This is a genomic window from Bradyrhizobium sp. UFLA05-112 (genome assembly GCF_053572325.1).
Window position 1 is genome coordinate 1 of the sequence record NZ_JBANBK010000017.1, and the last position, 114,728, is coordinate 114,728.

Below are 114,728 nucleotides of genomic sequence, written 5' to 3' on the forward strand. Positions count from 1 at the left end.
CTTCGAACAAGGAGATGATCTGAAATGATCTAACAACCACTCATCCTTGACCAAGCCCATACAAGTATTCCAGAGACGTTGGGGGATACGGAGAAGCTGCGGCGTACTGGATTCCCCGCTTTCGGTTTCCGCGGGGAATGACAGCGGAGCGCTCCCGCCCCCTCACTGGCTCGCCCATACGATCCTTGCGATCCACGCGACATCGGCCACCGCGACCGTGCGCTCGTCCTGCCCGGCATCGAGTGACTGCAATTCGAGCAACTTCGCCGTCCGGCGCTTCAGCGCCTTCACCAGCATCTCGCCGGCCCGGGTCTTCACGACCACGCGGTCGCCCTTGCGGATTGGCGTGCCCGGCGACACCAGGATGACGTCGCCGTCGCGATAGGGCGCGAGCGCATCGCCGGCAATCTCCAGCGCAAAGCTGTGATCGTCCTCCGCCAAGGGCAGCGCGACTTCGCTCCAGCCCTTGCCGGAGGGAAGGCCTTGCTCGTCGAAATGATCGCTTGTCGCGGCCTGCGCGAAGCCGAGCAGTGGAACCGAGCGGCCGTCGCGTGCGCCGTCGCCGATCAGCTGCACGAAGGTCTCGATCGAGGACCCGGCCGCCGCGAGCGCTTTTGCGATCGATTCGGTCGAGGGCCAGCGTTCCCGGCCGTCGGAGGTCACGCGCTTGGACTTGTTGAAGGTGGTAGGATCGAGCCCCGCCCGCTTGGCAAGCCCCGATGGCGACAGCCCGGCGCGCGCCGCAAGCCGATCCAGGGCACCCCAGATCTGCTCGTGAGTCAGCATCCTCTGCGCTTTGGCCTGTCTGATCATCCTCGATCCGGCCCGCCTAGGAAAACTAGCCTCAAATCAACCGGTTTTCCGTTTTCGGTGCAAGAGGCGGCAGGCAAGTCTTGAGTTCGAAAGTTGTGGCCTTTACGGTCGCGCCCGGGTTTTGGACCCTTGGGAGCGAAAACCCCAAGAGACTCAACGAGCAAGCACGAGCAGGACACCGCAACAGGTGGTCAAGATCTATAAAATTTGTGCCGCTTCGGCCTGGCGGGAGGCCGAGCGGCGGGGTGTGTACCAAGGCAGCGCGGATGACGCGCGCGATGGCTTCATCCATTTCTCGACCGCCGCCCAGGTTCCCGAGACCGCGCGAAAGCATTTCTTCGGGCAACGTGCGCTGTTCCTCGTCGAGGTCGACGGCGATGCGCTCGGTGACGCCCTGCGCTGGGAGCGCTCGCGCAACGACGAGCTGTTTCCGCATCTGTATGGCGAGCTCGATCTCGGCGCGGTGATCTCGATCATCAATCTCGAGATCCGCTCCGACGGCAATCACGACATTCCGGAGCTTGCCCCGTGATCCGCGCGTTCGATGCTTTCTCGCTGCCGGTCCTGCGCTGGCTCGATCCGGAGGATGCGCATCGCCTGGCGATCCAGGGCCTGCGTTTTCTGCCGCCGACCAAGCCGCGCGCCGATGATCCGAAACTGGCGGTGCGGGCCTTCGGCCTGAATTTTCCCAATCCGATCGGCATGGCGGCGGGCTTCGACAAGAGCGCGGAAGTGCCGGATGCGCTACTGCGGCTCGGCTTCGGCTTCGTCGAGATCGGCTCGGTGACGCCGCGCCCGCAGAGCGGCAATCCGCGGCCGCGGCTGCTTCGCCTGGAGCGCGATGAAGCCGTCATCAACCGCATGGGCTTCAACAATGATGGCGCGGCTATCGTGCTGCGGCGGCTCGCCGCGCGCGCGGAGAACGGCGGCATCGTCGGCGTCAATGTCGGCGCCAACAAGGACTCGCCCGATCGCGTCGCCGATTACGTCAAGCTGATCGAGACCTTCGCGCCGGTCGCGAGCTATTTCACCGTCAACGTCTCCTCGCCCAACACGCCGGGCCTGCGCAATCTCCAGGAGGGCGCGCTGCTCGACGATCTCCTCGCGCATGTGATCGACGCGCGCGAGCGGGTGCGCGAGAAGGCCGGTGACACGCCGGTGCTGCTCAAGATCGCGCCGGATCTGAGCCTCGCCCAGCTCGACGACGTCGTGCAGGTCGCCCGCGCGCGCAAGGTCGACGGCATGATCGTGTCGAACACGACGATCGCGCGGCCGAGCACGCTGCGCGAGCAGATGCGCGCCAAGGAGCAGGGCGGTCTCTCCGGCCGGCCGCTGTTTCGCTTGTCGACGCGCATGGTCGCGGAGACCTATGTGCGCGTCGAAGGCGCGTTCCCGCTGATTGGCGTCGGGGGCGTGGATTCCGGCGGCGCGGCGCTGACAAAAATCCGCGCCGGCGCGAGCCTGATCCAGCTCTATTCGTCACTGGTCTACAAGGGCCTCGGCCTCGTCGACGAGATCAAGCGCGATCTGACCTCCACACTGCTGCGCACGGGGCGCGATTCGCTGTCCGAGATCGTCGGCGCCGACGCCGCCACGCTCACGGCCGAGGATTGGCCGGGGATGTAGCTGGAGGCCCCGAAGCCCGGATCGAGCGCAGCGCAATCCGGGATCTGTCCGCGTGGTAGCAATATCCGGATTTCGCTGCGCTCCATCCGGGGTTACGGCTTTGAAAACGTCGCCTTGAACAGCGCCGGATAACGCAGGCCCTGCAGCCCGCCGCGCGCGACGTAGAAGCCGAGCAGCGCGGTCCACAGGCCGGCATTTCCGAACGCCTGCAGCGCCCACCACGTGCCCAGAAAAATTCCGAGCGAGGCCAGCATCAGATTGCGCATCTCGCGTGCCCAGGTCGCGCCGACATAAATGCCGTCGAAGCCGAAGGCGAACACGCCGGGTATGGGTGCAAGCACGATGAACGGCAGGAAGTCGCGCGCGGCGCGGCGGACGTCCTCGCTCGCCGTCATGAAATCGATCAGCACCGGGCCAAGCCGCGCGAACAGCACCGCGACCACCAGCGCGAAGCCGAGTCCCCACAGCAGCACCAGCCGGGTCGAATCGGCAAAGCCCTTGGCGTCGCGGGCGCCAAAGGTGCGGCCGCAGAGCTGCTGTGCGGCGTTGGCGAGGCCGTCGAGGAAGAAGGCGCTGACCAGCAGGAAATTGTTGAGCACGGAGTTCGCGGCCAACGTGACGTCGCCGGCCCGCGCGCCCTTGGCTGTGAAGAACAGGAAGACGGCGATCAGCGCCGCGGTGCGGATCATGATGTCGGAGTTTACCGCCAGCATCCGCATCAGCTTGGTCCGGTCGAACAGGCGAGCGCGGGGAACGGCAAAGCCGCCGTCCGCACAGCGTCGGCAGACGACCACGCCCAGGATAAAGCCAATCGTCTCTGACAGCAGCGCGGCGATCGCCGCGCCGGCAATGCCGGTGTCATAGACCAGCACCAGCAGGATCGTCGCCACCATGTTGATGAGGTTGATGACGACCTGGAGCGCGAGTGCCGGATTGGCGCGGGCCTGCCCTACCAGCCAGCCGAGAATGACATAGTTGGCGAAAGCAAACGGCGACGACCAGATCCGGATCATGAAATAGGTCTTGGCGGCGCGCGTCACGCCTTCGCTGCCGCCCATGAGGTCGAACAGCACGGAGGTCAGCGGCAGCTGCAGCGCGATCAGGGCAACTCCGATCAGGCCCGCGACGATGAAGCCGCGCACCAGGATCGCGGTCAGCTCGCGAGTCTCGCCGGCGCCGAGCGCCTGCGCGGTGAAGGCGAGTGTGCTCATGCGCAAGAAGCCGAACAGCCAGAACAGGCAGTCGAAGATCACCGAGGCCATGGCGACGCCGCCGAGTAGGGCGGCATCATCGAGCCGTCCAATCGCCGTGGTCGAGACCACGCCGATCAGCGGCGTGGTGAGGTTAGCGACCATCGCGGGACCTGCGATGGCGAACACTTGCCGTGTGGTAACCTTGGGGTGGACCGGTGCGTGCATGTCAGAACACGAGCACCATGCCGTCCTCCGCCGCGAGATGCGGCACGTCGTCAAGGCGCGACAGCACGTCGTCGCTCATATGGGTGAGGACAAGCCGTTTGGCGCCGATCTCGGGCAGATGCTGTTCCAAGGTTTTCAGGCTGAGATGGTTCTTGACCACCTTCTCGTACATGTAGGCCTCGGTGATGAAAAGGTCCGCGCCATGCGCCAGCGGAATGAGCGTCTCCGTCCATTCGGTGTCGCTGCTGTAGGCGAGAACACGGTCTTCAGTCGCGATGCGATAGCCGAGAAATGGTCCGCCGGACTCGCCATGCACGACGGGATAGGGCGTCACCGTTACGCCACCGAAGCTGCGGCTCTCGCCGGGTGAGAGCGCAACGACGGACAGCTCGAAGCGAGGCTTCGTCTTCGATGAGTGCTCGAACAGCGCTTCCATCACCTGCGCGAGCCGCATCTCGATCCCCTGCGGGCCGGCAATCACCAGTGGCCGCGTCCTTTTCGAGAACTGCGCGTCGAGCAGAAAGAACGGCAGGCCGGCAAAATGATCGCCGTGGAAGTGCGTGATCAGGATCAGGTCGATCGCATCACGATCGATCTCGAGCCGCTTCAAGGCCGGCAGGGAGGAGGCACCGCAATCGATCAGGAAATTGACCTCGCGTCCGGTGACGTGGAAGCAGGTGTTGCACCTGCCGCCCGAGCCAAACGCGTCACCGCAGCCGACGAAGCGCAATTGCATCGGCTGCGCACTCCCTAAAGCATGATCCGGACCCAAAGGGCCGCGTCAGCGCAAAGTGTGAAGCGGTATTCCGACAAGATCATGCTCAAGAATGCCTTATCGGCCGCGCGGCGCGCCGAACAGACGCGACAGGAACCACACCGGGATCACGATGACGGCGCCAAGCAGGAAGTAGCGCCACAGCCAGTTGACCGCGTCGAAGCCGAGGTCCCACAGCCGCTGGAACAAGAGGCGAATGCTATGGATGATGTTCCAGGGGTCGAAGCCGATCGCGGCCAGCACGACGCCGACCAGGATCGAGAGCAGGATCAGGCGGAATGCGACCGCCAGCGGCGAGCCGCCGAGAAAGCGGTTCAGGCCATCGCTGTGGCCGGCCGGCAAATCTCTGACGTCGTTGGCCATCTAAAAACTCCTGCGGATTCGAACCCCATTATAGGGCACGGCGAGGCAGATGGGGAACCCGCGTTCCCCCGTCAATCGGCTTACCGGATTTTAATATCAGGCAAACTGCGGGCGCGCCGACCTTGGATGCCACCCGGCGCGTCGCGGGAAAGCAACAGCGGTAAGGTAAATGCGCATCTTCATGGGGGTGTGAACGCCCATCAATTCTCATCCCACTGCGTCCGCCCCATAAGAGCGCGGCGCGATGTCGATGCCGGCATCGTGCAAGTTCTGGGACCGCCGCCGGGGCCGATTGCGGGTTCTGTGCATATATGCTCGCCGGCTTTGCGCTGGCCGGCGGCGGGACCACTTTCCCCGGCTATGCCTCGGCTTCGGCCACCTCGGCCTTCAGCAGCTTTTCCAGCGCGTCCAGCCGATCGGCCTCGCGCGGCGGCTTGTCCCAGCGCAGGCGGCTGATGCGGGGAAAGCGCATGGCGACGCCGGACTTGTGCCGCGGCGAGCGCTGCAATCCTTCGAAGGCGACCTCCAGCACCAGCCCCTTGTCGGGCTCGTGCACGACATGGCGCACGGGACCGAACTTTTCCGTGGTGTTGCGGCGGACGAAGCGGTCGATCTGGAGCAGCTCCTCGTCGGTGAAGCCGAAATAGGCCTTGCCGACCGGCACCAGCTCGTCGCCGGCTTCGCCTTGGGTCCAGACGCCAAAGGTGTAGTCGGAATAATAGGACGAGCGCTTGCCGTGGCCGCGCTGCGCATACATCAAGACGGCGTCGATGATGTGGGGATCGCGCTTCCACTTCCACCACTGTCCCTTCGGCCGTCCCGGCAGATAAGGCGCATCGCGCCGCTTCAGCATCACGCCTTCGACGGCCTCGGCGTCCTCGCCGGCACCGGCGCTTGCGGGATCGGCGCGTGCGGCGGTGAGCGCGTCCCAGCTCTCGAACGCGACCGTTGGCGACAGGTCGATCCTGGTATCGCCGAGCTTCCTGATGAACGTTTCGAGATGCATGCGCCGCTCGGCAAAGGGCAGCTCGCGCAAATCGTTCTCGTCGTCGCCGAGCAGATCGTAGGCGCGCAGGTGAATTGGAAATTCCTTGATTAGCTTCGGCGACACGACCTTGCGGTTGAGCCGCTGCTGGAGGACGTTGAAGCTCTGCACGCGGCCGTCGCGCACGACCAGCAGCTCGCCGTCGATCGCGCCGGGCAGATGCAGTGACGGCACGAGGTCCGGAAAGCTCCCCGTGATGTCCTCGCCGGTGCGCGAATAGAGCCGCGCCGTGATGTGCCCACGATCGTCGCGGCCTGCGACCGCCTGCACTCGGATGCCATCCCATTTCCATTCGGCGATGTAGTCGGCAGGATCGAGGCTTTGGAAATCTGAGTCCTCGATCGCATGCGCCAGCATCACCGGGCGGAATGGCGCGGGATCGCGGTTGACGGGTTTTTCGGCGCGGCCCTCGAGCCAGGCGAACAGATCGAGATAGGGCGGGGCGAGGCCGGGCCAGATCAGCTCGATCTCATGCGGGTCCTTGTCACCGAGTGCGGCAGCCGCGGTTTTTGCCAGACGCGCGGAGATGCCGATGCGAAGCGCGCCGGTGACGAGTTTTAACAGCGCCCAACGGCCGGTCTCGTCGAGCTCGTCGAGCCAGCGCGCAAGCTGGCCCGGCAGCTCGGTCTTGCCGAGCGTGCGCAGCGTGGTGACCACGTCGGTGAGGGTTGGTGGCGGCGGGTTGTTGTGACCAGCCAGTTCGCTCTTGGGCCACATCAGCGCGACCGTCTCCGAGAGATCGCCGACGTAATCATACGACAGCCCGAACAGCACCTCGTCCGTGCGCGCCGCAATCAGGTCGCGGATCAATCCCGGCTTGGCGTGCTTGAAGCTCAGCGCGCCGGTCAGCGCGGCCAGCGCATAGCCGCGGTCGGGGTCGCCGACCTCGCGAAAATAGCCGGTGATCAGCCGCAGCTTGTTGTTGCGGCCGGGCTCGTAGGCGAGGCGGTCCAGCAATTCGGCGAAGCGGTTCATGCCTCGGCCTCGCTTGCAATCGGCGTCTCGGTCTCCTCCTCATCGCCATAGCCGACGAGATCGAGCGGCCGCGCCCGCAATCCTTTGCTCTTGCACCAATGCACCAGCGCGTCTTCCTGGCCGTGGGTGACCCAGATCTCGCCGGCGCCGGTGGCCGCGATCGTCGCGGTGAGGCCGTCCCAATCGGCGTGGTCGGAAATCACTAGCGGCAGTTCGACGCCGCGCTGCCGCGCCCGTGCACGGACCCGCATCCAGCCCGAGGCGAAGGCGGTGACCGGATCGGGAAAGCGCCGGGTCCAGAGATCCGAGGTGGCCGACGGCGGCGCCAGCGTGATGGTGCCGGCGAGAGCCGCCTTCTTCATGCCCTTCGCCGGCCGCAGCTCGCCGAGCTCGATGCCGCGGCTCTGATAATACTGCGTGATCGTCTCCATCGCGCCATGCAGGTAGATTGGCGCGTCGTATCCGGCCCCGCGCAGCAACGCGATGACGCGCTGCGCCTTGCCGAGTGAATAGGCGCCGACGAGATGCGCGCGCTCCGGAAACAGCGCGACCGAGGCGAGCAGCCTCGCAACCTCGTCCGCCGCGTCGCCATGGCGAAACACTGGCAGCCCGAACGTTGCCTCGGTGATGAAGATATCGCAGGGCACGAGCTCGAACGGCGCGCAGGTCGGATCCGGCGCGTCCTTGTAGTCGCCGGAGGCGACGATGCAGGTGTCCTTGCAGGTCACCGCGATCTGCGCCGAGCCCAGCACATGGCCCGCGGGGTGAAACTTCACCTTGACGTCGCCGAGCCGGATTTCCTCGCCATAGCGGATCGCCTGCGTCGTGCCGGCAAAATTCTCGCCGTAGCGCAGGCGCATCATGTCCAGCGTCTCCTGCGTCGCCAGCACGGCGCCGTGGCCGGCACGCGCATGGTCGGAATGACCGTGGGTGATCACGGCGCGCTCGACGGGGCGGACAGGATCGATATGGAAACCGCCCGGCTTGCAGCACAGGCCGGCAGCAGTTGGCAACAGGATGTCTTGCGGGCGCATGGGCGTCATATGGTAGCGCGAGCCCGGAAATTCACCCGTCATGCGCGGGCTTGACCCGCGCAGCCATCTTCTTAAACACTTCCTTTTTTGATGGATTGCCGGATCAGACCCGGCAATGACGAGCCGAGTTCCATGCCCCTCCGCCTCTTCCTGTCCTCCGGCGATCTGATGGCCGACCGCCGTTTCGAGTTCGCGCGCGACCTCCAGCTCAAGGGCGATTTACCGGCCGCGGCCGACCTGTTCGAGCAGGCGATCGAGCTCGCGCCGAATTTTACATCGGCCTGGTTCACGCTCGGCGAAATCCGTCAGCAGCTCGGCGAGCGTGACAAGGCGATCGCGGCATTCCGAGAAGCGCTGCGATCCGATCCCGAGGACCAGCATGGCGCCGGCCTGCATCTGATGCGGCTCGGCGACGCACAGATGGCGGAAATGCCGAAAGCCTATGTGCAGGCGCTGTTCGACCAGTACGCGCCGCGCTTCGAGCATGCGTTGATCAACGATCTCGGCTATCGCGCCCCAGCGCTGATCTTCAAGGCGGTGCTGGCCGCGCGCGTCGCAGCGAAGAAGCCGGCCTTCTTCAAGCGCGCGATCGATCTCGGCTGCGGCACGGGCCTTGCGGCCAGTGCCTTCGCCAAGCAGGTTGACCATTTCATCGGCATCGATCTGTCCCCGGGCATGATCAAGGAGGCGCGCGCCACCGGTCTCTACGCCGAGTTGGAAGTCGCCGACATGATCGACGGCCTGCGCAGCAAACCGGACGCGAGCGCGAATCTGGTCGTGGCTGCGGATGCGTTTGTATATCTGTCCGATCTCGCACCGGTGCTGATCGAAGCGCGACGCGTCCTCGCGGCCGGCGGCACGCTCGGCTTCACGCTCGAGACTCATGACGGCAGCGGCGTCGTCCTGGGCGAGGGCCTGCGCTATGCCCATGCCGCGGAATATGTGCGCGGCGCTCTCGCGAAGGCAGGCTTCAGGCTGCTGACGCTGGAGCCGGCCTCGCCGCGTAACGAGAACAACGAGCCGGTCCGCGGCCTCGTCGTCGTCGCAGAGAAAACTTGAGTCTAGGCGCTGGCGCTGCGGCAAATTGAGCGGCAAAGCGCCGCTTTCCTACTTGCGATGCGCATCCTGATGTCAGCACAATGCGCGGCATCAGGGAGACAACGCCAATGACAAAAAATCCATCGCGGCGTGATTTCGGCGCCGGCGCATTTGCCACCATCGCAGCCTCGACTTTGCCCGCGCCCTATGTCTGGGCCGCCGAGAAGAAATATGATGCGGGCGCCAGCGACACCGAGATCAAGATTGGTCAGACCGTGCCGCATTCCGGCCCCGGCTCGCTCTATGGCGTGCTGGGTCGCGTCGGCGAAGCCTATTTCCAGATGCTGAACGAGAAGGGCGGCATCAACGGGCGCAAGGTAAAATTCCTCACCATGGACGATGCCTACAGCGCGCCGAAATGCGTCGAGGCGACGCGCAGGCTCGTCGAGCAGGAGGAGGTGCTCGCGCTCTACGGCTCGCTCGGCACCGCGCCGCAGACCGCCGTGCACAAATATCTCAATTCCAAGGGCGTGCCGCAGCTCCTGCTCAACACCGGCGCGTCGAAATGGAACAACCCGAAGGAATTCAAATGGACGATGGCGGGCCTGCCGCTCTATCCGACCGAAGCGCGCATTCTCGCCAAGCACGTCATCAGCGTGAAGCCGAATGCCAGGATCGGCATCCTCTACCAGAACGATGATTTCGGTCGGGACTTCCTCGGGCCCTTCAAGAAGGTGCTGGCGGATGCCGGCGGCACCGCGCAGGTGCTCCTGGAGCAGACCTACGACCTGACCGATCCGACCATCGATTCCCAGCTCATTAACCTCTCGAAGTCGGGTGCCGACGTCTTCTACAACATCTCGACCGGCAAGGCGTCGTCGCAGTCGATCCGCAAAGCCGCCGAGCTCGGCTGGAAGCCGCTGCAATTGCTTTCGGCGGGCTCGACCGGCAAGTCGATCCTGAGTGCTGCCGGCTTCGAGAACGCCAACGGCATCGTCGCGATCCGCTATTCCAAGGACGCCGGCCCCGGCCCCTGGGAGAACGACAAGGACGTCATTGCATTCGATACGCTGCGCAAGAATTATCTGCCGAACGTCGATCCCGATAACACCATCGCCTATGCCGGTTACGGCCAGGCGGTAAGCATGGGCGAGATCCTGCGCCGCTGCGGCGACGAGCTGACGCGCGAAAACGTGCTCAAGCAGGCCGCGAACCTCAAGGGTTTCCATTCGCCGTTCTTCCTCGACGGCGTGGACTTCAGCTACACGCCCGATGACTACACGCCGATGAAGACGCTGTTCATCTCGATCTTCAACGGCAAGGATTGGCAGGTTTCCGACAAGCCGGTGACGGAATAGCGGAGGCGCCTACCTCTCGACGAGGAGCCGTGGGTGGGCAAAGGCGCCCTTGCGCCGTGCCCACCATCCCACCGTGATTGCAACAGAAGAGGTGGGCACGCTTCGCTTTGCCCACCCTACGAAGCTGCCGGCACCAGCCAAATCGCTCGGTTACCCTCGACGAACCCGCTCCCACGGCTTACCTCTACCGCCGTGCCGTCCCGTATCCTCACCGCATTGGCCGAGCCGGCCGCGCTGTTGCCCGACCGCTTCCAGACATGGTTCGCGGCCCGCGGCTGGTCGCCGCGCGCGCATCAATTGGCGCTCTTGGAAAAGGCCCGTGAGGGTCGCTCCGCGCTGCTGATCGCGCCGACCGGCGCCGGCAAGACGCTGGCTGGATTTTTGCCGACGCTGGTGGAGCTGTCCTCTCCGTCCCCCCTTGGAGCGCGGGGAGGGGGGTGGCCACGGACACCGCTGCGTGCCGACGACAAACACAAGCTGATCTCCACCGGCCGCGCCGTTCAGCGCGCCGGCGGCCTCCACACCCTCTACATCTCGCCGCTGAAAGCGCTCGCCGTCGACATCGCGCGCAATCTGGAGCGGCCGATTGCGGAGATGGGACTCCTGATCAAGGTCGAGACCCGCACCGGCGACACGCCGGTGTCGCGGCGGCAGCGCCAACGGCGCTATCCGCCGGACATCCTGCTCACCACGCCCGAGCAGCTTGCGCTGCTGCTGTCCTCCGACGACGCGCCGTTCCTGTTCTCATCGCTGAGGCGCGTGGTGCTCGACGAGCTGCATGCGCTCGTCACCTCCAAGCGCGGCGATCTGCTCTCGCTCGGGCTTGCACGGCTGTGGCGGCTCGCGCCCGACATGCGCATGATCGGCCTGTCGGCGACCGTGGCAGAGCCGGACTCGTTGGCGCGATTCCTCATGCCGCAGCCGGGCGGCAAGGCGGCCGCTGCCGATATCGTCATGGCCGGCGGAGCCGCGGCGCCGATCGTGGAGATGTTGGATACAAATGAGCGCCTGCCCTGGGCCGGCCACACCGCGCGTCACGCGCTGGCCGAGGTCTACGAGCTGATCAAGGCGAACAAGACGACGCTCGTCTTCGTCAACACCCGCAGCCAGGCCGAGATGCTGTTCCAGGATCTCTGGCGCATGAACGACGACGGCCTTGCGATCGCGCTGCATCACGGCTCGCTCGACGTCGCGCAGCGTCGCAAGGTCGAGGACGCGATGTCGGCGGGAAAACTGCGCGGCGTGGTCTGCACCTCGTCGCTCGATCTCGGCGTCGACTGGGGCGACGTCGACCTCGTCATCAACATCGGCGCACCCAAAGGCTGCTCGCGCCTGATGCAGCGCATCGGCCGCGCCAATCACCGCCTCGATGAAGCTTCGCGCGCGGTGCTGGTGCCGGCCAACCGGTTCGAGGTGCTGGAGTGCCGCGCCGCGATCGATGCGATCGCCGAGAATGCGCAGGATACCCCGCCCTTGCGCATCGGCGCGCTCGACGTGCTCGCCCAGCACGTGCTCGGCTGCGCCTGCGGCGAGCCGTTTCTCACTGACGAACTCTACGACGAGGTGCGCACCGCCGCGCCTTACGCAGACCTCTCGCGGCAGGATTTCGACGACGTCGTCGATTTCGTCGCTACCGGCGGCTATGCGCTGAAGACCTATGAGCGCTTCGCGCGCATCAAGCGGGACAAGCAGGGCCGCTGGCGCGTCGCCAATCCAAAAGTGCGGCAGAGCTATCGCCTCAACGTCGGCACTATCGTCGAGGAGCCGATGCTCAAGGTGCGGCTGGTGCGCTCGCGCTCCACTGGTAGCGGTTCGACCGGCGCGATCGCGCGCGGCGGCCGAGTGCTCGGCGAGATCGAGGAATATTTCATCGAGGGCCTCAGCCCCGGCGATACCTTCGTGTTCGGCGGCGAGGTGGTGCGCTACGAGGCGCTGGCCGAGGATCAGGCCTACGTCTCCCGCGCACATGACGCCGATCCAAAGGTGCCGTCCTATATGGGCGGCAAGTTTCCGCTCTCGACCTATCTGGCCGAGCGCGTGCGCCGGCTGCTGGATGACAAGCGCGCGTGGGGTGCCCTGCCGGAGCAGGTGCGCGACTGGCTGTCGCTGCAAAAGGATGTTTCCCGCATGCCGGCGGTGCGCGAGCTGCTGGTCGAAACTTTTCCGCGCGGCAACAAGCATTACCTGATCTGCTATCCCTTCGAGGGGCGGCTCGCGCATCAGACGCTCGGCATGCTGCTGACGCGCCGGTTGGAGCGCGCTCGCGCCCGGCCGCTCGGTTTCGTGGCCAATGAATATGCGGTTGCGATCTGGGGGCTGGGTGATGCTTCCTTCATGATCCGCAATGGCCGGCTTGATCTCAACGCGTTGTTTGATCCTGATATGCTGGGCGACGACCTCGAGGCCTGGCTCGCCGAGTCCGCGCTGATGAAGCGCATGTTCCGCAATTGCGCGCTGATCTCAGGCCTGATCGAGCGCCGTTTCACGGATGAGGACAAGAGCCGGCGGCAGGTGCTGTTCTCGACCGACCTCGTCTACGACGTCCTGCGCAAGCACCAGGCCGATCACGTGCTGCTGCGCGCCGCGCGCGCCGATGCCGCAACGGGCCTGCTCGACCTGCGACGGCTGGGGGACATGCTCGCGCGCATCCACGGCCGCGTCACGCACCGGGAACTCGACCACGTCTCCCCGCTCGCCGTTCCCGTGATGCTGGAAATCGGCCGCGAGTCAGTTTATGGCGAAGCTGCAGACGAGCTTTTGGCGGAGGCCGCCGACGAGCTCGTCAAAGAGGCGATGTCGTAGACTGTCAGCGCGAATGAATCTTTGGGGCACCGCTCTTCCCACATCGTCATGCCCGGGCTTGACCCGGGCATCCACGGCTTTCTCGCGTCCGCAAGGACGTGGATGGCCGGGACGAGCCCGGCCATGACGGAGCAGGTGGCCATTTCGATTACTTCAACGCGCACTATCGACGTTGCGGGTGTGTCCCTCGTCGCCGATCTCTCCGGCGCATTGTTTTGGGCTGTGCAGCGCCTGCTCGTCGTCTCCGACCTGCATCTGGAAAAAGGCTCGAGCTTCGCCACGCGGGGCGTGCTGCTGCCGCCTTATGACACGGTCGCGACGCTCGGTCGGCTGGCGGCCGTGATCGCGCGGCACGATCCGCAGGTCGTGATTGCGCTCGGCGACAGCTTTCATGATCGCTCCGCGCATGAGCGGCTGTCGAACGGGGATCGCGACGCCATGACCTCGCTCCAGACTGGCCGCGACTGGATCTGGATTTCAGGCAATCACGACCCGGCGCTGCCGCGCGATCTCGGCGGCACCGTTGCCGACGAAGTCGCGATCGGCCCGATCATTTTCCGCCACGAGCCGACCGGCGCGCAGGGCGAGATCGCCGGCCATCTCCATCCCAAGGCGCGCGTCACCGCGCGCGGCCGCTCGATGGAGCGACGGTGCTTTGCCTCGGACGGGATGCGGGCCGTGATGCCGGCCTTCGGCGCCTATGCCGGTGGCCTCAGCATCCGCGATGAAGCATTCGCGCGCGTGTTCGGCGCGCGGCACTTCACCGCGCATCTCCTCGGCGACAATCGCGTCCATGCGATTGCAGCGTCGCGGTGTTGTTGAGGAAACGACTATGCTGCCGTCTCTTCATGATGATTTCGTCGTTTCGTACGAGGTGAACTGCGAAACCCGCCAGATCAAACTCCACACGAGGCCAGATCCTAGAGACGCTGCAAAGCGCGAACAGCGCCCCCGCACCATCGTTTTTAATGGTGTCGAGGGATACCAGTTCGAGGACGATGCATTCGAAAACATCATCTTCTCACTGGCGGTGTTTTCATTGAGTAGGTGTTGGTAGAGTATGGCTCCGCGATCGCGGAGTCCTATCGTATGGCGGGCGCCCCAGGGCCGTGGGCGGCCGATTTGGCTGCTGCGGCGCAGGTGCTCGCGGCAAAGGACGTCAAAGGCTTCATTCTAAGTTCGTCGTATGGCCTCTCTGGCTGGGTGCTGGCCAAAGAAGCTTTGGTCGAACACACGTAGCCGTCGGCTCGCTAAGCCGCCTTCGCCTGCACCGTATCGCAGAACTCCGCGAGCCGATCCGCAAGCCGCAACGTCGCCGGGCTCGCGCCCGGTGCCGCCATCAGCGCCACTTCCGTCCTGTTGATCGGTGCAAAGCCGTCCTTGGCGGTCAGCACGCGATGATCGGACTGGATCGCCATCTCCGACAAGATGCTCAGCCCCATGCCCGCGGCGACCGCGGCCTGGATGCCGGCGAGGCTCGATGACGTATAGGCCATGTGCCAGGGCCGGCCGGCGCTTTCCAGCGCGTGGATGGCGCCGGCGCGGTAGAGGCAGCCGAGTGGAAAGCCGATCAGCGGCACCGATGACACATCGGCTTGAATCGGATGGCTCTTGCTGGTCACCCAATGCACCCGCTCCGGCCACACCGCGATCGCACCCTTCTCGCCCGCCTCGCGCTTGAACAGCGCCAGATCGAGCTCGCCGCGTTCGAGGTCGCGGGCCAGGTTCTTGCTCTGGTCCGCCCGTACATCCAGCCGCAGGCCGGGATGCGAGCGCGAGAACGTGCCGAGCAGTTTCGCCAGCCGATAGGCGGCAAAATCCTCGGGGATGCCGAGCCGGATCGCGCCTTCGCTGCCCGGCTGGCTGAGCACGTCGCGCGCCTCCTCGGCGAGCGATAACAGCCGCCGTGCGTAGGAGAGCAGCCGCTCGCCGGCTTCCGTCGGCCGCACGTCCTTGCCGTCACGGTGCAGCAGCATCTGGCCGACGTCCTCTTCCAACCGCTTGATCTGCTGGCTGACCGTCGACTGCGTGCGATGGACGCGCTCGCTCGCGCGGGTGAAGCCGCCGGCATCGACCACCGAGACGAAGCTGCGCAAGAGCTCCAGATCGAGCATCGCCGCCTCCATTCATAAATCCACTAGCCTGAAGTTAATCATTTAATTTCCAAATGACAAGGGGCGCCCCTAGATCGAGGGCTCAGGAGAATTCGCATGTCGCTCGCCCCCTCGATCGCCGTCCCCCGCACCCGTTTCAATCCGCTGCCGCTCTACATCGGCCTGTTCTGCCTGCTCTGGAGCTTTGCCTTCGTCGCCGGCAAGATCGGCGTCACCGACTGCCCGCCGCTGATCCTGCTCGCGGCGCGCTTTTCGCTCGCCGGCATTCTGATCCTCGGCATCTCGGCGCTGCGCCGCGACGCGTGGGAGATGACCTGGCGTGACGTTGCAATGTTCGCCGTGCTCGGCATCGCCAACAACGCGCTCTATCTCGGGCTCGGCTACACCGGCCTGCAATCGGTCTCCGCCGGCCTTGGCGGATTGATCGTGTCGGCCAATCCGGTGTTCACGGCAGCGTTTGCCGCGCTGCTGCTCGGCGAGGGCATGACCTGGCGCAAGGCGAGCGGTCTGCTGCTCGGCGTCGTCGGGGTGACCTTCATCGTCTGGCATCGCCTCGCGGACGGCACCGACAGCGCGCACGGCATCGTCTTCACGCTGGCCTCGCTCGCCTCCATCGTCGCTGGCACCATTTTGTTCAAGCTGTTTGCGCCGAAGGGGAGCTTGTGGATCGGCAACGGCATCCAGAACATGGCAGCCGGGATCGTGCTCACGCCGATCGCGCTAACGTTCGCGGATGTCCACGCGATCCAGTACACGCCCGGCCTCATCGGCGCCTTCGCCTTCCTGGTGCTCGGCAGCTCGATCCTCGCTTATCTGCTCTGGTTCCATCTCCTGAAAGTGTGTGGCGCGACCGCGGCGAGTGCATATCATTTCCTGATGCCGCCGCTCGGCATGCTGTTCGCGTTCCTCGTGCTCGGGGAGCATGTCGAGGCGCGCGATCTGCTCGGGATCCTTCCGGTGGCGATCGGCATTTATCTCGTGACGCGCCCCGCCCCAACCGTCGCGATCAAGTCCGCCGCGTAACAGGAGTCCGTCATGCCCATTTCAATCACCCTGATCGGCGGCCCGACCGCGCTGATCGAGATCGACGGCTTTCGGCTCCTCACCGATCCGACCTTCGATGGTCCCGGCGCCTATCAACTGCCGCATGTGAAGCTGGAGAAGACGATCGGGCCAGCCGTAAAAGCCGAAGCGATCGGCCCGGTCGATGCGGTCCTGCTCAGCCATGACCAGCATTCCGACAATCTCGACAATTCCGGCCGCGAGCTTCTCTTCAAGATGAAACGCGTGCTGACGACGGAAGCCGGCGCAAGACGGCTCGGCGGTCACATCGAAGGCCTTGCGCCCTGGGACACGACGCAAGTGAGGGATCGCGACGGCAACACGCTGACCATCACCGCGACGCCGGCGCGCCACGGTCCGGCCGGCATCGAGCCGCTGTCGGGTGACGTCATCGGCTTCGTCGTGTCCTCCAGCAACAAGGACAGCCGCTCGATCTATATCAGCGGCGACACCACCTGGTTCGATGGCGTTGCGGAAGTGGCGCGCCGTTTCGATTGCGGCGTGGTGCTGCCGTTTGCCGGCGCCGCGCAGACGCGCGGTCCGTTCCATCTCACCATGGACACCAACGACACCATCGAGACCGCGCGCGCGTTTCCCGATGCGGTGATCGTGCCCCTCCATACCGAAGGCTGGGCGCATTTCCGCCAGAACGGCGAGGATTTGCGCAAGACCTTCGACGTCCTCGGCTTCGGCCCGCGCCTGCGCCTGCTGGAGCCCGGCGTGCCGACGGTGATCGAGGCGCCTTAGCCCTTAGCTGTCATGCCCCGCGAAGGCGGGGCATCCAGTACTCCGCGGCCGTTGTTGCGAGAGCGAGGTCGCCAATGCTGGCCTCTGGAATACTGGGTCGCCCGGTCAAGCCGGGCGACGACGAGCGGAGAGAGCGTAGCCCGCCTCAATCCTTCCTGAACACGATCGACGCGGACCAGCCGCACATCAGCGCCAGGGCGGCGGTGACGAGGCCGTAGATGAATCCGTTCTGCCGGGCACTGGTGGCGACGAACTGCTCGAAGCCGACCTTGACGATCTCGAACGCCGTCTCGGTCTTGGTCACGAGCGCGCCGTTCGCGAACAGCTTGATCTCGACCTCATAGGTCCCGATCGGCACTTCGGCAGGCAGCGGAATGCCGGTGCGGAACAGCGTCGGCGTCAGGAACGTCACCGCGGACGGATCCTCGCGGTAGAGCCCGCGTTGCGTGCGCAAGCGGATGAAGGCGCTGCGGAACGCGTCGTCCGGCACCACGTCGGCATAGTCGGTGCCGACGCGCTGGGTCAGCAGCACGTTGTTGAGTCCGATCTGCTGGCGCCGCGCGATCTCGGGCGAGGTGATCTGGTCGAAGGGGCGATTGGCGAACAGCGCGAGATAGCTCGGCACCTGCAAGAATTGCCGGTAGTCGGTGTTGATCCAGATGCCAAACTTTCGTTCCTTGCGCCGCGTCACCATGTCGGCGCGCGGGCCCAGCACGGTGACGACGAGATCGTAGGCGTTGCGATTGGCAGGCGTCGCCGCATCCCTCTCCACCGAGCCGAACAGCACCAGCTCCTCGCCGGAATAGTTCGGCGTCACGGTGACGCGGTGGTTGGAGACCGATACGATCAGCCGCTCGGCGCGCGCGGCACTGCAGAGCAGCAGCATGAGGAGAGTTGCGATGATTGCGCGCGCGATCATCCCGTCACCCCGATCTCGCGGATGGTGAAGAGGTCTTCGGGACGGAGCACGAGCTCGACAGCAAAGCGCAAGCCCACGGCGAGGATGAGCAGGCCCAGCAGCAGCCGCAACTGCTCGCCGCGGATCTTCTGCCCGGCGCGCGCGCCGAACTGCGCGCCGGTGACGCCGCCGACCATCAGGATCAGCGCCAGCACGGCATCGACGAGATGATTGGTCACCGCATGCAGCATGGTCGCGAACAGCATGGTGACCAGCGTCAGGATCATCGACGTGCCGATCACCGTCGAGGTCGGCACCCGCAACAGATAGATCATGATCGGCACCAGGATGAAGCCGCCGCCGATGCCCATGATGGCGCCGATGAAGCCGATGATGATGCCGACCACGACGACGGGGATCACCGACAGATAGATCTTCGAGCGCTTGAAGCGCATCTTTAGCGGCAGGCCGTGGATCCAGTTGTGCGTGCGCCGCAGCGGCACGGCGCCGCGCCGCGTCCGCATCATCGCGCGCAGGCCTTCCGAGAACATCAGGCTGCCCACTGTCGTGAGCAGCACCACGTAGGACAGCGCGATCATCAGGTCGAGCTGGCCGAGCGCGCGCAGCTGGGTGAAGGTCCACACCCCCAGCGCGGTGCCCGTCACGCCGCCGCATAAGAGAACGGTCGCGAGCGCCGGGTCGATCGCACGTCGCCGCCAATAGGAGATCGCGCCGGAAAAGGACGAAGCCGCGATGTGGCTCGCGACAGAGGCGACCGCGACCGCGGGCGCAATGCCGATGAAGATCAGAAGCGGCGTCATCAAGAATCCACCGCCGATTCCGAACATGCCCGAGACGAAACCGACCGCAGCGCCCATCGCGAGCACCAGGAACACATTGACCGGAAGATCAGCGATAGGGAGGTAAAGCTGCATCGGGCGCGTTCCGGCGAGACGGATCGGACTGCGGAATGCTCGCGGGAAGGCGGAACGATTGCCGCGTCCCTCAATAACCGAATTTGGCGCGCGGCGGGACAAGGAATTTTGGGCGTGGTGAACGATCGTGCTTAGTTTGGTTGAATCGGTGCGAGCCAAGGACTCGGATCACCTCTCCCCGCTGGGGAGAGGTGGACGGCACCTGTGTTCGGATGTCCTAATGCGCGAGCAAGGCCTGGCGCTTGACCGCGACGGGCTTGGGCGCGGGCCTGGTGCTGGCCTGCGCCGGGGCGCTGTCCCAGCCGCCGGCAGGCGCCGCGACGTTGACGGCATCGTCGGGCTGCGGCTCGGCGCTGAAGGTCTGGATCGCGAGCTTGGCGGCGGCGAGCGACTGCGGGTCGAGGCGCTTGGCAACATCGTCGCGCTTGGTCACCGCATCGGCATCGCCCTGCGCAGCGGCGAGGCTGAACCATTTGTAGGATTCGGCAAGGTTCTGTTCGACGCCGATGCCACGGGCATAGAGGATGCCGAGATTGTACTGGCTGTCGGCGACACCGCGATCGGCGGCCTTGCGGAACCACAGCGACGCGCTCTTGTAATTGGGGCCGCGTCCGCCGCCGTCGGCGTCGAGCACTGCGAGATTGTGCATGGCCTTGGCGTTGCCGCGCTCGGCAGCCTGCGTGTAGTAGCGGCGGGCGATGTCGGCGTCCTTCTTCACGCCCAGGCCCTTCTCATAGAGCGTGCCGAGCCGGAAGGTCGCGGGCACCACGCCGGCCTGCGCCGCGCGGTCATACCATTTGACGGCTTCCTCGTAATTCGCAGCCACGCCTTTACCTTCGGCAAAGCGCAGGCCGATCTCATAGGCCGCGGTCGCATCGCCTTTCATCGCGGCGGCGCGCAGCACCGGACCGCCGATGCCGTCGGCCAGCCGCTCGCTTGGCGGCACCTGGACGGTGCCGAACCGCGCGCGCGACGGCGTCATCGGGATCGCGCCGGTGATGTCGCTATTGCCTGCGGCGGGCGACGGCGCAGTCACCGCTGGTGGGGGCGGGATCTCGACCGATGCGGCGTTGCCGGAGCTGACGGGAGCGGCATTGTTCAGGGATTGCCGGCCGAGCGGGGTCGGCGAGGTCATCGACGGCGTGACCTGCTCGGGTACCGCGGGTTTGGCGCTGTTCTCGGCGGGCGCAGGCGCTTGCTGTGCGGGCGCGCTTGCGGGACTCTCCATCGTCGGCACCGGCGGGGCGCTGCCGCCGCCTTCGAGCAGGTTCATCGCCATCTTGAAGGTGCCGAGCACGATCACGACCACGCTCGCGCCGACCAGCAGCGAGCGGATCTTCGAGGTGATGGTCGAGCCTTCCTTCTTGTCCTTGGTGGCGCCGCCCGCGCCAGCCTTGCCGCCACGGGCGGGCTTCTCGGGCTGCGCGGCTGCGGCCTGTGCGGCCCGGCGTGCGGCGGCGATGAAGCTCGACGACGACACCGGCTCCTTCGGAGGGGCGGGGATGTCGCTGATCGCGCTTTCGGACGCGGCAATGCGCTCCGACGGCGTGGCGGCGCGTCCGCTCGGCCGCGTGCCCGGCTCCAGCGGATGATCCGGCGGCAACTCGGGCGCGATTGCGGCGCGCGCAGGCGCGGCATGCGGCTCGAGGATTTCGCTGATCGCGCGCGGCGGAACCGGCGGTGCCGCCGGCACCGGCGGCGGAGCGACCGGCGTTGCGGCGTGGAATTCGCGCGGTGCTGCGACGAAGGCCGCCTGCGCCGCGGCCGGATTGGGCAGATCGGGCTTGAGGTCGGCTTTGGGCGACTGCTGCGGCATCTCGCTGCGCGCCGGTTCGGCCGGCATCGTCGGTGCTGCGAAGGCCTGCGGCGCGGCCTGAGGTGGCGCGCTGCGCACTGCGCGCAGATCGCCCTCGATCATCGAGAGACGATCGACGACATGGCCGAGCGTGCTGTGCACGGCTTCGAGCGAGTCCTGCGTGTGGCGGTTGGTCTCGGCCTGGCTGAAGCGGATGTCGGAGAGCTCGCGCTTGACGAGATCGATCACACCGGAATCGGAGGCCGGGGCCGAGCTGCGGCTCTCGGCCAGCGCGGCGTAGGTCGCCTGCTGCCGCTCCAGATGCCGCAAGATGTCGTGCAGGCCGTCTTCGACGCGGCTCAAATTGCCGTTGCGCGGATCGGACGCAGCCTCGATCCGCTCCAGCAGATACGACACGCGCTGCTCGAGATGCGCGAAGGTGGAGGCGGAGTCGCCGCCGACCTGCATGCGGTCGAAGCGATCGGATAGCCCGCGGATTGCGTTTTCCAGATGCTCGGTGCTTTCGGACGGCGCAGGCCGCTCGCGTGTCTCCAGCGCCGCGGTGAGCGCGGCGATGCGCTGCTCCAGCACCGCAAAACCGTCGCTGCTGGGGGCGGAGGGGCGCGTGATCTGGTCGACCTTGGACGACAGCAGCTGCACGTCCTCGGACAGCCGTGCCAGCGCCTCGTTGGAGGCGACGTTGGACACGATGCCGCGCAGCGCCGAGATCGCGCCTTCGAGCTGCTGCACCGTGCCGGGATCGTCGTTGGCGCGCAGGATCAGGTCGAGCTTGCCGCCGAGATTGCGGATCGCCTCGTCATAGCCGGTGAGCTGCTCGGCCGGCGTCAGTGTGCGCAGCACCTGCTTGATCTCGGACAGCGCGTGCTCGACGCCGGCGAGCGCCTGGCCGTCGGTGCTGGAGGTGCGCGTCTCGTCGATGCGACGATGCAGGGAGCGAATCTCGTTCTCGATCGATTCGATCGCGCGGCGCGGCATCGCCTCGGTGATGGCGTGGCGAATCTCCGCAAGCTCGTTGCGGAACGCGGTGATCGACTGCTCGATGTGATCGGGGCGCTGCAGCGCCTCGATCTGGCTCGTGATCTTGAGCAGATGCCGTTCGAGCGCGGAGAAATCGGCGCTCGGCTGCGGAGGCGGCGGCGCGTAGACGGGGGCAGCGGGCGCCAGGGGCGGAGACATCGGAGCCGCCAAGGGAGACAACATGGCGGGAGCCATCGGCGCGGCGGGTGCAATCGAGGGCGCCGCGCGCGGCGGCATCTGCCGGGGCGCAAAGCTGTCGAGCTCGTTCTGTCGCGCGGTGATTTCGGCCACCGCAACGTCGAGCGAGGCGGGGCTGAGCGGCGGCGAATTGCGATAGACCTGCGCTGCCGCGCGCTCGACCAGCTCGGCCTGGCGCTGCCGGGTCTCGACCGGTGCAGGCCGCGGCGCCTGCGCCTGTGGCCGCGAGATCTGCGACAGCCGCGCGTCCAGTCGCGAGATCGCGTCGTTCAGCTGCCGCGCGACGCCCTGTTCGCGCGAAGCGTCCTGGCGCGGCGCGGGCTTTGAGATGCGTTCGATCTGCTGGGTGATCGCGTCGAGCCGCTGGTGGATGTCGGCGACGTCGCGGCTTTCCTGACTCGATGCCGGGTGTGGGGCCTGCGGACGCTGCTCGTAAGGTCCGGGGAAGTTCGGCGGGGCGGTGTCGCCGAGGGTGGAGTTCAGCCAATCGTTGAGTGACATGCCGGCACGGCGCGCAGCGGCCTCGGCGCGCTCCCTGACGGATGGATCGATGCCGTCAACACTCCACGATACGCGCGAATTCATGACTTCTGTCCGGTTCCGACTTCGGCACCCCACCCGATGCCTCCAGCTTTCCCGCGCGTCCCAGTTGTAGAGACAATTCCATTCGGCGCGGGTCGTCTGCCTCAAAAACTGACTTTTCTCTGTTACGGTAAATAACGGGTTAAGGAAGCCGTCGTCGCTGTCTTAAAGTTGGGCGCGGGGGGCAAGCTGGGCGAATACCGATAGAACTTGGGTGGTTTCATTGTGGACCGCCCCGTCGCCACATTCACGGTGTCATGCCCCGGCTCGACCGGGGCATCCAGTACGCCGCGGCCTATCGATTCAATCATGATCGTCTCGGAGTACTGGATCGCCCGGTCGAGCCGGGCGATGACGGCGGAGCGGGTGGCGCCGGCCTTGCCTCTCGGGAGCCCGTTACCCCATCTACCGGTCTAGCCGTCGCGTTATGCTTTTACTCAGCCCTTCTCGCGCTTGCCGTCGTCGATCGGCACCACGGTCCCGCGCGCGTTCATGGTCGACAGCGCCTCGAGCGCCTCCTCGCAGAAGTCGGCCACCATCTGCTCGTGCCGCGCGCCGAGGCGGAGCAGCAGCAAATTGCCGAGGTCGAGCACACCCGACGCCTCTCCGTCCGGGAAGCGCTTCTTCAGGATGCGCTCGTAGTTGGCGTGGCGGTCGCGGTGGTGCTCCAGGCGCGCCATCAGATCGGTGCGCAGGGGCTCGATCTCGATGCTGTCCAGCGCATGGAGGCGGACCAGAAGATCGTCCTTGATCGAGGGCGGTGTGCTCGGCCGCGCGGCCCAGTGCCGCAGCGCTGTTCGTCCCTCTTCGGTGAGCGTATAAACCAGCTTGTTGGGCTTGCCGGATTGTACGACCTCGCGGCCCTGGATGTAGCCGCGGTCGCGCAGCTTGGAGAGCTCGCGATAGATCTGCTGGTGATCGGCCTTCCAGAAGAAGCCGATCGAGGAGTCGAACGTCTTGGCGAGCTCGTAGCCCGTCATCGGACGTTCCGTCAGGCATGCGAGGATTGCGTCGCCCAGCGCCATGACACCGGCTCCTTTAAGAGGTCCCGAGCAATTGACTTGACTTTATGCATATTGGCGCATATGCGTCAATGTGCATATGCCGAGAGCCGGTTTGCCCAGCCGACATCGGCCTTCTCGCTACTTTGCATGGGGTTGTTTTCAAGTTTTTTGCCAACGCCTTTTATCAAGGGAGGCACCCTGAGAATGACCGGCCTCGATTCCTGGTACGGCTACATGAGGTCCCACGACGGCACTGCGCTGTGGGACCTGCTTCATCCCGATGCCATCTTCGAAAGTCCCGTCGTGCACACGCCGCAGCGCGGGCGCGACATCACCTTCAAATATCTGTCGAGCGCCGAGAAGGTGCTCGGCGGTCCCGGCTTCACCTATGTCGGCGAGTGGAAGAGCGCCAATGGCGCCGTGCTCGAATTCAAGAACGTGATCGACGGCATCGAGATCAACGGCGTCGACATCATCACCTTCGATAGCGAGGGCCGCATCACGCATTTCAAGGTGATGGTGCGTCCGCTCAAGGCCATCAACATGCTGCACCGCCTGATGGCGGAGCAACTCGCTGCACGATCATGACACTGCCCTGCGGTTGCGGAAACCGCTAGACTCGCGGGCAAGCACTCTGCCGCAGGGAATCAAAAATACCACCCCTTAACGGCCGCATGCCGGGAGAACGCCATGCCGATCTATAAAGCCCCTGTCGAAGACGTGAACTTCCTCTTCAACGACGTCTTCCAGATCGACCGCTACGACAATCTGCCGGGCTTCTCCGATGCGTCGAGCGACGTGCGCGAGGCGATCCTGGGCGAAGCCGCCAAGCTCGCCGAAGAGGTGCTCCAGCCGCTGAATCGCGTGGGTGATCTCGAAGGCTGCAAGCGCAGTGACGACGGCAGCGTCACCACGCCGAAGGGTTTCAAGGACGCCTTCAGGCAACTCGCCGATGGCGGCTGGCTCGGCCTCTCCGTGCCGACCGAATATGGCGGGCAGGGCCTGCCGGTGGCGCTGAGCCAGGCGGTCAACGAATTCCAGTGCTCGGCCAACATGGCTTTCGCGATGTATGGCGGCCTGACCATGGGCGCGACCGCAGCGCTGCTCGTGCACGGCACCCCCGAGCAGAAGGAGACCTATGTGCCCAAGATGGTGGCGGGCGAATGGACCGGCACCATGAACCTGACTGAGCCGCATTGCGGCACCGATCTCGGCATGCTCCGTACCAAGGCGGTGCGCCAGGCCGACGGCAGCTTCAAGATCACGGGCACGAAGATCTTCATATCGGCCGGCGAACATGATCTCGCTGGCAACATCATCCACCTCGTGCTCGCTCGCATCGAGGGCGCGCCTGCCGGCATCAAGGGCGTGTCGCTGTTCGTGGTGCCGAAATTCCTGGTCAACGCCGACGGCTCCGTCGGCGCGCGCAACGGCGTGGTCTGCGGCTCGATCGAGCACAAGATGGGCATCCACGGCAATTCCACCTGCGTGATGAACTACGACAACGCCACCGGCTGGCTGATCGGCGAAGAGAACAAGGGCATGCAGGGCATGTTCGTGATGATGAACGAGGCTCGCCTCGGCGTCGCGGTGCAGGGTCTCGCGCTGTCCGAGGTCGCCTATCAGAACGCGGTCGCCTATGCCCGCGAGCGCATCCAGGGCCGCGCGCTCACCGGTGCGAAGGCGCCGGACAAGGCGGCCGATCCGATCATCGTGCACCCCGACGTGCGCCGTACGCTGCTGTCGATCCGCGCCTTCAACGAGGCTGCGCGCGCCTTCGTGGTGTGGACTGCGCTGAAGAGCGACGTCGCCCACCGCTCCGAGGATCCCAAGGACCGCCAGGCCGCCGACGATCACATGGGTCTGATGACGCCGGTCCTGAAAGGCTTCCTCACCGACTACGGCTTTGCCAACGCGGTGCAGGCGCAGCAGATGTATGGCGGCCACGGCTACATCGCCGAGCAGGGCATGGAGCAGTTCGTGCGCGATGCGCGCATCGCCATGATCTATGAAGGCGCCAACGGCATCCAGGCGCTCGACCTCGTCGGCCGCAAGCTGCCGCGCGACGGCGGCCGCGCCATCATGGCGTTCTTCGGCGAGGTGATGGGCTTTGCCAAGGAGAACGGCGGCGACGAGGCGTTGAAGCCTTTCGTCGCCCCGCTTTCGACCGCGCTCGGCCATCTCCAGCAGGCCACCACCTGGCTGATGCAGAACGCGATGGCGAAGCCGGACAATGCCGGTGCCGCCGCAACCGATTACCTGCATCTCTTCGGCTTCGTCGCGCTCGGCTACATGTGGGCGCGGATGGCGAAAGTCACGCATGCCAAGATTGCCGAGAGTGGTGCCACGCCCTATCTCTCGACCAAGCTCGTCACCGGCCGCTTCTTCATGGAGCGGATGCTGCCGGAGACCGCCGCCAATCTCGCGCGCATCCAGGCCGGCTGCGCCACCGTCATGGAACTGCCGGCGGAAGCATTTTAAGCCCGCTTCCGTCGCCAGATCGCAATCGCATCTAGACATCACATCAGGAGGGCGTCATGCCTGAGGCATTCATCTATGACCACGTTCGCACGCCGCGCGGCCGCGGCAAGCCGGACGGCGCGCTGCACGAGGTCACCGCGCTGGCGCTCGCCACGGTGCCGCTGCAGGCGCTGAAGGAGCGCAACAACCTGCCGGTGGACTCCGTCGATGACGTCGTGCTCGGCGTGGTCGATCCGGTCGGCGAGGCGGGAAGCGACATCGCGCGCTTCGCGGCACTCAAAGCCGGCCTCGGCGAAGCCGTCCCCGGCGTGCAGATCAGCCGCTTCTGCGCCTCCGGCCTCGATGCCGTGAACTTCGCAGCCGCCCAGGTCATGAGCGGCCAGCATGAGCTGGTGATCGGCGGCGGCGCCGAATCCATGAGCCGCGTCGGCATCGGCGCCTCCGGCGGTGCATGGCCGATGGACCCCTCGATGGCGGTGCCCGCCTATTTCATGCCGCAGGGCGTCTCCGCCGACCTGATCGCCACGAAGTACGGCTTCTCCCGCGACGACGTCGACGCCTACGCCGTGCAGAGCCAGCAGCGTGCCGGCAAGGCCTGGGACGAAGGCCGCTTCAACAAGTCGGTGGTGCCGGTGAAGGACATCAACGGCCTCACGATCCTCGCCAAGGACGAGCATATGCGCCCCTCGACGACGATGCAGTCGCTGGCGCAGCTTCAGCCGTCCTTCACCATGATGGCGCAGATGGGCGGCTTCGATGCGGTCGCGGTCCAGTCGCATCCGGAGATCGAGCGCGTCAATTACGTGCATCACGCCGGCAACTCTTCCGGAATCGTCGACGGCGCCGGCGCGGTGCTGCTCGGCAGCAAGGAGGCGGGTGCGAAATACGGCATGAAGCCGCGCGCAAAGATCCGCGCCTTCGCCAATATCGGTTCGGAGCCGGCGATGATGCTGACCGGTCCGGTCGACGTCACCGAAAAGCTGTTTGCGCGTTCGGGCATCAAGAAGTCGGACATCGACCTGTTCGAGCTCAACGAGGCCTTTGCTTCCGTCGTGCTGCGCTACATCCAGGCCTTCGAGATCGACAACGCCAAGATCAACGTCAATGGCGGCGCGATCGCGCTCGGCCATCCCCTTGGCGCCACCGGCGCGATGATCCTGGGCACCGTGCTCGACGAGCTCGAGCGCACCAACAAGTCCACCGCACTGGTGACCCTGTGCATCGGCGGCGGCATGGGCACCGCGACCATCATCGAACGGGTGTAACGGACGGTCGTAGGGTGGGCAAAGCGAAGCGTGTCCACCACTGCTGTCTCCGCGAAAGATGGTGGGCACGGCGCAAGCGCGCCTTTGCCCACCCTACGAGATCCAGAGTCAACCGCCGCGCCGAAAGACTGGCTGCGGCACCGAGGAGCACCACATGGCTTACAAGAACTTCAAGGTTGAGACCGACGCCGACGGCATCGCGCTCGTCACCTGGGACATCCCGGGCCGTTCGATGAACGTGCTCGACGAGACCTCGACCAGCGAGCTCGACGCGATCGTCAAGGAAACCACCGCGGATGCCGCCGTGAAGGGCGTCGTCATCACCTCCAGCAAGGAGGCGTTCTGCGCCGGCGCTGACCTCTCGATGCTCGAGGGCATGAACCAGGCCTACGCAAAGGTCTTCAAGGAGCAGGGCGAGACGGCCGCGAACCAGATGCTGTTCGACCAGAGCCGGCGCTTCTCGCAGGTACTGCGCTCGATCGAAACCTCCGGCAAGCCGTGGGCGGCCGCGATCAACGGGCTGGCGCTCGGCGGCGGCTTCGAGATTACCCTGTGCTGCCACTATCGCGTGGCGGCGGAGAATCCCAAGACGCGCCTCGGCCTGCCCGAGGTCAAGGTCGGCCTGTTCCCCGGCGCTGGCGGTACGCAGCGCGTGCCGCGCCTGGTGCCGCCGCAGGACGCGATGACCATCCTGCTCAAGGGCGATCCCGTCGTGCTCGACAAGGCCAAGCAGCTCAACCTGATCCACGCCATCGTTCCCGCGGCCGATCTGATCAAGGCGGCAAAGGACTGGATCAAGGGCGGCGGCAAGGCGGTCGCGCCGTGGGACGAGAAGGGCTTCAAGCTGCCCGGCGGCCCGGTGTTCTCGAAGAACGGCATGATGATGTTTCCGGCCGGCAACGCCATCTACCGCCGCGAGACCTACGACAACTACCCGGCCGCACGTGCGATCATGAGCTGCGTCTATGAGGGCCTGCAGTTGCCGATCGACGCCGCCCTGCGCGTCGAGTCGCGCTACTTCACCTCGGTGCTGCGCTCGAAGGAAGCGGCCGCGATGATCCGCAGCCTGTTCCTGTCGATGCAGGAGCTCAACAAGGGTGCGCGGCGTCCGAAGGACGTTCCGCCGACCAAGGTGAAGAAGATCGCCGTGATCGGCGCCGGCTTCATGGGCGCAAGCGTCGGCTACGTCTCGGCCCGCGCCGGTCTCGACGTCGTCCTGATCGACCGCGACCAGGAGAGCGCCGACAAGGGCAAGGCGCATGCGCAGAAGGTGATCGAGGAGCAGATCAAGAAGGGCCGCGCCAAGCCCACGGACGCCGAAGCGCTGCTCGCGCGCATCACGCCGACTGCCGACTATGCTGCACTGAAGGACGTCGATCTCGTCATCGAGGCCGTGTTCGAGGACCGCAAGGTCAAGGCGGACACTTTCGCCAAGGCGCAGGAGTATCTCAAGCCCGACGTGATCTTCGCGTCGAACACGTCCACGCTGCCGATCACCTCGCTGGCGGAGAACTTCAAGGACCAGGGCAAGTTCGTCGGCATCCACTTCTTCTCGCCGGTCGAGAAGATGATGCTGGTCGAGATCATCCTCGGCAAGAACACCGGCGATGTCGCGCTCGCGACCGCGCTCGACTACGTCCGCCAGATCGGCAAGACGCCGATCGTCGTCAACGATAGCCGCGGCTTCTTCGCCAATCGCTGCGTCGGCCGCTACGTCGCCGAGGGCAACGAGATGTTCCTCGAAGGCGTCCCGCCGGCGATGATCGAGAATTGCGCCAAGATGGCCGGCATGCCGGTCGGCCCGCTGTCGCTGTCCGATGAAGTCGCACTCGACCTCGGTCTGAAGATCATGAAGGCCACGGAAGCCGATCTTGGCCCCAACGCCATCAATCCCGATCAGAAGAAGCTGATGGTGGAGATGGTCGAGAAGCAGGGCCGGCTCGGTCGCAAGAACAGCAAGGGCTTCTACGACTATCCGGAGAAGGGCAAGGGCCAGAAGAGCCTGTGGCCGGGGCTGTCAGCGCTCCAGCCCAAACAGCTCGACCCCGACACGCTCGACGTCGAGGAGCTGAAGCAGCGCTTCCTCGTGGTGCAGGCGGTGGAAGCCGCGCGCACCGTGGAGGATCACGTCATCACCGATCCGCGCGAGGCGGATGTCGGCTCGATCCTCGGCTTCGGCTTTGCGCCGTTCACCGGCGGCACGCTGTCCTATATCGACTTCATGGGAACGAAGAAGTTCGTCGAGCTCTGTCACAGACTGGAAGCCAAATACGGCTCCCGCTTCACCCCGCCAAAACTGCTCGAGGAGATGGCGGCGAAGGGCGAGACCTTCTACGGCCGCTTCGCCCCGAAGAAGTCGGCGGCGTAAGGTTCCGCTGTAACGAAAGGCCGGATCATCGATCCGGCCTTCTGCTTGTCCGTGGTCGTGACGACTCACGCCGCCTGCGCGAGCCCTTCCCGCTTCAAGGCTTCCTGCACCTTCGGCCGTGCGCCGACGCGGGCCTTGTAGGCGAGCAGGTTCGTGAGGGCCGAAAGGTCGAACTTCAGCCGTTCGGCCCAGGTCAGCATGGTGAAGAGATAGGCATCCGCGACGGTGAACTGCTTGCCCATCAAATAGTCGCGACCGGCGAGCTGGCCGTCGATATATTTCAGCTTGCCCATCACGCGATCCCTGAAGAACGCCTTGGCGTCGTCGGCCAGCACCGGCGAGAACATCGGACCAAAGCTCTTGTGCACCTCGGAGGTGAGGAAGTTCAGCCACTCCAGCAGCTTGTAGCGCTCGGAACTGTCGCGCGCAGGCACCAGGCCCTTGGCCGAGGCCCGATCCGCGATCATCTGGACAATGACCGGGCCTTCGGTCACGATCTCACCGCTATCGAGACCGAGCGCCGGTACCTGGCCCTTCGGGTTGACCTTCAGAAAATCCTCACCGTTCTCGAGCTTCTTGGCGCGGATATCGACCTTGACGAGTTCGTAGGGCAGGTCGGCTTCGAGGAGGGCGATGTGGGGAGACAACGAGCACGCTCCCGGCGAGTAATAGAGTTTCATGGAATTTTCTCCTCCTGATGGTTGGTTGGGGCGAAAGAACGCCTACATGCATTTGCATGGAATAGTCAAGATTGATGCAGGTGCATCAAGTGCGCTAAGAACGGGCTACTCACTTGAGCGGGACCATGAAACGCAAACCATCAACCGAGGCGACGTCCGCCTGGATCCGCCTGATGCGGGTGCAGAGCCGCGTGCTCGACTGCGTGGAGCAGGACCTGAAGAAGGCCGGCTTCCCGCCGCTCGCCTGGTATGATGCGCTTCTCGAGCTGTCGCGCGCGCCATCGGGCGAGCTGCGGCCCGTGGAGCTTGAGCGTCAGATGCTGATCCCGCAATATTCGACTTCGCGGCTGATCGACCGCCTGGTTGACGAGGGCCTCGCTGTGCGCCGCGAATGCAAGATCGACAAGCGCGGCCAGTTCGTCGAGATCACCGAAGCCGGTCGCGAGCTGCAGAAGCGGATGTGGGGTGCCTATTCCGCCGCAATCGAGAAGTATGTGGGCTCAAAACTGTCCGATGCGGACGCCGTCAAGCTCAGCGGTCTGCTCGACCGTCTCGGTTGCTCCTGCGGCGAGATGAAGCTGCCGGTCGCCAACGAAAGCACACCGTTGCGATGATCCCGCAGCAAACTAACATGTCCGCGCAACCGGTGGGTTCGCGGACCATCCCTGTCACCCGCGCGCGTTCGGTCGAAGCGCTTTTGATTAGAGTTTGATATGGCGCGAGACCAGATCGATATGACGCCGCTGCAATCACGCGACGAGCTCGTCGCGTGGTTCGAGGCCGGCTGCAAGCCGGTGGACGACTTCCGCATCGGCACCGAGCATGAGAAGACGCCGTTTACGCTCGAAGGCCGCTGCCCGGTGCCTTACGAGGGCGCGCGGGGCATCGGCGCGCTGCTCGAAGGCATGAAGCTCCTGCTCGGCTGGGAGCCGATCATGGAGAAGGGCAACATCATCGGCCTCTACGACGTTACCGGCGGCGGCGCGATCTCGCTCGAACCGGGCGGGCAGTTCGAATTGTCCGGCGCGCCGGTCGAGACCGTGCATCAGACGCAGAGCGAGCTGATGGCGCATCTGGCGCAGGTGCGTGAGATCGCGACCCCGCTCGGCATCGGATTTCTCGGCCTTGGCATGACGCCGTCCTGGTCGCGCGCCGACATTCCGGTGATGCCGAAGGGCCGCTACAAGATCATGACCAACTACATGCCGAAGGTCGGCAAATACGGCCTCGACATGATGTACCGCACCTGCACGGTGCAGACCAATCTCGACTTCTCCTCTGAAGCCGACATGGTCAAGAAGCTGCGCGTGTCGCTCGCGCTTCAGCCGGTCGCAACCGCCTTGTTTGCCAATTCGCCGTTCACCGAAGGCAAGCCCAATGGCTTCCTGTCGTTCCGCTCCGAGATCTGGCGCGACACCGACAATGCACGCTCCGGCATGCTTCCTTTCGCCTTCGAGGACGGCATGGGCTTTGAGCGCTATATCGACTATGCGCTCGACGTGCCCATGTATTTCGTCAAGCGCGGCGATGACTACATCGACGTGTCGGGCTCTTCCTTCCGCGCCTTCTTCGACGGCCGCAACAACAACCTGCCCGGCGAGCGTCCGACACTGTCGGACTGGGCCAATCACCTCTCGACCATCTTCCCGGAAGTGCGGCTGAAGCGCTACCTCGAGATGCGCGGCTCCGACGGTGGTCCCTGGGGCCGGCTGCCGGCGCTGTCGGCGTTCTGGGTCGGGCTGCTCTACGACAACGCCTCGCTCGATGCTGCCTGGGATCTGGTGAAGCACTGGAGCGCGCATGAGCGCCAGGCGCTGCGCGACGATGTGCCGCGCTTTGGCTTCAAGGCCCGGATCAAGGACCGCTATCTCTTCGAGATCGCCAAGGAATGCCTGGTGCTGGCCCATGCAGGCCTGCGGCGCCGCGGCCGGATCGACCAGATCGGCCGCGATGAGACCCGCCATCTGGAGCCGCTGGACCGCATCATCGATTGCGGACGGACGCCGGCCGAGGAGATGCTTGAAAAATTTCACGGCCCTTGGAAGGAATCCGTGGAACCGGCCTACGAGGACTACGCGTTCTAACTCAGCCGGAAGAGCGGCGCGCCGCCGTTCATCGCCCATACAGGTTTGCGGCGATCAAATGGCCGGCTGAAAAAACCTAAGCGCGTTCAATAACTCGAAAGCTGTTCTGATGGGGAAGGGCCACCTGGCTGGGGCCTTGATGGCAAAGGTCATGGCAAGAGCCATGACGACGATCGTGGTACAGGGTATGGCGTGGGTCATGCTGCTGGCGGTCCTGCTTGCCATCGTGCCCGCCAGCGCCCAGACGGCATTCGACCGGCCCGGCGGGGACTATTTCAACACGCCCGTGGCGTCAGGCGATCCCGAGGACTGCGCGCTGCTGTGCGAGCGCGACCGGCGCTGCCGGTCCTGGAGCTTCAGCTATCCCGACGTCGAGGGCGCGCCTGCGGTGTGCTGGCTGAAGAACACCGTGCCGCCGCGCATTCCGGCGAATTGCTGCATCTCCGGCGTTCGGGGCGCGGGCGTGATCGAGCCGCGCGTTGAGGGCGTCGAGACCTCGATCGACCGCCCCGGCGGCGACCTGCGCAATTTCGAACTGAAGGCCGACGAAGGCGAGGAGGCCTGCAAGGCCGCATGCACCGCCGACAACAAATGCCGCGCCTTCACCTTCGCTCGCCCCGGCTACGCCGGACGCGAAGCGAAATGCTTCCTGAAGAAGGAAATCAAGCCGCCGCGCCGGAAGGCGGGGTTTACGTCGGGCGTGGTGAGGTAGGGATTCTCTCGTGCCCCGGGCGCAGCGCAGCACGCAAGTGGTGCGCTGCTGAACCGGGGCCCATGTCGCTGGGTCCCGGCTCTGCGTCGCGTCACTGCGTGCCGCGCCGCGTCCGGGACACTACTCCGCCGCAATCACCGTGATCTCCGGCCACGACGATTTCCATCGCGCGGCCTTTACCGCGTAACTCACCGCCGAAAAATTCGGCCCCGGATTGGGTCGCGCGATCAATCCCGCGACATCGCCGAACCCATGCGGCGCATAGACGTCGTAGCCATCGCCCGCGCGCCGGATGCCGATCTGGGTGTTTTGCGTCAGGAAGCGGTCGATGCCGTCGGTCGAACAGGTCAGCGGCGGATAGGGCAGACCGTGCTTGCCGGGATACCACAGATGCACGCGTGCCTGGTTGCGCGCTTCGATCTTCGCGCCGAGATGCACGAGGCTGGCCCCCAGCTTGCGGATCACCGCGTCTTCCGCCTCCCACGAGGTGTCAGGGTCGAAATAGAACACGTCGTAGTCGGCGATGCCGTGCCCGATCGCGCGTCCGGTGATCACGTTCCACGCCGTCTGCACCAGGCATCCCGACACCAGCCAGGCATCCGGCAGCGCAAGCTGCGCGAGCGCGTCGGTGATAGCGACGTTGACGGGATTGCGCAGTGTCAATGCGAGGAATTCGTCGCGGCTCATTGGGAATCGTAGGGTAGGCAAAGGCGCGCTCTTCGCGCGTCGTGCCCACCATCTCTCCAGGATGGCGACAGAAGTGGCGGGCACGCGTTCGCTTTGCCCACCCTACGATCTACGATCTCCGTGCCTCACTTCACCGCGGTGAAGAACCGGGCCATCCGGAAACCCGACAGCCAGGTCCAAACCGGCTGGCTGCGCATGCCGAGATCCCAGGAGCCGAGCACGGCATCGGCGCGGCCGACGAGATTGTCGATCGGCAACAGCCCGACGCCGCCGGAGCGCAGCGGCACGCGGCTGTCGGCGGAGTTGTCCCTGTTGTCGCCGAGCACGAACAGATGCCCGGCCGGCACCGTCACTTCCGGCGTGTTGTCGAGCGGGCCGTTGTCGCGCATCTTGAAGATGAGATGCGACACGCCGTTCGGCAGCGTCTCGACATAGCGATAGGCGGGCTCGTTGCCACCGCTGTCGTCCTCGGCCTGGCCGACGCCGTCCGGCTTCAGCTCGGCGGGACGGTCGTTGATGAAGAGCTGGCCCTGCCGCATCTGGATGCGGTCGCCAGGCAGACCGACCACGCGCTTCACCCAGGCCTGCGAGCGATCGCCGGGCCAGCGGAACACGACGACGTCGCCAAGCTTCGGCGTCTCGGCGAAGACGCGGCCGGTTTCCGGCAGGTTGATCTGGATCGGCAGCGACGAGGTGCCGTAGCCATAGGGGAATTTCGAGGCGAGCAGCGCATCGCCGATCAGCAAGGTCGGCTCCATCGAGCCCGATGGCACGTAGAACGGCTCGGCCAGCGCACCCTTGGCGATGAACACGGCGGCGACGATGCCGGCAAGCTGCACGAGCTGTCCGCGCCAGGTGCTGCTCTTGCCGCTGTTCTTGCCGCTGCGCCTGTCGCCGCTCTTGGGCTTGGTTGCTGCAGTCATTTTCTCAACGCTCATGCGCCCGTACCACCCACCGTAATCCGTTCCATCAGAAGCGTCGGCTGGCCGACGCCGACCGGCACGCCCTGGCCGTTCTTGCCGCAGGTGCCGATGCCGGTATCGAGCGCGAGATCGTTGCCGATTGCGCGGATGCGATGCAGGTCGGTCGGCCCGTTGCCGATCAGCATGGCGCCCTTCAAGGGCGCGCCCAGCTTGCCGTTCTCGATCTTGTAGGCCTCGGTGCACTGGAAGACGTATTTGCCCGAGGTGATGTCGACCTGGCCGCCGCCGAAATTCGCGGCGAAGACGCCGTTCTTCACCGAGGCGAGGATTTCGCCCGGCTCGCGGTCGCCCGCGAGCATGTAGGTGTTGGTCATGCGCGGCATCGGCACATGGGCGTAGCCCTGCCGGCGGCCGTTGCCGGTCGGCTTCATGTTCATCAGACGCGCGTTCTGGCGGTCCTGCATGTAGCCGACCAGGATGCCGTCATCGATCAGCACGGTGCGGTTGGTCGGTGTGCCCTCGTCGTCGATCGAGAGCGAGCCGCGCCGCGAGGCAATGGTGCCGTCGTCGACCACCGTGACGCCCTTGGCCGCCACCTGCTGGCCCATCAAGCCGGCAAATGCCGAGGTCTTCTTGCGATTGAAGTCGCCCTCCAGGCCATGACCGACCGCCTCATGCAGCATCACACCGGGCCATCCAGCGCCAAGCACCACGTCCATCTCGCCGGCGGGCGCCGGCACGGATTCCAGATTCACCAGCGCCTCGCGCAGCGCACCGTCAGCCGCGTCGCGCCAGTTCCTGGTCTCGATGAATTCGGCATAGCCGGCGCGGCCGCCATAGCCCTTACTGCCGCTTTCCTGACGATCGCCCTGCCCGGCGACAACGGAAATGTTCACGCGCACCAACGGGCGGATATCGCGATAGCTCTCACCATCGGGGCGGAGGATTTCAACCACCTGCCAGGTCGCCCCCAGACTCACGCTGACCTGCCGCACGCGCGGATCCTTGTCGCGCAAATACGCGTCGATCTCCGCGAGCAGCTTGACCTTGGCCTCAAAACCCGGCGCCTCCAGCGGATTGTCGTCGGCATAGAGCCGCACATTGGTGTGCGGCGGCGGCGCGGCGAAGCTTCCCGAATAGCCGCCGCGGACCGCTGCGACCGCATCGGCTGCGCGGATCAGTGCCGGCAGCGACACGTCGGAGGAATGCGCGTAACCGACCGCATCGTCTTTCACGGCGCGCAGGCCAAAACCCTGCGAGGTGTCATAGGTCGCCTGCTTCAGCCGCCCATTGTCGAACATCAGCGCTTCGGTCTGGCTGTATTCCAGGAACAATTCGCCGTCGTCGGCGCCCGAAAGCCCGCGCGCGACTTCGTGGCGAACCTGGTCGCGGTCGAGATTGGCGCGGTCGAGCAGGGAGGTTGTGGCAGGGTTGGTCATCAGCGATCCATTATCGGGAGATGTGGGGCAAGATAATGGTTTCAAAAGCGTTCGGCGAGGGGGCCGGCCGTCACATTACCGAAACGACATGGTCGGAATCGCGCCCGGTCATTCCTTCGGTTGCCCTCGTCTTAAGCCGGTTTTCAAGATTTTCAGCCTATACCGGCGCACCCTTATGGAAGGCGGCGGCCAAAGCATGTGGATTTCCCTGCTTGCGTTCTGGGACCAGTATCATGGTCTGATCATCGGCTTCGCGGTGCTGGCTCTGGTCCTGTTCGTCAACCAGCTCATCTATCGCCGCGGCTGGAAATCCTATCCCACGCGCGAACAGTACGTTGCGGCCCATCCAGGCTCAGCAACAACGGGCGGTGTCGTCTGCGCCAAATGCCGGCAGAAGGCCGCCGGGATGACCGTTGCCAGTGCCGGCCGCATCTATCGCTGCACCTGGTGCGAGACGGAGCTTTATCGCGTCGATAGGGCGTGAATTGCTGGCAGGTGGCAGCCAATACTCGTCATTCCTGGCAGTAACCCGCGGAAAGACTCTGGATTGCTTCGCTACGCTCGCAATGAAGATGGGGGCAGGTGGGGCGCCACGCGCTCAGTCGTCATGCCCGGGCTTGTCCCGGGCATCCACGTCCGTTCGCGATCGTCGTGATGCGTGGATGGCGGGGACGAGCCCGGCCATGACGGAAGCCGGGAGTGTGAAGGCGACAAGTGCCTGGGGGGCCTCGCGTCGCTACGGCAACTTGTCATACCCCTCGCCGAGCCCGTTCAAGCTGAGCGGGAAGCCGATGCCTTCCTCGGGGGTTTCGAAGATGATGAAGGTCGCGGTCTTGGCTGAGCGAAGCTGGCCGAGCAGCTTGTCGTCCATGACGACCTCGGCGACGCAACCATTGGGCAGGCAGCGGACGAAGCCGGCGCGGCCGACGTCCTGGTTGTCGAGCTTGAGGCCGAGGCCGGAGGGCAGCAGCACGCCGAGCGGTGCGACCACCCGCATCAGCCGGCTCTTCTGGTCGGCCGTCTTGAGCACGATCACGGTCAGCCCGGCATTGGAGCGGTCTTCGGCGACGACGCTCTGGATCAGGGCGCATTGCTCGGCCTGGGCTCCCGGCGGGGTGTCGCAGCGGATCTGCCAGTCACCATGGACCGAGCGCACCGCGCCTTGCGCATGCGCGAGGCCCGGCAGGAGGAGGATGGCGGCCACCAGGAGACAAGCCAGCGCGCCAAAATGGCGGTACGGAACGGGTTTGCCCATGCGTGTCGAAAGCCCCATCGGGGTCGATCCCTCTGTTCGCAACCTGTTTGGGCGGCTTCGCTTCCACTCAGGTACGGAAATGACGGCGGCTTAAAGGCGGATCCCAAGCAACCAACAAGCAAATCCCGCGCCGCGCGGGTCGCCTTTTCCCGCGCGAATCAGGCTCCTGCGGGGGCGACCGCTCAGTGCCTACAGCGGGCAATCCTGCTGTCAAGCCGCGACACTCCCGGGAACAGTGATTTTGTCTGAAATATCTTGCGTGTGATGGCTGGCAGACCGGGCTCAAGACTGCATTGCGATACATCAAGAATTATGGTTTGAGAGGCTTGATTTCGGCGTTCTAGCGATCTGGCCCCAATTCCTCTTAGAGGTATTCTTGCGCGGCGGTTTGTCGGACGGGCGGATCGAATAAGCGTTCCCCAAAAATAGGGGAGTGCATTGGGGTGATTTCGTAAGGGGAGCGCGAGCGGCATGAGGATGTCGATGGGCCGGATGGGCCGGCACTTGCTGGGATTGGTCGTAGCTGGCCTGACGCTGGCCACTGGCGGCGCGGCATTTGCCGAGCTTGGACAGCCGGCGCCGTGGGAGTGGACGCTTCAGCAATCCGCTTCCCCGGTGATGGACAACATCGTCTGGTTCCACAATTTCCTGTTCGTGCTCATCACCGTGATCACGCTGTTCGTGCTCGCGCTTCTGGTGATCGTGGTCGTGAAATTCAACGCGAGGGCCAATCCGGTGCCATCGCGGACCACCCACAACACGCTGATCGAAGTGCTCTGGACGCTGGTGCCGGTGCTGATCCTGGTCGGCATTGCGGTGCCGTCGTTCCGCCTCCTGTTCCTCGAGCTCGACGTGCCGAAGGCGGATCTGACCATCAAGGCCACCGGCAAGCAGTGGTACTGGTCCTACGCCTACCCCGACAACGGCAAGTTCGAGTTCGACTCGCTGATGGCGCAGGACAAGCAGCCCCGCCTGCTCGGCGTCGACAACGAGATGGTGGTGCCGGTGAACAAGGTGGTTCGCGTCCAGACCACCGGCGCCGACGTCATCCACGCGTTCGCGTTGCCGGCCTTCGGCGTCAAGATCGACGCGATTCCGGGCCGCCTGAACGAGACCTGGTTCAAGGCGACCAAGACCGGCATGTATTATGGCCAGTGCTCGGAGCTCTGCGGCAAGGACCATGCCTTCATGCCGATCGCTATTCGCGTGGTCAGCGATCAGGAATTCGCCTCCTGGGTTGAAACGGCGAAGAAGAAATATGCGAGCGGTGGCACGAGCACTTACGCCTCCGCGGCCGGCCCGGCGCAGTAAGCGCCGGTTCAGGGGACGAAAGGGCGGGACCTCTCGGGGTCCGAACGGGACGCAAGGCAGGATTTGAAAATGGCAACGAGTGCAGCGACACACGGCGATCACGCCCAAGACCACGCACACGACGATCACGCCCATCCGACCGGATGGCGGCGGTACGTCTATTCGACCAACCACAAGGACATCGGCACGATGTACCTGTTCTTCGCGGTCATCGCCGGCATCATCGGTGCTGCGATGTCGATCGCGATCCGCGCCGAGCTGATGTATCCGGGCGTGCAGATCTTCCACGAGACCCACACCTACAATGTGTTCGTGACCAGTCACGGCCTGATCATGATCTTCTTCATGGTCATGCCCGCGATGATCGGCGGCTTCGGCAACTGGTTCGTGCCGCTGATGATCGGTGCGCCCGACATGGCGTTCCCGCGCATGAACAACATCTCGTTCTGGCTGCTGCCGGCCTCCTTCGCGCTGCTCCTGATCTCGACCTTCGTCGAGGGTGAGCCGGGCGCCAATGGCGTCGGCGCGGGCTGGACCATCTACGCGCCGCTGTCGACCACGGGGCATCCGGGCCCGGCCGTCGATTTCGCGATCCTGTCGCTGCACCTCGCCGGTGCCTCGTCGATCCTGGGCGCGATCAACTTCATCACCACGATCTTCAACATGCGCGCGCCGGGCATGACCCTGCACAAGATGCCCCTGTTCGTCTGGTCGATCCTGGTGACGGTGTTCCTGCTGCTGCTGTCGCTGCCGGTGCTCGCGGGTGCGATCACCATGCTGCTCACCGACCGCAACTTCGGCACCACCTTCTTCTCGCCGGACGGCGGCGGCGATCCGGTGCTGTTCCAGCACCTGTTCTGGTTCTTCGGCCACCCCGAGGTGTACATCCTGATCCTGCCCGGCTTCGGCATGATCAGCCAGATCGTGTCGACCTTCTCGCGCAAGCCCGTGTTCGGCTATCTCGGCATGGCCTACGCCATGGTCGCGATCGGCGGCATCGGCTTCGTGGTGTGGGCGCACCACATGTACACGGTCGGCATGTCCTCGGCGACGCAGGCCTATTTCGTCGCTGCGACCATGGTGATCGCGGTGCCCACGGGCGTGAAGATCTTCTCGTGGATCGCCACGATGTGGGGCGGCTCGATCGAGTTCCGCGCACCGATGCTCTGGGCAGTTGGCTTCATCTTCCTGTTCACGGTCGGCGGCGTCACCGGCGTCGTGCTGGCGAATGCCGGCGTCGACCGCGTGCTCCAGGAGACCTACTACGTCGTCGCGCACTTCCACTACGTGCTGTCGCTCGGCGCGGTGTTCGCGATCTTCGCCGGTTGGTACTACTGGTTCCCGAAGATGACGGGCTACATGTACAACGAGGCGCTCGCGAAGCTGCACTTCTGGGTCACCTTCATCGGCGTCAATCTGGTGTTCTTCCCGCAGCACTTCCTCGGCCTGTCGGGCATGCCGCGCCGCTATGTCGACTATCCCGATGCGTTCGCAGGCTGGAATTACATCTCGTCGATCGGCTCGTACATCTCGGGCTTCGGCGTGCTGATCTTCCTCTACTGCGTGTTCGACGCGTTCGCCCGTAAGCAGGAGGCGGGAGCCAATCCCTGGGGGGCCGGCGCAACCACGCTGGAGTGGACGCTGCCCTCGCCGCCGCCGTTCCACCAGTTCGAAGTGCTGCCCCGCGTTCAGTAAGCAACCCTTCGCCGCGGCGCCTTTGATGGCGCCGCGGCTCTATCACGAAGCGAGTAGGTTTAAGTGTCGGTCCTCGATCAGAACGCCATCGATATCAGGATCTCCGAGGCGGAGGTCGGCGACTACATCGCGCTTTTGAAGCCGCGGGTGATGTCGCTCGTGATCTTCACCGCGCTGGTCGGGCTGATGATGGCGCCCGGGCATTTCCATCCCGTGCTCGCGATCACCTCGCTGCTCTGCATCGCGGTCGGCGCCGGCGCATCCGGTGCGTTGAACATGGCGCTGGAAGGCGACATCGACGCCAAGATGTCGCGCACGGCGAACCGACCAATCCCGCGCGGACGCATCACCAGGCCCGAGGCGATGGCCTTCGGCATGACGCTCGCCTTCTTCTCGGTGATGACGCTCGGCATCCTCGTCAACTGGATTGCGGGCGCGCTGCTCGCCTTCACCATCTTCTTCTACGTCGTGATCTACACCCTGCTCCTGAAGCGCTGGACCACGCAGAACATCGTGATCGGCGGTGCCGCCGGCGCGCTGCCGCCAGTGGTCGCCTGGGCCGCAGTGACCGGCACGGTCGACGTCGAGCCGCTGCTCCTGTTCCTCATCATCTTCTTCTGGACCCCGCCGCACTTCTGGGCGCTGGCGCTGTTCCGCTCGGACGACTATGCCCGCGCCGGCATCCCGATGCTGCCCAACGTCGCCGGCCCCGACGCGACGCGGCTGCAGATCCTGCTCTACACCGTCGTCCTGATCGCGGTGGCTGCGGCGCCCTGGGCGCTCGGTTATTTCGACTGGATCTACGGCGTCACCTCGCTGGTGCTCGGCGCCGGCATGCTGGTGCTCGCCATCAACGTCTATATGCGGCGCGAGCGCAGCCAGTCGCTGCGCGCGACGCGCAAATTGTTTGCTTTCTCCATTCTTTATCTGTTCGCGCTGTTCGCGACCCTGCTTGCCGAGGTCGTGTTCCGCGCCGTTGCTCCGATGGTAGGGGGCGCATGACGCTGGCATGCCCGACAAACCCGAGCCAGATGGAATCGTCCTCACCGAGGCGCAGAAGAAGAGCCGCCGTCAGCGCTCGATTGCGATCGCACTCGCGCTCGGCGTGCTCGTGGTGCTGTTTTTCGCGGTCACCATGGTCAAGGGACCAGCGGTGCTAGTTCGGCCATTGTAGGAAAGATGGATCAGAAGCCGACCATATCGCGGGATGAGAGCCGGAGGGCCACGAAGGGACGCGGTCTTTTCAATGGCCTCTTCAGTGGCCTTGGCCGCGACGCACTGGTCGCCTCGATCTGCGGCGGCGTGGTCGCGCTGATGGTCGGTGCCTCCTATGCGGCCGTGCCGTTCTACAATTGGTTCTGCCGCGCCACTGGCTTCAACGGCACCACCCAGGTCGCGACCGCGGCGCCCGCCACCGGGCCGATCGCGCGCAAGATCGCGGTGCGCTTCGATTCCAATGTCGCGCCGGGCCTGCCTTGGAAGTTCGAGCCGGAGCAGACCGAGATCGAGGTCAATATCGGTCAGGTCACGACCATCTACTACACCGTGACCAACCAGGCCGCGCGCACCACCGCAGGCCAGGCGGCCTACAATGTCGCGCCGCTGACGGTCGGGTCCTATTTCCAGAAGATCAACTGCTTCTGCTTCACCGAGCAGACCATGGCGCCCGGCGAGAAGCGGGAGATGCCGGTGGTGTTCTATGTCGATCCGTCGATTATCGATGACCACGACAATGACGGGCTGGGTACGATCACGCTGTCCTACACGTTCTATCCGGTGCGCGAGCCGGCGGTGAAGCCGCTTGCAGCGGGCGAGGACGACAAGCGCAAAGGCAATCTTTGATCGCCGGGCTCACCTCCGGGGATTGGAATCAAAGGGGATAAGTGCCTGACAGGCACGGGCTAAGGAGAGAGACGGAAATGGCGACCGCGCAAGGCAAGCATCACGACTATCACCTGGTCGATCCGTCTCCGTGGCCGGCCGTCGGCTCGGTCTCGGCCTTCATCATGGCACTCGGCGCGATCGCCTGGATGCACCACATGTTCGCGGCAGCGCCGATCATCTTCGGCGTCGGCACCGTGGGCGTGCTCTACACCATGGCGAGCTGGTGGGGCGACGTGATCAAGGAAGCCCAGTACAAGGGCGATCACACCCGCGTGGTGCAGATCAGCCACCGCTACGGCATGATCCTGTTCATCGCCTCCGAGGTGATGTTCTTCGTTGCCTGGTTCTGGGCCTTCTTCAACTCGTCGCTGTTCCCGGCCGACCCCGTCCACGCCACGCGCGACGCCGTGTTCGGCTGCGGCCTTGGCACCCAGATGGGCGCCTGCAGCGTGCCCGGCACCTGGCCGCCGCACGGCATCGAGACGTTCGATCCCTGGCACCTGCCGCTGCTCAACACCCTGATCCTCCTGACCTCGGGCACCACAGTAACCTGGGCGCACCATGCGCTGCTGGAGAACGATCGCCAGGGCCTCAAGTACGGCCTGATCCTCACCGTGCTCCTGGGCGCGACCTTCACCTGCGTGCAGGCCTATGAGTACAGCCACGCAGCCTTCTCCTTCGCTGGCAACGTCTACGGCGCGACCTTCTTCATGGCGACCGGCTTCCATGGTTTCCACGTGCTGGTCGGCACCGTGTTCCTGCTGGTGTGCCTGGCGCGGGCCTATGCCGGTCACTTCACGCCGAAGCAGCACCTCGGCTTCGAGTTCGCCGCCTGGTACTGGCACTTCGTCGACGTGGTCTGGCTGTTCCTGTTCATCTGCATCTACGTCTGGGGACGCGGCGCCGAAACCATGGCCCACGGCGCGCATTAAACGCTGGTCGATCGTGATATAAAGGGGCGGCCTTAGCGGCCGCCCCTTTTGCTTAAGGTATGGAGAGGGGAAGGAAAGTGCATGACCGAGTATCCTCCCACCACCGTTCTCCAGAGCGCGATGCGCGGGCTTGCCTGCAAATGTCCGCGCTGCGGACGGGGCAAGCTCTATACTGGCTTCCTCGCGCTCGCACCGTCATGTGAGGTCTGCGGCCTCGATTACGCCTTCATCGACTCCGGCGACGGGCCGGCGATCTTCATCATCATGCTGGCCGGCGCCATCGTGGTGGCCTGCGCGCTGATCGTCGAGGTCAAGTACCAGCCGCCGTTCTGGCTGCATGCGGCGCTCTGGCTGCCGCTGATCCTGGTCACTACGCTTTTGCCGCTGCGGTCGATGAAATCGCTGTTGATCGCGCTGCAGTTCCATCACAAGGCGGCGCCGGGCCGGCTGGTCGATCGCGCGAAATGAAGGGGACCGCGACGCGCCGCCGCGGCGTGGCGGGATTTGCCCTGTTCACGCTCGCCATGATCGCAGCCTTCATCGCGCTGGGTGTCTGGCAGTTGCAGCGCCGCATCGCTAAGCATGAATTGATCGCAGCGCTGACCGAGCGGCTTGCAGCGCCGCCCGTTGCGCTGCCGTCGCCGGCACAGTGGAGCACGCTCAACGCGGCTAACGACGAGTTTCGCCGCGTGAGCCTCACGGCGACCTACGCGCCGCTTCCCGACGCCATGGTCTACAGCTCCGGTTCGGCCGTGCGCAGGGATGCCGCCGGTCCCGGCACCTGGGCCTTCCTGCCGGCACGGCTGCCGACCGGCGAGATGATCGTGATCGATGCCGGCTTCGTCGAAAATACGATGCAGGAGCGCTCCGTCGAGGATCGTGCTGTAACCAAGCTCGTCACCGGCGGGCAGGTCGCGCTCACCGGATACTTGCGCTTTCCGGAAGCGGCGGGCTGGCTCACGCCCGGGGAGAACCGCACCAAGCGGCTGTGGTTCGTTCGCGATCAGCATCTGATGGCGAGTGCACTCGGCTGGGGTGCAGTCGCACCGTTCTACATCGATCTGGAACAGCCTGCGCCCGAGAACGGTGTCCCGCGTCCCGGATCGCTCGACGTGCATCTCCGGGATGACCACCTGCAATATGCCATCACCTGGTTCACGCTCGCGGGTGCAGTGCTGATCGCGTTCGGCGTGTGGGTGAGAGGCCGGCGGCGGAGCTGATCCGGCGCGGAACCGGAATCTTCCGGGCTTTACCATTCAGCGTCCATTCACGACTGTGGCCATAAGCCGCCGCGAAACGAATTCGCGTGAACAGATCGGGATGGATGCGTTGAGTGACTTCGACCAGATGGGCATTGTCGTCGACTGGCTGGACGCCTGTCGCAAGGGCGACCTCAGGTCGCTGATCGATCTCTATACCGATGATGCCAGCCTCGAATGCCAGTGCGGGGGCACGCATCTCTACCGCGGCCGCAGCGAGCTCGAAGCCTATTGGGGATCGCGGCTTGGCGCACTCTCCTCTGCCGGATTCGGGCTCGAGGACATCAGCCCCGCGCCGCAGGGCATCGAGCTCGAATATTCGATTGCCGGCTCGTTGCGCATCCGCGCCAGCTTCGGCTTCAGCGCCGATGGCAAGATTTCCCGGACCATTTGCGCGCCGGCCCGGCAGAATCCAATGGACTGCTCTGCGTGCTAAAACGTGGCGACGATTCATCCCAATTGCATTGCACTTTCGCGGGGCGCGACCCCGCGCTGCCAAATATGCAGGCGGGCGCAGCCAGACGCACGCAGGGTCTTCCCCATTTAGTTAAATTCTAACGCAGGTGGTATTTTCGCTCTTTCCATTTGTTCCCGCTGGCGTATCTGTTTGGGAAAGCGAGCGAGACCAATGCAAGACATCGTCAAGCCGGCTACGCGGATATTGATCGTCGACGACCACCCGGTCGTCGTATTCGGTTGCAGGTCGCTGTTCGCGTCAGATCACTCGATCCGGATCGATGAGGCCAGTGACGCAAAGTCCGGCCACCGCGCCTTCGTCAGCAAGCGTCCCGACGTCACCCTCATCGACATCAGCCTGCCCGACGTCTCCGGCTTCGAGCTGATGCGTCGTATCCGCAAGGACGATCCGGACGCCAAGATCATCATGCTCAGCACCAACAACGATCCGGCCTTCGTGGTCCGGGCGGTCGAGATGGGCGCGCAGGGCTATGTCTCCAAGGGCGACGACATCAAGATCCTCGTCAAGGCGGTGCGCAAGGTCGCTGCCGGTGACAATTTCATCTCGCCGCAGCTCGCGGAGGCCGTGACCTTTTCCAGCGCGGCGATCAAGGCCAACCCGGCCTCGCAGATGACGCCGCGGGAATTGGAAATCCTGCGGCTGCTGGGGCGCGGCGACAAGATCGTCGAGGTCGCCGAAGCCCTCGGCATCTCCTACAAGACCGTCGCCAACACCACGTCGCTGCTGAAGCAGAAGCTGGGCGCGAAAAGCCATTCCGACCTGATCCGGATCGCGGTGGCGATTGGGATGAACTGAGCTCGGTTCGTCCGCATCGAGCGGCTGCTTCGCCAGCGGCGGGAAAACATGGCAGGCGCACCACGCCGAGCTTCAAAGCAGGGTGCGATCGCGATCATCGCTTTGGAGCAAGCGGGAGAAGTTGGAACGTTCTCCGGGGCAAAGCGTTTTTGCCCTTGACGATGAGATGACACCCGACCACAAGCTCACGGCGAATGATTTGATGGGGCCATGGTTCGCGAACCGGCCTCCGAACGCGGATAAAACAGGTCTGCACACGTAACGACAGACCCTTCCAGGAGAGGGCTGCGGCATTGCCGCAGCCCTTTTTCTTGCGCCGCCTTTAGGCCTTGGGTGGCACGGGAAGCGGTTTCCCGATGCTGCAAAACGCTCTATGGTGCCTCCAGCTTGCTGCGGCAAAACAAAGTAACTTCATTGAAATCAAAGGTTTAGGCGTTCGGCCGGCCTTTGGAGGGCGGTTTGACTCGATATATCTCCACCCGGGGCGAGGCCCCCGAGCTTGGCTTCTGCGACGTGATGCTGACCGGGCTTGCCCGCGATGGCGGGCTCTATGTGCCGCTCGACTGGCCGCAGCTCTCACCAGAGATGATCGCCGGATTCTTCGGCCGCCCCTATTGGGAGGTCGCGGTCGACGTGATCCGCCCGTTCATCGGCGGGGAGATCTCGGATGCCGATCTCGGCCGCATGGCGAACGAGGCCTATGCCACCTTTCGTCACCCAGCCGTGGTGCCGTTGCGCCAGATGTCGCCGCATCAATTCGTGCTGGAGCTGTTTCACGGTCCGACGCTCGCCTTCAAGGACGTCGCGATGCAGCTGATCTCGCGGCTGATGGATCACGTCCTCGCCAAGCGCGGCCAGCGCACCACCATCGCGGTCGCGACCTCAGGCGACACCGGCGGCGCGGCCGTCGAAGCCTTCGCGGGTCTGGAGAATGTCGATCTCATCGTGCTTTTTCCGCACAACCGCGTCTCCAACGTGCAGCAGCGCATGATGACGACGACAGGCGCCGCCAACGTGCACGCGCTTGCCATCGAAGGTACGTTCGACGATTGCCAGGCGCTCGTGAAGGGGATGTTCAACCATCACCGCTTTCGCGACAATGTCGCGCTGTCCGGCGTCAACTCGATCAACTGGGCGCGCATCGTGGCGCAGGTGGTCTACTACTTCACCTCCGCGGTCGCGGTCGGCGCGCCGGCGCGGCAGGTCGATTTCACGGTGCCGACCGGAAATTTCGGCGACATCTTTGCAGGCTTCGTTGCCAAGCGCATGGGGCTTCCGGTGCGCACCCTGCGCATCGCCGCCAATGTCAACGACATCCTGGCGCGCACGCTCAAGACCGGAATCTACGAGGTGCGCGAGGTGCACGCCACCGCGTCGCCCTCGATGGACATCCAGATCTCATCGAATTTCGAGCGGCTGATGTTCGAGGCGAACCGGCGCGATGCGACCGGCGTCCGCCGGCTGATGGACTCGCTGAAGCAGTCGGGTCGCTTCGTGCTGCCGGATGCGACGCTCGCCGCGATCCGCGAGGAGTTCGACGCTGGCCGCGCGGACGAGACCGAAACCTCGGCTGCGATCCGTGCCGCCTGGCGCGAGGCCGGCGAGCTCGTCGATCCCCATACTGCGGTAGCTCTCGCCGTCGCCGATCGCGACACCACGGACACGACGGTGCCCAATATCGTGCTGTCCACCGCGCATCCTGCCAAATTCCCCGACGCGGTCGAGGCTGCCTGCGGCATGCGGCCGCAATTGCCGGCCTGGCTCGACGGATTGATGACCAAATCCGAACACATGAAGGTGATGAAGAACGATCAGTCCGAGGTGGAGCGGTTCGTGTTGTCGGTCAGCCGCGCCGCAAAGCAGGGAGTTGCCGGATGAGCGTCGAGATCTCCAAGCTTGCCTCCGGCCTCACCGTCGTCACCGACAACATGTCCCATGTCGAGACCGCCGCGCTCGGCGTCTGGGCCGGTGTGGGCGGCCGCGACGAAAAGCCGAACGAGCATGGCATCTCCCACCTGCTCGAGCACATGGCGTTCAAGGGCACGACCCGGCGCTCCTCGCGCGAGATCGTCGAGGAGATCGAGGCGGTCGGCGGCGACCTCAATGCCGGCACCTCGACTGAGACGACGTCCTACTACGCGCGGGTGATGAAGGCCGACGTGCCGCTGGCGCTCGACGTGCTCGCCGACATCCTCGCCAATCCCGCCTTCGAGCCGGAAGAGCTCGAGCGCGAGAAGAACGTCATCGTGCAGGAGATCGGCGCTGCGCAGGATACGCCCGACGACGTCGTGTTCGAGCATCTCAACGAGCTCTGCTATCCCGAGCAGGCGATGGGCCGCTCGCTGCTCGGCACCGCCAAGACGCTGCGCGGCTTCAACCGCGACATGCTGCGCGGCTATCTCTCCACGCATTATCGCGGCCCCGACATGGTGGTGGCCGCCGCAGGCGCGGTCGATCACCGTCAGGTCGTGGACGAGGTCGAGAAGCGATTTGCGAGTTTCGAGGCGACACCGGGACCGAAGCCGACGCCTGCGATGTTCGGCAAGGGCGGGGCGAAGGTGGTGCATCGCGAGCTCGAGCAAGCGCATCTGACGCTGGCGCTGGAAGGCGTGCCGCAAACCGACCAGTCGCTGTTCTCGCTCCAGGTCTTCACCAACGTCCTCGGCGGCGGAATGTCGTCGCGGCTGTTCCAGGAGGTGCGGGAGAAGCGCGGGCTGTGCTACTCGATCTACAGCTTCCACGCGCCCTATACTGATACCGGCTTCTTCGGGCTCTATACCGGCACCGATCCTGCGGACGCGCCTGAGATGATGGAGGTCGTCGTCGACATCATCAATGATTCGGTGGAGACGCTGACCGAGGCCGAGATCGCGCGTGCAAAAGCACAGATGAAGGCGGGCCTCCTGATGGCGCTGGAGAGCTGCTCATCGCGCGCCGAGCAGCTCGCGCGGCACGTGCTGGCCTATGGGCGGCCCCAGACGGTGCAGGAGCTGGTGGCCCGAATCGACGCCGTGAGCGTCGAATCGACGCGAAATGCAGCACGAGCGCTATTATCGCGGAGCCGCCCCGCGGTCGTTGCATTGGGCAGCGGCAGGGGTCTGGACACGGCGGTGTCTTTTGCGGAAGGATTGACCCGGGCGCGAGCCAAGGCGAGGCTCCACTAGGAGCTGTGCCGAGGGCTGATATCGCACCCCGGAAAGCATCACATGGCTCTTTTTCGCTTGCCGTCCAGTGGACCTGCCGCCCTCGCCCCACGTGGCAACGGACTGCTGTTGCGTGCGCCGCAGATGTCGGATTTCCTGCAATGGGCGCATCTGCGCGAGGGAAGTCGGGATTACCTGACGCCCTGGGAGCCGATCTGGCCCTCCGATGATCTCACCCGCTCGGGCTTTCGCCGGCGCCTGCGTCGCTATGCCGAGGATATCGCCGCGGACCGGTCCTATCCGTTCCTGATCTTCCGGGAACTCGACGGCGCCATGGTCGGCGGCATTACGCTAGCCAATGTCCGTCGCGGCATCGTCCAGGCCGGCACGATCGGCTACTGGGTCGGGCAGTCCTACGCCCATCGGGGCTATATGACCGCGGCGCTGCGGGTGTTGCTGCCGACCCTGTTCGGCGAGCTCAACCTGCACCGGGTGGAGGCCGCCTGCATCCCCACCAATGCACCGTCGATCCGGGTGCTGGAGAAGTGCGGCTTCTCCCGTGAGGGGCTGGCGCGCCGCTATCTCTGCATCAACGGGGTCTGGCAGGATCATCTGCTGTTCGGCCTGCTGCACGAGGATTTCCGCGGCTAACCAAGCCGAAACTTGCCTGTCGTGTTGCCTTATCGTGTGCCTTGGGTTCGCCGATTTTGGCGATATAACGCGCAGCAGGCCGGCGATCTGCCGGGATATTGTCATGGAGTATGGTCCCTTGAAGGTGAGAGAGCTTCGGTCCTCGCAGACCGCGCTGCGGCGAGGTCTGGTGATCGTACTGGTGTTGTCGATTGTGTTCGCGGCGGCTTCGCCTGCGACCGCGCAGTCGCTGACCGATCGCTTCAAGAACCTGTTCGGCGGGTCGTCGGACGAGCCGTCGGCGCAGACCCCGACGCCGTCGCCCGGCCAGCCGTCCGACGCCCAGACCGAGGTCGATTGCCCGCCGGTTACGGTGCGTGCGGGCGCGTCCACCTATGCCGTGGCCGTCTCCGGCAAGCAGGCGGTCGGCAACGACGTGCGCTACCAGGCCTCGATCACCAAGATGGCGCGCGAATGCGTCCGCAACGGCAGCGAGATCACCGCGCGGATCGGCATCCAGGGCCGTATCGTCGCGGGCCCGGCTGGTGCACCGTCGTCTGTGGAAATTCCGCTGCGCGTCGCGGTGGTGCAGGGCGGCGTCGGCGAAAAGGTGATCGGGTCGAAGGCCTATCGCACCACGGTGGCGATGTCCGAGGATGGCAGCGTGCCCTTCACTTTCGTCGCCGAGGACATGGTCTATCCGATGCCGTCGGCAGCGGCCGCCGATTCCTATATCTTCTACGTTGGCTTCGACCCGCAGGCGCTGTCGGGATCGTCGAAGGCGGCGCCGAAGAAGAAGAAATAGGCGGCGCCAAATAACACGCTGTCATGCCCCGGCTTGACCGGGGCATCCAGTACGCCGCGGCCTCTCCGTATCATTCACCGCCTCTGGAATACTGGATCGCCCGGTCGAGCCGGGCGATGACACCGAGACTTTCAATGGACCCAATCATTCAAACAAAAAAAGCCGGCGCTCATCGCGCCGGCTTTTTGATTTGTGAGGAAGCTCGCCTCAGTTCAGCTTCTGCCGAACCTCGGTGATGCCCTTGGCGAGCAGGTCGTCCGCGACCTGGCCCTTGACCGACTGCGACAGGATGGTGGAGGCGGCCTGAACGGCTGCCTCTGCCGCTGCGGCGCGGACGTCGGCGAGCGCCTGGGCCTCGGCGAGCGCAATCTTGCTCTCCGCGGTCTTGGTTCTGCGGCCGACGAAATCCTCCATCTTCGCCTTGGCTTCGGCCGCGATGCGCTCGGCTTCGGCTTTTGCATTGGCGATGATGTCCTCGGCCTCACGCTCGGCGGTGGCGCTGCGGGCCTTGTAGTCGGCGAGCACCTTGGCCGCCTCCTGCTTGAGCCGCAGGGCGTCGTCCAGCTCGGCCTTGATGCGCTCGGCGCGATGGTCGAGCGTGGTCAGCACGGTCTTGTGGATGCCGAGATAGCCGAAAACGACCATCAGGATCACAAAGGCGACGGCGACCCAAAATTCAGGTTCGAAGAACATCTCGACTAACCTTTCAGGGACGCATCGACCGCGGCGTTGACCGACGCTGCGTCGGGAACGACGCCCGTGAGCCGCTGCACGATCGTACCGGCCGCATCGGCCGCGATGCTGCGGACGTTGCCCATGGCGGTGGCGCGGGTCGAGGCGATGGTCTTCTCCGCCTCGGCGAGCTTTTTCGCCAATTGCTCTTCCAGAGTCTTGCGTTCGGCTTCCGCCTGCGCATTCGACTTTTCGCGGGTCTCGTTGCCGATCGCCTGGGCGCGCGAACGCGCCGAAGCGAGCTCGCCTTCATAGGTCTTCAGCGCGGCGTCGGACTGGTCCTTCAGCTTCTGCGCCTCGGCCAGATCACCGTCGATCTTGTTCTGACGTGCTTCGATCGCGCCGCCGACACGCGGCAGCGCAATGCGCGACACGATCAGATAGAGCGCGACGAAGAAGATCGCGAGCGACACCAATTGCGATGGAAAGGTGCTGCTGTCGAACGGCGGAAAGCCTCCGCCGTGGTGACCGCCCTCGGCCTCGGTGTGAGCATTGGCCTCCGGGCCTTTTGCCCCGCCATGACTCTCAGCCATGGAGATCTCCTGTTGCTGTCATGCGCGCGCCGCCCCGTAGGTCGGGCGGCGCGAACACCTCATCAGAGCGGAACGAACAGCAGAAGCAGCGCGATCAGCAGCGAGAAGATGCCGAGCGCTTCGGTCACGGCGAAGCCGAAGATCAGGTTGCCGAACTGGCCCTGGGCGGCCGACGGATTGCGCACGGCGGCTGCGAGGTAGTTGCCGAAGAGGACGCCAACGCCGACGCCCGCACCGCCCATGCCGATGCACGCGATGCCCGCGCCGATAAGTTTTGCTGCTGCCGGATCCATTTTTGACTCCTTGGAAGAAAGATTGGGTTGTGGGTGGATATTCCCCGGACCGCTCAGTGTCCGGGATGAAGGGCGTCGTTGAGGTAGATGCAGGTCAGAATCGCGAACACATAGGCCTGGAGGAACGCGACCAGAAGTTCGAGCGCGGTGAGCGCGACGGTAAGGGCGAGCGGCATCACGCCGCCGATCCAGCCGACAGCGCCGAGCGAAACGCCGAGCATAGCGACGAAGCCCGCGAATACCTTCAGCGCGATGTGGCCGGCCAGCATGTTGGCGAACAGACGCACGCTGTGCGAGACCGGCCGCAGTAGGAACGATAGGATCTCGATGAACATCACCAGCGGCAGGATGTAGCCGGGAACGCCGTGCGGCACGAAAATACTGAAGAATTTCAAGCCGTTCTTGTAGACGCCGTAGATCAGGACGGTGAAGAAGACCAGAAGCGCGAGCGTCGCGGTAATGATCAGCTGGCTCGAGACCGTGAAGGTGTAGGGGATGATGCCGATCAGGTTCGAGACGGCGATGAACATGAACAGCGAGAAGATCAGCGGGAAGAACTTCATGCCTTCCGCGCCGGCGTTGCTGCGGATCATGGTCGCGACGAATTCGTAGGAGATTTCGGCGACCGACTGCAGGCGGCCGGGAACGAGCTGCGTGCCGCTGGCGAGCATCAGGAGCGAGATCACCGCCACCGCCACCAGCATGTAGAGCGACGAATTGGTGAAGGCGATCGTGTGGCTGCCGATATGGCCGATCGTGAAGAGAGGCTCGATATTGAACTGATGGATCGGGTCGATTGTCATCCGCGCGGCATCTCTCGGTCTGCCGGGCAAGCCGGCTGGTCTCGGTCAGCCGGCCGGGCCGGCCCGTGCCGGCGAGGCCGGCACGATCAATTCCTCTGGCCAGAGGGGCTACGAACCACTGCGCCTGTTTTGACCCGCGCCCGCCGATCTCACCACGTTCACCACGCCAGCCACGAAGCCGAGCAGCAGGAACACGATAAATCCGAAAGGCGACGTCGACAGCAAGCGGTCGAACCCCCAGCCAATCCCCGCTCCGACAATGACCCCGGCGATCAACTCGGAGGATAGCCGGAAACCGAGCGCCATCGCCGAGGCTCTGGCCGCTTCGTCTCCACCTTCACCTGCGGGTTGCTCGGTCTTGATCCTGCGGTCGCGAAATTCGGACAACCGCTGATTAAGACTTCCGAGCCTTGCGGAAAGCGCAGCCTCCTCAGGCGATTTATCGCCATTTCCATTCTCGCCGTGCCCCGTGCTCGTACTCATGCAACGAAGACCCGAAACGCCGCGGTTGAATGGAAATTACGCCCGCCACCCTCGAAAGCCGCGCGGACCATACTGACCGCACAGAATCAAGTCAAGCCAAGTCACGATTGCGTCGTTTTCGACTATCTAATTGATATTACTTGAAATATCGCCGTCTTCCCCAGCGCTGCACACAGCGTGACGCCGCACCGCAGCAGCTCGCGCCGCAATCAGCGGGCCTTGCCCGGATCTGGCTGCTCTGCGGATATCGAACGAGGTGCGAAATCAGTCATCCCGCCAGCGCGTTTTTCGCGCGCGGGGTGTAGGATTGCAGGCAGGTCACATGATCACATCATTTTCCGACGGAGCAGCGCCATGAGGTCAGCGACGTCATCCAGAGCATCGTGGTTTTCGGCGGCTGTCATCGCCGTGGCTGTCGCGGCGGGTGGCGGTCTCGTTTTCGCGCAGGCGGCACCCGACAGCGAGAACGGCCGCTACACCATGGCGCCGACCCCGGACGGCGTGTTGCGGCTCGATACGCGCACCGGGACCGTGTCCACCTGCTCGAACAACGGGGCGGGCTGGGCCTGCTACGCCGTGCCCGACGAGCGCTCCGCGCTCGACGCCGAGATCGGCCGCCTGCAGGCCGAGCTCGAGAAGCTGAAGGCGCAGCTGGCCGCCGGGCCGACCGTCTCCGGCAAGATCGACGATGCGCTGCCGAAATCCGACTCGTTGAAGAAGGCCGAGCCGAAAGCCGCGGAGAACAATCGCAAGATCGAGGTCCCACTGCCCAGCGATCAGGACGTCGATCGCGTGGTGTCGTTCCTGGAGCGCGCCTGGCGGCGGTTGATCGAGATGGCCAACCGCGTGCAGAAGGACGTCTCGGGGAAGATTTAACGCGCAGTTACGCAACGGACTGCGCACAGCTGCGTTCTTCGTAGGGTGGGCAAAGGCGCGCTTGCGCCGTGCCCACCATCTTTCATGGATCGCAACAGAAGTGGTGGGCACGGCGCTGACGCGCCTTTGCCCACCCTACGGCTGCGTAGGATAAAGCGAGACCTTTCATGACATCAACCACGCGCTCCGCGCCATCGACGGTGCAGGCCACGACGATCAGCACATCGTTGCTGACGGTGCAGACCTCAGGCCGCGGTTTCGTCGATCTGACCACGGAAGCCGAGAAATTCGTGCGCGACGTTCGCGCGCGCGACGGCGCATTGACGCTGTTCATCCGTCATACCTCGGCGTCGCTGACGATCCAGGAAAATGCCGACCCCTCCGTGCTCGTCGATCTCACCACGGCGCTATCGCGACTGGCGCCCGAGAATTCCGGGTGGGTGCATGACCTCGAAGGGCCAGACGACATGCCAGCGCATATCAAGACCATGCTGACGGAGACATCGCTCCAAGTGCCGGTCCTGAAGGGCGAACTGGCACTCGGCACCTGGCAGGCGATCTATCTGATCGAGCACCGCAAGACGCCGCACCGGCGCGAGGTCGTGTTGCAATTCATCGGCCAGGCGAACTGAACAACGTGCGCCGACAAAACAAAACCGGCCGCGGATTTCGCGGCCGGTTTGCTGTTGGTTTGCGCCGGCGGCAGGCCGCCGGCAGCTTGCGCGATCAGGTCGCCTTGATGTCGACGTCCTTGGTCTCCGGCAGGAACAGGAAGCCGACCACGGCGGTGATCACTGCGAACACGATCGGATACCAGAGGCCGGCATAGATGTCGCCGGTCGAGGCCACGATCGCGAACGCGGTCGCCGGCAACAGGCCGCCGAACCAGCCATTGCCGATGTGGTAGGGCAGCGACATCGAGGTGTAGCGGATCTTGGTCGGGAACAGTTCGACCAGCATCGCCGCGATCGGCCCGTACACCATGGTGACGAAGATCACCAGGATGAACAGCAAGCCGATGATCGCCGCCACCTGCGGACGGAAGATGTCGAACGGATGCGCCATCTTCACGATGCCGGGGTCACCCGCCTTGGGATAGCCAGCCGCCTGCACCGCCGCGAGAACCGCCGGGTTGCTGTCCTTGGCGTTGGCGTAGGGCACTTCCTTGCCGTTCACGACGACCTTGACGCCGGAGCCGGCCGCGCCGGGCATCGTCACGTATTTGACCGACGACTGCGACAGGAAGGCGCGCGCGGTGTCGCAAGGCGCTGTGAAGACGCGGGTGCCGACCGGATTGAACAAGTCGCCGCAGCCCGCGGGATCTGCCCACACCTCGACCTTGCCCGCTTCGATCGCCTTTTCCAGCGCCGGGTTGGCGTTGGTGGTGATCATCTTGAAGATCGGGAAAAAGGTCAGCGCCGCGATCAGGCAGCCGCCGAGGATGATCGGCTTGCGGCCTATCTTGTCGGACAGCGCGCCGAACACGACGAAGAAGCCGGTGCCCAGCAAGAGCGACCAGGCGATCAGCAGGTTCGCGGTGTAACCGTCGACCTTCAGGATCGTTTGCAGGAAGAACAGCGCGTAGAACTGGCCGGTGTACCAGACCACGCCCTGGCCCATTGTGCCGCCGAGCAGGGCGAGCAGCACGAGCTTGCCGTTCTGCCAGTTGGCGAAGGCCTCCGTCAGCGGCGCCTTCGAGCTCTTTCCTTCTTCCTTCATCTTCTGGAAGATCGGCGATTCATTGAGGCGGAGCCGGATCCAGACCGAGACGCCGAGCAAGAGCACCGACACCAGGAACGGAATGCGCCAGCCCCACTTGGCGAACTCGGCTTCGCCGGTCGCGGTGCGGGTGAACAGGATCACAAGCAGCGACAGGAACAGGCCGAGCGTCGCGGTGGTCTGGATGAAGGAGGTGTAGTAGCCGCGTTTGCCGTTCGGCGCGTGCTCGGCGACGTAGGTTGCCGCACCGCCATACTCGCCGCCGAGCGCGAGACCCTGAGCAAGGCGCAGCGCGATCAGGATCACCGGAGCTGCGAACCCGATCGTCGCCGCGTTCGGCAGCAGGCCGACGATGAAGGTCGACAGACCCATGATCAGGATGGTGACGAGGAAGGTGTATTTGCGGCCGACGATGTCGCCGACGCGGCCGAACACGATGGCTCCAAACGGGCGCACCAGGAAGCCTGCCGCGAAGGCCAGCAGCGCGAAGATGTCACGGGTTGCTGGCGGATAATCCGAGAAGAATTGCAGGCCGATGATGCCGGCGAGCGAGCCGTACAGATAGAAATCGTACCACTCGAAGACGGTGCCGAGCGAAGAGGCGAGAATGACGAACCGTTCGTCCTTTGTCATGCCTCCTGCGCCAGCACGGGACACAGTCATTGTCGTCATGTTGAATTGGCTCCCCGAAAATCGTTTCCTCGCTCCCAGATGTCCGGACGCGGCCGGACAGCTTCTGGGCTTGCCCCAAAGGTAACATCGTCGTGAAACCGGCCCCAATACGACTTTCGGCCTTTCGCACTGACGCGTGGCTGACGGCTGCTGGCATGCAACGCCGCGCCAAGTAGAATATCGGGATTAACCCCTTTGCGGCAAAGGGATAATGTGGGCTTGCATGCCACGGCCGCTCGGGGAAGAATTGGCCCGCCGGCGCCCTGGCTTGTTGGCCCGACCACAACGACAGCAAGAGATCGATGAACGCTCCCGCAACCCGCCTCGTCATCGCCGATGACCATCCCCTGTTCCGCGATGCGCTGCGCCAGGCAGTGGCTGGCGTTCTGACCTCGGCGCGGGTCGACGAGGCCGGATCGTTCGAGGACCTGACCAAGCTCCTGGAACAGGATTCCGATGTCGATCTGGTCCTGCTTGACCTGTCGATGCCCGGTATCTCCGGCTTTTCGGGCCTGATCTATCTGCGTGCGCAATATCCGGCGATCCCGGTGGTCATCGTCTCGGCGTCCGACGACAGCGCCACGATCCGCCGCTCCCTCGACTTCGGCGCCTCCGGTTTCATTCCCAAGCGGTTCGGCGTCGAGACCCTGCGTGACGCCATCCTGAAGGTGATGGACGGCGATGTCTGGGTGCCCCCGGATACCGACCTCAACTCCGCCGCCGATCCCGATATGATGCGCCTGCGCGACCGCCTGGTGACGCTGACGCCGCAGCAGGTGCGGGTGCTGATGATGCTATCGGAAGGTCTCCTCAACAAGCAGATCGCCTATGAGCTCGGCGTCTCCGAGGCGACCATCAAGGCCCACGTCTCCGCGATCCTGCAAAAGCTCGGCGTGGAGAGCCGTACCCAGGCCGTGATCGCCGCCGCCAAGATCGCCGGCGGCCAGTGGAAGCAGGGCACGCCGACGGAGTGATCCTTGGCTGTCATTCCGGGGCGATGCGAAGCATCGAACTATGGTGCGCAATTGCGCACCTGAGAATCTCGAGATTCCGGGTTCGCTTCGCGCCCCGGAATGACGACGTCTCACTCCGCAGCCACCATCTGCTGCGTGCGCCATTGCCCGAGCAGAGCCCGCAGCGAAGCCGGCTTCACCGGCTTGTTCAGCACCGCGATCTGCTCCTCGCGCGCGGCGACCTGCACGGCCGGGCTGCGGTCGGCGGTGATCAGGATCGCCGGTATGTTGTCGCCGAAGCGGCGGCGGATGTCGCGGATGGCGGCGATGCCGTTGCCGCGGTCGAGATGATAGTCGACGAGCAGGCCTGTCACGTTGCGGCCGGCCGCCTCGATCGCACTGATCGCACCCTCGGGATCAGCGACCGCGATGACCTCGGCATTCCAGGCTTTCAGCAGCGTGCGCATGCCGTCGAGGATTGCTGCGTCGTTCTCGATGCATACGATCAGCGCGCCGGCAATCGGCGTGCGTGCGAGCGGCGTGGCGCTGGTCACGGCCGCAGTATGGGTTGCCGCCTTGGCGGTCGGCACCGTTACCGAGAACATCGAGCCGCCGCTCGCATTGGCATCGATGGCGATGCCGTGCTTGAGCACGCGCGCCAGGCGCTCGACGATCGACAGGCCCAGTCCCAGGCCGCGCGCGATCCGCGCGCCCTGCTCGAGGCGGTGGAATTCCTTGAAGATCTCGCTGCGCTTCACGGCAGGGATGCCGACGCCGGTGTCGTAGACGCAGACTTTCAGCGATGGCCCCTGGCGGCGGCAGCCGACCAGCACACGCCCGCGCGGCGTGTATTTGATCGCGTTGGAGATCAGGTTCTGCAGCAGGCGACGCAGCAGCAGCCGGTCCGATTTGACCGCCAGCGAGCAGGGCATGAAGGTCAGCCGCAAGCCCTTGGCGCGCGCGATCGGCGCGAACTCGATCTCCAGCGACCGCATGAGGTCGCCGATCTTGAAGCTCGAGATCGAGGTCGTCATGGCGCCCGCATCCAGCCGCGAGATATCGAGCAGCGCGCCCAGGATCTCCTCGATCGCCTGCAGCGATTCGTCGATGTTCTCGACCAGCCGCGTCTCTTCGCCGCCATGCTGACGCTCCACCAGGCTCGTCGCGTAGAGCCGCGCGGCGTTCAGCGGCTGGAGGATGTCGTGGCTCGCCGCGGCGAGGAAGCGCGTCTTGGAAATGTTGGCGTCTTCGGCGGTGCTCTTCGCCCGCGCCAGCTCCGAGTTCAGTCGCGTCAGCTCCTCGGTGCGGTCGCGCACCCGCTTTTCCAGCGTGGCGTTGGCGCGCTCGAGCGCCTCGGCCGCCTCGAAGGACGGGGTGACGTCGGTGAAGGTGATGACGAAGCCGCCACCGGGCATGCGATTGGTCAGGACTTCGATGACCATATGGCGGTCGGGCAGGCGCTCCAGATACGGCGCGCTGTCGGTCGTATAGGCGACGAGCCGCCGCGCCAGCATCGCCTCGTGATCGTCGACTTCCGCCGGGTTGCCGGCGCCCATGAATTCCAGGATTTCGCGCAGCGGCGTACCGAACTGGATGAAATGCGGCGGCACGCTCAGCAATTCGCCGAACTGCCGGTTCGAGCAGATCAGCTGCAAGTCCTCGTCGAACACCGCGATGCCCTGGCGCACATGATTGAGCGCGGTCTGGAGGATCTCGCGGTTGAAATGCAGTGCCGCATGGGAATCGTCGAGCAGTTTGAGCGCGGCTTTTGCCGACACGGTCCGCTTGCGCAGCAGGAGCGACATCACGAGGCGCGAGGAGGCCGCCCCGATCGAGGAGGCGATCATGTGCTCGGCGTGCTGCAACAGTTCGAAATCGGCCGGTGCGCCCGCTTCGAGCCGCACATTGCGCCGTGACGCAAACGCCTCGAAGGATTGCCGCGCGCGCTCGGGCCCGAGATATTGCGCCACCGTGCTCTGGATGTCCTGCACGGTGACGGTGGTGCGCCAGCGGCGGAAATTCGGCGCGATCGGCGCGAGCGTGTTGGGAACGAACAGGTCACCCTGCACGAGCTCGATCGAGCTCGGCTGGCGCGCCAGCGAGAGCAGCACGTAGGTGAGGACGTTGAGCGACAGCGACCAGGCGACGCCATGCAGCAGCGGCGGAAGGTCGGCGCCGAACAGCGCCTGCGGCCGCAACGCCTCGAGGCCGAACGGACCATGCTGAAGCAGCAGGATGCCCGAGGTCGAGGAGTCGAGGAAGCTCGGCAGGAACAGCGTGTAGAGCCACATGGCGAAGCCGACCAGCATGCCGCCGATGGCGCCGCGCGCGGTGGCACGCCGCCACAACAGGCCGCCGAAGAAGCTCGGCGCAAGCTGGGCGATGGCGGCAAAGGACAGAAGACCAATCGCCGCGAGCTGGGTGTTGCCGAGTGCGCGATAATAGAAATAGGCCATCACCATGATGGCGAAGATCGCGAGGCGCCGCGAGCGCAGCAGGAAGTCGATGAAATCCGTCGCGCCGGCGCGGCCCTCGGGCCGCCGCTTCAGCACCAGCGGCACCACGAGGTCGTTGGAGACCATGATGGAGAGCGCGACGCATTCCACGATCACCATCGCGGTCGCCGCCGACAATCCGCCGACGAAGATGGCGACGCTGAGCAGGTCGTTGCCGCCCTCCATCGGCAGCGCCAGAACGTACATGTCGGGATCGATCGCGCCGAACGGGAAGGTCACGAGACCGGCGAGCGCGATCGGGATCACGAAGACGTTGATGGCGACGAGATAGAGCGGGAACAGCCAGCGGGCGCGGCCGACCTCGGCATCGGACGAGTTCTCCACCACGCTGACGTGGAACTGGCGCGGCAGCAGCATGACTGCGCAGAACGATAGCAGCGTCATGGTCAGGAAGTTGCCGATCGAGGGCGAATAGTTGATGGCGCGCACCGCCTCCGGCGTCTTCATCGCGCGCTCGATCAATTCGTGCGGTGAGAACATCCAGAAGGTGACGAAGGCGCCGGCGGCGAGGAACGCCACCAGCTTGACGATGGATTCGGTGGCGACCGCGAGCATCAGGCCGTGCTGGTGCTCGGTGGCGTCGGTCTGCCGCGTGCCGAACAGGACCGCGAAGGCCGCCATCGCCAGCGTCACCATCAGCGCCATGTCGCCGAGGATCGGGATGTGGGAGAAGGCCTGGTCCTCGCTCAAGATGGTTTCGAGCGAGGAGGCGACGGCCTTCAGTTGCAGGGCGATATAGGGCACCGAGCCGATGATCGCGATCAGAGCGACCGTTGCCGCCACCGCCTGGCTCTTGCCGTAGCGTGCGCCGATGAAGTCGGCGATCGAGGTGATGTTCTGTGCCTTGGCGAGCTGGATCACGCGGCGCAGGATGCCGGTGCCGATCCCGATCATCAGGACCGGGCCGACATAGATCGCGAGGAAGTCGGTCGAGGTGCGGGTGGCGAAGCCGACCGAGCCGAAGAAGGTCCAGGAGGTGCAGTAGATCGCCAGCGAGAGCGGGTAGATCAGGCCGGAGGCACGGCCGGCTTTAGCCTGGGAGCGGCGGTCGCCGTGGCTCGCTACCAGGAATAAAAAGCCGATATAGCCGAAAGCGGCTGCGATCACGCCCCAGTCGTGCAGCATTGCTGGGGAACCTCTCCCTTGCGTCGCGGCGAAAGCCGCGTCTGATCTCATTTTCCGAAGAAAATCTAGCGCTTAAGCTCGCCGCAAGCGACAGCCATTTTTCCAGTTGCCGCAGGAACCATCATCGTCGTTAAGCTGCGTCGTCATGATCGCAGGGCGGCCTCAGGCCTACCGAGAGAGTCCCCGTTTGGCACCCCACTCCCTGTCCCTCCCCCTTTGCTGGGGAGGGGGTAGCCCGGGAAGGGTGTGGGTGGATTCATCGCGCTGGGCCAGCGCGACTTACTCCGCCGCCAGCGACTTCTGGCGCAGCGGCAGGCCGAGGCGGTCCCAGACCTGGAGGAGGGCTTCGGCGAGCTGATCGATCAGGCCGTCGTCGTGATAGGGCGAGGGCGTGATGCGCAGCCGCTCGGTGCCCTTGGCGACGGTGGGATAGTTGATCGGCTGGATGTAGATGCCGTGCTCTTCCAAGAGCAGGTCGGAGGCCTGCTTGCACTTCTCGGGATCGCCGACGAACAGCGGCACGATGTGGGTGTCACTCGACATCACCGGCAGGCCGGCGGCATCCAGGATCGCCTTGACGCGCGCGGCGCGGTCCTGATGGCGCTCGCGCTCCCAGCTCGAGGTCTTCAGGTGCTTGATCGCGGCGGTTGCGGCCGAGCAGATCGCTGGCGGCAGCGCGGTGGTGAAGATGAAGCCCGGCGCATAGGAGCGCACGGCGTCGATGATCTGGCCGTTGGCCGCGATATAGCCGCCAAGGCAGCCGAAGGCTTTCGCCAGCGTACCTTCCAGGATGTCGATGCGATGCATGACGCCGTCACGCTCGGCGATGCCGCCGCCGCGCGGGCCGTACATGCCGACGGCATGAACCTCGTCCACATAGGTCATCGCGCCGTATTTCTCGGCCAGGTCGCAGATCTTTGCGAGCGGGGCGACGTCGCCGTCCATCGAATAGAGGCTCTCGCAGGCGATCAGTTTTGGCCGGTTCGGGCCGGCGGCCTTCAAGAGCGCTTCGAGATCGGCGAGGTCGTTGTGGCGGAATACGATGCGCTCGCAGCCGGATTGGCGGATGCCCTCGATCATCGAATTGTGGTTGAGCTCGTCCGACAGGATCAGGCAGTTCGGGATGAGCTTGGCGATCGTCGCGATGCCGGTCTGGTTCGAGACGTAGCCGGATGTGAAGAGGAGAGCGGCCTCCTTGCCATGGAGATCGGCAAGCTCGGCTTCGAGCTGCACCAGCGGATGATGGGTGCCGGCGATGTTGCGGGTGCCGCCCGCGCCGGTGCCGACCCGGGTCGCGGTCTCGACCATGGCGCCGACCACCTTCGGGTGCTGGCCCATGCCGAGGTAGTCGTTGGAGCACCAGATCACGACGTCGCGCTTGCCCTTGGGCGAATGCCACACCGCGTGCGGGAACCTGCCGGCCATACGCTCGAGATCGGCGAACACGCGATAGCGCCGCTCGGCGTGGAGGCGATCGAGGGCGGAATTGAAGTACGCGTTGTAATCCATCGGCAGACCTGCAGCGGAACTGGCTAATCTTCTTAGAGCTTTTCAAGCTCTAATGTCTATGCGCCAGCTCACATTTGGCAATGCGGCGGGCAGGACCATTCATAGCGGCCGGCCGTCAGCAATAATTGATGTGGATCAACCGGCTAGTGCCGCCGCACGCCAGCTCCTTGGACTGCGCGGTCGCCTTCGCGGCGGCATGGACATTTTGTCCATGGCGCTTCGCCGGTCATGATCGCGGAACCGGTTAAGCCGGGCTCGTGGCCCTTCTCCAGAAGGGGCTGCGGTGCCGCCGGCCTCGCGGAGAGCTCTTGCAAAGGGAAGCGCCATGAAACGAGTGATGATCCTGAACGGCCCGAACCTCAATCTCCTCGGCGTGCGCGAGCCGCACATCTACGGAACGACGACACTTGCCCAGATCAAGGCTAGCTGCGAGGAGGCCGCTGTAAGGCTCGATCTCTCGGTCGCCTTCCACCAGTCCAATCACGAGGGCGTTCTGGTGGACCTGATCCAGTCGGCGCGGCAGGATGCCAATGCCGTCATCATCAATCCGGCTGGCTTCTCCTTCACGTCCGTCGCGATCATGGACGCGATCAAGGCGTTCGAGGGCCCGGTGCTGGAGGTGCATATCTCCAACATCCACGCCCGCGACGAATATCACCGGCACTCGAAGATTTCGTTCGTGGCGACCGGCGTGATCTGCGGGCTCGGGCCCTACGGCTACATCGCGGCGATGCACGCGATCGCGCAGATGAAGTGAGGCGCGCGCTCAGGTCGTCCTGAACTGGAGCACGCCGTCCCTCTCTTCCGCGGTCAGCCGTCCCTCGACCAGCATGTAGTTGACGTGGGCGATCAATTCGCCCGCGGCAAAGCCCATCTGGTGGGCATCGAGCACGTGCTTGTGGAACACGACCGGCACGAGCTGGGACGAGGTCTGCGGCACCTCGCGGCACGCTTCCGCGATCATGCGGCAGCGCTCCTCGTGATGGTCGGCGAGCTGCTTGATGCGGGTCTTCAAGCCGTAGAACGGCACGCCGTGGCCGGGCAGCACCAGCACGTCATAGGGCAGCGTGGTGGTGAGGCTCGCGAGCGAGGCCAGATATTCGCCGAGCGAGTTCTGGTCGGGCTCGACCGCCCAGACGCTGACGTTCGGCGAGATCTTGCTCAGCACCTGGTCGGCGGAGAGGAACAGCTTGTCATCCGCGCAATACAGCATCACCTGGTCGAGCGCATGACCGCCGCCAGTGATCACCTTGAAGCGGCGCGGGCCGATCACGACCTCGTCGCCATGCGAGATGCGGCGGTAGGAGGCCGGCAGCACCGACACGCGTTTCAGATATTCCTGGCCGCGGCCGAGCAGCTTGTCGGTCAGCGTCTCGTCCATGCCATGGCGACGGAAGAACAGCCGCTGCGCGTTGCGCCGCTCCTCGGTGCCACGGTTCTGGTGATAGACCGATTGCAGATATTCAACCTGCGACATCTCGAGAGGACAGTTGAACCGCTCGACGATCCAGCCCGCCAGGCCAACATGGTCGGGGTGCGAATGGGTGACGATCAAGCGCGTGATATGGACGCTTCTGAGCGGCCCGTCGAACAGTTTTGTCCAGGCCTCGATCGTCTCCTCATTGCCGAAGCCGGAGTCGATCATCGCATAGCCGTCGCCGTCGGCGAGCAGGTAGATGTTCACATGGTTGAGGCGGAACGGCAGTTTGAGCCGCACCCACAACACACCGGGGCGCACCTCCACGACCTCTTCGGGGCCGGGATGCTGTTCCCAGGGGTAGCGCAGGGCCTCGGCCGAGGACTGTACGCTGTCGCTCTTCGAATGCATGGACTATCGGTACCCGCACATCGGGCCGGACGCCAGCCGAAAAACCACGTGGGGTGGCCTTCGCATGGCCGTCATTCCGGCGGGCGGACACGATGTCATTCCGGGGCGCGGCAAAGCCGCGAACCCGGAATGCGGAGGTTGTGGCGCGAGATTCCGGGTTCGCCTCTTCGAGGCGCCCCGGAATGACGGAAGAGAAGTCTTAGGCCGCGCGGATATTGCTGAGGAACGCGTCGACCTCTCCGCGCAGCACGTCGGCCTCGCGGCGCAGCGCATCGGAGGCGCTCAGCACCTCGGTCGCCGCAGCGCCGGCTTCGGCCGAGGCCGTGGAGACGCCGACGATGTTGCTGGACACCTCGCTGGTGCCTCCCGCGGCGTGCTGGATGTTGCGGGCGATCTCGCGTGTCGCTGCCCCCTGTTCCTCGACGGCGGCGGCGATCGACGTGGTCACGTCGTTGATCTCGCCGATGATCTGGCCGATGCCCCTGATCGCGCCGACCGCAGAGGTCGTGACCTGTTGCATGCTGGCGATCTGGGTGCGGATCTCGTCCGTGGCTTTCGCGGTCTGGCTCGCGAGGCTCTTTACTTCGGAGGCGACCACCGCGAAGCCGCGGCCGGCCTCGCCCGCGCGCGCCGCTTCGATCGTGGCGTTGAGCGCGAGCAGATTGGTCTGCGAGGCGATGGTCTGGATCAGATCGACGACCACGCTGATGCGGCTTGCGCTGTCTGCAAGGCCTTGCACGGTCGCGTCGGTCGCGCCGGCTTCGTGGACCGCCTTCTTGGCGATCTCGGCCGAGGTGACGACCTGGCGGCTGATCTCGGCAATCGAGGACGACAATTGCTCGGTGCCGGCCGACACCGTCTGCACGTTGACCGAGGTCTCCTCGGCGGCCGACGCCACGGCGTTGACCAGCGCGTTCGACTGGTCGGCCGTCGACGACATGCTCTGCGCGGTCGCCTGCATCGAATTGGCCGATTGGGCGAGGCTGTCGAGGGCTGTGCGCACGGTGCCTTCGAACGATCCGATCTGCGCCTCCATGCGCGCGGCGCGCTCCGCCTTGGCGACGCGGTCCTTGTCCTGCTCGCCGGCGAGTGCACGGGCCTCGATCATGCTCTGGCGGAACACCTGAAGCGTGTCGGTCATGGCGCCGATCTCGTCACTATGTCTGGTGCGGACGATCTCTGCGTCGAGATCGCCGGCCGAGAGCAGCTGCATCGCGCGCTGCAGCCCGCCGATGCGCCGCAGGATGTTGCGTCCGACATAGAGCCACACGAACAGCACCGAGCCGACCAGGGTCAGCGCGCCCAGCGCCAGCATGACCATGGTGGCGAACGAAATCTGCCTGCGCGCCTGGAAGGTCGAGTCGTTGGTCTCCTTTTGCACACCTTCGACCAATTGCTGCACGCTGATGCCGAGGCCGACATTGAGCTTGCGGGTTTCGTCGAGCACGGTCTGGCCGTAGTCGGTGGCGTCGAGCTCCTTCTCGCGCAGGTTGAACACGCCGGTCTTCCCGGTGCCGAGCGCAAGCAGCTTTTCGGCCGTCTCGCGCAGCATCTTGCTGCCCTGATTGTCCGGCAGCAGGTCGAGGTTCGAGCGCAGGCGCCCCTGGGCCGTCTTGAAATCCTTCTGGATGTCGTCGAGCTTGTCGGCGGTGTTGGCCGAGAGCGCTGCGCTCATGTCGGCCGCCGCAAGATTGCCGGCCGCAACGACATTGCCGAGCTGGCCGACGGTCTGCGCCGCTTCGCTGGCGTCTTCGGCCGACAGGTTCGCCGAGCCGAGAATCGCGTTGACCTGGGTCTGGGCATTGAGCATCGCAGGGCTCGCCGCGCCGACGAAATCGCCCTGTGCCTTGCGCAGCGCATCGTATTGCTTGTCGTGAAGTGCCGCGACGTCGAGCCGCTCGCGGGCGGCCGAGGTCAGGCTTTGCGCTGCCTCATTGAGGTTCTTGATGGTGTCGTTGAGGCCCGTGACGACCGTCTTGTCGGCGCCGAGCTCGATGATCTCGCCGAGCTTCTGCTGGACCTGCTGCTGCAATTCCTTGAGCTTCCTGGTGCGCTCGTTCAGAGCATCCTCGCTCGGTGCGGCGAGCAGTGCCGGTCCCTGTGCCGCGAGGCTCGCGCTCTGGGCGGACAATTGCAGGCTTGCGGCGAGACGCGGAATGTCCCGCCCGCTCAGGTCGACCATGCGTTCGCCGAGATTTTGCAGCACGTAGCCGGCGCCCGCCGAGATCACGAGGCCCATGCCGGCAATGACCGCGAAGGCGGCGAACAGGCTGCCGCGCACACCCCACTTCTGCAACGAGATACGAGGCCCGAGGCTGCCCAGGCTCACACGGATCGCCATCAGAATTCCCCCACGCGCATTACTTTATATTTTGCGGGCGGCAGTATCGGGGGCGCGAGTTAAAAAATCGCAAGCGAGGCAATTGCTTGCGCTTTTCCACGCGGCGAAAAAAGAAGGGCCGGCAAGACTGCCGGCCCTTTCCGCAAGATCGATTGTGGTTGGCGGTCAGTAACGCGCGGCCACCGGGCCCGCCCAATTGAAGCGGTAGTTGACGCCCGCCTTCACCGTGTGATCGTCGGTGGTGAAGCTGCCGGCCGGCACCAGCGCCGCAGGCGCGGTGAAGCTGGCGCTGCCGAAATTGTAGTACTGGTATTCAGCCTTGGCCGACCAGTTCGGGGCGAACAGGTATTCAAGTCCGGCGCCGACGGTGTAGCCGTTGCGATGATCGCCAGAGATCGCAAATCCGACCGGCGCGCCGCCAAGCGTCACATGCTCGTTGTTGTCCGAATAGGCGTAGCCGCCCTTCACGTAGACCAGACCCGGGCCCCAGGTGTAACCGACGCGACCGGTGATCGAGCCGAGCCCGCGCTGATCGTTGGTGTAGGCGTAGCCGCTCGGGAACACCGCGCCGACGCTGCCGGAGAGCCAGGAGTACTGGCCTTCGACACCGACCACGAAGTTCGGGTGGAATTGCCAGTCCGCACCGACCTGCAGACCACCGAGGAAGCGGCCGTTGCCGTTGTTGCCGGTGGAGAGACCGTTGAAATTGTTGTCGCTCGAGAACGCGCCGCCGAGATGCGCACCGAGATAGAAGCCGGTCCAGTTGTAGATCGGCGCGACATAAGCCGGCGCAGGCGTCTTGCTGTAGTAGGGGCGGGCGCCGAGATCGGCACCGACGGCGGGCGCGGCGGCGCTTAACGAGAGCAGCGCAACGGTCGCGAACAGAATCTTCTTCATCGTCTTCTTACTCCAACGCATCATTCCCGGCAGGCGCGCATCTCGCGCCGTCGTTGCTTTCGCGGATAGCGGGCTTTTGATGAAAATGCTGTCACATGCGCGGCACAGCGGCCGCCAACCCGACGTATTGGCCGGCAAATGCTTTTCGTGCTTAACGACGGCTTAAGAAAGGGTGAAGAAAGGCTTAACGCGGCTGGGTTTGCGGAGACGATCGGCCGCTCTCCGTCAAGCCAGGCGCCTGCGCACCTCCTCGCGCATCTGCTCGCGAAACTTTTCGCGCTGCGCGGGCCGGTCCTTCTCGGCGATGGTGTGACGATCGAAGATGTCGAACTTCTCCAGGATCGGATAGCGCTCGCTTGCCATTGCGAGCACGCGGAGCACCTTGGCCGCCGACGCGCTCGGCCCGCGCACCTCCCAACGCCGGATCGTCACTGTCCCGCTCACAGCCGGCAGGCCGCACAGCTTCGCCATGTCCGCGACCGTGAGCTCCCGGCCGAGCGCCTCGGACAGGTCGGCGCGCAATTGCTTCAGTTCGGGGCCGGTCATGTCACCTCAGTTAAGCGAAGTCGATGAGGTGAATGCATTAGCGCTGATTCGGGCCGATCCGAAGGCGGGCCTGTCTCATCCCCCGGGACCTGCCAAAGCGACGCAATCAACCTCCACGTCGAATGGCCCGGGCCACGACGGGACATGCACGAAGATGCGGGCGGGGGATTCATCCTCGAAGTAGCGGGCGTATATCTCGTTGAACGCGGCGAAGTGCGAGGGGGTGGGCGTGCAATAGACATTGCACTTGATGACCCGTGTCAGCGAGGATCCTGCCGTTTCCAGGCAGTGCTTCATCTGATCGAGCACGATTTCGGCCTGCCGCTCGAATGGCAGCGGCCTGATCTCGCCTGTTTCGGGATCAAATGGCGGCAGTCCGGACAGATAGACCAGGCCGTTGGCGACGACCGCCGGATAGATCGGGCCTTTGCGGCGACGTTCCAGATAGGTCGAAATCGGCTCCACGCGGATTCGTTTCATGTTGCTTTCTCCGGGCTCTGCTGGCGCCACAAGCCTGTCTCTTATACACATCCATGCTGGCCGCGCTCATGGGCGGACAGGCGCTGACCGCAAGCGAGCTCGCTGCGCGGGCGCGAGTATCAAAGTCCACCGCCAGCGGACATCTCGGCAAGCTGGTCGGTGCGAGGTTGCTTAGCGTGACCCAGAAGCGCCGCAACCGCTACTACCGCATCGCGTCGCCTCTGGTGGCCAGGATGCTGGAAAGCATCAAGGCGGTCGCCGCGATCGAGGTTCCGTCGCGTCACCAGCCGCGCTCGATCGGCGATGACCAGCTCCGTTTCGCGCGCACCTGCTACGATCATCTGGCCGGTCATCTGGGGGTTGCCATCGCCGATGCCCTCGTTGCCAAAGGGCACCTTGTCCTCACGGACGACGGCGGCGAGGTGACCGCTTCCGGTACACGCTTCCTCTCCCTGTTCGGTGCCGAGCTGACGCCGACGTCCCGGAGCAGGCGAGTTTTCTGCCGCCCGTGCCTGGACTGGAGCGAGCGCCGCTATCATGTCGCCGGTCACGTCGGCGCGGAAATTCAACGATGCTGCCTGGAGCTCGGTTGGCTGAGGCGCGATCGCGACACGCGGATCGTGCGCATCACGCCGTCCGGGCAGATCGGCTTGCGCAAGACATTCGGCATCGACCTGAGCGATGGCAGAAGCCGCGGTTCATCAAATGCCCGATCATGAATTCGCGTGCTAGTCTCTCGCTGCCGGTCGAGCGTCAGCGAGGGGAAATCCCATGCCAGTGTTCAAGCTGCCCCTGTCGGGGGATGTCGTGCAGTCGATTTATCCGTCGTTCTTCAGTCCCACTGGCGGCCAGTTCGGGCTCGTCAACATCACGGTCGGGCAATCCTCGGCGCCGGAGGTCGAGAGGGACGTGCTGTCGGATGTCGGCAGCTACGGCAAGCAGATCGGCCAGATCGCCGATGCGTTGCTCGCGGTGATCGAGCATCTGGAAGCGGACGTCGACGGGACGCTCAAGCGCGACAAGGCGATCAAGGACTTCAAGACCATGCTGCATGCGGTCGCCAAGGTGAAGAACGCCCACCATCGCGAGGCACGGCGCCCGCGCGACTGATCGCGTCATACGGCCTGCGCGTTCCGTCCGGGTCGGGCGGCGAGCGGGCCGCCCGGCGCAGTCGGCATCCCGCCGCACAAAAAATGCAGCGCGATCCTGTTTTCACTTGATTCATCTCCCTGTCACGGTGACAAGTCCGCCATGGACAACGCTACCCGCTCGGAACGATCTCGCAACGCTGCGCTTGAAGCGGCGATTGCCATCATTGCGCGCGACGGACCCGGCCGGCTGACGCTCGACGCCATCGCGCGCGAGAGCGGCCTGAGCAAGGGCGGCGTGATGCACCAGTTCCGCACCAAGGAAGCCGTGCTCAAGGCGCTGCTCGAGCGGCAGATGGCGCATTTCGAGGAATTTTCGAACCGCTATATGGCGAAGGTGAGCGCCACCTCCGCGAACCCCGCGCTCGCAACCCAGCTCGCGACAGTCCGCGAAGCGGCCGCGTCGCCGAATTCGGCGGCGCTGGCGCTGGTCGCGGCCATGGTCGAAAACCCCGGCCTGATGTCACTGCCGCGCGATCGTGAGATGAAGAGGGTCGCGGCGATCAAGGCTGAGGCCGCGGACCCGGATCTTGCATTGCTGCGCTGGGCCGCTGCACGCGGACTGCTGCTCAGCGGCCTGTTCGGCATGTCGCCGCTCAGCAAGGAGGAGCATCAGCGCCTGTTCGCGCGGCTGCTCGACGACAGCCAATGGAGCGCGCTGGAAAAGCCTGCCAAGCCACGCGCTGTGAAGGCAGGCGCAACGACACCCGCCAAGAGCGCGACCGCGCGCAAGCGCGCCTGACCAGCAGCCACGAATCCGTTGCGGCATCAGCCGCGCCAGGCACGCTCCAACCCCTCATCCTGAGGAGCTTGCGGAGCAGGCGTCTCGAAGGATGAAGGCCGAGCTGCAAGAGCCGGCCCTTCATGGTTCGCCCGGCGATGGGAAGCATCGTCCGGAGACTGCGGCTGGCGCTGGCCGCGGCCAAACGTGTCCATCGCATTTTGATACTTTACAAACCGTCTAGTCGGTTTTATAGATGGCGACACTGAGGCCCGGCCCAAGGCTTCGGATCATGGCCCCGGAAGAGGCCTTGGGCCGGTAATTGTGAGCACCGCAGCCGCGTTCTTGTCCCGTACGCGGCTGCGGTCGCCGCGGCCTCTCGTTGCGCCTCAAGAGGAGTATGGAATGGATCGCTCGATCGCCATGCGCGGTCTGGGAACGCTTGCGCTGTGCGCATCCGTGGTAGGCTGCGCCAGCGTGACGCCGGTGCCCTATTCGGAGATGGCGTCGTCGGCCTACATGGCGCCGGACAAGTCGGACACCTCCGGCCGCGTGCCCTATCGCTACTCCACGCAGGTCGACTGGCGCGCGTACGACAAGGTCATCCTCGATCCGGTCGTGATCTATCGCGGTAGAGATCATCAGTTCGGCGATATGTCCGACAAGGACAAGACGACGCTTGCCGCCCACATGCAGAACCGCTTCGCCGACAAACTGCGCAGCCGCTTTGCGCTGGTGAATGCACGCGGGCCGAACACGCTGCGGGTTCGGCTCACCTTGACTGGCGCAGTCACCAACACGCCGGTGCTCGGCACGCTGTCGCGCTTCGATGTCGCGGGCGCCGTCTATAACGGCGTGCAGGCCGCGCGCGACGGCGAGGGCACGCTGACCGGATCGGTCATCTACGGCGTCGAGATCTTCGACGCCTCGACCTCGCGCCTGCTCAGCGCCTACGTCACCAAACAATATCCCGCCGCCTTCGACATCAAGGCGAGCGTCGGCTCGCTCGCCGCCGCCACGGCCGGCATCGACAAGGGTGCCGACGCCTTCATGGCGCAACTGAACTGAAGAGAGAGGCCGAGAGATGAGCATCCTTCTTCGCATCGTCGTCCGCATCGCGATCACCGTCGCGCTGATGATCTTCGACGGCCGCGCCGGGGCGGTGGGCCCCAGCGATCCCGCCGGCACCTGGCTCACCGAGGACGGCCGCGCCCGCATCCGGCTCGAGCGCTGCGGTTTGGGGCGCGACCGCATCTGCGGCTTCATCGTCTGGATGAGGACCCCGCAAGATGCGCGCGGCCAGCCGCTGCGCGACAGTGAAAATCCCGATCCCGACAAGCGCGCCCGCGCGCTGCTCGGCCACCAGCTCATCATGGGCCTCGAGGCGACACCGGAAGGCCGCTTTGCGGGCGAGATCTACAATGCCGAGGACGGCAAGCGGTATCCCATCTCGCTGTGGCGCGAGGCGGCCGACAAGCTGAAGCTCAAGGGGTGCCTGATCAGGTTCCTGTGCCAGACCCAGACCTGGCAGCAGACTCTCGACGTCCTGCCCGGCCAACTCGTTGGCCTGACCGGCGACGTCAACGGTCCCCGCGCCGACGAGGAATGGGCCGCAGCCTCGCCGCCGAAGCCACGCAAGTGAAGGGAAAGTAGCGGCTGCTGCCCGTGTGCTGCCGCGAATTTGATCCGGATCAAAGCGGGACAGCCCTTTCTGCGGTCCGATTGCAACATGGATACTCTCCCGGCGAACGCCTTCACGGGCGAAGCCATCGAAGCTGAGCTTGAGACGGACTGCGATGCGCGCGATGCCGGGTTTGCCCGCTGCGTGCAATTGCTGCGCGATGCCGGATTGAGACCGACGCGCCAGCGCGTGGATCTGGGGCAGCTTCTGTTCCTGAACGGTCACCGACATGTCACCGCAGAGATGCTGTTCGAGGAGGCGGTCGCGGCGAACGCTCGGCTGTCGCTGGCAACCGTCTACAACACGCTGAACCAGTTCACGGAAGCGGGCCTGTTGCGCCGGATCGCGGCCGATGGCCTGAAGTCGTTCTTCGATACCGACACCAGCGTGCATCCGCACTTCTACCTCGAAGGCGAGGACATTCTGGTTGACGTCTCCGAGGGGCTGAGCTTCACCAAAGTGCCAGAGGCTCTGCCGGGGCACGACATCGTGCGGCTCGACGTCGTCGTGCATCTTCGCAGGAAAACGTCATCAGCGAGCAAATCATAGCCGTCCGCCGAATTGCGAATTCCGACTCGCAAGGGCCCGGTTCGCCCTGCGATACGGTTTAAGCCGTTGCCTGATGTATCCGCCGCGACTGCTCCTCATATATCGCGGCTTCCGTCGCCGGTAGGCGCTCGAGCCGCACGGCGACGTGCTTGTGATAGGGGGTGCCGGCGATGGGGTCGCGGTTGCCGCTTTCGGTCAGCGCGTTGATCCGCGGGCCGTTGCTAAGGCGTTCTCCGCCTGCGGTCGGGTGGGCCTGGCCGTAGCCGTGCGGCAGCGCGAGCTGGCCATCGCGCATGGAGTCATCGCGCCTGGCGCGCGCGACGATGCGCCCTACGGGTGATCGAACCGCGATCCAGTCGCCGTCGTCGGCGCCGAGGGAAGCAAGATCGTGCGTGTTGATGAGCAGCGCGCCATCGGGGTCGTCGCGCCGCCAGGCCGGATCGCGAAAGATCTGGTTGGCGTTGAACATGCGGCGCTGGCCAGCCGCGAGCACGAAGGGATAGTCATTGCCCGGCCGCGCGGCGGTCGGATCGAGCGCTCCCAGCCAGGTCAGCAGCGGCGTGATCGCGAGCCGCACCTTGCGGTCGGGATGGGCGAGCAGCGTCCACACCTCGTCATAATCATGCTCGGTGAAGGCCGTGCCGTTGCGTGCGCCGACCACGGCGTCGAACAGAGCATCGCCGAGCGACACATCCGGCACCTCGGCGCCTGCCTTCAGCGCGCGCCGTACCGCCTGCGGTGAACGCTTGGCGCAGGCGAGCGCGGCCATCCAGAGCGGCGCCGCCGCTGCGGTTTCGTCCGGCAGGGTCGCTCCCAGCGTATGGTAGAGCACCAGCGCGCCGAGCGCAGCGAGCTGCGGATTGGCGCCCATGAAGGCGCGGAATTCCGCGGCAAAAGCGCCGCGCGATTGCAGCGCGGCCTCACGCAGCGGCGCCAGCGCGTTGTCGCCGGGCAATAGCCCAAGCGCGCGGGTCAGGCGGGTGTAGATCTCCGGCTCTGGTAGCGTCCCCGGCAGCGGTGCGACCACGCCGGCCCGGACATGGAAGAAGTTTTTGGGAAATTCCATGTTGAACAGCGTGAACTCGGTCTTCTCGTATTGCGAGGAGGCCGGCAGCACGTAATGCGCGAGCTGCGCCGTCTCGGTCATGGCAACGTCGACCACGACGACGAGGTCGAGCGCGCGCAGCGCCTTTTCGACCTCGGCGGTGTTGGCGGCCGTGTTGGCGGGATTAGATGAGTCCACCCAAACCCCGCGCAATCGTTGGGGATGATCCGTCAGCACGGCCTCGCAGAACAGGTTCGGCGGCAGCAGTCCGGCGATCACCTCGGTATCGACGGCCGCAAATCGCTGGTTCGGCGAATTGCCCCATAAGGGTTGCAGCCAGCTGTGGAGCTGGTTGGTGCCTTTCCGGCCAAAGCTGCCGGTCAGCATGATCAGGAGCTTTTCGAGATAGGAGTTGAGCGTCGAGTTAACGCCCTGCTGGATGCCGAGTTCGACCCGCACGGTCATCGCTTTTGCCGCCACGATCATGTCGACGCATTGCTCGATCTGCGCAATCGGGATGTCGGCGGCCTCGGCCCATTCATCGACGCGAATGCTCAGGAGCGCCTCCCGCACCTCGTCATAGCCCGTCGTGTGCTGCGCGATGAAGGCGTGGTCGACCGCGTCGCGGCGCACCAGTGTTGTGAGAATGGCCCCGAGCAGGAAGGCATCGGCCCCGGGTCGGACGGCGAGATGCAGGTCCGCCATCTCGGCGCTCTCCGAGCGGCGCGGATCGACGACGATCATCCTGCGGTTTGGATCTTTCCTGATCTGGTTGAGATGGTCGCGTGCGTTCGGGAAGCCGTGCGCGATCCAGGGATTGGCGCCGATCACGAACAGGAGATCGCAGTGATGGACGTCCTCCGCGGTGTGGCAGGTCTGGCTGCCGAACATGTGGCCGTTGACCCAGAAGTCGCCGGTCTTCTCCTGCGCCAGCGCATTGAAGACGTGGCGCGAGCCCAGCGCGCGCAGCAGCGCATTGGCATAGGCGCCACCGGCATGATTGCCCTGGCCACCGCCGCCATAAAGCGCAAGGCTCTTGCCGCCATGATGCTCGACCAGCGTGCGCAACCGGCCCGCGATCTCCGCGATCGCGGTGTCCCAGTCGATCGCGTCGAACCCGCCGTCGGCGCGTCGGCGCAGCGGCGTGGTCAAGCGGTCACGGTGATGGGCATAGAAGGGGATGCGTGCGGCCTTGTTGCAGAGGTAGCCCTGCGATTTCGGATGCTCGCGGTCGCCGCGCACCTTGGTGATGCGGTCATTGTCGACCCGCACCTCCAGCCCGCAATTGACGTAACAGAGATTGCAGGCGGTCTTCCGCCATTCCGTACCCGGCATCGACATCTCTCCCATGGTCTGGCTGGAGGGGATTTTAAATGATGATCATCATATATTCAATCGCCGTAGTGGGCTGCCGGTTCGCAGGGGATGGCGCTGGCCGGCAGGGGGTGCAAGACTGGTCAGGATCGAAATCCGCGGCTTCAACGATCAGATCGGCACCATAATGAGTGATCAACCGTTTCCAGGGCCCGCCTTGCGCCCGCTGAGCTTGCAGATCGGCGCCCAAAAAATTGCAGGCTTTGAGAGCGCAGGCACTGGCCGCCCGATCCTCTTGATCCACGGGAACTCATCCTCGTCCCGGATCTGGCAGAAGCAATTGCAGGGACCGCTGGGAACAAGATTCCGCGTGATCGCGATCGACCTGCCGGGCCACGGCGCCTCGTCGCCGCCGCCCAATCCGGAAGCCGACTATTCGGGCGCGGGTTATGCAGCCGTCATCGCGGCGATCGCCCGTGAGCTCGATCTGAAAAACGCCGTGGTGGTCGGTTGGAGCCTAGGCGGCCACGCTGTGATCAATGCGGCCGGCGCGCTGCCCACGGCCGCCGGCCTGATGATCTTCGGCACGCCGCCGATCGGCAGGGCGCCGGACGGCTTTTCCGGCTTCAAGGGCCTGTCCGCCACGGTGTTCACGCCGAAGCCGAGCGAGGCCGAGATCGAGGAGTGGACGAAATCGGCCTTCGCGCCGGGCTATGCGCCGATCCCCGATTTCGTCGTCGCGGACTTCCGCGGCACGGACGGCAACGCACGGGGCTATCTCGGCGTCAACGTCCAGGCCGGCCGCATCTCCGATGAGGCCGAGATCGTCCGCAATCTCAAGATTCCGCTTGCGATCGTCCACGGCCGTGACGAGCAGATCGTCGATCTCGGCTATCTCCAGCGACTGCCCGCGCCAACGTTGTGGCGCGGCGAAGTGCAGGTGATCGACGGCGCCGGCCATGCGCCGCAATGGGAGAAGGCGGAGGCGTTCAACAAGGTGCTCGACGCGTTTGCATCGAGCGTCTGAGGACACAGCTAGCGCCGCGCCCCCGGCAGCATGCGCTTAAGGGTGCGGTCGTGCAGCACGTAATGATGCACAAGCGCAGCTGCGGCATGCAGGCCGACCAGGATCAGGAGTGCGTTGGCGAGCGCCTCGTGCACTTCTCTGACGTCACGAGCGAAGGCACGGTCGGCCGTCCAGGGTGAGGCGATCTCGATGAGACCGAACACCGGCAAGGCCTGACCGCGGGCGAATTGCACCAAAATGCCGGCGACCGGCGCGGCGACCAGCAGCGCATACATCATATAATGCATCGCGCGCGCGGCGTGCTCGCTCCAGCGGCCAATCACGGCATCCGGTGCCGGCGGCGCGTCGGTGAGGCGCCAGCAGAGTCGTACGGCGACCAGCAGCAAGACCGAAAGCCCGAGGAAGATGTGGATGTTCTCGCCGGCTTCGCGCTGCGGTCCGCGCGGCAGCGCATCGCCGAACTCTCCCAGCAGCCAGGCGCAGAATACCAGCGCGACGACCGCCCAATGCAGGGCTATCGCGACGGCGCCATAGCCCTCGGCTGAATTACGAACTTGCATGCGTGAAATTCCAGTTCGCCAGCAGTATGAGCAATCGGCGGCAAGTGCCATTGATACAGCTCAATTTCCGCGAACATGTCATTCCTGATGCAAACGATCGTCATTCCGGGATGGTTCCGGGCTCGCCGCTGGCGCGTCGCCCGGAATGACGGACGGACCTGTATCGGCGCATTACCTCAACCCCGCCCTTCGAAATCCCTCCAGATAGTGCTCGCGATCCGCTTCGCTCCGCCAGGGCAGTTGCGTCGTGATCCAGGCGAGTGAGATGTTGGGCTGGGTTCGGCGCAGTTCCTGCAAGGCGGTCGCGGCGAGCTCCTGATCGCCGCTCATTCCGGCCGAGACCGCGAGCACGCGATAGGCCCCGGTGAGATCGCCACGGTGGCGGATCGCCTCCCGTGAGAGTGCGATCGCCTCGGCATAGCGCCGCTCGGTGAAGCGCGCATAGCCGGCGATGCCGTAGTAGATCGCGAGCGACGGATCGCGCGGGCTGAGGCGGATGACTTTTTGCGCCGCCTCGAACGAGCAGCTGGAGCGGCCGGCGTAGGATAGCGCCAGCGCGTAATAGCCCTGCGCCAGCGAGAAATTCGGGTTGAGCCTGAGCGCCTGCTCGAACTCCGACAGCGCGTCGTCGAGTCGGCGCGTCGAGAAATAGACGCTGCCGAGCGCGGTATGGGCCCAGGCATCCTCGTGGTCGCACTTGACCGCCGCGAGCGCGGCGGCCTCCGCAACCGGTGCCGCGCTCGCAAGCTCCGCCCAGCCGAGATGGACGCCGAACATGTGGCTTGCCGCCAGAACCGACTGGGCCTGGCCGTAGTCGGGATCGATGGCGATCGCCTGCGCGAGCAGCGCCTGCGCCATCAGATGATCCTGCCGCGTCACGCGCCAGTAGTGCGACAGGCCTCGCATCACGAGGTCCCAGGCGTCCAGGCTCGCCGGCTGCTTGCGGTGGGCGTGAAAATTCTCCGCAGCATAGATCTGCGGCTCGATCGCCGCGACGATCGCGTTGGTGATCTCGTCCTGAACGGCGAAGACGTCGCCGAGCTCGCGATCGTAGTGCTCGGCCCAGATGTGGCTGCCGGTGACGGCGTCGTTGAGCTGCGCAGTGATCCGCACGCGGCCGCCGGCCTTTCGCACGCTGCCTTCGACGACATAGCCGACCCCGAGCTCGTCAGCGATCTCCCTGATATGGACGGCGCGTCCCTTGTAGGTGAAGGACGAGTTGCGAGCGATGACCAGGAACCAGCGCACTTTCGACAGCGCCGTGAGGATGTCCTCGGCGATCCCGTCGCAGAAATACTCCTGCTCGGGATCGTCGCTCATGTTCTCGAACGCCAGCACCGCGATCGCCGGGCGCTCGGGCGCGTTCCGTGGCGCCTTCGTCCCGGCCGCGGGCGGCACCAGCGTTTGCTCCACGACGTCGCCCACGAAGCGAAAGCCCTTGCGCGGGATGGTTTTGATCAGCCGCTGCGTCGCGCCGTCATCGCCGAGCGCCTTTCGTGCCGCATTGATGCGGCTATTCAGCGCAGAGTCCGAAACGATGCGGTTGTCCCAGACCTGGCTGATCAGGTCGTCCTTGGTGACCACACGCGTGCGTTGCTCCACAAGATAGCGCAACAGATCGAACACCTGCGGCTGCAATGGAACAGCCGCGGCATCACGCGTCAGTTCATGCAGCTCGCTATCGAGCACATAGTTTTCAAAGCGAAATCGCACGTCTCGGCATCTCAAGCAAAAATCAGCGTCGTCTCAGGCGAAAATCAATCGTCCGCAAAAGTCCTGGCACGTCCAATACGGCACGGTGCAGCGACCTATGAATTGCCGAATCCCGGCACAACGGAGCTACATATGAGCCAAGTTCATTCCGACGTGCATATCAGCCCGGATGTCGCGGGCTCCAAAGTCCTCAGGTTTATCGCCTTTCTGTACGGAATTGCGGCCTATCTCGTATTTCTCGTGACCATCCTCTACGCCATCGGCTTCGTGATGGGCCTGGTGGTGCCGAAAAGCATCGACACCGGAACCGTTTCTTCGGCGTTCGAAGCCGTCACCATCAATCTGCTCCTGATGGCGTTGTTTGCCGTTCAACACAGCGTGATGGCACGGCAGCAGTTCAAGGCGTGGTGGACGCAGTTTGTGCCAAAGCCCATCGAGCGCAGCACCTATGTGTTGCTGGCCAGCCTGTCGCTGCTGCTCCTGTTCTGGCAGTGGCGGCCGCTGCCGGCGATCATATGGGACGTCCAGGACGCCGATGTCGTCGTGACGATCGTCACGTTATCCTTCGCCGGCTGGGTGCTGGTCTTCACCTCGACCTTCCTGATCAATCACTTCGAGTTGTTCGGTTTGCAGCAGGTCACCCAGCAACTGGTCGATAAGCAGCCGTCGCCGCCGCGTTTCAGGACGCCGCTGTTCTACAAATTCGTCCGGCATCCGCTCTATCTCGGCTTCATCATCGCAGTCTGGGCCGCGCCGACCATGACTGCGGGCCACCTGCTGTTTGCATCCGTGATCACGCTCTACATCCTGCTCGGCATCACGCTCGAGGAGCGCGACCTCGTCGCGCTGTTTGGCGACGAGTACCGGCAATACAAACAGCGCGTATCGATGCTTATTCCCTGGCGCCGGTCGGTTTGATCTCCGCCTCAACCAGATATTCATCGTCATCCAAGGAGAGCTTTCAATGAAACACGTCGGAAACTGCTTCTGCGGCGCGGTCGCAATCGAAGTGACGGGCCCGCCGGAGGCGATGGGCTACTGCCATTGCCGCTCCTGCCGCTCGTGGTCGGGCGGGCCCGTCAATGCGTTCAGCCTGTGGAAGCCGGAGGCCGTACGCATCACTGAAGGTGCCGATCACGTTGCGACCTACGCCAAGACGCCGCTCAGCCAGCGTAAATATTGCCGCACGTGCGGCGGCCATCTCATGACCAGCCATCCGCCGCTCGGCCTGATCGACGTCTTCACCGCCGCCATCCCGACGCTGGCGTTCACGCCCGCCGTCCACGTCAACTATGCGGACACCGTGCTGCCAATGCGCGATGGCCTGCCCAAGCTGAAGGATTTTCCGGCCGAGTTCGGCGGTAGCGGCGAGATGATGAAGGAGTAGCCAAGACGGCAGGGAAGGCCAACCACAACGCTGTCACCCTCTCCCGCAAGGGGAGAGGGTGCACCGTCAATGCGGCCCCGACGTCTACCTCAATCCCGCCCGCCGCAGGCCTTCGAGATAATGCTCCCGATCCTCGGCGCGCTGCATCGGCAGCTCGCTGGTGATCCAGGCGAGCGACACATTGGGCTGGGCGCGACGCAGGCCCTCGAGTGCGGAGGCCGCAAGCTCGCGATTGCCGAGCATGCCGGCGGCGGCCGTCAGCGCGCGATGCGCGCCGACGAAGTCGCTGCGCTGCCTGAGCGACTCGCGCGCGAACTGGATCGCGTCCTCGTAGCGATGGCCGATGAACTGAGCATAGGCGGCGACCCCGCAATAGATCGCCGAGAAGGGATCGCGCGGACTGAGCCGCAGCGCGCGGCGCGCGGCCGCTTCGCCGTCCTCCCAGCGGCCCGCATAGCACAGCGTTACGCCGTAGAAGGCATGCGTCATGGCAAAATTGGGATTGAGCCGCAGCGCCAGCTCGAATGCGGCAATGGCGTCGTCGAAGCGCCGCCGGAACAGATAGGTGTAGCCGAGCCCGTGATGGGCCCAGGCGTCGTCGCGGTCGGCCTCGACCGCGGCGATGGCGGCGCGTTCCGCGATCGGGAGCGTGGCGGCCATGTCGGCCCAGCCCATATGCGCGCCGAACATATGGCTGGTCGCGAGCAGGCCGAGCGCCTTGCCGTAGGCCGGATCGATCGCGATCGCCTTATCGAGCAGCCGTTGGGCTGCGACATTGTCGTCCCGCGTGATCCGCCAGTAATGCGACAGCGCGCGCATCACCAGATCCCAGGCATCCAGGCTTCCCGGCGGCTTCTGCTGGGCGCGAAAGCTTTCGGCGGCGTAGAGCTGCGGCTCGATCGCGGCAACGATGGCGTCGGTGATCTCGTCCTGCACGGCGAAGACGTCGGCGATGCTGCGGTCGTAGCGCTCGGCCCAGAGATGGCTGCCGGTCGTGGCGTCGTTGAGCTGCGCGGAGATGCGTACCCGGTCGCCGCTCCGCCTGACGCTGCCCTCGACGACGTAGCGCACGCCAAGCTCGCGGGCGATCTCGCCGATATGCACGGCGCGGCCCTTGTAGACGAAGGAGGAGTTGCGCGCGATGACGAAGAACCAGCGCAGCTTCGACAGCGCAGTGATGATGTCCTCGCTGATGCCGTCGGAAAAGTAGTCCTGCTCGCGGTCGCCGCTCATATTGGTGAAGGGCAGCACGGCGATTGCAGGGCGATCGGGCAGCGGCAGCGCGGCCGGGGCCTCCCTGGCCTGGCCGGCGGGTTCGGCAGGGCTGGCATGGCCGTTCCGCATCTCGACGTCGCCGACGAAGCGAAAGCCTTTGCGCGCCACGGTGCGGATGAGCGCCTGGCTCGCGCCGGAATCACCGATCGCCTTGCGTGCCGCGTTGATCCGGCTGGTCAGGGTCGATTCCGAGACCGAGCGTCCGAGCCAGATCTTGTCGATCAACTCGTCCTTGGTCACCACGCGGTCGCGATTCCGCATCAGGTGAACGACGAGATCGAAGACCTGGGGCTCGACCGCGACGGGAACCCGATCGCGGCTCAGCTCCCGTCTGTCGGTGTCAAGTAGGTGATCGCTAAACAGAAATTGCACTGCGACGACTCTGGCCTCACGACAAAATCAAGCATCCTGAAACGGCAATATGAATTGGGTCTGGATTCTATGAGTCCATCGAGGCGCATCCGCGGTTCATCGCAATCGCGGCGGTTGCTCTGACCTGGAGGGATGCCAGCCATGTGACTGATTGGCGCGGGCGATGGAACCGAGGGAGGGGTATTCAGGACTTGCCGAGGGCGGGCATAGGCGCAATTGCCGTGCCACCCCGGCGGTTATGGCAAGGTCATCACGGACACGGATGCCGCCGGCCGTCATTGCCAAGGAGGGTGCCGCTGTTCGGATCGTAGGACCGGTAGCGCTGCATGCAATAGGCGACCGCATCGTCGGCAGGCGATGCTGCATAGTAGGCGGGCGGCGGAGGCGGATAGCCTGGACCATAGTAATAAGGTGCAGCGAGCGCACCGCCGATCAGTGCGCCGGCGGCGAGACCGCCCACGAATGCGCCGCCGCCCCAGCCGCGGTGTCCGTACCAGCGGACCTGCTCGACTCTTGCCGACTGCGATGGCGCGACTGCGAGCGGATGGCCGATCGGCGCGGCGGATGCTGGCGACAGCGCGCCCGCTGCTAGACTTGCAAGCAGTACGACTCCGGCAACGGAACGAAACGATTTCAACATCAGGCCTCCTCGTCATGCAAGGCGATCGACGCCTCGCGGCAGAGATAAAGCAACCTGCCGGTGGCGATGGATTAAAGTTTCGACAGGATGACGGCTCGCCGCGACTGCGCTGAGCAGCCCCGCCACCATCGCGGCGCCCATCTCACCGAAATATGACCTTGGCGTTGCTCAATCGGGCCGCCGCGGCGGCAACGTGTTGAAAACCAAGATGCGTGAAATTGCGTATCTTGGCTCGACGCGCGCAATTGGCTCGCGCACTTGCGCCATGCGATGCTAGACTTAGATGGAACAGAGATTTCGGCAGAGGGCCCGGCATGACCGATCAACGCATCACCTCCACTCCCATCGATCCCGCAAAACTCGACCGGCTGGCCGAGGTGGCGGTGAAGGTGGGCCTGGGCTTGCGGCCGGGCCAGGATCTGCTGCTGACCGCACCGGCGATCGCGTTGCCCCTGGTACGGCGGATCGCCGTGCATGCCTACAAGGCCGGCGCGGGCATCGTCACGCCGATCCTCTCCGATGAGGAGATGACGCTGGCGCGCTATCGCCACGGTCACGACGACAGTTTTGATCGCGCTGCCGGCTGGCTCTACGAGGGCATGGCGAAGGCGTTCTCGGAGAATACCGCGCGGCTGGCCATCGTCGGCGATAATCCGATGCTGCTGTCGAGCGAGGATCCCGCCAAGGTGGCGCGCGCCAGCAAGGCCAATTCCATGGCCTACCAGCCTGCGCTGGAAAAAATCGTCAATTTCGACACCAACTGGAACATCATCGCCTATCCGAGCGCGTCCTGGGCGAAGCAGGTGTTTCCCGACGATCCCGAGGAGATCGCGATCGGCAAGCTCGCGGATGCGATTTTTGCCGCGTCCCGCGTCGATCGCGAGGACGCGATGGCGAATTGGGCGCAGCACAATGCGGCGCTGCGCGAGCGCACGAGCTGGCTGAACGGCAAGCGTTTCCGCGCGCTGCAATACTCGGGTCCGGGCATCGATCTGACCATCGGCCTTGCTGATGGTCATGAATGGGAAGGCGGTGCCTCGCTCTCCAAGAACGGCATCAGCTGCAACGCCAACATCCCGACCGAGGAAGTCTTCACTACGCCGCATTGCCGGCGCGTCTACGGCCACGTCGTCAGCTCGAAGCCGCTGTCTTATCAGGGCACCCTGATCGACAACATCGCCGTGCGCTTCGAGGACGGCAAGATCGTCGACGCCAGGGCCTCGCGCGGCGAGGAGGTGCTGAACAAGGTGCTCGACACTGACGAAGGCGCACGGCGGCTTGGCGAGGTGGCGCTGGTGCCGCACTCCTCGCCGATCTCGCAGAGCGGACTGTTGTTCTTCAACACGCTGTTCGACGAGAACGCGGCCTCGCACATCGCGCTCGGCCAGTGCTATTCGAAGTGCTTCATCAATGGCGCCAAGCTGACGCCGCAGCAAATCGCGGCGCAGGGCGGCAACCAGAGCCTGATCCACATCGACTGGATGATCGGCTCGGCCGAGACCGACATCGACGGCATTCTGGCCGACGGCAGCAAGGAGCCGGTGTTCCGCAAGGGCGAGTGGGCGAAATAGTCGGCTAAGGCGCGATGAGATTTGGGATCAATCGTCAGCGCGCCTTAGGTTATTGTTTGAGCATGATCTCCGCGCAAAGGCGTTCCGCGTCTGTCGCGAGGGAAAATCGCTTCACACTTTGCGCCAACGCGGCGCTCCAAGTCCGGATCATGCTCTAGCCTCACGCCGCCGCGTTGCGCAGCATCGGATTGCGATCGATCGTGAAGCGGTTGAACAGCGTGGTGAACGGACTGCCGTCGGTCGCGCGCACGATGGCATCCGACGCGGCGACCGCTTCATAGAGCGCTCCAACGGGATCCTCTAGGGCGGGAAGGTCGAACGCGTCACGGATCGTGTCGCGGGCTCGTTGACGTCGTCCTCGTCGTCGAGCGTCGCCTCCAGCGCAACCGCCGCGCGCCGCATCTGATCGAGGTCGCCGCCGGCGGAGAATTTGAGGATGTCGAGCCAATAGGGACAGGCGACGACGATCTGGATGAAGTCCTCGAATGTCGCCGCGATAATGCCAGCGCGGCCCTCCGACGACGCATAGAGCACATGGTTTGACGGCAGCAGCACGAACGCGCCGCCCGCGCCGTCGCTGCCGACCTGCCGAGGCGCCTCGATGCCGTCGATGGAGAACCAGTCGGGCAGCGGATCGTCGGCCTCAAGAGAGACGTCGAGGGCCGCGAGCTGCTCGGCAACCTCGCTATTGGCGCTGACGGCCTCGGGGGAGAGGGGCATCGGACAGGCTCCTTCCTGATTTGATTCCGCGCATTTTGTCGCACCCTGCAAAAACCGGGTTCAAACGCGCGAATCTGAAGGCAAATCGGCGCGTTAGCCGCGCCGCTCATGCAACTTGCGGCTGATTGTCCGGGCCCGCGTAAGGAAGAATTAAAAAACGGCTACTAGCGTCACACGCACTGTTTGAAACGGCCCGGGGCCTGGGCCAACCAGTCATATTTTATCCCCAGAGGAAGCCGATGTCGCGCACATTGATTGAAACCGGAAGTAGTGCCGTCGATCTGGAGCTGCGGCCGATCGAGCCGTCCTGGATCATTGAAGGCAATCCGGTGTCGCGGTCGCATATCCTGTCGACCAGCGCCGACGGCACCGCATCGACCATCATCTGGTCCTGCACCGAAGGCCGCTTCAACTGGTACTACGATTTCGACGAGACCATCATGATCCTGGAAGGATCGATCGTGCTCGAGAGTGAAGGCATGCCGCCGAAGCGCTACGGCGTTGGTGACGTGATCTTCTTCCACGACGGTGCGCATGCCAAATGGCACGTCGAAGGCCACGTCAAGAAGATCGCCTTCTGCCGCAAGACCAATCCGGCGCTGATCGGCTTCATGGTCCGTGTCGTCAACAAGCTGAAGCGGATGTTCCTCTCGCCCGGCGAGCGTCGTCCCGCAACCCTCATGGGTGCGGGCTAACCCCAGGTTCTACCAAGGCGCTTCCCAGCGAATGGCGTCGAGAAGGGGTCGGGACTGACGTCCCGGCCCCTTCTCACGTCATGACGGCAGTTCGAGCCGGTAGAAATTGGTTGCCGTCTGTGAGAACAGAGCCGTCTTCTCGGCTTCGCTCAGCGGTGCGGCGATGCGCTTGAAGGCGTTGAAGATTACCTGGTAGCTGCACTGGCCCTTGTCCGGCGGGAAATTGCTCTCGAACATCGCGCGCTTCGCACCGAACGCCTCGATGCAGGTTTCGACATAGGGCCGCCACGCTGCCGCAAGCTCCTCGGACGACGGCGGTCTTTCGCGCAGATGGAAATCATAGCCGAGCAGGCACATCGCAAGTCCGCCGAGCTTGACCACGACGTTCTCGCATTTTGCGATCTCCTTGATCGCGGTGCGCCACAGCGGAAACACTTCCTCGCGCCGGCCCGCGAACCGGCCGGTGCCGGCCGGTCCGCCGCAATGATCGAGCACGATCTTGGTGTCCGGAAAGGCGCGCGCCAATTCGGTCAACTCGCCGATCTGCGGATGAAACAGCCAGGCGTCGAAGCTCAGGCCCAGCGGCGCGAGGCAGGCAAAGCCCTTGCGGAAGGTCGCGTCCTTCAGCAACCCCTTCGGCCGGTTCGCATACATGCCCGCGACCACCTGGTCCTCGTCCCAGGCGGAGGAATGCCGGATGCCGCGAAAGCGGCCGTTGCCGGCGGCGATCTCGGCTTCCAGCACCGGCTTTGCCGCATCGCCGAGCAGGAGATTGACGTGGCTGACGATGCCGGCACAGATCGCAGCCCTGCCATAGCCACCGCTCGCGCTCATCGCGGCGACGCCATTGGCGAACTCGACCTCCCCGACGGGGCGAAACGCCTCTGGCCCGTGCGCGCGGTACATCGAGCGGCAGTCGACATAGACGGTTGCAATGACGTTGTGGCCGGAGGCGATGTCGGCGGCCATCTCTTCGATCAGATAGCGCTGTCCGCCGCGGTCCCAGAGGTGGTGGTGGGGATCGACGATCGGCCGCAAGGGATCGATGATCTCCTCCTGGTGCAACGCGAGCCAGTCCTCGCGCGGATCGGCAAAGAGTCCGCTCCTATTGGCGGGCATGGTGCTCGCGGCCATCGGCATTCGCTCCCCTGATTGTCGTTGCCGACAAGACTAACATCAGGAGGCGCTGCGCGGCAGCGCGTGTTGCGCAACCGCGCCCTTCGGCGAGAGCGCACCAGGCGGTCTCAAAGCCCGACGAGATTGAGTGCAGTCGATCGCCTGGGCACCTCTCCCTTCGGGAGAGGTGCCCCTCGGCTTGCATTGATTCAACCAAAACTCATCGTGCTTTAGCCTGGCGCCGCCGCGCCTTCACCTCCACCATCAGCCGCCAATCCCGCGCTGCGGCCGGCTTGCTCTCCCCGAGCCAGTGGAACGCATTTTCGGTGATTTCGGTAAAGCTCCAGCGTGACAGGTCGCCGCTGTCGGTCGTGCCTTCCTGCACGATATCGGCGCCGCGCGGCCGGCCGATCTGCTGACGGAACACGCTGCGGCCGGGATCGAGCCAAAAAATCCGCCAGGCAGCGATGGTCGGATCGTACACGCGCAACGTCGTGCCGTACCAGTTGCCGGCGAGCGGGAACGGTGGCGCGCCGGCGGGGCGAGGGATCATCCAGACGTCCTGGACGGCACGGCCCTCCAGCACCCAGCCGAAATGGATCTCGCCGGCCGCGCGATGCGTGGCGCCGTCATGCTCATACGCGGTGATCTCGGCATCCCAATCACCGACGAACTGGCCATAGAGCTGCAGCGCCGCGGCGTATTCCGGGTTGGGGCCGCTCGCATGCAAGAGTTTCGCAAAGTCGCTCATGTCGATCTCCACTTTCGCGCAAGATCAGCACGATCGGACCTCAGGCTACTTGGAGAAAATTGCCGCAGGCGGTCGTCAGGTCTTGCGCAGCGATAGTTGCCTGATGGCCCGCTTGCTCTCGTCGCTCGTTCGGCGGCTGCCTGAACGTTCCGCCCGCCAAATGACGATGACGGAGACAATGACGAGGCTCGCGCCAACCAGCATCATGGGTGAAAACGGCTCGCCGAGTACGACGGTGCCGAGCAGCACGGCGATGACAGGATTGACGAAGGTGTAGGTCGATACCAGCGAGGTCGAGACGTTCTCCAGCAGCCAGTTGTAGGCGACAAATCCGATCACGCTGCCGGAGATGACCAGCCAAACTAACGCTGCAAGCGACGTCATCGAGACGTCGCGCGGCGTGAAGGTCTCGATCTCGCCCGTCAGCCAGCTGATCGCAAACAACACGGCGCCGCCGATCGACAGCTGCATGCCCGAAAGCAGGATCGCAGAGGTCTGGCTCGACATGCCTCGGGACAGGACAGTGCCGATCGACCATGACAGGGCTGCTGCGAGCAGCCAGACGATGGGAAGGATGCTGATGCCGGCCCGCTCGACGTTCTGCCATGCCACGAGCCCAACGCCCACGAAGCCGGGCACGAGTGCAAGCAAGGCAATCGGCCGCGGGCGCTGGTCGCCCGGGAACAAGACATCGATCAGCAGGAGCCAGAACGGGATCGTGGCAAGCACGATCGCTGCCACGCCCGAAGGAACCGATTGCTGCGCAAAGGCGAGCACGCCATGGCAGCCGACAAAGAAGAGCAGCCCGCACAGGCACGCCTGCAACCATGTCTGCAAGGACGTTCCCGCGACCTCTCGGCCCATCAGGCCAAGCAACACGATGCCGCCGCAGAACGAGCGAAGCGCCATCAGCAGAAATGGCGGAATCGATTGCAGGCCCAGCGTGATGGCGAAATAGGTGGAACCCCACAGCAGATAGATGGCCGCGAACGAGCCGATCACCAGGAACCTTCTGCTCATGATTGCTCCGATCGAAGATGATCCCAAGGCAACCAAGTCGGAGGAGGTTCATGCGTTCCGGCTTCGGCGCCTCACACGCCGTCGAGGATGATCACCGTCGGCGTGCCCGGCAGCGAATCCCGCGAGATTCGGAGCGAGCGCTCGAGGCGTCGGTCGATCTCGAAGTCGCGGCCGATCCGTCGCATGAAGTCGTCGAGCGGCGTGGCGAAGCGGTGCATCGGCAGCACGACGGAGGCTCGCAGGCGTTTCGTGATCTCCGAGATGCCGTCGAGCGACATGGTGTAGGTGCCGTCGATCGGCACCATGACGATGTCGAGCCGTCCGATCTGGGCAAAATGGCTGTCGTCGAGCTTGTGGTGGAGATGGCCGAGATGGCCGATGCAGAGGCCCGCGACCTCGAAGATGAAGATCGAGTTGCCGTCGCGGATCATGTCGATGCCGGCGTCGTCGCCAAAGTAACGGCGGATGTCGGTGGTGACGTTGCGGATGAAGGTGTCGCCGACGCGCTCGGAAATCACTGCCGGCTTGCCGTCCTCGCCCCAGCCATGCAGCACATGGGGAATGCGCTTGTCGGGATATAGCGAGTAGTGCGTGCTGTGGGCCCGGTTCATGGTGACGACGTCGGGCAGCCGGCCGACCTGATAGGCGCCGCTATAGTCGGTGGCGATGCGCAAGCCGCCGGGCGTATCGATGAAATAGGTGGAATGGCCGGCATAGGTGATCTCGACCTCGGCCGCGCCCGCAGTCCGCTGCCAGGACACGGGCACCGCGCGCGGGGCCGCGTTGGCCATTGCCAGACATTCGCTGCGCTGCGGCTGCTGGGCAAGGGCGGGCGTGAGGGAAGCGCCGAGCAGCGCGAGGATCGCGGAAAAGAATCGCCACATAGATCCATCCCCAATGACGTCGGGGAAGTCTAGCGTGCAATCCCGCCTGCGGCCAATGGGCCGCGATCAACAGCGCGTCAGTGTTATAGGCCTACTCCCGCCGCGGGCTGAACTTCCAGGTGGTGGCGACGAGACCCGCGGTGATCAGGCCACTGACGACGCCGGCGAGGGGAAGCGAGAGTAGCAGCGCGGCGGTGGCCGCCCAGCCGATCGAGGAGAAGGCCTCAGCAAAGGTCGCAAGACGCGAGGAGGTCTGGCGGCGGCGGAATTGGCTGCGCCGCGCCTGCACGCGGAACCAGAGCTGGATCGCGGTGGCGGAGGCGGCGCCGACGATGATCGCGCCCGCCGTGATCGCGGCCTGGAGCGGTGAGGCAAAGGCAAGCGCTGCGACCAGCGGAGCGAAGATGACGGCGATTGCGATCAACACGACCTCGATCTTGGCGCGGATCACGCGCGAGGGTGACAGCGGCGCGGTTGCGACGAGATCAGGGGCATCCTCGCCCGAAATCGTCAGCCAGGCGAGTCCGCCGGCAAGCTGTCCCGCCGCCATCACGATGACGGGCGTGATCAACACCAGCGCCGCTGAGCTGTCGGCAAAGCTCCGCCACAATAGAAGCGCCGGCGGCACCAGATAGAGCAGTTGCATCAGGGTTTGCGAGATCAGCCAGGGATCGCGCCACAGCAGCATGAACTCCTTGCGCCGTAGCGCCTGCGCCCGTGAGCCGGCGCGGAACGGCCGCTCGCGCGTGGTGCGGCGGCCGGATGTCCCGTGGGCGGCCGCATCGATCGCGGTGTCGGCGAAGCGGCCGGAGAACAGCGCCATCACGCCGCCCAGCATGACGAGACCGAGTGCGAGCAGCAGCGCCAGCGCCTCGCGATCGCCCATCACGGCCCGCGCGGGCCACCAGACGATGCTGTCGACACCGGGCGCATAGGCAGCCGTGGCATCCGAGGTCAGCACCGCGAAGCGCGACAGCGTGCCGTAGGAGATGATCGCGGCGATCTGGAGCGCGATGACGAAACCGGCGCCGATGATCGCGGCGAGGATCTGCGCGATGAAGCGGGTCCGCGCCGGGCCGATCAGCCGGAACAGCAGGATCGTGATGGCGATCGCGATGGCTGCTGCCGACAGCCCCATGGCGATGACCATGCCGAACGCCGCGAGCCATCGCGGCCCGCCTCCGATCACCAGCGCGTCGATGAAGGGCGTGGAGAACAGCAGCGCCATCGCCGTGATCGCGAGCGCTATCGCGGCGATGCGCACGGAGAACAGGTTGGTGAGCGTTGCCGGCGACGACATGATGAGATCGAGATCGGCGCGGGCGTAAAACACCCGCGTCACCGATTCGATCGCTTGCGACAGCATCAGCGACCAGGCGAGCGCGATCGTCGCCGTAATCACGATCAGCGACGGCTTGTCGAGCGGCAATCGAAGTCCGGCGAAGCGACCGATCACCGCCCAGGCCGGCAGATGCAGGAGTGCGGCAAAGACGATCAGGCCGATCACGGCGGTGCGTTTCCGCTTGCGCTGGCCCGTCATCATGGCGAGCCATTCGCGCCAGGCGAGGCGGAGCTCGTGGCGGGCGAACCACGATAATGCAGTCGCCGAGCTCATGCGGCGGCAGCCTCCAGCGTGACCAGCGCGATGAAGAGATCCTCGAGGCTGGTGTCGTTGTGGCCGTTCTGCTGACGCAGCTCGGCGAGCGTGCCTTCGGCAACGAGGCTGCCCGACGCGATCACGCCGATCCGGTCGGCCATGCGCTCGGCGACCTCAAGAATATGCGTGGTCATGATCACGGTGCAGCCAGCGCGGACGCGCTCGGCCAAAAGACCCTTCATATGGCGGGCGGAGACGGCGTCGAGGCCGGTCAGCGGCTCGTCGAGAATGATGAGGCGGGGGTCGTGGACCAGCGCGCCGGCCAACGCCACCTTCTGGCGCATGCCCTTGGAAAATCCCTCGCAACGCTCGTGCCGGTGTAGCGCCAGGCCGAGCGAGCTCAACAGTTCCTGCGCCACGGGTTCGGAGACGGCTGGCGCAATGCCCCAGAGGCCGGCGACGAATTCGAGATATTCGAGCGGCGTCAGCTTGTCATAAATCATCGGCTCGTCCGAGACCCAGGCCATCACCTGCTTGGCGGCCACGGGATCGGCCAGGGCATCGATGCCGAAGATCGACACCGCGCCGGCATCGGGCCGCAGCAACCCTGCGACCATGCGCAAGGTGGTGGTCTTGCCGGCACCGTTGGGGCCGACCAGCGCGTAGAATTCACCGGCGTGAATGGTGAGATCGAGGGAATCGACCGCCAGACGGTCAAAACGCTTCGTTAACCCTCGGACGCTCAGCGCCGAACTGTCCGGTTTCATGATGGCCACACCATACGGTTTCGCATCGCTCGCGACCTTGATCTGAAGATGTTTCGGCACGGTGAATCACCCTGCCACAAATTCCGTCATCCCGCACGAATGCATCCGCCTCTCGTTTTATTGACAGCGCTGGGCGGTTCGGGCTGAATTGCGCCGGGCCAAATGGCGCTTTCCGCGACTGATAATGATCGCGTAGCGACTGGACACAAGATGCGACGAGACGGCCGCCAAGAGCCGCAAGGATCGCATCGGGGAGGATGCTCGGCGATGCTGGACTTCGTTCAGCAGCTGGTCAGTGGCATTGCACTCGGCTGCGTGTACGGCCTGATCGCGCTTGGCTTCGTGCTGGTTTACAAGGCAACCGAGGTCGTCAACTTCGCCCAGGGCGATCTGATGATGCTGGGCGGCTTCTTCGCCTTCACCTTCATCGGCATGATGGGCCTGAACTACTGGGTCGGCTTCGTCGGAGCAGTCGTCGCCATGGCGCTGTTCGGCATGCTCGCCGAACGCATCGTGGTGCGGCCGATCCTCGGCTATCCGCAATTCTCGATCATCATGGCAACCATCGGGCTCGGCTACTTCCTGCGCTCGATCGCCGGCATGATCTGGGGCACCGACGACTTCAAGATCGAGACGCCGTTCAGCCAGGGCGTGTTGCGCATCGGCGCGCTGGTGCTCGCCTATGACAAGCTCTCGGTGATCGCGGCAACGGTCATCCTCTGCACGCTGCTCTATCTGTTCTTCAACAAGACCACGCTCGGCACCGCGATGCGCGCCAGCTCCGAGAACATGCTCGCGGCCTACTACATGGGCATTCCCGTGAAGCGTGTCGTGTCGATCGTCTGGGCCATCAGTGCGGCGGTCGCGACGTGCGCCGGCGTTCTGCTGGCACCGATCACCTTCATTCACTCCAATGTCGGGCTCGTGCTCGGTCTGAAAGCCTTTCCCGCCGCCGTGCTCGGCGGCTTCGGCTCAATACCCGGCGCGGTCGTCGGTGGCGTGTTGATCGGCGTGATCGAGAGCATGGCCGGCTTCTATCTGCCGGAGGGCTGGAAGGACGTCGCACCTTACATCGTGCTGCTGGCGGTGTTGCTGCTGAAGCCCGAAGGCTTGTTCGGCCTCCACGTACGCAAGAAGGTCTGAACGCCATGCGCTTTCTGTTCAAGACCGACTACGAGGACGACATCCGCCTGTTCCCGCATTCGGGCTACGTGATCTCCTACGGGCTCCTGATTGCGGTGCTGCTGATCGCGCCCTACGTGCTCTCCAGCTATCTGATGAGCCAGCTGGTCTTTGTCTGCATTTATGCGACCGTCGGCGTGGCGCTGCTGATTCTCACCGGCTTTACCGGGCAGGCCTCGCTCGGGCACGCCGCGTTCCTTGCGATCGGCGCCTATGCGGCGGCCTATTTGCAGAAATACAACGTGCCGTTTCCGGTCTACTTCCTCGCCGCAGGCGTATTGACCGGATTGATCGGCGCGCTGGTCGGCTTCCCCGCGCTGCGCCTCCAGGGCATCTACCTCGTCATCGCCACGATCTCCTTCGCCTTCATCGTCGAGGAGATTCTGGCGCGCTGGGAAAGCGTCACCAACGGCAATGAGGGCATGCGCATCAAGACGCTGTCGTTGCTCGGCGTCCCCGTGCCGCGCGACAGTCCGATGTTCTATTTCCTGTGCCTCGCCGTCTTGATTCTGACGATCGTCGGCACGCTCAATCTCTTGCGCTCGCCGACGGGGCGCGCCTTCGTTGCGATCCGCGACTCTGAGACGGCGGCACGCAGCATGGGCGTCAACGTCGCGCTCTACAAGGTGAAGTCCTTTGCGATCTCGGCGGCGATCACCGGCTTTGCCGGCGTGCTGTTCGCGCACAAGCTCTCCTTCATCTCGCCGGAGATGTTCACGCTCCAGCTCTCGATCGAGTTCATCATCGTGATCCTGATCGGCGGCACGTTCAGCCTGCACGGTGCAGTGCTGGGGGCGATCTTCATCGTGATGATCGATCCGTTCCTGACTTATCTGAAGGACGACATGCCGGGCATCATTGCCGGCGTCGCCGCGGCGTTGGGGGCGAGCACCGACGGCGCGGCGAACGTTCAGTCGAAGGTCGCGGCCTTCGCCTCGCTCAACGGCCTGAAGGGCGCGATCTACGGCATCATCATCGTGCTGTTCGTGCTGTTCGAGCCGCTCGGCCTCTACGGCCGCTGGCTGAAGATAAAACTCTTCTTCCAGCTCTTCCCGCTCTACAAGCGCGCGACCTTCAAACGCCAGAAGATCTACGTGAAGTCGGAGCGGAACCGATGAGCTATTTCCGCGCCGAAAACCTGTCGCTGCATTTCGGTGGCCTCAAGGCGGTCGATGCGGTCTCGTTCGCGGTCGAGAAGGGCGAGATCCTCTCGATCATCGGGCCGAACGGCGCGGGGAAAAGCTCGATCTTCAACCTGATCTCGCGGATCTACCGTCCGACCTCGGGCCACATCTTCTTCGAGGACCAGGACATCACGGAACAGCCGCCCTACGACATTGCAAGGCTCGGCATTGCCCGCACCTTCCAGAACATCGAGCTGTTCGAGAATGCAACCGTGCTCGCGAATCTGCTGGTCGGGCGCCACCGTCACTCAACCACGCAGCTCTGGCAGGAATTGCTGTTCCTGCCGAGCGTGCGCGCGAACGAGAAGCTGCACCGGCGCCGCGTCGAGCAGGTGATCGAATTCCTCGATCTCGAGCCCTATCGCGACAAGCTGATCTCGGGTCTTCCCTACGGCGTACGCAAGGTGATCGAGCTTGCCCGCGCGCTCTGTTCCGAGCCGAAGCTCATACTGCTCGACGAGCCGTCGTCGGGGCTGAATGTCGAGGAGACCGACGACATGTCGTTCTGGATCCGCGACATGAAAAGCGAGCTCGGCATCACCGTGCTGATGGTCGAGCACGACATGTCGCTGGTCAACCGCGTCTCGGACCGCGTGATCGCGCTGAACTACGGCCGGGTGCTGGCGATGGGCTCGCCCGCCGAGGTGCAGCAGCATCCCGACGTCGTCGCCGCCTATCTCGGAGCCTGACGCGATGGACGCCGCCGTTTCGCCCGACATCATCCTGAAGCTCTCCAATATCGAGAGCTACTACGGGCCGATCATGGCGATCCGCGGCATCTCGCTCGAGGTGCCGCGGGGCCGCATCGTGACGCTGCTGGGTGCCAATGGTGCGGGCAAGACCACCGTGCTGAAGACCATCTCCGGCATCCTCGATCCGCAGAAGGGCACGATCGAGTTCATGGGCAGGCCGATCCAGCGCATGGAGGCCGACAAGATCGTCCGCCTCGGCCTCAGTCATGTGCCGGAAGGGCGCGAGGTGTTTCCATTCCTCTCGGTGCGCGAGAACCTGATGATGGGCGCCTATCCGCGAAAGGATCGTGACGGTGTCGCGGAGGATATCGAGCGCGTCTACGGCTATTTCCCGCGGCTGAAGGAGCGCATCAACCAACCGGCCGGCCAGCTTTCCGGCGGCGAGCAGCAGATGCTGGCGATCGGGCGCGCCCTGATGAACCGGCCGACGCTGCTGTTGCTGGACGAGCCGTCGCTGGGCCTGTCGCCGATCCTGGTGAAGGAGATTTTTACGATCATCCGCCGCGTCAACGAGGAGCAGGGCATGTCGATCCTGCTCGTCGAGCAGAATGCCAAGGTGGCGCTGGAAACGGCGCATTACGGCTACGTGCTGGAGATCGGCCGCGTCGTGATGAACGACACCTGCGACCGCTTGATGGATTCCCAGGACATCCAGGAATTCTACCTAGGCGCCAAGGAAGCCGGGGCCAGAGGCGAACGGCGCTGGAAAAAGAAGAAAACGTGGCGTTAAATATGGCGTCTCCCCGTGAACGAACGGACCGGCGGCAAGCCATGCTGCGGGAGGGGACGAAGCGGCAAGGAGGCAATGGCATGGCCCGACCGGCGGTGCTGACAGTCGCAGACACGATCGCAAAGAGCTTTTTGCGTGCGGTGGAGACGCGCGGCGACAGGCCGGCGATCCGCGAGAAGCAGTTCGGCATCTGGCAGCCGACGAGCTGGCGCGAATGGCTGGAGCTCTCCAGGGAGATCGCCTACGCACTGCATGCTTCGGGCTTCAAGCCTGGCGACGTCGCCTCCATCATCGCCAATGCCGTGCCGGAATGGATCCATGCCGACATGGGCATCCTGTGCGCGGGCGGCGTCTCGTCCGGCATCTATCCAACCGATTCCTCGGCGCAGGTCGAATATCTCGTCAACGACTCCGCTACTCGCGTGATCTTTGCCGAGGACGAAGAACAACTCGACAAGGTCCTCGCCTGCCGCGCGCGATGCCCGACGCTCGAGAGGATCATCGTGTTCGACATGGAGGGCCTGAGCGGATTTTCAGACGACATGGTGATGTCGCTCGACGAGTTTCGCGCGCTCGGGCGCAATCACATGGTCGGCCGCGAGCAGCTCTGGCAGGAGATGATCGACAGCCGCGGCCCAGGCGATCTCGCGATCCTCGTCTACACTTCCGGCACCACGGGCCCGCCCAAGGGCGCGATGCACGCCAACCGCAGCGTGACCCATCAGATGCGCCACGCCAACGATTTCATCCCGGCGAGGGAAGACGAGGACCGGCTGATCTTCCTGCCGCTCTGTCACGTCGCCGAGCGGGTCGCTGGCTACTACATCTCCGTCGCGCTCGGCTCGGTGATGAATTTCGCCGAAAGCCCGGAAACCGTGCCGGACAATCTGCGCGAGGTGCAGCCGACCGTCTTCTTCGCGGTGCCGCGGATCTGGGAAAAATTCTATTCCGCAATCACCATCGCACTCAAGGATGCGACGCCGGTCCAGCAATGGGTCTATCGCCGCGCTATCGACATTGGCCTGCGCATCGCGGATTGCCGGCTCGAGGCACGCGCGCCGTCCTTGTCGCTTGGGATCGCGAACCGCCTCGCCTACAGGCTGGTGTTCCGCAACATCCGCCGCATGATTGGCCTCGATCGCTGCCGCATCGCCTTCACTGGCGCAGCGCCTATCTCGCCAGACCTGATCCGCTGGTATCTCGCGCTCGGCATCAACATGCACGAGGTCTATGGCCAGACTGAAAATTGCGGCGTTGCCACCATGATGCCGTCCGAGCGCATCAAGCTCGGCTCAGTCGGCAAGGCCGTGCCCTGGGGTGAGGTCAGCCTCTCGCCGGACGGCGAGATCCTGATCAAGGGCGACTTCCTGTTCATGGGCTATTTGAATCAGCCGCAGAAGACCGCCGAGACCATCGATGCGCGCGGCTGGCTGCACACCGGCGACGTCGGCACCATGGACGACGACGGCTTCGTCAAGATCACCGACCGGATGAAGGACATCATCATCACCTCAGGCGGCAAGAACGTGACGCCCTCGGAAATCGAGAACCAGCTCAAATTCTCGCCCTATATCTCCGACGCCGTCGTGATCGGAGACAAGCGGCCATATCTCACCTGCCTCGTCATGATCGACCAGGAGAACGTCGAGAAATTCGCGCAGGATCACGACATCCCCTTCACCAACTACGCGAGCCTGTGCCGGGCGATCGAGATTCAGGACCTGATCTGGCGAGAGATCGAACAGGTCAACGGCAACTTTGCGCGCGTCGAGACCATCAAGAAATTCTATCTGATCGAGCGCCAGCTCACGCCGGAGGACGAGGAGCTGACGCCGACCATGAAGCTGAAGCGCAGCTTCGTGAACAGGCGCTACGCCGCCGAGATCGACGCGATGTATCGCGAGCGCGCGGTGGCGTGAACCATTCCAAGGGAAGCGAGGGAGCGATGGCCACGCCCTTTGCGCAACACGGGCCTTAAGGAGAGAGGAGACGTCGATGTCGAAATCGTTCTGGGCGTTCGGCCTTGCGGCATGCGCGGTGGTGCTCACCTGTCTGCCGGCTGCCGCGCAAACCAAGGTCACCAATGAAGGCATCTCGGCCAGCGAGATCGTCATCGGCACGCATCAGGATCTGTCGGGTCCGATCAAGGTGTGGGGCGTACCGGTCTCCAACGGCATGAAGATGGCGGTTGAGGAGATCAACGCGGCCGGCGGCATCAACGGCCGCAAGATCAAGATGATTTTGGAGGACAACGGCTACGACCCCAAGAAGGCCGTGCTGGCCACGCAGAAGATGATCGAGCGCGACAAGGTCTTCGCGATGATCGGCCCGATGGGCTCGCCGACGGTGCTGGCGGCGCAGGACACGCTGTTCGATGCCGGCGTGCTGCAGCTCTTCCCGCTGACTGCGGCCGAATTCACCTTCAAGTTCGATCCGAGCAAGCCGCAGGAGCGATTGAAGTTCAACAACCTCTTGCCCTACGTCGAGAGCACGCGCGCCGCGCTGAAATACATGATTGAGTGGAAGAACTTCCAGAAGCCCTGCATCATGCACCAGGACGACGAGTACGGCAAAAACGTGCTCGACGGCTTCAATCAGCAGCTCACCGTGATGAAGGTGCAGCCGGCCTCGATCACCAGCTACAAGCGTGGCGCCTCCGATTTCAGCGCGCAGGTTGCCAAGATGAAGTCGGACGGCTGCGATCTCGTGGTGCTCGGCACAGTGATCCGCGAGACCATTGGCGCGATGACGGAGGCGAAGAAGCTCGGCTGGGACGTCACCTTCCTGGGGGCAACGCCGACCAACGTGCTGGAAGTGCCGACGCTGGGCAAGGACGCCGTGGAAGGGCTTTATGCCGCGTCCCAATTCGAGATTCCCTACGAGGACAGCGCTAAAGGCCCGGTGAAGGACTGGCTCGCCAACTATAAGAAGATGTTCAACTCGGACGCCAATACGCAGGCGATTATCGGCTACAACACGGTGATGACCTTTGCCTTCTACGCCCAGAAGGCGGGCAAGGATCTCACGGGGCAGAAGATGCTTGACTCGCTCGAGTCAGGCGAAAAATTCCTCGACATCTTCAACTCGCCGCCGACGAAGTTCTCCAAGACCGACCACCTCGCCAACACCATCACCCAGGTGCAGCAGGTCAAGGGCGGCCGCTGGGTCCTGGTGAAGGACAATCTGATGTTCTGATCTTCGCCTCTCCCCGCAGGTGCGCCCTCTTCCCTTGTGGGAGAGGGTGGCTCGCCGCGTAGCGGCGAGGTGGGGGAGGGGGGTCTCTGCGCGAATGAGCCTCTCGCTTTCGGACTCGGTGAGGCAGACCCCTCATCGGGCGCTTCGCGCCACCTTCTGCAAGGGGAGAAGGGAGAGGCGCTGCACCTACGATCCCCCACCCGCGACGCCTGACTCCACCGGTGCCAGCTCGTCTTCCCTGCAGCGCCACCCATCGGCGGCTTTCTGGAATGCGAAGGTGCGCTGGATTCTGAGCCGGCTCGTCACATTGAAGCTTTCCTTGAAGCCTTGCTTGGACGCTGCGGCCGGCTGCGCCTTGCCGGATCTTGGGTCCCAGCAGGTGCCGGTGCAGGTCGATGCGACCGCGCTGCAGGCGGTGAAGGGCGACAGCACGACCATGTCGATATCGGCGGTGACCTTCGCCTCCTGCTCTCCGACGTTGCTGCCGGAAGCGGACACGCGACTGATGCGGACGAAGTCGCCGCAGGAATTGGCGGCATGAATCTTGGCGACGCAGAAGTCGGCGGCGTCGGTATCAGGCAGCCGTGCAGCGATCTGGCGGCCGAACACCCGCTTCGGATCGCCCTTGGCACCAAGGATATCGGCGGTCTTCCGGCTAAAATATTCGGCGAGACAGCCTTGCGCAGATGACAGCTCGGACAGCGGCACGTTCTCCTTGCCGACGAGGTCGCATTTGCGATCGCGCTCCCTTGTCCAGCGGCCGTATTCGGCGAAGGCAAAGCGGGCTTCGGTCGGGCTCAGCTTGCCGATCAAGCCGAGGACCTGGCCGTTGAGCTCCTCCTCCGCCAGCGCCAACTCCGGATCGCTACAGATCAGCGCGCCGGCCGTCGTGTTGGCCGCGAGGCAATCGAAATCGGGGTCGCGCAGGATCGCGGCGCGCTCCTCGGTCTCCCTGAGCAGGCAGGTCTTGACGCGATCGATGTCATCGGTGCGGACCGCGGTCCGACCAAAGATGCCGCAGCTCAGATTGCGCTGTCGGATCCACAGCGCGTTCTCCTCGATGGCCGGCAGACGATCCGGCAGGCGGGAGAGCCGCGCCTCGATGGCCGCACCGAGTTTCTCGGCCGCTGCGGCAAGCTCGCCATTGCCGCAAAACAACTGACCCGCGGGATCGCGCTGCTGCTCACAACGGTTCTTGACGAACAGCGGCAGCTTGTCGGCGATCGCTGGGTCTGAATTGACCGCCTGCGCGTGCGCAGGTGACATCAGCGGCACCATCGCCGCAACCATCGCCAGCACCAACGTTCGCATTCCGCTTGTCCCCGAAGCCCGCATGATACGCATGCTAGCTTCCCGGGCGGCGCGGCGAAACCGTGAATGTCCAGCCGCGCATCGGAATTGTAGTCCGGATGGAGCGCAGCGAAATCCGGGATTTCAAACGGAGATGCGGTCCCGGATTGCGCTGCGCTCCATCCGGGCTACGCAGCTCAGTTCGGGCAATCAGCGCGACGCGATCAGCGCCGAGCGGTTGTTGTCCGGCACAGCCGCAAACGCGGGCTCGTCGACGTATTTCAGCACCGCAGACTGATAGAGCACGAAGAGCGGCTGATAGGTCCGCGCCGCCTCATCCTCGACCATGGCCATGCGACGGTTGTCGAGCATCAGCCAGTGGCTGTCGAGCCTGGCGGCCGCGACCGCATGTTCCTCGCCGACTTGCGTGTCGCGCACGAAAACGATTCGCAGATCCTCGGGCGAAATGCCCGCGAGGCGCAGCGCGGCGAGCTTTGCGATCGCATAGTCCTCGCAATCGCCGGCGCCGCGCTGGAAGGTGGCGAGTGGCGAACTCCAGACGTCATCAGAGCCGTCATTGGCCGCCTTGATCGCGAGATTGATGGCGCGGTTGGCTTCACCGAGGCGGGCGCGGCCTTCGCGGCTGCGGGCCTGGTCGACGATGGCGAGCAGCTTCAATGCCGCGGGCGAGACGCAGTTGTCGCGGTCGCCGTCGCACAGCGCGAGCTGCACCATCTCGTCGTCGAGCTTGTCCTTCAGGTGAAACCACTTGTCGCGGACGCGACCGGCGGAGATCGCGAAGGCGAATAGGCCGAACGGTTCTGCGGATTTTCGCACGAGGACGGCGGACCCCGGCGACAGCAGCGTGCCTGCGCGAAGGTCGGCGGCCGATCCGAACAGGATCAATCCGCAAAAGAGCAGGACTGCGCGCCAGGCGCGCGAGTGAGCAACGGTCTCCATCTGACTTCCCCTGTCCAGCATCGGCAGGACACCCCTGACCCGCACGTGCCGGCTTTGTTTCTGGTGCGGTGATAGTGAGGGGCGGGCCGTTTTGTTCTGCTTAATGAGCCCGGCCGGGAGCCCAAAACCGAGCAACAGGCTGAAGCCGGTCTCGCCGGCTTGGGTAAAATTTTACGGGCTCAGCCCCCGGGAAGGCCCGATCTGTTGTGGAATGGAACCAATTCTCGTCGCGGGTTGAGTCGGCTGCCGAATCTGGTTCATATGGCTAATGGCGGGCTTATCTCGCCACTTCTGCTAGCCGGGTCGCAGTAAAAAGTCCGCATTTGCCGCAGTATGTCGCAGGGCGTTGCAACGGAAAGATGACACGAGTATTCGTAGGAAATTTCTTCTATTTGAATACTTTGGAATGCTTCAAGTTGTAGTACGCGCCGTCAATATGCAGAGGCTATATTCGAAATATACTATCATTATTCTTGGCAAACCCTGCCTCGCACCGGCCATGGCGATGCTGCCGCGTCGATTCCCACGAGAAATAGATGGTTTCGCTAAGGACTCGGTAATGATATGCAAGCTTAGGCAGTCGATACTTCTATAAATATTAACCCTTTCTGCGGTGTTTCCCCGTTGAATTACGCTGGCAAATTTGACGCCGCGCTTTCCATGGACGGCAAGGGTTTTCATGCGCCCGCCAATGGCCATGTCGATTCCTTTTCCGTCTCGGGTCATGGGCAGGTCCCGCACGGCGCGTTCTTTGTTCCCAATCCCAATCTCCTGTTCCATGGCGAGTTCAAGCGCGCGGGCGTCGATCTCGTCCTGTCCAATGACGGACACGAGTTCGTCATTCACGACTACTTCAAGGGCGAGAAGCGCGCGGCGATCGCCTCGCCCGATGGCGCCCATCTCACCGGCGACATCGTCAACGCGCTCGCCGGCAACGTTCAGTATGCGCAGGCGGCGCCCGGCGCCAGCGCCGCGCAGGTCATCGGCCATATCACCAAGCTGACCGGCAGCGCGACCGCCGTCCGCAACGGCGTCTCGATCATCCTGAACAACGGCGACAACGTCGAGAAGGGCGACGTGCTCTCGACCGGGTCGGACTCGACCCTCGGCGTCACCTTCATCGACGGCACCGTCTTCGGCCTCTCCTCCAACGCGCGCATGGTGCTGAATGAGATGGTCTACGACCCCAACGGGTCGAGCAACTCCTCGCTGCTGAGCCTGGTCGCGGGCACCATCACCTTCGTTGCCGGCGAGACTGCCAAGCACGGCGACATGAAGATCGACACGCCGGTCGCCACCATGGGCATCCGCGGCACAGCCGTGCTGACGGAAATCAGCTTCTCGGTTCCGTCGGGCGGCGGCGATCCGCAGCCGCAGGCGAATTTCCAGGTGCTGGTCGAGCCGGACGGCACCACCGGCTCCTACATCCTGTTCGACAAGGTCACACTACTGCCGATCGCCACCGTCAACCAGGCGGGGCAGATGATCCAGATCAGCGGCGGCAACGTCTCGGTCACCAACGCGCTGCTGTCGCCGGACGTGCAGAAGCTGATCACTGACGTGTTCTCGCTGAAGTTCACGGACAACAGCACCAACACGAAGCTGACCAACAACTCGACCGATTCGATCACGCAGGACGCCAACCTGATGCTGATCAAGACGGCGAGCGGCGCGACGGCGCAGGCGACTTTCGTCACGGTCAATCCCGGCAGCAACGGGTCGTCGACGAATACCCCCGACAAGCCGACGAGCCTCAGCCGTGTTCCTGGCGCCCCGCTTGCGAGCAGCCTCGACTCGAGCGGCAACGTGAAGACGGCGTTCACACTGAACGAGCTCGACGGCAAGACCGGCACGACGACGCTCGATGCTGTCGGCGGAAAGATCACCTTCTTCGATTTCAATCTCGGTGACCGGCCGACCGTGAAGGTGAATTTCGACTCCTTCACCTACCACAACGCCAATCACGACGACGTCACCGCCGGATTGTCGGACCTGCAAAAGGCCGACATTGCCGCAACCGAAGCCAAGATCAGCGTCGTTGCCGCCCCCGACAACAGCAACACGGGCTCGGCGACCTGGACCTACAGCGTCCCGGACGACGCCTTCGACTTCCTTGCCGCCGGCGAAACGCTGACGCTGACCTACCGGGCCCGCGTCGACAATAATTTCGCCGCCAACAACGAAACCGCCTTCATCGACATCACCGTCACGGTCACCGGCACCAACGACACACCGGTGATCACCTCGAGCGTTCCGGTCATCACCTTCGAGGGCGGCACCAGCGTCCCCGGCGGTCCGCTCACCTCAGAGGTGCCGACCTCGGGAACGCTGACTTTCACCGATGTCGATCTCACCGACACCCACAAAGTGTCGGTGAAACTGACCGGCGCGACCCTGCCGGACGGCAGCACCGTGCCGCCGGGACCGCTGGCGATCTTCGAAAAAGCGATGTCGGTTGCGATCGATACCGACAGCACCGGAACGGGCGACGGCGTCATCGACTGGTCGCTCGCCGATCTTCCCGTCTACCTCGCGGACTTCATTCCGAAGGGCGAGGTCCTGACGCTGACCTACACCGTGACGGTCACGGATTCGCAGGGCGCGACCGCGACGCGGACCATCACCGTCACCATCAAGGGGACCGACAGCCCCGCGGTGGTGTGGGTCGCGACGTCCGAGGCCGGGTCTCCGCCCGGCGGCTTCTGGAAGGACGCCGCGAACTGGGAAACCGGTACCGTGCCGACGATTAATGACGACGTCATCGTCATCACCGATCAGCTGCACGGGCTGACGCCGTCCTATCCGGTCACGATCGACGAGGCGGCGTTCGCCAAATCGCTGACCATGAACGATTTCGACACGACCAAAGGGCATAAGGCGCCGGAGGTCATCAACCAGAGCACGCTGACGATTGCGCACACGCTCGACCTCAGCGCCGATTCGATCCTGACCAATTCCGTGGGGGCCACGATTTCCGTCGGCGGCAAGGCGGAAATCCTGGGCACCAGCGTGCTGACCAATTCAGGCACCGTGACGCTCGCGGGCGGCGGCGACTTCGCCGTCGGCGCTTTGATCACCAATGCCGGCACGATCGAGCTCGCCGGTGGTACGCTCAAGACGTTGGCCGAGATCAACAATGCCGGCGGCACACTCAAGGTCGATGCCGGGACAACGCTGGATGTCGACGGCGCGACCATCGACGGCGGCAAGCTGATCATCGGCGGCGCATTAGTACTGGACGGGACGAGCGTGCTGACCAACGGCAAGCTGGACAATTCCGGTGCCGTCACCATCAAAGGGGCCGTCGCGTTCGACAACGAAACCGTCGACAACGATTCGACCATCGAAATCCAGGCCGGTGCGGCGCTGACGCTAGGCCAGGGCACCACGGTCGCTAATTCGGGTGGGACCCTCACCGTCGACGACCATGGCGTGCTGGTCCTCGATCAGGGCGAGATCACCGGCGGCACCATCAACAATTTCAGCAGCACGCTCGGTGGCACCATCGACGTCATCGGCGACAGCAGCATCAACGGCGGCGCCAAGCTCAACAAGGGCGCCGTGACGGTCGAAAGCGATGTCACGCTGACGCTCGACGACGTGACCGTGTCCGGAACCTCCATCACCGACAAGGGAATCATCAAGGTCGATGCCAGCGAGACGCTGACGCTGAAGGGTGCGAGCATTGCCGGTGGCGCGCTCAATGTTTCCGGCACGCTCTCGTCCAGCGGCGCCAGCACGATCACTGACACCTTCATCATCAACGGCAACGTGATCGAGGCGATTGGTGGCGTGCTTGCTCTCGTCGCGACGACTTCCGCCACGATTGCCAATGCCGGGACGCTGCAGGCCAATGGTGGCGAGCTCGACATCAACGGCGAACCGGTCACGAACACCGGAACGCTGGCGACGATCAATGACGGCACGCTGAAGCTGATCTCGACGACGGTCACCAACACCGGTGCCACGGTGTCGGTGGACGCGGGCTCGACGCTCGATCTCGTCGGCGCGACCATCGATGGCGGCACGCTGACGCTGTCCGGCACGCTGGTCTCGACCGGCATCAGCGCCATCAACAACGCAGATATCACCAACACCGGTACCATCGACGTCGCCGGAGGAACGCTGACGATCGACCCTGCGGTGCAGCACACTATCACCAATCAAAACCTCATCGAGGCGAATGGTGGCGAGCTCGACATCACCGGCGATCTGATCATCAACACCGGCACGCTCGAGGCGATCAAGGGCGGCGTGCTCAAGCTCGACAAGGTCACGGTCACCAACACGAAGGGGACGGTGACGATCGACGGTGCATCGAAGCTGGATCTGTCCGACGTCACGATCAACGGCGGAAGCCTCGGCAATGCCGGCAAGATCGATCTGCACGACGGCGCGTCGCTCTCCGGCGCGGACGGTTCGGCCTTCGCCATCACCAACTCCGGCGAGATCGAGAGCTGGGGCTCGACCTCCATCAGCGGCGCCATCACCAACACGGGCAGCATCGAGATCGACAGCGGCACCATGACGCTGTTCGGTTCGCTGTCGGGCTCCGGCTCCGTGACCATCGATGCCAATGCGACGCTCGAGGTCAACGCCACGGTCTCGCAGACCGTCACCTTCTCGGGCGGCGCTGCCGAGCTCAAGATCGACACCGCGTCATTCGGTGGATCGATCACGGGGCTGACTGCGACCGACAAGCTTGATCTGTCGAGCATCGAATATGGGCTTGGCACCTACGCGACCTTTGCCAGCAACGCCGACCATACGGGCGGCGTGCTGACCGTGACCGACGCCGACGGCCACAGCATCAGCCTCAACCTCGTTGGCGACTACAGCAACGCGAATTTCGCGGGCAGCGGTGATGGCACCGGCCACACGCTGATCACGCTCAAGGCCGCCGACGACGGGCCGAAATTCAGCGCTGCAGAGACCTCCCAGAGCGCGAGCTTCAGCGAACTCGCCGATACGACCGGCGCGCCGAGCATGACCACCGACCCGACTCCGGCGGCAACTGGTACGATCCACTTCACCGACGTCGACCTGACCGACCGTCCGCAAGCCACGATCACGGATCAGACCGTGACGTTGCTCGACACCGATCAAACCACGCACCTGACGCTGACCGCGGACGAGGTGACGGCGCTCGAACAGGCGCTGACGCTGCAGCAGGAGGGCAACCACAACAACGGCGCAATCGGCTGGACCTATTCCATCCCCGACAGCGCACTGGATTTCCTCGGGCAGGGTCAGACCGCGACCGTGGTGTCGACCATCACGCTGGACGACCAGCATGGTGGAACCGATACCGCCGAGGTGACCGTCACGATATCAGGCACGAACGACGCGCCGACGCTGGATGCGGCGACGCTGGCCTCGGTCGGCGGCGGCAACACGGATCCGGGCGGGGCGGCCGTCAGCGATCTCTTCGCCGGCAAATTCCACGACGTCGACCATGGTGCGAGCCTCAAGGCGATCGCGATCACCGCCGACAACGCCACGGAAAGCCAGGGGACCTGGCAGTACGAGGTTGCAGGCACCGACCAGTGGGTGGACATCGCCGGCGTGAGCGATACCAACGCGCTGGTGCTGAGCCCGGACACGCTGATCCGCTTCGTGCCGGCCCACGGCTATAGCGGCACCCCGGGCACGCTCGACGTTCACGCCCTCGACGACACCTATGCCGGCGACATCACAGGCGCGGCGCCGGTCTCGATCGACATCACCGCTACAGGCATCGGCCACGGCGGCTCCTCGCCCGCGTCGGATCTCGCCGCCTCCATCAGCACGGAGGTGACGGCACCGTCGAACGTCGACGTGTGGACGGGCAGCGTCGACCAGGACTGGAACAATGACGGCAACTGGTCGCTCGGGCACGTGCCTACCGTGACCGAGACCGCATGGGTCGATACCGACGAAAAGGTCTATCTGGACCTCGGCGACAACGGCGCCACGATCGGCGGGCTGACACTCGGCAGCGCGACCAAGCTCGACATCACCGGCACCGACAACAACTCCGAGTCCGGGAGCATCGACAGCTATCTGGTGGTGAACGGCACCCTCGCCAATCACGGCCATATCGACGTCGCCGATGCCTATCTCGGCGCCCCACAGCACGTCATCAACACCGGCACCATCGACGCCGACGGACGATATGGGATCGTGAGCTTCGCCAACCTGCCCGGCAGCGTCGTCGACAACGCCGGCGGCACGCTGGAGGCCGACGACGGCGGGCATATCTACTTCTTCTACAACACCATCAACGGCGGAACGATCGACCTCGTCGGAGAGGACTCGGTCGCGCTGCTGGCCGCGTCGATCGTCAACGGCACGACGCTGACCGCCGACGAAGACTCCTATTTCGAGGTTCTGGGCAACACGACCTTCAATGGCTCCACGAGCGCCATATCGGTCGGCGGCGACCTCCATATCGACGTCAACGGCAAGCTCGTCCTCGAGGGCACTGTCAATGACACCGGCTCCGTTGCCAACCATGGCGTTCTCGTTGCAGACACTGGCGCGACGACGATCCTCGGCGATCTCACCGGCTCCGGCACTGTTCAGATCCTGAGCGCGAGCCTCGAGCTCGGCGGTACCTCCGATTCCGCGGTCCAGTTCGTCGGCTCCGGCGTCGGCACGCTGCATCTGGATGCTGCGTCGCACTTCACGGGCACGGTGACCGGGTTCAGCTACGGCGACAACATCGATCTCGCCGGCATCGACCCCAAGAACGTTTCGCTGGTCTCGACCGAAGGCGGGCTCGAGGTCCATTACGGCTCGGGCGATGGCGACTACTTCACCATCGCCGGGCATTACGACGAAACCGGCTTCAGCAAGAGCAGCGACGGCAGCGGCGGCACGGAGCTCGTCTGGAGCCACCAGTCGCCGGTGATCGACACCACGCATTTCACCCACGCCCACGACGAGGCGACGAATACCGACACGGTCACGGGTCTGTCGGTCTCGGGATCCTCGACCGAAACCTACACGGTGACCGCACAGACCGAGGGCGCGAAGGAAGGCAGTAACGTGACGCCGTCCTTCATCGATGGTGCGTCGCTCGACCAGGTCAACACGGCTCTCCACAGCGTGACCTACGATCCGGGCGTCACGCCGCCCAATACCGACATGATCACGTTCAAGGTGACCGACAGCCTTGGCGCCAGCGACACCGTCAACTTCATCTTCGACGAAGGCGGCTCGGGTCCGGTCACGCTGACCGGCACCAGCGGCAAGGACGTCATCTTCGCCACCGAGTCCAGCGACACGCTGATCAGCGGCGGCGGGCAGGACCAGTTCGTGTTCGCCCCGGCGTCAACGACGGACGCCGTCCAGCACACGGTCTATGGCTTCGATACGATCCAGGACAAGATCGACCTGCGGCAGTTCGATACCATCAATTCGGTCGCCGATCTCACCATCTCGCAGCAAAACACCGATACGCTGATCACGCTGGACGATCACGAGACGATCCTGCTCAAGAACGTGGCCGCCGGCAACCTGCATGCCAGCGACTTCATCGTCACGAGCCACGGCACGACGTAGCGCGGGCCTCGCTCTCCTGCGACGGGGTAGCAAAAAATCCCCGGATCGTCCCTTGCGGCCATGGCCATTTGCGTCCTGACGATCCAAGATCGAACCTGATCGGGTTACGGGAAGTCCAACGGGCATGAAGCGGCTCAGGATATGGCGGCGGTGGTTCGCGCGCAGGTTCGGCTACGCGCGGCTGGTCTGCCTTGCGCTGCTCGTCGGCTTCGCCGCTCTGCGTTTCGCCGATCCGGGACCGGTCGAGGAGCTTCGTGTCCGCACCTTCGACTACTTCCAGAAGTTCGATGCCCGCAAGAAGACGATGAGGCCCGTCGTCATCGTCGATATCGACGATCGGACCCTAAAGGCGGTCGGCCAGTGGCCATGGCCGCGCACCAAGCTCGCCGACCTCGTCACCAACCTGACGCGGCTTGGTGCGGCCGCGATCGCCTTCGACGTGATGTTCCCCGAGCCCGATCGGCTCAATCCCGATATCGCGGCCGAGACCTTTCGTAACCTCGACGAGGCGACGCGCGAGAAGCTGAGGGCGCTGCCGAGCAACGACCAGATGTTTGCCGAGGCGATGAAGCGTTCCCGCGTCGTGCTGGGCGAGACCGGCCTACCGGTCAGCAACTCGGAGCTCGACAAGAAGCTTCCGCAGACCGGCCTTGCGACCCTGGGTGAGGAGCCGCATCGTTTCCTGTACGAATTTCCAGGCTTGCTGCGAAATACGGCCGTGCTCGAGGCCGCCTCCGCCGGCCGCGGATTGCTGACCATCAAACCCGAGCGCGACGGCATCGTCCGGCGGGCGCCGATGATCACGCAGGCCCAGGGCGTGATACTGCCGTCGCTGACCTTCGAGATGCTGCGCGTGGTGTCCGGCTCTGACACCATGCTGGTCAAGACCGATCGCGAAGGTATCCGCAGCGTCGGCGTGAAGGGCTTCTCGATCCCGACCGACAAGAACGGCCTGCTCTGGGTGCATTTCGCGCCGCAGGATCCTTCGATCTATGTGCCGGCGGTTGACCTGCTGGAGGGACGCGTTGCACCGGACAGGATCGCGCAGCGGCTGGTGCTGATTGGCACCTCGGCAGCGGGACTCAACGATATCAAGACGACGCCGGTTGATCCCGCCATGCCCGGCGTCGAGATCCATGCCCAGGTGCTGGAAAGCGCGATCACCGGCTCGATCATCTCGCAGCCGAACTACGGCATCGCGATCGAGTTCTTCGCCGCCATCATCATGGGCCTCCTTGTGATCACCTTCGCGCCGAAGTTCGGGCCCGTGACACTGGTCGGCGTCGGCGCGCTGTTTGCTTCGGTGTTGGGCGGCTTCTCCTGGTACTGGTATGTGCACTATCGCCTCTTGATCGATCCCACCTATCCACTGCTATCGACCACCGCGATCTATCTGACGCTGATCTTCGCAAGCTTCGTGCGCGAGCAGCAGCAGCGCAAGCAGATCCGCGGCCAGTTCGCGCAATACATGTCGCCCGTGCTGGTCGAGCAGCTCGCGCAGTCGCCGGAAAAGCTCGTGCTCGGCGGCGAGGAGCGCGAGATGACGATCATGTTCTCCGACGTGCGCGGCTTCACCACGATCTCGGAAAGCTACAAGCACGATCCGCAGGGCTTGATCGCGCTGATGAACCGCTTCCTGACGCCGTTGACCGACGTGATCATCGAGCGAAAGGGCTATATCGACAAATACATGGGCGACGCCATCATGGCGTTCTGGAACGCGCCGCTCGACGATGCGCAGCATCAAATCAACGCCTGCGAGGCCGCGATCCAGATGCTCGAGCAGATCGACGCGGTCAACAAGGAGCGCAAGCAGGAAGCCGCTGACGGCGGCCACGTCTACATCCCGCTCAACGTCGGCATCGGCCTCAACACCGGTATCGGCGTGGTCGGCAACATGGGCTCCGATCTGAAGAAGAACTATTCCGTGCTGGGCGACAGCGTCAACCTGGCCTCGCGGCTGGAAGGGCAGACCAAGGACTACGGCTTCCCCATCATCGTCGGCTCCAAGACCGCGCTCGCCGCCAAGGACAAGTTCGCGATCCTCGAGCTCGACTTCATCATGGTGAAGGGCAAGACCGAGCCGGAGGTGATCTATGCCATCGCCGGCCGCGAGGACGTGATGCATTCGGCAGCCTTCCAGCGCCTGCGCAACACGACCATCGAGATGCTCGCCTGCTACCGCAGCCGCGACTGGCAGGGCGCGCTGGACGCGATCGAGCGCGGCCGCAGAAGCGAGGACGCCGACACGCTGGAAAAGCTGTTCGGCCTCTACGAGGCGCGCATCAGGAACTATCAGGCGAGCCCGCCACCAGACGACTGGAACGGCGCGTTCGCACTGCTGACGAAGTAGCGGGGCTGCGGCAGCATGTTCAGATTTCGTAGGGTGGGCAAAGGCGCGCTGCGCCGTGCCCACCATCGTTCAGCATCGTTGACACAAGACGTGGGCACGCGTCGCTTTGCCCACCCTACAATGCTGCCGATGAAGTAGCGGGGTGCGGCAGCATATTCAATGTCGTCCTGGCTTTCGCCAGGACGACGGCGGGTTCTGACGCGCCGAAGTGCCGCCCCTCACTCCACCCCGATCGTCGTCAGGTCCTGGAACCAGTGCTGCGCCTGCACGAACTGCTTGATCTTGGGCGATAGCGCATGCGGGTTGGTGTCGTGGACGACCCAGACCAGCACGGCGTCGTCGACGATCGCTGCATGGGCCTGCGCCAGCAGCTCGTCCTGCTTCGCAGTGTCGAACGTCTGCTTGGCTTCGTCGATCAACGCGTCGACCTTCGCACTTCTGTAGCCGCCCCAGTTGACGCCGACCGGCGCGATCTGGCCCGAGTGGAAGAAGCGCACGATGGCGTAGAGCGGGTCGGAGGTGACGTAGGCGATGTTGTTGGCGGTGATGCCGGCATTCATCTCGTCAGCCGCGCCCTTGCGCCAGTGGGTATAGAGCGTCTCGAGCTCGACGACCTTGAAATCGACATCGATGCCGATCTCCTTGAAGCTCTGCTGCAGGAATTCGTTCATCGGCAGCGACAACATCTGGCCGGTACCGCCCTGCGCGATGATGAAGGTGGTCTTGAGCGGCTTGTCCCTGGAGTAGCCGGCTTCCTCGACCAGCTTCTTCGCGGCAGCGAGGTCGTACTTCAATTCAAACGTCGGCTTGCCGAACCACGGGCTCGACGGGTCGACCTGACCCTTCGCGGGCTTCGCAAGCCCGTTCATCAGCCCGACCACCGCATCGCGGTCGATCGCGAGATTGAGCGCCTTGCGCAGGCGAATGTCGGTCCAGGGCGAGCCCGGCAGCACGCTCAAATGATAATTCCAGACATGCGGCGTGACGTTGTCGACGATCTTCATGCCGGCGGCCTTGAGCTGTGGCACGGCGTCGGGGGCGGGCGTCTCGATCAAGTCCACTTGTCCGGCCAGCAGCGCGTTGGTGCGCGTCAGCGCTTCCGGCATCGGCACCAGCACGAGCTTGTCGACCTTCGGAGTCCGCTTCTTGTTCCAGTAGTCCGGATTCTTGCTGAGCTCGGCGAGCTCCCGCGGCACGAGCTTCGTCAGCTTGAACGGGCCGGTGCCGGAGGGTTGGCTTGCGAACTTGTCCCAGTCCTTGCCGAGCTTCTCGTATTGCGCCGGGCTCGACACCAGGAACCAGAGCATCTGGTAGGGGAAGAACGAATCGACCGTCTTGGTGGTGATCTCGACCGTATCGTCGTCGATCTTGGCGTAGCTCGCGACGGAAGGCAGCCGCGTCTTCACCTGCGCGCTCTGCCGCTTGTCGAATTGCGGCGCCTTGTCGTTGAGCACCTTGTCGAGATTCCAGATCACCGCGTCGGCGTTGAAGTCGCTGCCGTCGTGAAACTTCACGCCCTTGCGCAGGGTGAAGCGCCATTTGGTCTTGTCGGTGTCGTCGACCTTCCATTCGGTGGCGAGCCCCGGCACCAGCTTGCCCGGCCGATCGGCGACGTCCATCTCCCATGCGACGAGCGGATCGTAGATCGTGTAGGCCGTGAACTGATAGGCGCCGGCGCCACGATCGGGCTGGCCCGTGGTCAGCGGAATGTCCGCCATCGAGATACCGTAACGCACCACGGTTTCGGCGCGTGCCGAGATTGCGGAGAACGCCAGCGCAAGCACGGCAAGAGCGGTCGAGATTCGATTGCGCATGACCAAAGCTCCCAACGAAAAATCTGGAGCCGAACTTGCAATCTTGATGCCAGAATAGGCAGCGCAGTGCCTTCACCAGCGTAGCATCACAAGGACTTGTCGTCGCAGGGGCAATTTGCAGAATAAGTTCCCCCATTTGGCATAACCATTGCATGCGCCTGCATCAAAAATAGTCATCGATATCGGGAAAAGGATTGAGGCGATGCTTATCGAAAAAACCACCCGCGCGGCATTGATTGCGGCGCTGGCGCTTACGACCGCAGCGGCCTGCCCGCGTGCGGCCAGTGCCGAAACCGTGCTGCGCATCGGCATGACCGCTGCCGATATTCCACGCACGCTCGGTCAGCCCGACCAGGGGTTCGAAGGCAACCGCTTCACCGGTCTTACCATGTACGACGCACTGACCATGTGGGACCTCTCCTCGGCCGACAAGCCGAGCGTGCTGATCCCGGGGCTTGCGACCGAGTGGAAGGTCGACGAGACCGATCACAAGAAGTGGACTTTCAAGCTGCGCCCTGGCGTGAAATTCCATGACGGCAGCGACTTCAACGCCGATGCTGTGGTGTGGAACGTTGACAAGGTGCTGAACAAGGATGCCCCGCAATACGACCCGAGCCAGGTCGGCCTCACCGCCTCGCGCATGCCGACGCTGCTGTCCGCTCGCAAGATCGACGACCTCGCGGTGGAACTGACCGCCAAGGAGCCGGACAGCTTCCTGCCGATCAATCTCTCCAATCTGTTCATGGCGAGCCCTGCGAAATGGCAGAAGTTTTATGACGCCGCCAGCGGCGCCGATGCGAAGGCGAAATCGGCCGCCGCATGGGAAGCATTTGCACGCGATGCCTCCGGCACCGGTCCGTGGAAGATGACGAGCTTTACGCCGCGCGAGCGGCTGGAGCTCGCCAGGAATGAATACTACTGGGACAAGGCACGCGTTCCGCATGTCGACCGCATGGTGCTGTTGCCAATGCCGGAGGCGAATGCGCGCACCGCGGCGCTACTGTCGGGGCAGGTCGACTGGGTCGAGGCGCCCGCGCCCGACGCGATTGCCCAGATCAAGCAGCGCGGTTTCGTCATCTACTCCAACGAAGAGCCTCATGTCTGGCCGTGGCAGTTCTCGCGGGTCGAAGGCTCGCCCTGGAACGACATCCGCGTCCGCAAAGCGGCCAACCTCTGTATCGACCGGGAGGGCCTGCGAGACGGCCTGCTCGGCGGATACATGGTGCCGGCGACCGGGACCTTCGAGCCCGGCCATCCCTGGCGCGGCAATCCGACCTTCCTGATCAAGTATGACAAGCCAGCCGCGCTGAAATTGATGGCAGAGGCGGGCTATGGTCCGAGCAAGCACCTGGCGGTCAAGATCCAGACCTCGGCCTCGGGTTCGGGCCAGATGATGCCGCTGCCGATGAACGAATATCTCCAACAGGCACTGGCCGAATGCTACTTCGACGTGCAATTCGACGTCATCGAGTGGAATACGCTGGTCAACAACTGGCGGCGCGGCGCCAAGGATGCTTCCGCCAACGGCTCCAACGCGGTCAATGTGACCTATGCTGCGATGGATCCGTTCTTCGCCCTGGTGCGCTTCCTGCAGTCGTCAATGGCGCCGCCCCTCTCGAACAATTGGGGCTACATCAACAACCCCAAATTCGACGAGCTGGTCACCAAGGCGCGGCAGACGTTCGATCCCGCCGCGCGCGATGCGGCGCTCGCCGAGCTGCACGCCGCGTCCGTCGACGACGCCGCCTTCCTCTACGTCGCCCATGACGTCGCTCCACGCGCCATGAGCCCGAAGGTGAAAGGCTTCGTGCAGCCCAAGAGCTGGTTCGTCGACTTCTCGCCGGTGTCGATGGTGCCGTGAGGTCGACTTCACTCTATCCATTCGTCATGCCCGGGCTTGACCCGGGCATCCACGTCTATCCACTCGCCCCGTCATTCCGGGGCGCCCGCAGGGCGAGCCCGGAATCTCGAGATTCAGGGTTCGACTCTTCGAGCCGCCCCCAGAATGACGGAGCAAGAACTTGGATGGCCGGGTCAAGCCCGGCCATGACGACTGAGAGATCAACGCTCCATTTCGAGTGAACAACGTGCTCGCCTATATCGCCAGACGCATCGTCTACGTCATCCCGATCGTCATCAGCGTGGCGCTGGTGTGTTTTCTGCTGGTGCATATAACGCCGGGCGATCCGCTCGTCGCCGTGCTGCCGGCCGATGCGTCGCAGGAGCTCGCGGCGCAGCTTCGTGCGGCCTACGGCTTTGACCGGCCGCTGCCGGTGCAGTTCGGCCTCTGGCTCTTGCGCGCGCTGCACGGCGATCTCGGTAATTCCATCGCGACGGGACGCCCCGTGCTTGCCGAAGTCATGCGCGCGGTGGGCAACACCGTCACGCTGGCGATCGCGGCCGCCATCATCGGCTTCA

At 64.5% G+C, this 114,728-nt stretch carries 102 protein-coding genes (1 of these 102 running past the window's edge); 58 read left to right on the forward strand and 44 right to left on the reverse strand.

The genetic code is table 11. From position 1 onward, the window contains the following. Positions 1–162: 162 nt before the first annotated feature. Complete coding sequence (locus SO180_RS12465; RefSeq protein ID WP_449379119.1) at positions 163–813, reverse strand: S24 family peptidase; 651 nt, start codon at positions 811–813, stop codon at positions 163–165. A 187-nt stretch (positions 814–1,000) separates the two neighbouring features. Between SO180_RS12465 and SO180_RS12470 the strand changes: the two genes are divergently transcribed. Together SO180_RS12470 and SO180_RS12475 are read left to right on the forward strand one after the other, a co-directional pair. Then, positions 1,001–1,345 (forward strand): DUF952 domain-containing protein, encoded by a 345-nt coding sequence (locus SO180_RS12470; protein WP_449379120.1) that lies wholly within the window; start codon positions 1,001–1,003, stop codon positions 1,343–1,345. Beyond that, entirely contained in the window at positions 1,342–2,439 is a 1,098-nt protein-coding gene (locus SO180_RS12475; RefSeq protein ID WP_449379121.1) for a quinone-dependent dihydroorotate dehydrogenase, read from the forward strand. Before SO180_RS12470 ends, SO180_RS12475 begins: the two co-directional genes overlap by 4 nt. Positions 2,440–2,531: 92 nt before the next feature. Here SO180_RS12475 and SO180_RS12480 read toward each other — a convergent pair whose 3' ends face one another. The 5 genes from SO180_RS12480 to SO180_RS12500 form a co-directional block, all read right to left on the reverse strand. Beyond that, positions 2,532–3,857, reverse strand: a complete 1,326-nt coding sequence (locus SO180_RS12480) for an MATE family efflux transporter (protein WP_449379122.1) — start codon at positions 3,855–3,857, stop codon at positions 2,532–2,534. 1 nt (position 3,858) lies between these two features. Further along, complete coding sequence (locus SO180_RS12485) at positions 3,859–4,593, reverse strand: MBL fold metallo-hydrolase (RefSeq protein ID WP_449379123.1); 735 nt, start codon at positions 4,591–4,593, stop codon at positions 3,859–3,861. Positions 4,594–4,689: 96 nt separating this feature from the next. Further along, positions 4,690–4,995 (reverse strand): DUF6460 domain-containing protein, encoded by a 306-nt coding sequence (locus tag SO180_RS12490; protein WP_027521471.1) that lies wholly within the window; start codon positions 4,993–4,995, stop codon positions 4,690–4,692. Positions 4,996–5,353: 358 nt separating this feature from the next. Then, positions 5,354–7,015 carry an ATP-dependent DNA ligase gene (locus tag SO180_RS12495; protein WP_449379124.1) on the reverse strand — a complete coding sequence of 554 codons (1,662 nt, stop codon included), beginning with the start codon at positions 7,013–7,015 and terminating at the stop codon, positions 5,354–5,356. Continuing rightward, positions 7,012–8,049, reverse strand: coding sequence for a ligase-associated DNA damage response exonuclease (locus SO180_RS12500; RefSeq protein ID WP_449379219.1), 1,038 nt, complete (start codon positions 8,047–8,049; stop codon positions 7,012–7,014). The genes SO180_RS12495 and SO180_RS12500 overlap by 4 nt, the downstream gene beginning before the upstream one ends. 132 nt (positions 8,050–8,181) lie before the next feature. Here SO180_RS12500 and SO180_RS12505 point away from each other — a divergent pair, with 132 nt between their 5' ends. From SO180_RS12505 to SO180_RS12530, 6 genes are all read left to right on the forward strand, one after another. Beyond that, complete coding sequence (locus SO180_RS12505) at positions 8,182–9,108, forward strand: class I SAM-dependent DNA methyltransferase (protein ID WP_449379125.1); 927 nt, start codon at positions 8,182–8,184, stop codon at positions 9,106–9,108. A gap of 107 nt (positions 9,109–9,215) precedes the next feature. Beyond that, positions 9,216–10,445, forward strand: coding sequence for an ABC transporter substrate-binding protein (locus tag SO180_RS12510; RefSeq protein ID WP_449379126.1), 1,230 nt, complete (start codon positions 9,216–9,218; stop codon positions 10,443–10,445). A 192-nt stretch (positions 10,446–10,637) separates the two neighbouring features. Further along, positions 10,638–13,247: a ligase-associated DNA damage response DEXH box helicase gene (locus tag SO180_RS12515; protein ID WP_449379127.1), complete on the forward strand. Its 2,610-nt coding sequence runs from the start codon at positions 10,638–10,640 to the stop codon at positions 13,245–13,247. A 123-nt stretch (positions 13,248–13,370) separates the two neighbouring features. Further along, positions 13,371–14,069, forward strand: a complete 699-nt coding sequence (gene pdeM, locus SO180_RS12520) for a ligase-associated DNA damage response endonuclease PdeM (RefSeq protein ID WP_449379128.1) — start codon at positions 13,371–13,373, stop codon at positions 14,067–14,069. Between the two features lie 10 nt (positions 14,070–14,079). Beyond that, the gene (locus SO180_RS12525) at positions 14,080–14,304 is read left to right on the forward strand and encodes a hypothetical protein (protein ID WP_449379129.1); all 225 of its coding nucleotides are present in this window, start codon (positions 14,080–14,082) and stop codon (positions 14,302–14,304) included. Between the two features lie 32 nt (positions 14,305–14,336). Further along, positions 14,337–14,486 (forward strand): hypothetical protein, encoded by a 150-nt coding sequence (locus SO180_RS12530; RefSeq protein ID WP_449379130.1) that lies wholly within the window; start codon positions 14,337–14,339, stop codon positions 14,484–14,486. A gap of 11 nt (positions 14,487–14,497) precedes the next feature. Here SO180_RS12530 and SO180_RS12535 read toward each other — a convergent pair whose 3' ends face one another. Beyond that, positions 14,498–15,361, reverse strand: coding sequence for a LysR family transcriptional regulator (locus SO180_RS12535; protein WP_449379220.1), 864 nt, complete (start codon positions 15,359–15,361; stop codon positions 14,498–14,500). Positions 15,362–15,457: 96 nt separating this feature from the next. On the opposite strand from SO180_RS12535, the gene SO180_RS12540 reads away from it, so the two are divergent. Both SO180_RS12540 and SO180_RS12545 read left to right on the forward strand, forming a co-directional pair. After that, positions 15,458–16,384 (forward strand): DMT family transporter, encoded by a 927-nt coding sequence (locus tag SO180_RS12540; protein ID WP_449379131.1) that lies wholly within the window; start codon positions 15,458–15,460, stop codon positions 16,382–16,384. A gap of 12 nt (positions 16,385–16,396) precedes the next feature. Beyond that, positions 16,397–17,170: an MBL fold metallo-hydrolase gene (locus SO180_RS12545; protein ID WP_449379132.1), complete on the forward strand. Its 774-nt coding sequence runs from the start codon at positions 16,397–16,399 to the stop codon at positions 17,168–17,170. 145 nt (positions 17,171–17,315) lie between these two features. Here the strand turns inward: SO180_RS12545 and SO180_RS12550 are convergent, their stop codons facing one another. The 4 genes from SO180_RS12550 to SO180_RS12565 form a co-directional block, all read right to left on the reverse strand. Further along, a complete protein-coding gene (locus SO180_RS12550; RefSeq protein ID WP_449379221.1) occupies positions 17,316–18,086 on the reverse strand; it encodes a TIGR02186 family protein in 771 nt (256 codons plus the stop codon). Then, positions 18,086–19,003 (reverse strand): sulfite exporter TauE/SafE family protein, encoded by a 918-nt coding sequence (locus SO180_RS12555; protein ID WP_449379133.1) that lies wholly within the window; start codon positions 19,001–19,003, stop codon positions 18,086–18,088. Before SO180_RS12555 ends, SO180_RS12550 begins: the two co-directional genes overlap by 1 nt. Positions 19,004–19,220: 217 nt before the next feature. Continuing rightward, positions 19,221–22,619 carry a tetratricopeptide repeat protein gene (locus tag SO180_RS12560; protein ID WP_449379134.1) on the reverse strand — a complete coding sequence of 1,133 codons (3,399 nt, stop codon included), beginning with the start codon at positions 22,617–22,619 and terminating at the stop codon, positions 19,221–19,223. A 434-nt stretch (positions 22,620–23,053) separates the two neighbouring features. Continuing rightward, positions 23,054–23,641: a PadR family transcriptional regulator gene (locus SO180_RS12565; RefSeq protein ID WP_449379135.1), complete on the reverse strand. Its 588-nt coding sequence runs from the start codon at positions 23,639–23,641 to the stop codon at positions 23,054–23,056. A gap of 183 nt (positions 23,642–23,824) precedes the next feature. On the opposite strand from SO180_RS12565, the gene SO180_RS12570 reads away from it, so the two are divergent. The 4 genes from SO180_RS12570 to SO180_RS12585 all read left to right on the forward strand — a co-directional run bounded on the left by SO180_RS12570 (position 23,825) and on the right by SO180_RS12585 (position 29,734). After that, positions 23,825–24,208, forward strand: a complete 384-nt coding sequence (locus SO180_RS12570; protein WP_449379136.1) for a nuclear transport factor 2 family protein — start codon at positions 23,825–23,827, stop codon at positions 24,206–24,208. Positions 24,209–24,310: 102 nt separating this feature from the next. Continuing rightward, positions 24,311–26,101 (forward strand): acyl-CoA dehydrogenase C-terminal domain-containing protein, encoded by a 1,791-nt coding sequence (locus tag SO180_RS12575; protein WP_449379137.1) that lies wholly within the window; start codon positions 24,311–24,313, stop codon positions 26,099–26,101. A gap of 56 nt (positions 26,102–26,157) precedes the next feature. Then, positions 26,158–27,366 carry an acetyl-CoA C-acetyltransferase gene (locus SO180_RS12580; protein ID WP_449379138.1) on the forward strand — a complete coding sequence of 403 codons (1,209 nt, stop codon included), beginning with the start codon at positions 26,158–26,160 and terminating at the stop codon, positions 27,364–27,366. Between the two features lie 154 nt (positions 27,367–27,520). Beyond that, entirely contained in the window at positions 27,521–29,734 is a 2,214-nt protein-coding gene (locus tag SO180_RS12585; RefSeq protein ID WP_449379139.1) for an FAD-dependent oxidoreductase, read from the forward strand. Between the two features lie 65 nt (positions 29,735–29,799). Here SO180_RS12585 and gstA read toward each other — a convergent pair whose 3' ends face one another. Next, positions 29,800–30,414: a glutathione transferase GstA gene (gene gstA, locus SO180_RS12590; RefSeq protein WP_449379140.1), complete on the reverse strand. Its 615-nt coding sequence runs from the start codon at positions 30,412–30,414 to the stop codon at positions 29,800–29,802. 125 nt (positions 30,415–30,539) lie between these two features. Between gstA and SO180_RS12595 the strand changes: the two genes are divergently transcribed. The 3 genes from SO180_RS12595 (at position 30,540) to SO180_RS12605 (ending at position 33,210) form a co-directional block, all read left to right on the forward strand. Further along, complete coding sequence (locus SO180_RS12595) at positions 30,540–31,028, forward strand: MarR family winged helix-turn-helix transcriptional regulator (protein WP_254102677.1); 489 nt, start codon at positions 30,540–30,542, stop codon at positions 31,026–31,028. 99 nt (positions 31,029–31,127) lie between these two features. Further along, positions 31,128–32,498 carry a glutamate--cysteine ligase gene (locus tag SO180_RS12600; RefSeq protein WP_449379141.1) on the forward strand — a complete coding sequence of 457 codons (1,371 nt, stop codon included), beginning with the start codon at positions 31,128–31,130 and terminating at the stop codon, positions 32,496–32,498. Between the two features lie 109 nt (positions 32,499–32,607). Then, a complete protein-coding gene (locus SO180_RS12605) occupies positions 32,608–33,210 on the forward strand; it encodes a PAN domain-containing protein (protein ID WP_449379142.1) in 603 nt (200 codons plus the stop codon). Between the two features lie 120 nt (positions 33,211–33,330). Here SO180_RS12605 and SO180_RS12610 read toward each other — a convergent pair whose 3' ends face one another. The 3 genes from SO180_RS12610 to tldD form a co-directional block, all read right to left on the reverse strand. Continuing rightward, positions 33,331–33,897, reverse strand: a complete 567-nt coding sequence (locus SO180_RS12610; protein WP_449379143.1) for a nucleotidyltransferase family protein — start codon at positions 33,895–33,897, stop codon at positions 33,331–33,333. A 125-nt stretch (positions 33,898–34,022) separates the two neighbouring features. Then, positions 34,023–34,835, reverse strand: a complete 813-nt coding sequence (gene lepB / locus SO180_RS12615) for a signal peptidase I (RefSeq protein WP_449379144.1) — start codon at positions 34,833–34,835, stop codon at positions 34,023–34,025. Then, the gene (tldD, locus tag SO180_RS12620; protein WP_449379145.1) at positions 34,832–36,259 is read right to left on the reverse strand and encodes a metalloprotease TldD; all 1,428 of its coding nucleotides are present in this window, start codon (positions 36,257–36,259) and stop codon (positions 34,832–34,834) included. Before tldD ends, lepB begins: the two co-directional genes overlap by 4 nt. A gap of 88 nt (positions 36,260–36,347) precedes the next feature. On the opposite strand from tldD, the gene SO180_RS12625 reads away from it, so the two are divergent. Continuing rightward, positions 36,348–36,743 (forward strand): hypothetical protein, encoded by a 396-nt coding sequence (locus SO180_RS12625; RefSeq protein ID WP_449379146.1) that lies wholly within the window; start codon positions 36,348–36,350, stop codon positions 36,741–36,743. Between the two features lie 252 nt (positions 36,744–36,995). Here SO180_RS12625 and SO180_RS12630 read toward each other — a convergent pair whose 3' ends face one another. Then, positions 36,996–37,532 carry an invasion associated locus B family protein gene (locus tag SO180_RS12630; RefSeq protein WP_449379147.1) on the reverse strand — a complete coding sequence of 179 codons (537 nt, stop codon included), beginning with the start codon at positions 37,530–37,532 and terminating at the stop codon, positions 36,996–36,998. A 453-nt stretch (positions 37,533–37,985) separates the two neighbouring features. Between SO180_RS12630 and coxB the strand changes: the two genes are divergently transcribed. From coxB to SO180_RS12700, 14 genes are all read left to right on the forward strand, one after another. Beyond that, on the forward strand, positions 37,986–38,825 hold the full coding sequence (coxB, locus tag SO180_RS12635) for a cytochrome c oxidase subunit II (RefSeq protein WP_449379148.1): 840 nt from the start codon (positions 37,986–37,988) through the stop codon (positions 38,823–38,825). A gap of 69 nt (positions 38,826–38,894) precedes the next feature. Beyond that, complete coding sequence (ctaD, locus tag SO180_RS12640; RefSeq protein WP_449379149.1) at positions 38,895–40,520, forward strand: cytochrome c oxidase subunit I; 1,626 nt, start codon at positions 38,895–38,897, stop codon at positions 40,518–40,520. A gap of 63 nt (positions 40,521–40,583) precedes the next feature. Further along, positions 40,584–41,522, forward strand: coding sequence for a heme o synthase (locus tag SO180_RS12645; protein ID WP_449379150.1), 939 nt, complete (start codon positions 40,584–40,586; stop codon positions 41,520–41,522). Between the two features lie 7 nt (positions 41,523–41,529). Beyond that, positions 41,530–41,694 (forward strand): CoxF protein, encoded by a 165-nt coding sequence (locus tag SO180_RS12650; RefSeq protein WP_254102697.1) that lies wholly within the window; start codon positions 41,530–41,532, stop codon positions 41,692–41,694. A gap of 5 nt (positions 41,695–41,699) precedes the next feature. Beyond that, on the forward strand, positions 41,700–42,362 hold the full coding sequence (locus SO180_RS12655; RefSeq protein WP_449379151.1) for a cytochrome c oxidase assembly protein: 663 nt from the start codon (positions 41,700–41,702) through the stop codon (positions 42,360–42,362). Positions 42,363–42,439: 77 nt separating this feature from the next. Continuing rightward, entirely contained in the window at positions 42,440–43,336 is an 897-nt protein-coding gene (locus SO180_RS12660; protein WP_449379152.1) for a cytochrome c oxidase subunit 3, read from the forward strand. An 81-nt stretch (positions 43,337–43,417) separates the two neighbouring features. Continuing rightward, a complete protein-coding gene (locus SO180_RS12665) occupies positions 43,418–43,804 on the forward strand; it encodes a DUF983 domain-containing protein (RefSeq protein WP_449379153.1) in 387 nt (128 codons plus the stop codon). Beyond that, entirely contained in the window at positions 43,801–44,556 is a 756-nt protein-coding gene (locus SO180_RS12670) for an SURF1 family protein (RefSeq protein WP_449379154.1), read from the forward strand. Before SO180_RS12665 ends, SO180_RS12670 begins: the two co-directional genes overlap by 4 nt. A gap of 109 nt (positions 44,557–44,665) precedes the next feature. Continuing rightward, positions 44,666–45,031 (forward strand): nuclear transport factor 2 family protein, encoded by a 366-nt coding sequence (locus tag SO180_RS12675; protein ID WP_449379155.1) that lies wholly within the window; start codon positions 44,666–44,668, stop codon positions 45,029–45,031. Between the two features lie 192 nt (positions 45,032–45,223). Then, positions 45,224–45,868, forward strand: a complete 645-nt coding sequence (locus SO180_RS12680) for a response regulator transcription factor (RefSeq protein ID WP_449379156.1) — start codon at positions 45,224–45,226, stop codon at positions 45,866–45,868. 459 nt (positions 45,869–46,327) lie between these two features. After that, positions 46,328–47,746 carry a threonine synthase gene (gene thrC / locus SO180_RS12685; RefSeq protein ID WP_449379157.1) on the forward strand — a complete coding sequence of 473 codons (1,419 nt, stop codon included), beginning with the start codon at positions 46,328–46,330 and terminating at the stop codon, positions 47,744–47,746. Continuing rightward, on the forward strand, positions 47,743–49,032 hold the full coding sequence (locus SO180_RS12690) for a M16 family metallopeptidase (protein WP_449379158.1): 1,290 nt from the start codon (positions 47,743–47,745) through the stop codon (positions 49,030–49,032). Before thrC ends, SO180_RS12690 begins: the two co-directional genes overlap by 4 nt. Positions 49,033–49,074: 42 nt before the next feature. Then, the gene (locus SO180_RS12695; protein ID WP_449379159.1) at positions 49,075–49,662 is read left to right on the forward strand and encodes a GNAT family N-acetyltransferase; all 588 of its coding nucleotides are present in this window, start codon (positions 49,075–49,077) and stop codon (positions 49,660–49,662) included. Positions 49,663–49,765: 103 nt separating this feature from the next. Further along, positions 49,766–50,446 carry a hypothetical protein gene (locus SO180_RS12700; protein ID WP_449379160.1) on the forward strand — a complete coding sequence of 227 codons (681 nt, stop codon included), beginning with the start codon at positions 49,766–49,768 and terminating at the stop codon, positions 50,444–50,446. Positions 50,447–50,653: 207 nt separating this feature from the next. Here the strand turns inward: SO180_RS12700 and SO180_RS12705 are convergent, their stop codons facing one another. The 5 genes from SO180_RS12705 to SO180_RS12725 all read right to left on the reverse strand — a co-directional run bounded on the left by SO180_RS12705 (position 50,654) and on the right by SO180_RS12725 (position 53,290). Further along, a complete protein-coding gene (locus SO180_RS12705) occupies positions 50,654–51,139 on the reverse strand; it encodes a F0F1 ATP synthase subunit B family protein (RefSeq protein WP_449379161.1) in 486 nt (161 codons plus the stop codon). A 5-nt stretch (positions 51,140–51,144) separates the two neighbouring features. Beyond that, complete coding sequence (locus tag SO180_RS12710; protein ID WP_449379162.1) at positions 51,145–51,711, reverse strand: F0F1 ATP synthase subunit B; 567 nt, start codon at positions 51,709–51,711, stop codon at positions 51,145–51,147. Positions 51,712–51,773: 62 nt separating this feature from the next. Continuing rightward, positions 51,774–52,004 (reverse strand): F0F1 ATP synthase subunit C, encoded by a 231-nt coding sequence (locus tag SO180_RS12715; protein WP_027521425.1) that lies wholly within the window; start codon positions 52,002–52,004, stop codon positions 51,774–51,776. A 53-nt stretch (positions 52,005–52,057) separates the two neighbouring features. Next, positions 52,058–52,807 (reverse strand): F0F1 ATP synthase subunit A, encoded by a 750-nt coding sequence (locus SO180_RS12720; RefSeq protein ID WP_449379163.1) that lies wholly within the window; start codon positions 52,805–52,807, stop codon positions 52,058–52,060. 108 nt (positions 52,808–52,915) lie between these two features. Further along, positions 52,916–53,290, reverse strand: coding sequence for an AtpZ/AtpI family protein (locus tag SO180_RS12725; protein WP_449379164.1), 375 nt, complete (start codon positions 53,288–53,290; stop codon positions 52,916–52,918). Between the two features lie 354 nt (positions 53,291–53,644). Here SO180_RS12725 and SO180_RS12730 point away from each other — a divergent pair, with 354 nt between their 5' ends. Both SO180_RS12730 and SO180_RS12735 read left to right on the forward strand, forming a co-directional pair. Then, complete coding sequence (locus tag SO180_RS12730) at positions 53,645–54,166, forward strand: hypothetical protein (RefSeq protein WP_449379165.1); 522 nt, start codon at positions 53,645–53,647, stop codon at positions 54,164–54,166. A gap of 167 nt (positions 54,167–54,333) precedes the next feature. After that, positions 54,334–54,798, forward strand: a complete 465-nt coding sequence (locus tag SO180_RS12735) for a secondary thiamine-phosphate synthase enzyme YjbQ (RefSeq protein ID WP_449379166.1) — start codon at positions 54,334–54,336, stop codon at positions 54,796–54,798. Positions 54,799–54,892: 94 nt separating this feature from the next. On the opposite strand, the gene SO180_RS12740 is transcribed toward SO180_RS12735, so the two are convergent. Further along, the gene (locus tag SO180_RS12740; protein ID WP_449379167.1) at positions 54,893–56,518 is read right to left on the reverse strand and encodes an MFS transporter; all 1,626 of its coding nucleotides are present in this window, start codon (positions 56,516–56,518) and stop codon (positions 54,893–54,895) included. A 341-nt stretch (positions 56,519–56,859) separates the two neighbouring features. Between SO180_RS12740 and SO180_RS12745 the strand changes: the two genes are divergently transcribed. Then, entirely contained in the window at positions 56,860–57,531 is a 672-nt protein-coding gene (locus SO180_RS12745) for a response regulator transcription factor (protein ID WP_027521419.1), read from the forward strand. A gap of 110 nt (positions 57,532–57,641) precedes the next feature. Here SO180_RS12745 and SO180_RS12750 read toward each other — a convergent pair whose 3' ends face one another. Next, positions 57,642–61,151, reverse strand: coding sequence for a PAS domain-containing hybrid sensor histidine kinase/response regulator (locus SO180_RS12750; RefSeq protein ID WP_449379168.1), 3,510 nt, complete (start codon positions 61,149–61,151; stop codon positions 57,642–57,644). 279 nt (positions 61,152–61,430) lie between these two features. Then, positions 61,431–62,660: a 5-aminolevulinate synthase gene (gene hemA / locus SO180_RS12755; protein ID WP_449379169.1), complete on the reverse strand. Its 1,230-nt coding sequence runs from the start codon at positions 62,658–62,660 to the stop codon at positions 61,431–61,433. A 325-nt stretch (positions 62,661–62,985) separates the two neighbouring features. Here hemA and aroQ point away from each other — a divergent pair, with 325 nt between their 5' ends. After that, the gene (gene aroQ / locus SO180_RS12760; RefSeq protein WP_449379170.1) at positions 62,986–63,417 is read left to right on the forward strand and encodes a type II 3-dehydroquinate dehydratase; all 432 of its coding nucleotides are present in this window, start codon (positions 62,986–62,988) and stop codon (positions 63,415–63,417) included. A gap of 9 nt (positions 63,418–63,426) precedes the next feature. On the opposite strand, the gene SO180_RS12765 is transcribed toward aroQ, so the two are convergent. The 5 genes from SO180_RS12765 to SO180_RS12785 all read right to left on the reverse strand — a co-directional run bounded on the left by SO180_RS12765 (position 63,427) and on the right by SO180_RS12785 (position 68,752). Next, the gene (locus tag SO180_RS12765; RefSeq protein ID WP_449379171.1) at positions 63,427–64,488 is read right to left on the reverse strand and encodes an MBL fold metallo-hydrolase; all 1,062 of its coding nucleotides are present in this window, start codon (positions 64,486–64,488) and stop codon (positions 63,427–63,429) included. A 199-nt stretch (positions 64,489–64,687) separates the two neighbouring features. Further along, on the reverse strand, positions 64,688–66,829 hold the full coding sequence (locus tag SO180_RS12770) for a methyl-accepting chemotaxis protein (protein ID WP_449379172.1): 2,142 nt from the start codon (positions 66,827–66,829) through the stop codon (positions 64,688–64,690). 165 nt (positions 66,830–66,994) lie between these two features. Further along, positions 66,995–67,726 carry an outer membrane protein gene (locus tag SO180_RS12775; protein WP_449379173.1) on the reverse strand — a complete coding sequence of 244 codons (732 nt, stop codon included), beginning with the start codon at positions 67,724–67,726 and terminating at the stop codon, positions 66,995–66,997. Positions 67,727–67,951: 225 nt separating this feature from the next. Further along, a complete protein-coding gene (locus SO180_RS12780; RefSeq protein WP_449379174.1) occupies positions 67,952–68,272 on the reverse strand; it encodes a hypothetical protein in 321 nt (106 codons plus the stop codon). A gap of 75 nt (positions 68,273–68,347) precedes the next feature. Beyond that, entirely contained in the window at positions 68,348–68,752 is a 405-nt protein-coding gene (locus tag SO180_RS12785; RefSeq protein WP_449379222.1) for a RidA family protein, read from the reverse strand. 53 nt (positions 68,753–68,805) lie between these two features. On the opposite strand from SO180_RS12785, the gene SO180_RS12790 reads away from it, so the two are divergent. The 6 genes from SO180_RS12790 (at position 68,806) to irr (ending at position 72,851) form a co-directional block, all read left to right on the forward strand. Then, entirely contained in the window at positions 68,806–69,471 is a 666-nt protein-coding gene (locus tag SO180_RS12790) for an ArsR/SmtB family transcription factor (RefSeq protein WP_449379175.1), read from the forward strand. A 52-nt stretch (positions 69,472–69,523) separates the two neighbouring features. Beyond that, positions 69,524–69,862, forward strand: coding sequence for a hypothetical protein (locus tag SO180_RS12795; RefSeq protein ID WP_449379176.1), 339 nt, complete (start codon positions 69,524–69,526; stop codon positions 69,860–69,862). A gap of 141 nt (positions 69,863–70,003) precedes the next feature. Further along, a complete protein-coding gene (locus SO180_RS12800) occupies positions 70,004–70,642 on the forward strand; it encodes a TetR/AcrR family transcriptional regulator (protein WP_449379177.1) in 639 nt (212 codons plus the stop codon). Between the two features lie 384 nt (positions 70,643–71,026). Further along, positions 71,027–71,689, forward strand: coding sequence for a DUF3313 domain-containing protein (locus SO180_RS12805; RefSeq protein WP_449379178.1), 663 nt, complete (start codon positions 71,027–71,029; stop codon positions 71,687–71,689). A 16-nt stretch (positions 71,690–71,705) separates the two neighbouring features. Then, positions 71,706–72,263: a DUF2147 domain-containing protein gene (locus tag SO180_RS12810; RefSeq protein ID WP_449379179.1), complete on the forward strand. Its 558-nt coding sequence runs from the start codon at positions 71,706–71,708 to the stop codon at positions 72,261–72,263. Between the two features lie 87 nt (positions 72,264–72,350). After that, a complete protein-coding gene (irr, locus tag SO180_RS12815) occupies positions 72,351–72,851 on the forward strand; it encodes a Fur family transcriptional regulator Irr (protein WP_449379180.1) in 501 nt (166 codons plus the stop codon). A gap of 58 nt (positions 72,852–72,909) precedes the next feature. Here the strand turns inward: irr and SO180_RS12820 are convergent, their stop codons facing one another. Next, positions 72,910–75,231: a molybdopterin-dependent oxidoreductase gene (locus SO180_RS12820; RefSeq protein WP_449379181.1), complete on the reverse strand. Its 2,322-nt coding sequence runs from the start codon at positions 75,229–75,231 to the stop codon at positions 72,910–72,912. A gap of 166 nt (positions 75,232–75,397) precedes the next feature. On the opposite strand from SO180_RS12820, the gene SO180_RS12825 reads away from it, so the two are divergent. Further along, positions 75,398–76,237 (forward strand): alpha/beta fold hydrolase, encoded by an 840-nt coding sequence (locus SO180_RS12825; RefSeq protein ID WP_449379182.1) that lies wholly within the window; start codon positions 75,398–75,400, stop codon positions 76,235–76,237. 8 nt (positions 76,238–76,245) lie between these two features. Here SO180_RS12825 and SO180_RS12830 read toward each other — a convergent pair whose 3' ends face one another. Further along, positions 76,246–76,797 (reverse strand): cytochrome b, encoded by a 552-nt coding sequence (locus SO180_RS12830; RefSeq protein WP_449379183.1) that lies wholly within the window; start codon positions 76,795–76,797, stop codon positions 76,246–76,248. A gap of 2 nt (positions 76,798–76,799) precedes the next feature. Here SO180_RS12830 and SO180_RS12835 point away from each other — a divergent pair, with 2 nt between their 5' ends. Further along, complete coding sequence (locus SO180_RS12835; RefSeq protein WP_449379184.1) at positions 76,800–76,946, forward strand: hypothetical protein; 147 nt, start codon at positions 76,800–76,802, stop codon at positions 76,944–76,946. A gap of 22 nt (positions 76,947–76,968) precedes the next feature. Here SO180_RS12835 and SO180_RS12840 read toward each other — a convergent pair whose 3' ends face one another. Next, on the reverse strand, positions 76,969–78,510 hold the full coding sequence (locus SO180_RS12840) for a winged helix-turn-helix domain-containing tetratricopeptide repeat protein (RefSeq protein WP_449379185.1): 1,542 nt from the start codon (positions 78,508–78,510) through the stop codon (positions 76,969–76,971). A 132-nt stretch (positions 78,511–78,642) separates the two neighbouring features. On the opposite strand from SO180_RS12840, the gene mddA reads away from it, so the two are divergent. Together mddA and SO180_RS12850 are read left to right on the forward strand one after the other, a co-directional pair. Continuing rightward, a complete protein-coding gene (gene mddA / locus SO180_RS12845) occupies positions 78,643–79,428 on the forward strand; it encodes a methanethiol S-methyltransferase (RefSeq protein WP_449379186.1) in 786 nt (261 codons plus the stop codon). A gap of 46 nt (positions 79,429–79,474) precedes the next feature. Further along, positions 79,475–79,897 carry a GFA family protein gene (locus SO180_RS12850; RefSeq protein WP_449379187.1) on the forward strand — a complete coding sequence of 141 codons (423 nt, stop codon included), beginning with the start codon at positions 79,475–79,477 and terminating at the stop codon, positions 79,895–79,897. Positions 79,898–79,981: 84 nt separating this feature from the next. Here the strand turns inward: SO180_RS12850 and SO180_RS12855 are convergent, their stop codons facing one another. Together SO180_RS12855 and SO180_RS12860 are read right to left on the reverse strand one after the other, a co-directional pair. Next, positions 79,982–81,544, reverse strand: coding sequence for a winged helix-turn-helix domain-containing tetratricopeptide repeat protein (locus tag SO180_RS12855; RefSeq protein WP_449379188.1), 1,563 nt, complete (start codon positions 81,542–81,544; stop codon positions 79,982–79,984). Between the two features lie 250 nt (positions 81,545–81,794). Next, complete coding sequence (locus SO180_RS12860; RefSeq protein ID WP_449379189.1) at positions 81,795–82,184, reverse strand: BA14K family protein; 390 nt, start codon at positions 82,182–82,184, stop codon at positions 81,795–81,797. Between the two features lie 314 nt (positions 82,185–82,498). Between SO180_RS12860 and SO180_RS12865 the strand changes: the two genes are divergently transcribed. Next, positions 82,499–83,755: an aminopeptidase gene (locus SO180_RS12865; RefSeq protein ID WP_449379190.1), complete on the forward strand. Its 1,257-nt coding sequence runs from the start codon at positions 82,499–82,501 to the stop codon at positions 83,753–83,755. A gap of 300 nt (positions 83,756–84,055) precedes the next feature. Here SO180_RS12865 and SO180_RS12870 read toward each other — a convergent pair whose 3' ends face one another. Further along, on the reverse strand, positions 84,056–84,475 hold the full coding sequence (locus tag SO180_RS12870; RefSeq protein ID WP_449379191.1) for a hypothetical protein: 420 nt from the start codon (positions 84,473–84,475) through the stop codon (positions 84,056–84,058). Positions 84,476–84,714: 239 nt separating this feature from the next. Between SO180_RS12870 and SO180_RS12875 the strand changes: the two genes are divergently transcribed. Then, entirely contained in the window at positions 84,715–85,170 is a 456-nt protein-coding gene (locus SO180_RS12875; RefSeq protein WP_449379192.1) for a cupin domain-containing protein, read from the forward strand. Positions 85,171–85,248: 78 nt separating this feature from the next. Here the strand turns inward: SO180_RS12875 and SO180_RS12880 are convergent, their stop codons facing one another. The 6 genes from SO180_RS12880 to SO180_RS12905 all read right to left on the reverse strand — a co-directional run bounded on the left by SO180_RS12880 (position 85,249) and on the right by SO180_RS12905 (position 91,305). Then, positions 85,249–86,304, reverse strand: coding sequence for an amidohydrolase family protein (locus SO180_RS12880; RefSeq protein ID WP_449379193.1), 1,056 nt, complete (start codon positions 86,302–86,304; stop codon positions 85,249–85,251). Positions 86,305–86,506: 202 nt separating this feature from the next. Continuing rightward, the gene (locus SO180_RS12885; protein WP_449379194.1) at positions 86,507–87,037 is read right to left on the reverse strand and encodes a hypothetical protein; all 531 of its coding nucleotides are present in this window, start codon (positions 87,035–87,037) and stop codon (positions 86,507–86,509) included. Between the two features lie 75 nt (positions 87,038–87,112). Continuing rightward, positions 87,113–88,057 (reverse strand): EamA family transporter, encoded by a 945-nt coding sequence (locus SO180_RS12890; protein WP_449379195.1) that lies wholly within the window; start codon positions 88,055–88,057, stop codon positions 87,113–87,115. Positions 88,058–88,128: 71 nt separating this feature from the next. After that, on the reverse strand, positions 88,129–88,941 hold the full coding sequence (locus tag SO180_RS12895) for an MBL fold metallo-hydrolase (RefSeq protein ID WP_449379196.1): 813 nt from the start codon (positions 88,939–88,941) through the stop codon (positions 88,129–88,131). A 91-nt stretch (positions 88,942–89,032) separates the two neighbouring features. Further along, complete coding sequence (locus SO180_RS12900; RefSeq protein ID WP_449379197.1) at positions 89,033–90,556, reverse strand: permease; 1,524 nt, start codon at positions 90,554–90,556, stop codon at positions 89,033–89,035. Next, entirely contained in the window at positions 90,553–91,305 is a 753-nt protein-coding gene (locus SO180_RS12905) for an ABC transporter ATP-binding protein (RefSeq protein WP_449379223.1), read from the reverse strand. Before SO180_RS12905 ends, SO180_RS12900 begins: the two co-directional genes overlap by 4 nt. A 267-nt stretch (positions 91,306–91,572) precedes the next feature. On the opposite strand from SO180_RS12905, the gene SO180_RS12910 reads away from it, so the two are divergent. The 6 genes from SO180_RS12910 (at position 91,573) to SO180_RS12935 (ending at position 98,348) form a co-directional block, all read left to right on the forward strand. Continuing rightward, positions 91,573–92,448: a branched-chain amino acid ABC transporter permease gene (locus SO180_RS12910; protein ID WP_449379198.1), complete on the forward strand. Its 876-nt coding sequence runs from the start codon at positions 91,573–91,575 to the stop codon at positions 92,446–92,448. Between the two features lie 5 nt (positions 92,449–92,453). After that, the gene (locus SO180_RS12915) at positions 92,454–93,605 is read left to right on the forward strand and encodes a branched-chain amino acid ABC transporter permease (RefSeq protein WP_449379199.1); all 1,152 of its coding nucleotides are present in this window, start codon (positions 92,454–92,456) and stop codon (positions 93,603–93,605) included. Next, positions 93,602–94,360: an ABC transporter ATP-binding protein gene (locus SO180_RS12920; RefSeq protein ID WP_449379200.1), complete on the forward strand. Its 759-nt coding sequence runs from the start codon at positions 93,602–93,604 to the stop codon at positions 94,358–94,360. The genes SO180_RS12915 and SO180_RS12920 overlap by 4 nt, the downstream gene beginning before the upstream one ends. Before the next feature lie 4 nt (positions 94,361–94,364). Beyond that, the gene (locus tag SO180_RS12925; protein ID WP_449379201.1) at positions 94,365–95,153 is read left to right on the forward strand and encodes an ABC transporter ATP-binding protein; all 789 of its coding nucleotides are present in this window, start codon (positions 94,365–94,367) and stop codon (positions 95,151–95,153) included. Between the two features lie 80 nt (positions 95,154–95,233). Further along, the gene (locus SO180_RS12930; protein WP_449379202.1) at positions 95,234–97,072 is read left to right on the forward strand and encodes an AMP-dependent synthetase/ligase; all 1,839 of its coding nucleotides are present in this window, start codon (positions 95,234–95,236) and stop codon (positions 97,070–97,072) included. A gap of 76 nt (positions 97,073–97,148) precedes the next feature. After that, complete coding sequence (locus SO180_RS12935) at positions 97,149–98,348, forward strand: ABC transporter substrate-binding protein (protein WP_449379203.1); 1,200 nt, start codon at positions 97,149–97,151, stop codon at positions 98,346–98,348. Between the two features lie 186 nt (positions 98,349–98,534). Here SO180_RS12935 and SO180_RS12940 read toward each other — a convergent pair whose 3' ends face one another. Together SO180_RS12940 and SO180_RS12945 are read right to left on the reverse strand one after the other, a co-directional pair. Beyond that, the gene (locus tag SO180_RS12940; protein WP_449379204.1) at positions 98,535–99,659 is read right to left on the reverse strand and encodes a lysozyme inhibitor LprI family protein; all 1,125 of its coding nucleotides are present in this window, start codon (positions 99,657–99,659) and stop codon (positions 98,535–98,537) included. Positions 99,660–99,848: 189 nt separating this feature from the next. Then, positions 99,849–100,598 (reverse strand): transglutaminase-like cysteine peptidase, encoded by a 750-nt coding sequence (locus SO180_RS12945; protein WP_449379205.1) that lies wholly within the window; start codon positions 100,596–100,598, stop codon positions 99,849–99,851. 624 nt (positions 100,599–101,222) lie between these two features. Between SO180_RS12945 and SO180_RS12950 the strand changes: the two genes are divergently transcribed. Together SO180_RS12950 and SO180_RS12955 are read left to right on the forward strand one after the other, a co-directional pair. After that, positions 101,223–108,143 carry a FecR domain-containing protein gene (locus SO180_RS12950; protein ID WP_449379206.1) on the forward strand — a complete coding sequence of 2,307 codons (6,921 nt, stop codon included), beginning with the start codon at positions 101,223–101,225 and terminating at the stop codon, positions 108,141–108,143. A 124-nt stretch (positions 108,144–108,267) separates the two neighbouring features. Further along, the gene (locus SO180_RS12955) at positions 108,268–110,496 is read left to right on the forward strand and encodes a CHASE2 domain-containing protein (protein WP_449379207.1); all 2,229 of its coding nucleotides are present in this window, start codon (positions 108,268–108,270) and stop codon (positions 110,494–110,496) included. 218 nt (positions 110,497–110,714) lie between these two features. Here SO180_RS12955 and SO180_RS12960 read toward each other — a convergent pair whose 3' ends face one another. After that, complete coding sequence (locus SO180_RS12960; RefSeq protein WP_449379208.1) at positions 110,715–112,310, reverse strand: ABC transporter substrate-binding protein; 1,596 nt, start codon at positions 112,308–112,310, stop codon at positions 110,715–110,717. A gap of 202 nt (positions 112,311–112,512) precedes the next feature. On the opposite strand from SO180_RS12960, the gene SO180_RS12965 reads away from it, so the two are divergent. Beyond that, positions 112,513–114,171: an ABC transporter substrate-binding protein gene (locus tag SO180_RS12965; protein ID WP_449379209.1), complete on the forward strand. Its 1,659-nt coding sequence runs from the start codon at positions 112,513–112,515 to the stop codon at positions 114,169–114,171. 226 nt (positions 114,172–114,397) lie between these two features. Further along, positions 114,398–114,728, forward strand: the start of a protein-coding gene (locus SO180_RS12970; protein WP_027521379.1) for an ABC transporter permease. Its footprint extends 623 nt past the window's final position; only the first 331 of its 954 coding nucleotides appear in the window; its start codon is at positions 114,398–114,400; its stop codon lies off the right edge, out of view.

Excerpts from the sequence above, each read along its gene's own strand:
- SO180_RS12465 (WP_449379119.1), bottom strand. The coding sequence starts at position 813 with ATGATCAGACAGGCCAAAGCGCAGAGGATGCTGACTCACGAGCAGATC.
- SO180_RS12480 (WP_449379122.1), bottom strand. The coding sequence starts at position 3,857 with ATGCACGCACCGGTCCACCCCAAGGTTACCACACGGCAAGTGTTCGCC.
- SO180_RS12485 (WP_449379123.1), bottom strand. The coding sequence starts at position 4,593 with ATGCAATTGCGCTTCGTCGGCTGCGGTGACGCGTTTGGCTCGGGCGGC.
- SO180_RS12490 (WP_027521471.1), bottom strand. The coding sequence starts at position 4,995 with ATGGCCAACGACGTCAGAGATTTGCCGGCCGGCCACAGCGATGGCCTG.
- SO180_RS12495 (WP_449379124.1), bottom strand. The coding sequence starts at position 7,015 with ATGAACCGCTTCGCCGAATTGCTGGACCGCCTCGCCTACGAGCCCGGC.
- SO180_RS12500 (WP_449379219.1), bottom strand. The coding sequence starts at position 8,049 with ATGCGCCCGCAAGACATCCTGTTGCCAACTGCTGCCGGCCTGTGCTGC.
- SO180_RS12505 (WP_449379125.1), top strand. The coding sequence starts at position 8,182 with ATGCCCCTCCGCCTCTTCCTGTCCTCCGGCGATCTGATGGCCGACCGC.
- SO180_RS12510 (WP_449379126.1), top strand. The coding sequence starts at position 9,216 with ATGACAAAAAATCCATCGCGGCGTGATTTCGGCGCCGGCGCATTTGCC.
- pdeM (WP_449379128.1), top strand. The coding sequence starts at position 13,371 with ATGACGGAGCAGGTGGCCATTTCGATTACTTCAACGCGCACTATCGAC.
- SO180_RS12525 (WP_449379129.1), top strand. The coding sequence starts at position 14,080 with ATGCTGCCGTCTCTTCATGATGATTTCGTCGTTTCGTACGAGGTGAAC.
- SO180_RS12530 (WP_449379130.1), top strand. The coding sequence starts at position 14,337 with ATGGCGGGCGCCCCAGGGCCGTGGGCGGCCGATTTGGCTGCTGCGGCG.
- SO180_RS12535 (WP_449379220.1), bottom strand. The coding sequence starts at position 15,361 with ATGCTCGATCTGGAGCTCTTGCGCAGCTTCGTCTCGGTGGTCGATGCC.
- SO180_RS12540 (WP_449379131.1), top strand. The coding sequence starts at position 15,458 with ATGTCGCTCGCCCCCTCGATCGCCGTCCCCCGCACCCGTTTCAATCCG.
- SO180_RS12545 (WP_449379132.1), top strand. The coding sequence starts at position 16,397 with ATGCCCATTTCAATCACCCTGATCGGCGGCCCGACCGCGCTGATCGAG.
- SO180_RS12555 (WP_449379133.1), bottom strand. The coding sequence starts at position 19,003 with ATGCAGCTTTACCTCCCTATCGCTGATCTTCCGGTCAATGTGTTCCTG.
- SO180_RS12560 (WP_449379134.1), bottom strand. The coding sequence starts at position 22,619 with ATGAATTCGCGCGTATCGTGGAGTGTTGACGGCATCGATCCATCCGTC.
- SO180_RS12565 (WP_449379135.1), bottom strand. The coding sequence starts at position 23,641 with ATGGCGCTGGGCGACGCAATCCTCGCATGCCTGACGGAACGTCCGATG.
- SO180_RS12570 (WP_449379136.1), top strand. The coding sequence starts at position 23,825 with ATGACCGGCCTCGATTCCTGGTACGGCTACATGAGGTCCCACGACGGC.
- SO180_RS12575 (WP_449379137.1), top strand. The coding sequence starts at position 24,311 with ATGCCGATCTATAAAGCCCCTGTCGAAGACGTGAACTTCCTCTTCAAC.
- SO180_RS12580 (WP_449379138.1), top strand. The coding sequence starts at position 26,158 with ATGCCTGAGGCATTCATCTATGACCACGTTCGCACGCCGCGCGGCCGC.
- SO180_RS12585 (WP_449379139.1), top strand. The coding sequence starts at position 27,521 with ATGGCTTACAAGAACTTCAAGGTTGAGACCGACGCCGACGGCATCGCG.
- gstA (WP_449379140.1), bottom strand. The coding sequence starts at position 30,414 with ATGAAACTCTATTACTCGCCGGGAGCGTGCTCGTTGTCTCCCCACATC.
- SO180_RS12595 (WP_254102677.1), top strand. The coding sequence starts at position 30,540 with ATGAAACGCAAACCATCAACCGAGGCGACGTCCGCCTGGATCCGCCTG.
- SO180_RS12600 (WP_449379141.1), top strand. The coding sequence starts at position 31,128 with ATGGCGCGAGACCAGATCGATATGACGCCGCTGCAATCACGCGACGAG.
- SO180_RS12605 (WP_449379142.1), top strand. The coding sequence starts at position 32,608 with ATGGGGAAGGGCCACCTGGCTGGGGCCTTGATGGCAAAGGTCATGGCA.
- SO180_RS12610 (WP_449379143.1), bottom strand. The coding sequence starts at position 33,897 with ATGAGCCGCGACGAATTCCTCGCATTGACACTGCGCAATCCCGTCAAC.
- lepB (WP_449379144.1), bottom strand. The coding sequence starts at position 34,835 with ATGAGCGTTGAGAAAATGACTGCAGCAACCAAGCCCAAGAGCGGCGAC.
- tldD (WP_449379145.1), bottom strand. The coding sequence starts at position 36,259 with ATGACCAACCCTGCCACAACCTCCCTGCTCGACCGCGCCAATCTCGAC.
- SO180_RS12625 (WP_449379146.1), top strand. The coding sequence starts at position 36,348 with ATGGTCGGAATCGCGCCCGGTCATTCCTTCGGTTGCCCTCGTCTTAAG.
- SO180_RS12630 (WP_449379147.1), bottom strand. The coding sequence starts at position 37,532 with ATGGGGCTTTCGACACGCATGGGCAAACCCGTTCCGTACCGCCATTTT.
- coxB (WP_449379148.1), top strand. The coding sequence starts at position 37,986 with ATGAGGATGTCGATGGGCCGGATGGGCCGGCACTTGCTGGGATTGGTC.
- ctaD (WP_449379149.1), top strand. The coding sequence starts at position 38,895 with ATGGCAACGAGTGCAGCGACACACGGCGATCACGCCCAAGACCACGCA.
- SO180_RS12650 (WP_254102697.1), top strand. The coding sequence starts at position 41,530 with ATGCCCGACAAACCCGAGCCAGATGGAATCGTCCTCACCGAGGCGCAG.
- SO180_RS12655 (WP_449379151.1), top strand. The coding sequence starts at position 41,700 with ATGGATCAGAAGCCGACCATATCGCGGGATGAGAGCCGGAGGGCCACG.
- SO180_RS12660 (WP_449379152.1), top strand. The coding sequence starts at position 42,440 with ATGGCGACCGCGCAAGGCAAGCATCACGACTATCACCTGGTCGATCCG.
- SO180_RS12665 (WP_449379153.1), top strand. The coding sequence starts at position 43,418 with ATGACCGAGTATCCTCCCACCACCGTTCTCCAGAGCGCGATGCGCGGG.
- SO180_RS12670 (WP_449379154.1), top strand. The coding sequence starts at position 43,801 with ATGAAGGGGACCGCGACGCGCCGCCGCGGCGTGGCGGGATTTGCCCTG.
- SO180_RS12680 (WP_449379156.1), top strand. The coding sequence starts at position 45,224 with ATGCAAGACATCGTCAAGCCGGCTACGCGGATATTGATCGTCGACGAC.
- SO180_RS12690 (WP_449379158.1), top strand. The coding sequence starts at position 47,743 with ATGAGCGTCGAGATCTCCAAGCTTGCCTCCGGCCTCACCGTCGTCACC.
- SO180_RS12695 (WP_449379159.1), top strand. The coding sequence starts at position 49,075 with ATGGCTCTTTTTCGCTTGCCGTCCAGTGGACCTGCCGCCCTCGCCCCA.
- SO180_RS12700 (WP_449379160.1), top strand. The coding sequence starts at position 49,766 with ATGGAGTATGGTCCCTTGAAGGTGAGAGAGCTTCGGTCCTCGCAGACC.
- SO180_RS12705 (WP_449379161.1), bottom strand. The coding sequence starts at position 51,139 with ATGTTCTTCGAACCTGAATTTTGGGTCGCCGTCGCCTTTGTGATCCTG.
- SO180_RS12710 (WP_449379162.1), bottom strand. The coding sequence starts at position 51,711 with ATGGCTGAGAGTCATGGCGGGGCAAAAGGCCCGGAGGCCAATGCTCAC.
- SO180_RS12715 (WP_027521425.1), bottom strand. The coding sequence starts at position 52,004 with ATGGATCCGGCAGCAGCAAAACTTATCGGCGCGGGCATCGCGTGCATC.
- SO180_RS12720 (WP_449379163.1), bottom strand. The coding sequence starts at position 52,807 with ATGACAATCGACCCGATCCATCAGTTCAATATCGAGCCTCTCTTCACG.
- SO180_RS12725 (WP_449379164.1), bottom strand. The coding sequence starts at position 53,290 with ATGAGTACGAGCACGGGGCACGGCGAGAATGGAAATGGCGATAAATCG.
- SO180_RS12730 (WP_449379165.1), top strand. The coding sequence starts at position 53,645 with ATGAGGTCAGCGACGTCATCCAGAGCATCGTGGTTTTCGGCGGCTGTC.
- SO180_RS12735 (WP_449379166.1), top strand. The coding sequence starts at position 54,334 with ATGACATCAACCACGCGCTCCGCGCCATCGACGGTGCAGGCCACGACG.
- SO180_RS12740 (WP_449379167.1), bottom strand. The coding sequence starts at position 56,518 with ATGACAAAGGACGAACGGTTCGTCATTCTCGCCTCTTCGCTCGGCACC.
- SO180_RS12745 (WP_027521419.1), top strand. The coding sequence starts at position 56,860 with ATGAACGCTCCCGCAACCCGCCTCGTCATCGCCGATGACCATCCCCTG.
- SO180_RS12750 (WP_449379168.1), bottom strand. The coding sequence starts at position 61,151 with ATGCTGCACGACTGGGGCGTGATCGCAGCCGCTTTCGGCTATATCGGC.
- hemA (WP_449379169.1), bottom strand. The coding sequence starts at position 62,660 with ATGGATTACAACGCGTACTTCAATTCCGCCCTCGATCGCCTCCACGCC.
- aroQ (WP_449379170.1), top strand. The coding sequence starts at position 62,986 with ATGAAACGAGTGATGATCCTGAACGGCCCGAACCTCAATCTCCTCGGC.
- SO180_RS12765 (WP_449379171.1), bottom strand. The coding sequence starts at position 64,488 with ATGCATTCGAAGAGCGACAGCGTACAGTCCTCGGCCGAGGCCCTGCGC.
- SO180_RS12770 (WP_449379172.1), bottom strand. The coding sequence starts at position 66,829 with ATGGCGATCCGTGTGAGCCTGGGCAGCCTCGGGCCTCGTATCTCGTTG.
- SO180_RS12775 (WP_449379173.1), bottom strand. The coding sequence starts at position 67,726 with ATGAAGAAGATTCTGTTCGCGACCGTTGCGCTGCTCTCGTTAAGCGCC.
- SO180_RS12780 (WP_449379174.1), bottom strand. The coding sequence starts at position 68,272 with ATGACCGGCCCCGAACTGAAGCAATTGCGCGCCGACCTGTCCGAGGCG.
- SO180_RS12785 (WP_449379222.1), bottom strand. The coding sequence starts at position 68,752 with ATGAAACGAATCCGCGTGGAGCCGATTTCGACCTATCTGGAACGTCGC.
- SO180_RS12790 (WP_449379175.1), top strand. The coding sequence starts at position 68,806 with ATGCTGGCCGCGCTCATGGGCGGACAGGCGCTGACCGCAAGCGAGCTC.
- SO180_RS12795 (WP_449379176.1), top strand. The coding sequence starts at position 69,524 with ATGCCAGTGTTCAAGCTGCCCCTGTCGGGGGATGTCGTGCAGTCGATT.
- SO180_RS12800 (WP_449379177.1), top strand. The coding sequence starts at position 70,004 with ATGGACAACGCTACCCGCTCGGAACGATCTCGCAACGCTGCGCTTGAA.
- SO180_RS12805 (WP_449379178.1), top strand. The coding sequence starts at position 71,027 with ATGGATCGCTCGATCGCCATGCGCGGTCTGGGAACGCTTGCGCTGTGC.
- SO180_RS12810 (WP_449379179.1), top strand. The coding sequence starts at position 71,706 with ATGAGCATCCTTCTTCGCATCGTCGTCCGCATCGCGATCACCGTCGCG.
- irr (WP_449379180.1), top strand. The coding sequence starts at position 72,351 with ATGGATACTCTCCCGGCGAACGCCTTCACGGGCGAAGCCATCGAAGCT.
- SO180_RS12820 (WP_449379181.1), bottom strand. The coding sequence starts at position 75,231 with ATGCCGGGTACGGAATGGCGGAAGACCGCCTGCAATCTCTGTTACGTC.
- SO180_RS12825 (WP_449379182.1), top strand. The coding sequence starts at position 75,398 with ATGAGTGATCAACCGTTTCCAGGGCCCGCCTTGCGCCCGCTGAGCTTG.
- SO180_RS12830 (WP_449379183.1), bottom strand. The coding sequence starts at position 76,797 with ATGCAAGTTCGTAATTCAGCCGAGGGCTATGGCGCCGTCGCGATAGCC.
- mddA (WP_449379186.1), top strand. The coding sequence starts at position 78,643 with ATGAGCCAAGTTCATTCCGACGTGCATATCAGCCCGGATGTCGCGGGC.
- SO180_RS12850 (WP_449379187.1), top strand. The coding sequence starts at position 79,475 with ATGAAACACGTCGGAAACTGCTTCTGCGGCGCGGTCGCAATCGAAGTG.
- SO180_RS12860 (WP_449379189.1), bottom strand. The coding sequence starts at position 82,184 with ATGTTGAAATCGTTTCGTTCCGTTGCCGGAGTCGTACTGCTTGCAAGT.
- SO180_RS12865 (WP_449379190.1), top strand. The coding sequence starts at position 82,499 with ATGACCGATCAACGCATCACCTCCACTCCCATCGATCCCGCAAAACTC.
- SO180_RS12870 (WP_449379191.1), bottom strand. The coding sequence starts at position 84,475 with ATGCCCCTCTCCCCCGAGGCCGTCAGCGCCAATAGCGAGGTTGCCGAG.
- SO180_RS12875 (WP_449379192.1), top strand. The coding sequence starts at position 84,715 with ATGTCGCGCACATTGATTGAAACCGGAAGTAGTGCCGTCGATCTGGAG.
- SO180_RS12880 (WP_449379193.1), bottom strand. The coding sequence starts at position 86,304 with ATGGCCGCGAGCACCATGCCCGCCAATAGGAGCGGACTCTTTGCCGAT.
- SO180_RS12885 (WP_449379194.1), bottom strand. The coding sequence starts at position 87,037 with ATGAGCGACTTTGCGAAACTCTTGCATGCGAGCGGCCCCAACCCGGAA.
- SO180_RS12890 (WP_449379195.1), bottom strand. The coding sequence starts at position 88,057 with ATGAGCAGAAGGTTCCTGGTGATCGGCTCGTTCGCGGCCATCTATCTG.
- SO180_RS12895 (WP_449379196.1), bottom strand. The coding sequence starts at position 88,941 with ATGTGGCGATTCTTTTCCGCGATCCTCGCGCTGCTCGGCGCTTCCCTC.
- SO180_RS12900 (WP_449379197.1), bottom strand. The coding sequence starts at position 90,556 with ATGAGCTCGGCGACTGCATTATCGTGGTTCGCCCGCCACGAGCTCCGC.
- SO180_RS12905 (WP_449379223.1), bottom strand. The coding sequence starts at position 91,305 with ATGAAACCGGACAGTTCGGCGCTGAGCGTCCGAGGGTTAACGAAGCGT.
- SO180_RS12910 (WP_449379198.1), top strand. The coding sequence starts at position 91,573 with ATGCTGGACTTCGTTCAGCAGCTGGTCAGTGGCATTGCACTCGGCTGC.
- SO180_RS12915 (WP_449379199.1), top strand. The coding sequence starts at position 92,454 with ATGCGCTTTCTGTTCAAGACCGACTACGAGGACGACATCCGCCTGTTC.
- SO180_RS12920 (WP_449379200.1), top strand. The coding sequence starts at position 93,602 with ATGAGCTATTTCCGCGCCGAAAACCTGTCGCTGCATTTCGGTGGCCTC.
- SO180_RS12925 (WP_449379201.1), top strand. The coding sequence starts at position 94,365 with ATGGACGCCGCCGTTTCGCCCGACATCATCCTGAAGCTCTCCAATATC.
- SO180_RS12930 (WP_449379202.1), top strand. The coding sequence starts at position 95,234 with ATGGCCCGACCGGCGGTGCTGACAGTCGCAGACACGATCGCAAAGAGC.
- SO180_RS12935 (WP_449379203.1), top strand. The coding sequence starts at position 97,149 with ATGTCGAAATCGTTCTGGGCGTTCGGCCTTGCGGCATGCGCGGTGGTG.
- SO180_RS12940 (WP_449379204.1), bottom strand. The coding sequence starts at position 99,659 with ATGCGAACGTTGGTGCTGGCGATGGTTGCGGCGATGGTGCCGCTGATG.
- SO180_RS12945 (WP_449379205.1), bottom strand. The coding sequence starts at position 100,598 with ATGGAGACCGTTGCTCACTCGCGCGCCTGGCGCGCAGTCCTGCTCTTT.
- SO180_RS12955 (WP_449379207.1), top strand. The coding sequence starts at position 108,268 with ATGAAGCGGCTCAGGATATGGCGGCGGTGGTTCGCGCGCAGGTTCGGC.
- SO180_RS12960 (WP_449379208.1), bottom strand. The coding sequence starts at position 112,310 with ATGCGCAATCGAATCTCGACCGCTCTTGCCGTGCTTGCGCTGGCGTTC.
- SO180_RS12965 (WP_449379209.1), top strand. The coding sequence starts at position 112,513 with ATGCTTATCGAAAAAACCACCCGCGCGGCATTGATTGCGGCGCTGGCG.